This is a genomic window from Methanobacterium aggregans, assembly GCF_017874455.1.
In the GTDB taxonomy this organism is placed as follows: Archaea; Methanobacteriota; Methanobacteria; order Methanobacteriales; family Methanobacteriaceae; genus Methanobacterium_C; species Methanobacterium_C aggregans.
Window position 1 is genome coordinate 1 of record NZ_JAGGLN010000005.1, and the last position, 115343, is coordinate 115343.

119 protein-coding genes, 1 pseudogene and 1 riboswitch (1 of these 121 running past the window's edge) are annotated in these 115343 nt (G+C 38.2%); of the genes and pseudogenes, 63 read left to right on the forward strand and 57 right to left on the reverse strand.

What is annotated here, in order from left to right; all coding sequences use genetic code 11:
• The first annotated feature begins 307 nt into the window (after positions 1–307).
• Positions 308–368: riboswitch (Fluoride riboswitch) on the forward strand.
• A 39-nt stretch (positions 369–407) separates the two neighbouring features.
• From J2756_RS08335 to J2756_RS08355, 5 genes are all read left to right on the forward strand, one after another.
• Entirely contained in the window at positions 408–1562 is a 1155-nt protein-coding gene (locus J2756_RS08335) for a cation:proton antiporter (RefSeq protein WP_209584562.1), read from the forward strand.
• A 38-nt stretch (positions 1563–1600) separates the two neighbouring features.
• On the forward strand, positions 1601–2398 hold the full coding sequence (locus tag J2756_RS08340) for a prenyltransferase/squalene oxidase repeat-containing protein (RefSeq protein WP_209584564.1): 798 nt from the start codon (positions 1601–1603) through the stop codon (positions 2396–2398).
• Between the two features lie 187 nt (positions 2399–2585).
• Positions 2586–3107 (forward strand): inorganic diphosphatase, encoded by a 522-nt coding sequence (locus J2756_RS08345; RefSeq protein ID WP_209584565.1) that lies wholly within the window; start codon positions 2586–2588, stop codon positions 3105–3107.
• A gap of 306 nt (positions 3108–3413) precedes the next feature.
• Entirely contained in the window at positions 3414–3749 is a 336-nt protein-coding gene (locus J2756_RS08350; RefSeq protein ID WP_209584567.1) for a hypothetical protein, read from the forward strand.
• Between the two features lie 584 nt (positions 3750–4333).
• On the forward strand, positions 4334–4867 hold the full coding sequence (locus tag J2756_RS08355) for a trypco2 family protein (protein WP_209584569.1): 534 nt from the start codon (positions 4334–4336) through the stop codon (positions 4865–4867).
• 38 nt (positions 4868–4905) lie between these two features.
• On the opposite strand, the gene J2756_RS08360 is transcribed toward J2756_RS08355, so the two are convergent.
• Positions 4906–5268: a DUF5518 domain-containing protein gene (locus J2756_RS08360; RefSeq protein ID WP_209584571.1), complete on the reverse strand. Its 363-nt coding sequence runs from the start codon at positions 5266–5268 to the stop codon at positions 4906–4908.
• Between the two features lie 175 nt (positions 5269–5443).
• On the opposite strand from J2756_RS08360, the gene J2756_RS08365 reads away from it, so the two are divergent.
• Positions 5444–5950: a PRC-barrel domain-containing protein gene (locus J2756_RS08365; protein WP_209584574.1), complete on the forward strand. Its 507-nt coding sequence runs from the start codon at positions 5444–5446 to the stop codon at positions 5948–5950.
• Between the two features lie 137 nt (positions 5951–6087).
• On the opposite strand, the gene J2756_RS08370 is transcribed toward J2756_RS08365, so the two are convergent.
• The 3 genes from J2756_RS08370 to J2756_RS08380 form a co-directional block, all read right to left on the reverse strand.
• Positions 6088–6432: a VOC family protein gene (locus tag J2756_RS08370; protein WP_209584576.1), complete on the reverse strand. Its 345-nt coding sequence runs from the start codon at positions 6430–6432 to the stop codon at positions 6088–6090.
• Positions 6433–6545: 113 nt separating this feature from the next.
• Positions 6546–6701 carry a hypothetical protein gene (locus J2756_RS08375; RefSeq protein ID WP_209584577.1) on the reverse strand — a complete coding sequence of 52 codons (156 nt, stop codon included), beginning with the start codon at positions 6699–6701 and terminating at the stop codon, positions 6546–6548.
• Between the two features lie 156 nt (positions 6702–6857).
• Complete coding sequence (locus tag J2756_RS08380) at positions 6858–8714, reverse strand: MutS-related protein (RefSeq protein WP_209584987.1); 1857 nt, start codon at positions 8712–8714, stop codon at positions 6858–6860.
• Between the two features lie 584 nt (positions 8715–9298).
• Between J2756_RS08380 and J2756_RS08385 the strand changes: the two genes are divergently transcribed.
• Positions 9299–10135, forward strand: coding sequence for a sulfite exporter TauE/SafE family protein (locus tag J2756_RS08385; protein WP_209584579.1), 837 nt, complete (start codon positions 9299–9301; stop codon positions 10133–10135).
• Positions 10136–10195: 60 nt separating this feature from the next.
• Here J2756_RS08385 and J2756_RS08390 read toward each other — a convergent pair whose 3' ends face one another.
• A complete protein-coding gene (locus tag J2756_RS08390; protein WP_209584581.1) occupies positions 10196–12916 on the reverse strand; it encodes a DUF3656 domain-containing U32 family peptidase in 2721 nt (906 codons plus the stop codon).
• A gap of 552 nt (positions 12917–13468) precedes the next feature.
• Here J2756_RS08390 and J2756_RS08395 point away from each other — a divergent pair.
• The gene (locus tag J2756_RS08395) at positions 13469–14311 is read left to right on the forward strand and encodes a UbiA family prenyltransferase (RefSeq protein WP_209584583.1); all 843 of its coding nucleotides are present in this window, start codon (positions 13469–13471) and stop codon (positions 14309–14311) included.
• 147 nt (positions 14312–14458) lie between these two features.
• Positions 14459–15373 (forward strand): 3'-5' exoribonuclease YhaM family protein, encoded by a 915-nt coding sequence (locus J2756_RS08400; protein WP_209584585.1) that lies wholly within the window; start codon positions 14459–14461, stop codon positions 15371–15373.
• Positions 15374–15624: 251 nt separating this feature from the next.
• Here the strand turns inward: J2756_RS08400 and J2756_RS08405 are convergent, their stop codons facing one another.
• Positions 15625–15924 (reverse strand): PadR family transcriptional regulator, encoded by a 300-nt coding sequence (locus J2756_RS08405; protein WP_209584589.1) that lies wholly within the window; start codon positions 15922–15924, stop codon positions 15625–15627.
• 344 nt (positions 15925–16268) lie between these two features.
• Here J2756_RS08405 and J2756_RS08410 point away from each other — a divergent pair, with 344 nt between their 5' ends.
• Positions 16269–18008: an MFS transporter gene (locus tag J2756_RS08410; RefSeq protein ID WP_281063389.1), complete on the forward strand. Its 1740-nt coding sequence runs from the start codon at positions 16269–16271 to the stop codon at positions 18006–18008.
• Positions 18009–18461: 453 nt separating this feature from the next.
• Complete coding sequence (locus J2756_RS08415) at positions 18462–20747, forward strand: CDC48 family AAA ATPase (RefSeq protein WP_342593125.1); 2286 nt, start codon at positions 18462–18464, stop codon at positions 20745–20747.
• Between the two features lie 112 nt (positions 20748–20859).
• Here the strand turns inward: J2756_RS08415 and J2756_RS08420 are convergent, their stop codons facing one another.
• Positions 20860–21675: a TrmB family transcriptional regulator gene (locus J2756_RS08420; RefSeq protein ID WP_209584593.1), complete on the reverse strand. Its 816-nt coding sequence runs from the start codon at positions 21673–21675 to the stop codon at positions 20860–20862.
• A 419-nt stretch (positions 21676–22094) separates the two neighbouring features.
• Here J2756_RS08420 and J2756_RS08425 point away from each other — a divergent pair, with 419 nt between their 5' ends.
• A complete protein-coding gene (locus tag J2756_RS08425) occupies positions 22095–23462 on the forward strand; it encodes an MFS transporter (protein WP_281063390.1) in 1368 nt (455 codons plus the stop codon).
• A gap of 310 nt (positions 23463–23772) precedes the next feature.
• Here J2756_RS08425 and J2756_RS08430 read toward each other — a convergent pair whose 3' ends face one another.
• Entirely contained in the window at positions 23773–24336 is a 564-nt protein-coding gene (locus J2756_RS08430) for a thymidylate kinase (RefSeq protein WP_209584597.1), read from the reverse strand.
• On the reverse strand, positions 24337–24990 hold the full coding sequence (locus J2756_RS08435; RefSeq protein ID WP_209584599.1) for a diacylglycerol/polyprenol kinase family protein: 654 nt from the start codon (positions 24988–24990) through the stop codon (positions 24337–24339).
• A 280-nt stretch (positions 24991–25270) separates the two neighbouring features.
• Here J2756_RS08435 and tmk point away from each other — a divergent pair, with 280 nt between their 5' ends.
• Both tmk and J2756_RS08445 read left to right on the forward strand, forming a co-directional pair.
• On the forward strand, positions 25271–25846 hold the full coding sequence (tmk, locus tag J2756_RS08440; RefSeq protein WP_209584601.1) for a dTMP kinase: 576 nt from the start codon (positions 25271–25273) through the stop codon (positions 25844–25846).
• Positions 25847–25961: 115 nt separating this feature from the next.
• A complete protein-coding gene (locus J2756_RS08445) occupies positions 25962–26318 on the forward strand; it encodes a hypothetical protein (protein ID WP_209584603.1) in 357 nt (118 codons plus the stop codon).
• Positions 26319–26457: 139 nt separating this feature from the next.
• On the opposite strand, the gene J2756_RS11515 is transcribed toward J2756_RS08445, so the two are convergent.
• The 5 genes from J2756_RS11515 to mcm form a co-directional block, all read right to left on the reverse strand.
• Positions 26458–26805 (reverse strand): hypothetical protein, encoded by a 348-nt coding sequence (locus J2756_RS11515; protein WP_245316002.1) that lies wholly within the window; start codon positions 26803–26805, stop codon positions 26458–26460.
• 42 nt (positions 26806–26847) lie between these two features.
• Complete coding sequence (locus tag J2756_RS08455; protein ID WP_209584605.1) at positions 26848–27810, reverse strand: tyrosine--tRNA ligase; 963 nt, start codon at positions 27808–27810, stop codon at positions 26848–26850.
• Between the two features lie 184 nt (positions 27811–27994).
• Complete coding sequence (locus tag J2756_RS08460) at positions 27995–29047, reverse strand: 60S ribosomal export protein NMD3 (RefSeq protein ID WP_245316003.1); 1053 nt, start codon at positions 29045–29047, stop codon at positions 27995–27997.
• 97 nt (positions 29048–29144) lie between these two features.
• A complete protein-coding gene (locus J2756_RS08465) occupies positions 29145–29555 on the reverse strand; it encodes a translation initiation factor IF-2 subunit beta (protein WP_209584607.1) in 411 nt (136 codons plus the stop codon).
• Between the two features lie 137 nt (positions 29556–29692).
• Positions 29693–31693, reverse strand: a complete 2001-nt coding sequence (gene mcm, locus J2756_RS08470; protein ID WP_209584609.1) for a minichromosome maintenance protein MCM — start codon at positions 31691–31693, stop codon at positions 29693–29695.
• Positions 31694–32186: 493 nt separating this feature from the next.
• Here mcm and J2756_RS08475 point away from each other — a divergent pair, with 493 nt between their 5' ends.
• On the forward strand, positions 32187–32621 hold the full coding sequence (locus tag J2756_RS08475; RefSeq protein ID WP_209584611.1) for a hypothetical protein: 435 nt from the start codon (positions 32187–32189) through the stop codon (positions 32619–32621).
• A 201-nt stretch (positions 32622–32822) separates the two neighbouring features.
• Here the strand turns inward: J2756_RS08475 and J2756_RS08480 are convergent, their stop codons facing one another.
• Positions 32823–33440, reverse strand: coding sequence for an RlmE family RNA methyltransferase (locus J2756_RS08480; RefSeq protein WP_209584613.1), 618 nt, complete (start codon positions 33438–33440; stop codon positions 32823–32825).
• 236 nt (positions 33441–33676) lie between these two features.
• Positions 33677–34210 (reverse strand): metallophosphoesterase, encoded by a 534-nt coding sequence (locus J2756_RS08485; protein ID WP_209584614.1) that lies wholly within the window; start codon positions 34208–34210, stop codon positions 33677–33679.
• A gap of 416 nt (positions 34211–34626) precedes the next feature.
• Between J2756_RS08485 and topA the strand changes: the two genes are divergently transcribed.
• Positions 34627–36774: a DNA topoisomerase I gene (gene topA, locus J2756_RS08490; protein WP_209584616.1), complete on the forward strand. Its 2148-nt coding sequence runs from the start codon at positions 34627–34629 to the stop codon at positions 36772–36774.
• A gap of 229 nt (positions 36775–37003) precedes the next feature.
• On the opposite strand, the gene J2756_RS08495 is transcribed toward topA, so the two are convergent.
• Both J2756_RS08495 and J2756_RS08500 read right to left on the reverse strand, forming a co-directional pair.
• Complete coding sequence (locus J2756_RS08495; protein WP_209584618.1) at positions 37004–37231, reverse strand: helix-turn-helix transcriptional regulator; 228 nt, start codon at positions 37229–37231, stop codon at positions 37004–37006.
• Positions 37228–37788: a hypothetical protein gene (locus J2756_RS08500; RefSeq protein WP_209584620.1), complete on the reverse strand. Its 561-nt coding sequence runs from the start codon at positions 37786–37788 to the stop codon at positions 37228–37230. Before J2756_RS08500 ends, J2756_RS08495 begins: the two co-directional genes overlap by 4 nt.
• Before the next feature lie 488 nt (positions 37789–38276).
• Between J2756_RS08500 and J2756_RS08505 the strand changes: the two genes are divergently transcribed.
• The 17 genes from J2756_RS08505 to J2756_RS08585 all read left to right on the forward strand — a co-directional run bounded on the left by J2756_RS08505 (position 38277) and on the right by J2756_RS08585 (position 51678).
• Complete coding sequence (locus tag J2756_RS08505) at positions 38277–38726, forward strand: DUF488 domain-containing protein (RefSeq protein WP_209584627.1); 450 nt, start codon at positions 38277–38279, stop codon at positions 38724–38726.
• Positions 38727–38969: 243 nt separating this feature from the next.
• Entirely contained in the window at positions 38970–41423 is a 2454-nt protein-coding gene (locus J2756_RS08510; protein ID WP_209584629.1) for an STT3 domain-containing protein, read from the forward strand.
• A gap of 262 nt (positions 41424–41685) precedes the next feature.
• A complete protein-coding gene (locus J2756_RS08515; RefSeq protein WP_209584631.1) occupies positions 41686–42780 on the forward strand; it encodes an OBG GTPase family GTP-binding protein in 1095 nt (364 codons plus the stop codon).
• 127 nt (positions 42781–42907) lie between these two features.
• On the forward strand, positions 42908–43684 hold the full coding sequence (locus J2756_RS08520) for a sulfide-dependent adenosine diphosphate thiazole synthase (RefSeq protein WP_209584633.1): 777 nt from the start codon (positions 42908–42910) through the stop codon (positions 43682–43684).
• A gap of 152 nt (positions 43685–43836) precedes the next feature.
• Positions 43837–44427: an adenylate kinase family protein gene (locus tag J2756_RS08525; protein ID WP_342593128.1), complete on the forward strand. Its 591-nt coding sequence runs from the start codon at positions 43837–43839 to the stop codon at positions 44425–44427.
• 276 nt (positions 44428–44703) lie between these two features.
• Positions 44704–45072, forward strand: a complete 369-nt coding sequence (locus tag J2756_RS08530; protein ID WP_209584637.1) for a ribonuclease P protein component 4 — start codon at positions 44704–44706, stop codon at positions 45070–45072.
• The gene (locus J2756_RS08535) at positions 45065–45295 is read left to right on the forward strand and encodes a YhbY family RNA-binding protein (RefSeq protein ID WP_209584996.1); all 231 of its coding nucleotides are present in this window, start codon (positions 45065–45067) and stop codon (positions 45293–45295) included. Before J2756_RS08530 ends, J2756_RS08535 begins: the two co-directional genes overlap by 8 nt.
• An 18-nt stretch (positions 45296–45313) precedes the next feature.
• A complete protein-coding gene (locus J2756_RS08540; protein WP_209584639.1) occupies positions 45314–45754 on the forward strand; it encodes a 30S ribosomal protein S19e in 441 nt (146 codons plus the stop codon).
• Between the two features lie 13 nt (positions 45755–45767).
• The gene (locus J2756_RS08545; protein WP_209584640.1) at positions 45768–46115 is read left to right on the forward strand and encodes a DNA-binding protein; all 348 of its coding nucleotides are present in this window, start codon (positions 45768–45770) and stop codon (positions 46113–46115) included.
• Positions 46112–46708 carry a DUF7411 family protein gene (locus tag J2756_RS08550; protein WP_209584642.1) on the forward strand — a complete coding sequence of 199 codons (597 nt, stop codon included), beginning with the start codon at positions 46112–46114 and terminating at the stop codon, positions 46706–46708. The genes J2756_RS08545 and J2756_RS08550 overlap by 4 nt, the downstream gene beginning before the upstream one ends.
• Positions 46701–46856, forward strand: coding sequence for a 50S ribosomal protein L39e (locus tag J2756_RS08555; RefSeq protein ID WP_209584644.1), 156 nt, complete (start codon positions 46701–46703; stop codon positions 46854–46856). Before J2756_RS08550 ends, J2756_RS08555 begins: the two co-directional genes overlap by 8 nt.
• Before the next feature lie 12 nt (positions 46857–46868).
• Positions 46869–47114, forward strand: a complete 246-nt coding sequence (locus J2756_RS08560) for a 50S ribosomal protein L31e (protein WP_209584646.1) — start codon at positions 46869–46871, stop codon at positions 47112–47114.
• 10 nt (positions 47115–47124) lie between these two features.
• Positions 47125–47799, forward strand: coding sequence for a translation initiation factor IF-6 (locus tag J2756_RS08565; RefSeq protein WP_209584647.1), 675 nt, complete (start codon positions 47125–47127; stop codon positions 47797–47799).
• Positions 47796–48026, forward strand: coding sequence for a 50S ribosomal protein L18Ae (gene rpl18a / locus J2756_RS08570; protein WP_209584650.1), 231 nt, complete (start codon positions 47796–47798; stop codon positions 48024–48026). Before J2756_RS08565 ends, rpl18a begins: the two co-directional genes overlap by 4 nt.
• A gap of 5 nt (positions 48027–48031) precedes the next feature.
• Entirely contained in the window at positions 48032–48460 is a 429-nt protein-coding gene (gene pfdA, locus J2756_RS08575) for a prefoldin subunit alpha (protein ID WP_209584651.1), read from the forward strand.
• A 7-nt stretch (positions 48461–48467) separates the two neighbouring features.
• Positions 48468–49757 carry a signal recognition particle-docking protein FtsY gene (gene ftsY, locus J2756_RS08580; RefSeq protein ID WP_209584653.1) on the forward strand — a complete coding sequence of 430 codons (1290 nt, stop codon included), beginning with the start codon at positions 48468–48470 and terminating at the stop codon, positions 49755–49757.
• A 256-nt stretch (positions 49758–50013) separates the two neighbouring features.
• A complete protein-coding gene (locus J2756_RS08585; protein ID WP_209584655.1) occupies positions 50014–51678 on the forward strand; it encodes a PAS domain S-box protein in 1665 nt (554 codons plus the stop codon).
• Positions 51679–51699: 21 nt separating this feature from the next.
• Here the strand turns inward: J2756_RS08585 and J2756_RS08590 are convergent, their stop codons facing one another.
• Positions 51700–52380 carry a class I SAM-dependent methyltransferase gene (locus tag J2756_RS08590; protein ID WP_209584657.1) on the reverse strand — a complete coding sequence of 227 codons (681 nt, stop codon included), beginning with the start codon at positions 52378–52380 and terminating at the stop codon, positions 51700–51702.
• A 226-nt stretch (positions 52381–52606) separates the two neighbouring features.
• Here J2756_RS08590 and J2756_RS08595 point away from each other — a divergent pair, with 226 nt between their 5' ends.
• Positions 52607–53065: a dCTP deaminase gene (locus J2756_RS08595; protein ID WP_209584659.1), complete on the forward strand. Its 459-nt coding sequence runs from the start codon at positions 52607–52609 to the stop codon at positions 53063–53065.
• A gap of 138 nt (positions 53066–53203) precedes the next feature.
• Here the strand turns inward: J2756_RS08595 and acs are convergent, their stop codons facing one another.
• Positions 53204–55159, reverse strand: coding sequence for an acetate--CoA ligase (gene acs, locus J2756_RS08600; RefSeq protein ID WP_209584661.1), 1956 nt, complete (start codon positions 55157–55159; stop codon positions 53204–53206).
• A gap of 227 nt (positions 55160–55386) precedes the next feature.
• Here acs and J2756_RS08605 point away from each other — a divergent pair, with 227 nt between their 5' ends.
• Together J2756_RS08605 and J2756_RS08610 are read left to right on the forward strand one after the other, a co-directional pair.
• Positions 55387–56997 carry a thiamine pyrophosphate-binding protein gene (locus J2756_RS08605; RefSeq protein ID WP_245316004.1) on the forward strand — a complete coding sequence of 537 codons (1611 nt, stop codon included), beginning with the start codon at positions 55387–55389 and terminating at the stop codon, positions 56995–56997.
• Entirely contained in the window at positions 56994–58352 is a 1359-nt protein-coding gene (locus J2756_RS08610) for a B12-binding domain-containing radical SAM protein (RefSeq protein ID WP_209584665.1), read from the forward strand. The genes J2756_RS08605 and J2756_RS08610 overlap by 4 nt, the downstream gene beginning before the upstream one ends.
• A 158-nt stretch (positions 58353–58510) precedes the next feature.
• On the opposite strand, the gene J2756_RS08615 is transcribed toward J2756_RS08610, so the two are convergent.
• Positions 58511–59668 (reverse strand): pyridoxal-phosphate-dependent aminotransferase family protein, encoded by a 1158-nt coding sequence (locus J2756_RS08615; RefSeq protein WP_209584667.1) that lies wholly within the window; start codon positions 59666–59668, stop codon positions 58511–58513.
• A 59-nt stretch (positions 59669–59727) separates the two neighbouring features.
• Between J2756_RS08615 and J2756_RS08620 the strand changes: the two genes are divergently transcribed.
• Complete coding sequence (locus tag J2756_RS08620) at positions 59728–60480, forward strand: 6-hydroxymethylpterin diphosphokinase MptE-like protein (RefSeq protein WP_209584669.1); 753 nt, start codon at positions 59728–59730, stop codon at positions 60478–60480.
• A 58-nt stretch (positions 60481–60538) separates the two neighbouring features.
• On the opposite strand, the gene J2756_RS11520 is transcribed toward J2756_RS08620, so the two are convergent.
• Positions 60539–60865: a DUF4013 domain-containing protein gene (locus J2756_RS11520; RefSeq protein ID WP_394357546.1), complete on the reverse strand. Its 327-nt coding sequence runs from the start codon at positions 60863–60865 to the stop codon at positions 60539–60541.
• A gap of 7 nt (positions 60866–60872) precedes the next feature.
• A complete protein-coding gene (locus J2756_RS11525; protein ID WP_245316006.1) occupies positions 60873–61343 on the reverse strand; it encodes a DUF4013 domain-containing protein in 471 nt (156 codons plus the stop codon).
• A 356-nt stretch (positions 61344–61699) separates the two neighbouring features.
• Between J2756_RS11525 and J2756_RS08630 the strand changes: the two genes are divergently transcribed.
• Positions 61700–62833: an ORC1-type DNA replication protein gene (locus J2756_RS08630; RefSeq protein ID WP_209584671.1), complete on the forward strand. Its 1134-nt coding sequence runs from the start codon at positions 61700–61702 to the stop codon at positions 62831–62833.
• Between the two features lies 1 nt (position 62834).
• On the opposite strand, the gene J2756_RS08635 is transcribed toward J2756_RS08630, so the two are convergent.
• Positions 62835–63023, reverse strand: a complete 189-nt coding sequence (locus J2756_RS08635; protein WP_209584673.1) for a hypothetical protein — start codon at positions 63021–63023, stop codon at positions 62835–62837.
• A 267-nt stretch (positions 63024–63290) separates the two neighbouring features.
• Here J2756_RS08635 and J2756_RS08640 point away from each other — a divergent pair, with 267 nt between their 5' ends.
• The 7 genes from J2756_RS08640 (at position 63291) to J2756_RS08670 (ending at position 71796) form a co-directional block, all read left to right on the forward strand.
• Positions 63291–63764: an archease gene (locus J2756_RS08640; RefSeq protein WP_209584694.1), complete on the forward strand. Its 474-nt coding sequence runs from the start codon at positions 63291–63293 to the stop codon at positions 63762–63764.
• A 247-nt stretch (positions 63765–64011) separates the two neighbouring features.
• Positions 64012–65460, forward strand: a complete 1449-nt coding sequence (locus J2756_RS08645) for an RtcB family protein (protein WP_209584696.1) — start codon at positions 64012–64014, stop codon at positions 65458–65460.
• A gap of 83 nt (positions 65461–65543) precedes the next feature.
• A complete protein-coding gene (mtnP, locus tag J2756_RS08650) occupies positions 65544–66332 on the forward strand; it encodes an S-methyl-5'-thioadenosine phosphorylase (protein WP_209584697.1) in 789 nt (262 codons plus the stop codon).
• A 234-nt stretch (positions 66333–66566) separates the two neighbouring features.
• Positions 66567–67481 carry a quinolinate synthase NadA gene (nadA, locus tag J2756_RS08655; RefSeq protein WP_209584698.1) on the forward strand — a complete coding sequence of 305 codons (915 nt, stop codon included), beginning with the start codon at positions 66567–66569 and terminating at the stop codon, positions 67479–67481.
• 108 nt (positions 67482–67589) lie between these two features.
• Positions 67590–68594, forward strand: a complete 1005-nt coding sequence (locus J2756_RS08660; RefSeq protein ID WP_245316007.1) for a hypothetical protein — start codon at positions 67590–67592, stop codon at positions 68592–68594.
• 174 nt (positions 68595–68768) lie between these two features.
• Complete coding sequence (locus tag J2756_RS08665) at positions 68769–70565, forward strand: MJ1255/VC2487 family glycosyltransferase (RefSeq protein ID WP_209584701.1); 1797 nt, start codon at positions 68769–68771, stop codon at positions 70563–70565.
• A 100-nt stretch (positions 70566–70665) separates the two neighbouring features.
• Positions 70666–71796 (forward strand): DUF763 domain-containing protein, encoded by a 1131-nt coding sequence (locus tag J2756_RS08670; protein WP_209584703.1) that lies wholly within the window; start codon positions 70666–70668, stop codon positions 71794–71796.
• 18 nt (positions 71797–71814) lie between these two features.
• Here J2756_RS08670 and J2756_RS08675 read toward each other — a convergent pair whose 3' ends face one another.
• Complete coding sequence (locus J2756_RS08675; RefSeq protein ID WP_209584705.1) at positions 71815–72180, reverse strand: CcdC protein domain-containing protein; 366 nt, start codon at positions 72178–72180, stop codon at positions 71815–71817.
• Between the two features lie 448 nt (positions 72181–72628).
• On the opposite strand from J2756_RS08675, the gene J2756_RS08680 reads away from it, so the two are divergent.
• Positions 72629–72937, forward strand: a complete 309-nt coding sequence (locus tag J2756_RS08680; RefSeq protein ID WP_342593126.1) for a DUF4064 domain-containing protein — start codon at positions 72629–72631, stop codon at positions 72935–72937.
• Positions 72938–72959: 22 nt separating this feature from the next.
• Positions 72960–73415: a hypothetical protein gene (locus J2756_RS08685; RefSeq protein WP_209584707.1), complete on the forward strand. Its 456-nt coding sequence runs from the start codon at positions 72960–72962 to the stop codon at positions 73413–73415.
• 66 nt (positions 73416–73481) lie between these two features.
• Here the strand turns inward: J2756_RS08685 and J2756_RS08690 are convergent, their stop codons facing one another.
• Together J2756_RS08690 and J2756_RS08695 are read right to left on the reverse strand one after the other, a co-directional pair.
• Positions 73482–73928: a universal stress protein gene (locus tag J2756_RS08690; RefSeq protein WP_209584710.1), complete on the reverse strand. Its 447-nt coding sequence runs from the start codon at positions 73926–73928 to the stop codon at positions 73482–73484.
• A gap of 114 nt (positions 73929–74042) precedes the next feature.
• Positions 74043–74354 carry a hypothetical protein gene (locus tag J2756_RS08695; protein ID WP_209584712.1) on the reverse strand — a complete coding sequence of 104 codons (312 nt, stop codon included), beginning with the start codon at positions 74352–74354 and terminating at the stop codon, positions 74043–74045.
• Between the two features lie 309 nt (positions 74355–74663).
• Here J2756_RS08695 and J2756_RS08700 point away from each other — a divergent pair, with 309 nt between their 5' ends.
• The 4 genes and pseudogenes from J2756_RS08700 to J2756_RS08710 all read left to right on the forward strand — a co-directional run bounded on the left by J2756_RS08700 (position 74664) and on the right by J2756_RS08710 (position 76065).
• Positions 74664–75011 (forward strand): DUF2085 domain-containing protein, encoded by a 348-nt coding sequence (locus tag J2756_RS08700; RefSeq protein WP_209584714.1) that lies wholly within the window; start codon positions 74664–74666, stop codon positions 75009–75011.
• Between the two features lie 29 nt (positions 75012–75040).
• Positions 75041–75112, forward strand: a pseudogene (locus tag J2756_RS11715) (zinc-ribbon domain-containing protein); the annotation flags it as partial.
• 12 nt (positions 75113–75124) lie between these two features.
• Positions 75125–75637: a hypothetical protein gene (locus tag J2756_RS08705; protein ID WP_342593129.1), complete on the forward strand. Its 513-nt coding sequence runs from the start codon at positions 75125–75127 to the stop codon at positions 75635–75637.
• A 53-nt stretch (positions 75638–75690) separates the two neighbouring features.
• Complete coding sequence (locus J2756_RS08710) at positions 75691–76065, forward strand: zinc ribbon domain-containing protein (protein WP_209584718.1); 375 nt, start codon at positions 75691–75693, stop codon at positions 76063–76065.
• A 9-nt stretch (positions 76066–76074) separates the two neighbouring features.
• Here J2756_RS08710 and nudC read toward each other — a convergent pair whose 3' ends face one another.
• Positions 76075–76905 (reverse strand): NAD(+) diphosphatase, encoded by an 831-nt coding sequence (gene nudC / locus J2756_RS08715; RefSeq protein ID WP_209584720.1) that lies wholly within the window; start codon positions 76903–76905, stop codon positions 76075–76077.
• Between the two features lie 209 nt (positions 76906–77114).
• Here nudC and J2756_RS08720 point away from each other — a divergent pair, with 209 nt between their 5' ends.
• Entirely contained in the window at positions 77115–77504 is a 390-nt protein-coding gene (locus tag J2756_RS08720; RefSeq protein WP_209584722.1) for a hypothetical protein, read from the forward strand.
• A 1066-nt stretch (positions 77505–78570) separates the two neighbouring features.
• The gene (locus J2756_RS08725; RefSeq protein WP_209584724.1) at positions 78571–79509 is read left to right on the forward strand and encodes a tetratricopeptide repeat protein; all 939 of its coding nucleotides are present in this window, start codon (positions 78571–78573) and stop codon (positions 79507–79509) included.
• A 148-nt stretch (positions 79510–79657) separates the two neighbouring features.
• Here J2756_RS08725 and J2756_RS08730 read toward each other — a convergent pair whose 3' ends face one another.
• On the reverse strand, positions 79658–80092 hold the full coding sequence (locus J2756_RS08730; RefSeq protein WP_209584726.1) for an Hsp20/alpha crystallin family protein: 435 nt from the start codon (positions 80090–80092) through the stop codon (positions 79658–79660).
• A gap of 292 nt (positions 80093–80384) precedes the next feature.
• Here J2756_RS08730 and pdxS point away from each other — a divergent pair, with 292 nt between their 5' ends.
• On the forward strand, positions 80385–81266 hold the full coding sequence (gene pdxS / locus J2756_RS08735; RefSeq protein WP_209584728.1) for a pyridoxal 5'-phosphate synthase lyase subunit PdxS: 882 nt from the start codon (positions 80385–80387) through the stop codon (positions 81264–81266).
• 70 nt (positions 81267–81336) lie between these two features.
• Here the strand turns inward: pdxS and J2756_RS08740 are convergent, their stop codons facing one another.
• The 13 genes from J2756_RS08740 to pdxT all read right to left on the reverse strand — a co-directional run bounded on the left by J2756_RS08740 (position 81337) and on the right by pdxT (position 93748).
• Positions 81337–82269, reverse strand: a complete 933-nt coding sequence (locus J2756_RS08740; protein WP_209584730.1) for a P-II family nitrogen regulator — start codon at positions 82267–82269, stop codon at positions 81337–81339.
• A 132-nt stretch (positions 82270–82401) separates the two neighbouring features.
• The gene (locus J2756_RS08745) at positions 82402–82872 is read right to left on the reverse strand and encodes a PhoH family protein (protein ID WP_209584740.1); all 471 of its coding nucleotides are present in this window, start codon (positions 82870–82872) and stop codon (positions 82402–82404) included.
• A gap of 191 nt (positions 82873–83063) precedes the next feature.
• Entirely contained in the window at positions 83064–83765 is a 702-nt protein-coding gene (locus J2756_RS08750) for an MBL fold metallo-hydrolase (RefSeq protein WP_209584743.1), read from the reverse strand.
• 70 nt (positions 83766–83835) lie between these two features.
• Positions 83836–84318 (reverse strand): GTPase domain-containing protein, encoded by a 483-nt coding sequence (locus tag J2756_RS08755; RefSeq protein ID WP_209584745.1) that lies wholly within the window; start codon positions 84316–84318, stop codon positions 83836–83838.
• A 316-nt stretch (positions 84319–84634) separates the two neighbouring features.
• Positions 84635–84973: a P-II family nitrogen regulator gene (locus J2756_RS08760; protein ID WP_209584747.1), complete on the reverse strand. Its 339-nt coding sequence runs from the start codon at positions 84971–84973 to the stop codon at positions 84635–84637.
• Positions 84974–84990: 17 nt separating this feature from the next.
• On the reverse strand, positions 84991–86214 hold the full coding sequence (locus J2756_RS08765) for an ammonium transporter (RefSeq protein ID WP_209584748.1): 1224 nt from the start codon (positions 86212–86214) through the stop codon (positions 84991–84993).
• Positions 86215–86777: 563 nt separating this feature from the next.
• On the reverse strand, positions 86778–87116 hold the full coding sequence (locus J2756_RS08770; RefSeq protein WP_209584750.1) for a P-II family nitrogen regulator: 339 nt from the start codon (positions 87114–87116) through the stop codon (positions 86778–86780).
• Positions 87117–87179: 63 nt separating this feature from the next.
• Positions 87180–88412 (reverse strand): ammonium transporter, encoded by a 1233-nt coding sequence (locus J2756_RS08775; protein ID WP_209584752.1) that lies wholly within the window; start codon positions 88410–88412, stop codon positions 87180–87182.
• 500 nt (positions 88413–88912) lie between these two features.
• A complete protein-coding gene (locus J2756_RS08780; protein ID WP_209584754.1) occupies positions 88913–90412 on the reverse strand; it encodes a glutamate synthase-related protein in 1500 nt (499 codons plus the stop codon).
• 14 nt (positions 90413–90426) lie between these two features.
• Entirely contained in the window at positions 90427–91527 is a 1101-nt protein-coding gene (locus J2756_RS08785) for a Coenzyme F420 hydrogenase/dehydrogenase, beta subunit C-terminal domain (RefSeq protein ID WP_209584756.1), read from the reverse strand.
• Positions 91527–92216 (reverse strand): GltB/FmdC/FwdC-like GXGXG domain-containing protein, encoded by a 690-nt coding sequence (locus J2756_RS08790; protein ID WP_209584757.1) that lies wholly within the window; start codon positions 92214–92216, stop codon positions 91527–91529. Before J2756_RS08790 ends, J2756_RS08785 begins: the two co-directional genes overlap by 1 nt.
• 48 nt (positions 92217–92264) lie before the next feature.
• Positions 92265–93182: a glutamine amidotransferase gene (locus tag J2756_RS08795; RefSeq protein ID WP_209584759.1), complete on the reverse strand. Its 918-nt coding sequence runs from the start codon at positions 93180–93182 to the stop codon at positions 92265–92267.
• Positions 93170–93748, reverse strand: coding sequence for a pyridoxal 5'-phosphate synthase glutaminase subunit PdxT (gene pdxT / locus J2756_RS08800; RefSeq protein ID WP_209584760.1), 579 nt, complete (start codon positions 93746–93748; stop codon positions 93170–93172). Before pdxT ends, J2756_RS08795 begins: the two co-directional genes overlap by 13 nt.
• A gap of 488 nt (positions 93749–94236) precedes the next feature.
• Here pdxT and J2756_RS08805 point away from each other — a divergent pair, with 488 nt between their 5' ends.
• Positions 94237–94497 (forward strand): hypothetical protein, encoded by a 261-nt coding sequence (locus J2756_RS08805; protein WP_209584762.1) that lies wholly within the window; start codon positions 94237–94239, stop codon positions 94495–94497.
• A gap of 211 nt (positions 94498–94708) precedes the next feature.
• Here J2756_RS08805 and J2756_RS08810 read toward each other — a convergent pair whose 3' ends face one another.
• Together J2756_RS08810 and J2756_RS08815 are read right to left on the reverse strand one after the other, a co-directional pair.
• Positions 94709–95671, reverse strand: a complete 963-nt coding sequence (locus J2756_RS08810) for a malate dehydrogenase (protein ID WP_209584764.1) — start codon at positions 95669–95671, stop codon at positions 94709–94711.
• Positions 95672–95905: 234 nt separating this feature from the next.
• Entirely contained in the window at positions 95906–96463 is a 558-nt protein-coding gene (locus J2756_RS08815) for a HEAT repeat domain-containing protein (RefSeq protein WP_209584766.1), read from the reverse strand.
• 436 nt (positions 96464–96899) lie between these two features.
• Between J2756_RS08815 and aksF the strand changes: the two genes are divergently transcribed.
• Positions 96900–97895, forward strand: coding sequence for a homoisocitrate dehydrogenase (gene aksF, locus J2756_RS08820; RefSeq protein ID WP_209584768.1), 996 nt, complete (start codon positions 96900–96902; stop codon positions 97893–97895).
• A 440-nt stretch (positions 97896–98335) separates the two neighbouring features.
• Positions 98336–99433 (forward strand): fructose-1,6-bisphosphate aldolase/phosphatase, encoded by a 1098-nt coding sequence (gene fbp, locus J2756_RS08825; RefSeq protein ID WP_209584770.1) that lies wholly within the window; start codon positions 98336–98338, stop codon positions 99431–99433.
• Positions 99434–99706: 273 nt separating this feature from the next.
• Here the strand turns inward: fbp and J2756_RS08830 are convergent, their stop codons facing one another.
• From J2756_RS08830 to pgsA, 4 genes are all read right to left on the reverse strand, one after another.
• Complete coding sequence (locus J2756_RS08830) at positions 99707–100354, reverse strand: DUF434 domain-containing protein (RefSeq protein ID WP_209584773.1); 648 nt, start codon at positions 100352–100354, stop codon at positions 99707–99709.
• Positions 100355–100357: 3 nt separating this feature from the next.
• Positions 100358–101014, reverse strand: coding sequence for a TIGR00153 family protein (locus tag J2756_RS08835; RefSeq protein WP_209584775.1), 657 nt, complete (start codon positions 101012–101014; stop codon positions 100358–100360).
• A 161-nt stretch (positions 101015–101175) separates the two neighbouring features.
• Complete coding sequence (locus tag J2756_RS08840) at positions 101176–101412, reverse strand: DUF357 domain-containing protein (RefSeq protein WP_209584777.1); 237 nt, start codon at positions 101410–101412, stop codon at positions 101176–101178.
• A 138-nt stretch (positions 101413–101550) separates the two neighbouring features.
• Positions 101551–102126, reverse strand: coding sequence for an archaetidylinositol phosphate synthase (gene pgsA, locus J2756_RS08845; RefSeq protein WP_209584779.1), 576 nt, complete (start codon positions 102124–102126; stop codon positions 101551–101553).
• A 181-nt stretch (positions 102127–102307) separates the two neighbouring features.
• Between pgsA and J2756_RS08850 the strand changes: the two genes are divergently transcribed.
• The gene (locus J2756_RS08850; protein WP_209584781.1) at positions 102308–102940 is read left to right on the forward strand and encodes an L-threonylcarbamoyladenylate synthase; all 633 of its coding nucleotides are present in this window, start codon (positions 102308–102310) and stop codon (positions 102938–102940) included.
• 84 nt (positions 102941–103024) lie between these two features.
• Here the strand turns inward: J2756_RS08850 and J2756_RS08855 are convergent, their stop codons facing one another.
• Positions 103025–104461 carry a B12-binding domain-containing radical SAM protein gene (locus J2756_RS08855; RefSeq protein ID WP_245316009.1) on the reverse strand — a complete coding sequence of 479 codons (1437 nt, stop codon included), beginning with the start codon at positions 104459–104461 and terminating at the stop codon, positions 103025–103027.
• 412 nt (positions 104462–104873) lie between these two features.
• On the opposite strand from J2756_RS08855, the gene radB reads away from it, so the two are divergent.
• Entirely contained in the window at positions 104874–105581 is a 708-nt protein-coding gene (radB, locus tag J2756_RS08860) for a DNA repair and recombination protein RadB (protein ID WP_209584783.1), read from the forward strand.
• A gap of 421 nt (positions 105582–106002) precedes the next feature.
• Positions 106003–107163: a pyridoxal phosphate-dependent aminotransferase gene (locus J2756_RS08865; RefSeq protein WP_209584785.1), complete on the forward strand. Its 1161-nt coding sequence runs from the start codon at positions 106003–106005 to the stop codon at positions 107161–107163.
• A 337-nt stretch (positions 107164–107500) separates the two neighbouring features.
• Here J2756_RS08865 and J2756_RS08870 read toward each other — a convergent pair whose 3' ends face one another.
• Complete coding sequence (locus J2756_RS08870; RefSeq protein WP_209584786.1) at positions 107501–109276, reverse strand: ribosome biogenesis/translation initiation ATPase RLI; 1776 nt, start codon at positions 109274–109276, stop codon at positions 107501–107503.
• Positions 109277–109603: 327 nt separating this feature from the next.
• Positions 109604–109810, reverse strand: a complete 207-nt coding sequence (locus tag J2756_RS08875) for a histone family protein (RefSeq protein WP_209584788.1) — start codon at positions 109808–109810, stop codon at positions 109604–109606.
• A gap of 678 nt (positions 109811–110488) precedes the next feature.
• Here J2756_RS08875 and J2756_RS08880 point away from each other — a divergent pair.
• Both J2756_RS08880 and J2756_RS08885 read left to right on the forward strand, forming a co-directional pair.
• Positions 110489–110947, forward strand: a complete 459-nt coding sequence (locus J2756_RS08880) for a YbhB/YbcL family Raf kinase inhibitor-like protein (RefSeq protein ID WP_209584790.1) — start codon at positions 110489–110491, stop codon at positions 110945–110947.
• A gap of 85 nt (positions 110948–111032) precedes the next feature.
• Positions 111033–112124 carry a 7-cyano-7-deazaguanine synthase gene (locus J2756_RS08885; RefSeq protein WP_209584799.1) on the forward strand — a complete coding sequence of 364 codons (1092 nt, stop codon included), beginning with the start codon at positions 111033–111035 and terminating at the stop codon, positions 112122–112124.
• Positions 112125–112133: 9 nt separating this feature from the next.
• On the opposite strand, the gene J2756_RS08890 is transcribed toward J2756_RS08885, so the two are convergent.
• Positions 112134–112274: a DUF3096 domain-containing protein gene (locus tag J2756_RS08890; RefSeq protein WP_209584801.1), complete on the reverse strand. Its 141-nt coding sequence runs from the start codon at positions 112272–112274 to the stop codon at positions 112134–112136.
• A 79-nt stretch (positions 112275–112353) separates the two neighbouring features.
• Between J2756_RS08890 and J2756_RS08895 the strand changes: the two genes are divergently transcribed.
• Positions 112354–112464: an Sjogren's syndrome/scleroderma autoantigen 1 family protein gene (locus tag J2756_RS08895; protein WP_342593127.1), complete on the forward strand. Its 111-nt coding sequence runs from the start codon at positions 112354–112356 to the stop codon at positions 112462–112464.
• A gap of 177 nt (positions 112465–112641) precedes the next feature.
• On the opposite strand, the gene argH is transcribed toward J2756_RS08895, so the two are convergent.
• The 5 genes from argH to spt4 form a co-directional block, all read right to left on the reverse strand.
• Positions 112642–114051, reverse strand: coding sequence for an argininosuccinate lyase (gene argH, locus J2756_RS08900; RefSeq protein ID WP_209584804.1), 1410 nt, complete (start codon positions 114049–114051; stop codon positions 112642–112644).
• A gap of 103 nt (positions 114052–114154) precedes the next feature.
• Positions 114155–114313, reverse strand: coding sequence for a 30S ribosomal protein S27ae (locus J2756_RS08905; protein ID WP_071907267.1), 159 nt, complete (start codon positions 114311–114313; stop codon positions 114155–114157).
• A 139-nt stretch (positions 114314–114452) separates the two neighbouring features.
• Positions 114453–114764, reverse strand: a complete 312-nt coding sequence (locus tag J2756_RS08910) for a 30S ribosomal protein S24e (RefSeq protein WP_209584806.1) — start codon at positions 114762–114764, stop codon at positions 114453–114455.
• A 1-nt stretch (position 114765) separates the two neighbouring features.
• Positions 114766–115275: a GTP-dependent dephospho-CoA kinase family protein gene (locus J2756_RS08915; protein WP_394357547.1), complete on the reverse strand. Its 510-nt coding sequence runs from the start codon at positions 115273–115275 to the stop codon at positions 114766–114768.
• On the reverse strand, positions 115275–115343 hold the 3' portion of the coding sequence (gene spt4 / locus J2756_RS08920; protein ID WP_209584808.1) for a transcription elongation factor subunit Spt4. The gene runs 114 nt beyond the window's last position; 69 of the gene's 183 nt are visible here — the last part of the coding sequence; its start codon lies off the right edge, out of view; it ends in the stop codon at positions 115275–115277. The genes J2756_RS08915 and spt4 overlap by 1 nt, the downstream gene beginning before the upstream one ends.

The following is a 115343-nucleotide window of genomic DNA, read 5'->3' on the forward strand; positions in this document are numbered from 1 at the left end:
CCCAGAAGTGAAGTCCTCCTGCGTTTTTGATTGTACTGTAGACGGGAGTCTATGGGAACTCTTTAACGCTGCCGGCCATACCCTTTAAAATTATAAGAAATTCAGAAGTTCTATTTTTTATTTAAATTTTAGTTTCTACGCTATTATTTTGCTATTTAATACATTACCAGATTAGAGTTTTAGATTGAATTAACCTTTTTTTGAACTAATTACTCCTTGAAATTCGTTTTTTATTATTTTTAACCAAAAACTTTAAAAATTATAATGAATAAACAAGCATAATATTGTTTGAATTAATAATTCAATTAACCTTTCAGGCGATGGGGTTCGCCTTTAACTGCGACAACGCTGATGACTCCTGGTATCAAAATTAAAAAAAACTGATAATCAGGAGGAATAACTTAAAAATGTACGCAGATTTTTATCCCTTAGTTTTGGGAATACTTATTTTACTGGCAAGTTTAATATCTCTGAGAACAGGACTTGCAGTTGCAATGATAGAAATAATCTTAGGTGCAATTGCAGGTAATTTAGGTATATTACAGCCAGAAGCATGGATGGTTTACATTGCAAGCTTTGGAGGTATACTGCTAACCTTCCTTGCAGGTACTGAAGTAGATGTGGATCTCATGAAAAGAAAGTTCAAAGAAAGCTTTCTTATAGGTTTTGCATCGTTTTTAGTACCCTTTGTCGGGGTGCTTCTTTTCACATTTTACGGTTTAAGATGGAACGTTCAGGCATCCTTAATAGCTGCCACAGCACTTTCAACAACATCTGTAGCAGTGATATACTCAGTACTGGTTGAAACAGGCCTTTCCAGAACGGAATTAGGTAAACTTCTCATGGCAGCAACTTTCATAACGGACATGTGCACAGCAGTGGCATTGAGTTTACTTTTCATAAAACCAACTGTTTACACAGTTCTTTTCGTAGTTGTTTCCCTTGGAGTAATAGTTCTTGCAACCAAGTTCTCACAATGGTTCTTCAATAATCCCCACCTCAAAGATAAGGTGGTTGAACCTGAGATAAAGTACATATTCGTGATACTCTTGATCTTCGTGTACTTTGCAAAGCTTGGAAATGGTCAGGCAGTTTTACCTGCATTTCTCATGGGGCTTTTAATGTCCAAACATTTCACAGAAACATCCTGCACGAAGATGGTTAACAGAAGACTTCGAACAGTAGCCTATGCAGTAATAACACCAGCATTTTTCATAGTTGGTGGTTTAAAAGTATCTGCAGCACTGATAATGGGTGCATTAGGATTATTCGTTATATTCTTTGCCATAAAGATTGTTTCGAAATTTGCAGGGGTTTACTTCCTTGCAAAAAGATACATACCCAATGGAAGCATGTACACAACCCTGCTCATGAGTACAGGATTAACCTTTGGTACCATAGCCAGCGTGTTCGGTCTTAACGCAGGATACCTAAACCAGGTTCAGTACTCTGTACTCGTGGGGGTTGTGGTTGCAAGTGCAGTTATACCAACTTTCATAGCTCAAAAATGGTTCATACCAATCCATTCACAGGATCTCCTGGATTTTGAAAAGAAGTTATGATTCAAAATGAAGTACAACTTGTCTGGTGGGATATTTGAATGTTCAGCAAAGAAAAAGCCCTGAAATTCGTTTACAATAGAGAACATCCTGAAGGAGGCTTCACATTATATGAAGGTATTCCTGATACCAAAAACACATATTATGCCTTAAAAACCCTTCAAATAATGGGTAAAAAACCTAAAAATTTGGAAAAAACATTGAAATGGATATCTTACCTTCATAACGGTAGAATGTTTGGTTTGAAAGGGTTTTTCTACCGGTTGAACATTTTAAAACTGTATGGCATAAAACTGGAAGTGCCTGAGAAGTACAAAATGATTCTTACCATGCGAAATGAGTTTTCAACCATGGAAGTAGCATTTTTAAATACGGCTGTGCTCAAATTAATGGGTTACCAGAACTTTGAAAATGTGAAAGATTGGGTTCTCCAACAAAAAAAGGAAGATGGTGGTTTTGGACGTACAACTTCCAATATCATGTCAACGTACTACGCTCTAGAGATATTAAATCTTGTTGATCCAAAGGTCATGGATCAAATATTCCTTGAGGATTTTCTTGAGAAGTTGATTGGTTTCACAGTGAAATGCCAAACATCAGATGGGGGTTTTGCTTACAAACCTGGAACATATCCATCTTACATTGAAGGGGTTTATGCAGGGATAAGAATACACGAGTTACTGGATCGTGAACCTAAAAATCATGAAAGGATTATAGATTTCACCAAAAAACTTCAAAACAGTGATGGTGGCTTCAGAAGATCCAAATACCTTGGAATTTCAGAGTTAGAATACACCTTTCGGGCGATCTATATCTTAAAAAGTCTTTCTGCACTATAAAAATCATAGAAATTTAATAAAATATTAAAAGGTGGTGTTTTAGTTGGACAGTGTAATTGAAGATGTGCATATAAGGAAAATTTTGGACAGCAGGGGTAATGCAACCATTGAAGAAGATATAACAAGCTCTGTGATGGCAAAGTTCGAATGAATTAAAGGAATAATTTATGAAATGGAGGAAAAAAATATGAATCTTTGGAAGGATATTGCAACAGGTCCAGCAGCACCAGAAGCTGTTTACGCAGTGATTGAGATTCCACGGGGATCCAGGAACAAGTATGAATATGATAAGGAGAAAGAGGCTTTTATACTTGACAGAGTTCTTTACTCACCTGTCCATTACCCTGCAGAGTATGGTATAATACCAAAAACACTCTGGGATGATGGAGATCCAATGGACATCCTTGTACTTATGGATCAACCAACATTTCCAGGTTGTATAATAGAAACACGTCCGGTTGGTGTTATGAAGATGATCGACACCGGTGAAAATGACGACAAGATACTAGGTGTTCCTGTTGACGATCCACGGTTTAAAGATGTTTTTGACATTGAAGATCTGCCTGAACATCTTCTGGATGAAATTCAACACTTCTTTGCAGAGTACAAGAAACTTCAGGGTAAAAAAACGGAAGTTTTAGGTTGGGAAGGTAAAGAAGAAGCATTTGATGCCATAAAACGTTCTATTAAACTCTATGAAGATATGTGATGCTATTTTTTTTACTTATATAAATTATTTACTTTTTTTAGACCAGAATTCCCCTATCAGCCTTACATTTCAGGTCAATTCACATGATCTGTGCTAATACAGCTGCTAAAAACATTAAAAAAAAATGGGAAGTTTCAAAGTGATCCATACCAAAAGCAAATTATTATCCTAATTAAAATTAATAATATTAATTGTAACCTTATGGATGAACTTAAGGTTCTGGAATTAATAATTTTAAAGACAGTATTAAAGTTCCATTTTTTTAAATCTGATGTGTATATCAAATAAAAAATATAAAGTGATTTTATGGTTCAAAAGATGAAAAACAAGAAAAAGAATGATTGGGAAGAGGTTAAAGATCCAGAAGAAGGTATCTGGAGGCCAGAAGCCATAGGTGATGAAATCATAGGCAAGTACATAGGAAAGGAGCGTGATGTTGGACCCTACAAAAGCACCAAGTACACCCTTGAAACAGATAAAGGGGAAGTGGATATATTCGGTTCAACAGTTTTAGACCGTAAATTTGAGGATGTACCTATTGGATACGAAGTTAAGATAGTTTATCAGGGTGAAAAACCCAGTAAGCCACCTAAAAAACCCTTCAAATTATTCCAGGTATTTAAAAGACCTGCTGAAAGTTGAGATCCCCTGTAGAAACATGGATCATCAAAAATGGTGGGGTGTTGGGATAAGATTATAACCTACAAAATACTATAGTTGAATGTAACATATTTCACTGTCATATCTTTACAGACCAGTGCCTACGGTCCTTCCACGAGGTTGGCTGAGCCTTCGATGAATGGGAGAAACCCAGCGCCGGACAGACTGCCTGCTACGAGGGTTGCTAGGGGAGGGAAGGGTGAGCTACCTATGAACCGGATGAGTTAGTGAGTGGGCAAAATTCATTTCATATTCAATTTCATATTTTGTAACTCCATTCCTATTTTTAGTTTATTTTAAGGTTTTATTTTAAGCTTTGAATTCATTATATAATCAAAAAGCCTATTTAAATTATTATTCATTCCTAAAAATTAATTAAGTGTTTAATTTTATTTTTAATACCAAATAAAGTAGTTTCTTCTTTTTAGCTTCTTTTTAGCTTCTTTTTAGAATTTTTTTAGAATTTTTTATACTTATCTTCACCCAAATATTTATTACAAATTTACTACATATTATGAATCATCATTTTTGTTGGATCTTGAAACGTAGGTATTGGGGAAGTGGACATGTGCAGACAATTTTTTAGGGATAGTAAAAGTATGGTTGTTAAAGATACTGTTGCATTAGCAGAACTTGTGGAAAAGATAAATAATGTACTCTTTAAACTCCAGGATGAAATGTTTTCATCCGGAATCAAGATAAAAACTGTGAAATTAACTCTGAAAACCGTATCAACTGGAGAATTAGGTGCTGAAGCCAAGTTCCAGATCCCTGTACTGGAAGGATTGAAGATCGGTTCACAAATTTCAAAGGAAACATTACAAACCACAGTTTTGAAGTTTAAGCCTCCAAAACCTCAAGAACCAAAAAAAGGGATTTCTAAAATTTCTTTTGAAGGTATTGAAGAACAGCTTGAAAACAGTATCTTGAGTATAGTGGAGGGTGTGAAGGTTGCAACAAAACCAGTACTTGAATTTGATGAAGCATCCACAGAGTTCAACTTCGCTCTTAAAAGCAGTTCTGAAATATCTTTAGTATTACAAACAGATCTTGAATCTGAACTGAGTAACAACGTAAAAATTGAATTTGAAAAAAATTAACAAAAAAAGGATAGGTGATGAATAGGGAAAATTTATCCTCAAGTTTTCCCTCTGATCAACCCCCCAATAGCTCCACCGACCCCACAGAGTATCAAAGAATAGATCAGGGATGCAAGAACCATTATTAAGCCTGTGGCTGCGGCTGTTATGAATCCAGGTACACCCGCAACTATTGTGCCAAATATCAGAAACAGAACAGACAGCACAATTGTTCCAAAGGCACCTGCAACTGCTGCATTCCATGCACCATTTAAAATACCGTTACCAACCATCAATCCAACAATGAGCCCTGCTATGAACAATCCAAGGTTAGGACCCCAGTATGTATTGATTGTTCCAAAAAACCAGGAAAGAATAATGGTCAATATAAATCCAACTATCACTGCACTCCATTTCACCATGTACAAACCTCCAAGTTCATATTAATTAATAATTTTATTCCTATTCCGATATAATATTTTTTAATTCTGAAATCAGTTCACTCTTGGAAGTTAAGAGTTGCGCAAAAGACATAATATGTCACAGAAACATAAGACTAAAATGGTTACATTGGTATTAGAAATTGGTGGTGTTTTAATGAAGGCAAGCGAGTTTATAGGAAAAATCGTCATAAACAAAAAAGCTGTAGAAGTTGGTAAAGTTGCTGAGGTAAGTATAGTACTTAAAAAATGCCTGGTTGATAAGGTGGTTATTTCCACAGGTTCAACATTGAGTAAGAAATACTTCGAGGTCAGTGAAGCTGAAATATCAGGTATTGGAGATTACATGCAGATCGATCTGGATGATATGGAAATTGAGGAGAAAGTAAAATCCGATAAAATAGATAAGCTCATAAAACCAGAGTTTCAGTACAAAAAATTCGTGGGCAAAATAGTTGTATCTGAAGATGCAATGGAAGTTGGTAAAATCGAAGATGTGATGATCGAAACTGAGGGTTGTTTAATAAACCAGCTTATTGTATCAACAGGCCCAGCATTCCGTAAGAAAAGGCTCATGTTATCAAATGAAGATATAAAACACATTGGAGATTATGTTATCCTCAAAGTACCATCCAATAAAATAACTGAACTTGCGGATCAATAAAAAAAATTTCCAAGGGCAAAGCCAATAAAAACAATTATAATTCTTTTTTTTTAAATTTTAACTCAAATAATCCTTAAAAAATAAGTTGAACACTAAAACAGGTAAAAATAAAACAATTAAAAGTTTTGACGGAATATTCAAGTTCCAAACTCCACATACTCAACCACAGTACCATCAGGGTGTTGGATCCTCATGTTACGACCTGTTGGAACGGATTTTATTTCATCAATGACTCTGGAACCTTCACCCAGAAGATATTCCTGGAATTCTTCGAGTGAATCAACGAGAATAGTTAAACTGGTCTTTTTAAAATCTTCAATAACTTCAGCAGGACCTGCAATTAGAAGAACAGAACCAACACCTGCAAGTTCCAGGTTGTACTCTTTGTACTTGAAGCGAAGGTTACATTCTTCCCCAAAAAGATTCTCATAGAACTCAATGGTCGTTGGGAGAAGTTCAGGTTCAATGAGGATTCTGGTCATTACTTGGATTGCCTTCATTTGATCGAGTGAATAATTTCTTTTCAAAATTTTTTTTATGGATTACTGAGAGATTTTTTAAGGATTTTTCCCATTTTATGGACTATTTTTCCAGTTTATATTCCTGAGTGAACGTTCAGTTCCTTTAAAATCCTTTTTCTTTCATTTTTAAGATCCTCTAGGAGTTTGGGATCACAGTTTTCACTCTTTTCAAGGTGTGCTATTGTGTTGGTTACAGCCTCAAGTGTTGTTTCAAGTTGATTAACAGACATTTTTGATCTCCTTTTTTTAAAATCCACTTCCTCAACCAGTGATTGATAATTTTTAAGGGATTGAAGTGGATCATTCTGATTTTTTAGTTGTACTTCAACACTATTATATTTATACTGATACCTTTTAAGATGATTTTGTAGGTTGCACCTGATTTCCTAAAATTTCTCAAGAACCTGCCTGTAAATATCCTTCAAACTTCCATCAGACTTCTCGTACATCCTGCGCAGTATCAGTTCAGGTGTGCTCCTTGCAAAGTAATCCATACGTGGTGTTCTATCAACTATGAGATTGTAATCCTCATCCAGTCCCTTGGCTTCGATACCATCAACCCTGACATCGGTGTACTTCAGGATCTCACGGGCCATGTGTGTTACAATAACTGCAAATGAGTTAGAATCTCGTACAAAGTCCATGAAGCTTGATATGATCTTAACTGCTGCTTCTAGTTCAGTTATTGCCTCAAGTTCATCCAAAAGGATCAGCTTATCTGTTTTTCGGGTTACAATTGGCATGAAGGTTCTGAGGAATGATTCAAATGCTCCTGCATCGAGTGAATGTTTTTTGGAGAAGAAGTAAACTTCATCAACCAGTTTAACCCGTGCTTCATCTGCACAGACAGGCAGGCCCATCTGGGTCATTATAGAGATCTGGGCAATGGTTTCAAGGAGGGTGGTTTTACCTCCGCTGTTGGCCCCTGTAAGCAAAACAACGTTTTCAGGGTAATCCAGTCTGTACTCTATCCTCTGAACCTTTTCATTCTCGAGTGCCAGATTGAGGTGTATGCCTCCTTTGAAGGAGAATCCATCACTTATTGTAGGGGGGTTCAGGTTGTAGTAATAAGCGAAACAACCCATTGCAAACTCATAATCAAAAAGGATGATCCTATGGACTTCTTCTTCAACATTCTTTTTAAGTTGGGCTAAAACCTCTGCAGCTTTCACATTTTCTTCAAATGATCTAACCTCTTTTTTTGATGTTTCCTGTTTTTTGATCCTTTCAAGTTCAGGGTAGTCAATTTCAACAGGGTACTTCTGGATGAATGGATCAAAAGTACATCCTGTTTTATTTTTAACCTCTTCTTTAGCTTCTTTCATCACTTCATCAAATATTTTCTGGATTTTTTCAGGCATTCCCTCATTTAAAAGGTCTAAAACTTCATCACCATTAAGGTCAATGCCTTTGATGGCTTCCTTAAGTTTTTTATCCGCAGTTTCCTTGGCACTTTCAACTGCACTTCCAAATATAGATTCATCAAAATCGTCCCTTCCAATGGAATCCATAACCTCCACAACTCTATGGAGTACAGATTCCTCACCTAAAATATCATTTATCTTCAAAACGTTACTCAGTAAATCGTAGTTTTCCTTGAAGTAGGAAAGGGTAGTTTCTGGAACAATTTCAAATATTTCAGAGTCATTACTGGCCATTGCAACGTTGTACGCATCTTCAAGTTCTATTAAACCTTCAGAATATACGTAAACAATGAATTCAAAGTCTTCAAGGCTTTCAAGCTCTTCGGAGGTTATTATGGGACAGTAACTGTTGAGGCCCATTTCAATCATTCTGTGGTAATCACCTTGGGATTCAACCAGAATTGCCCTGGATGGATCGTACTCTGGCTTTGGCTTATCCATTGGTTGGATCTTTTTGAGGAGTCTGGAGATTTCATTTCGTGGAAGCTGGCTTACAGTATCCTTGGCAGTCATGACAAAACCAAGGTTTTCCATAATAACTTCTTTGTTCTTTGTTGGGCTCATCAAAAGAATTCTGTTTTTTGCGTAGCTGGTACTGGCGAAGTCAAGGATCTTACGGGTTAAATCTTCATATATCTGAACAGCCCTTTCAGTTTTCAAAAAATCTTCAGTAGGATTTCCAAGAACAGAATTAACTATCTCCACAGCCTTATGCTGGCTTATACCCTCTATACTTGTGATCCTGTCCACTTCAAAGTTTTTAACAGCCTTCAGAAATTCTTCCTCTCCCCCGAAGCTGCCCATGATCTTATCAGCCATTCTGTTACCTATACCCTTTATATCCTTGAGATCCAATTTACCACCTTTAAGTCATGGATTTTTTTCATGGGAATCAATAATTCTCCATTGTAATAATCCTCAACAATTTTTAGGATACTATCTATTTTAAGTGTATAAATGGTTTTAGAGACCGTGTGAGAAGTTCTAAGAATTACTCTGACTGTCATTTATCCTGAGTTTTGGCCAATTTACGCTCAAGTCTTGTCACCGGTTTAAAAATCTGCAAATAGGGACATTAAATATAAGTCGTAAGTCCAGTATCTAATTCAGTGCAATGTTTGATTTAATTAATGAATTTTTAGCTTCAAGTCAGGTTTTAGCAGTTCCTGCAATTCATAACTCATATCCTTAAGGTTTTCACTGATATTCACAGACTGATCATCTCCATTTACCATCAAAATATTCGTTTTTTCCATCTCATGGCACCTTTGTATGGTTCTTGATTGAAGTTAATATTATATCTTCGTAATTTAATCTGGGAAAATGGAATATGATTATGAATAGGTACATTTAATTCAAATGCTTTGCAAAATTAGATAAATCCTGTTGATTAAAATAAAACCATGGAATTTTTAGTCTACATCACCCTGCTCTTGATCACAGGCCTTTTTGTTGGATTTGCATCTGGACTTCTAGGTGTTGGTGGAGGTTTTATAATGGTACCAGTCCAATTCTTCCTACTAACATCCATTGGAATTGACCCCACACTTGCAATAAGAATAGCATTTGGAACCAGCCTTGCTGTGATTCTGCCCACAGCATTAAGCGGTTCCTTAGGTCACAGCCGCAGAGGATATGTTATGATCCGTCCTGCAGTATTCATGGGAATTGCAGGCTTCACAGGGGCAGTTATAGGGGCAGTGATCTCATCCCATGCACCAGAAGATATTCTAAGATTTTTGTTTGGATTTCTGGCAATTGGGGCTGCATTCTGGATGTTAACCGCAAATTACTCTCCAAATGAAATCAGAACTGAAAATAATGAAAAAAAGGTTTATTACTACATCTTATGGGGATTTGTGGCAGGAATAGCTTCAGGACTTCTTGGAATTGGTGGTGGAATACTCATCGTCCCAATACTAATTATTTTAATGGGATTTGGAGCTCACAAAGCAATTGGAACATCTTCAGCTGTAATAATCTTCACTGCAGTGGGTGGAATTATTAGCTACAGCTTCAGTGGGATGAACACTCCCGGACTTCCCCCTTACTCCCTAGGTTATGTAAATCTGGTTCAGTTACTGGCCCTATCAATCACAAGTATTCCAATGGCCCAGTTAGGTGTCAGGACATCCCATAAAATCCCAGAAAAAGAATTGAAATTGATATATGCTGCTTTGATGGTTTACATTGCCCTTAAGATGATGGGACTATTTGAATGGCTGAACCTTCCAATTTGAAGGAGATAATTCCTAATAACATTTTTTTTTATAAGGAACTTCATAATAATTTCATTTATTTCAGGTTTTAACTCCTCTTATAAAGTTTCCAGTGGTTATACCTCCTGTTGAAAACTTCTTAACATCCCTTTTAAGCATGTTTAGATTCTTTTTTAAATTACCCTTATTTTGGGAGTTTTTACAGAGTTCAAGGGCATTGATATAGGCTGAAGTCACATCCTCCACATATCCTGGGGGTTTGCCCCGTGCATCAACTGCAACAGAATCCATTCCCATCTTAATTATCTGTGGAATATGATCAAGGAGGCAGAGCTCAACAGAATTCATTATATGGGTTTTTAAGCTGCAGTCTGATCTAACTGGAAAAACACGATTTTTAACATCTTCGATACCTAAAAATTCACCTTCAATCTTTTTTAAACCAGAGTTTTCAAAGCTTTTTTCAGGTTTTGTTAGTAAACATGGCAGGCAGTCTTCAGTTGTTATGACTTCAAGGTTTCCCTGAACCAGAAGTTCAAAGGACAAATTTACCCTCTTTAATCCTGAATTCGTGAGAATATCCCCTATCTCATCACTTGAGAGTTCAGGGGACACAGTTGCAGTTTTAAATGTTTTTGAGAGTTCTTCTGCACTTCGATGGTTCCAGAGATTGATTCCCATTGCTCCGTAGACATTCAAACCTTCAAACAAACTTTTAAGAGATACTGCAGCTCCGAGATCGTCAATCATAACTCCTGATAAATCCAAACTTTCATCTGCCCTGATTTCGTTTATAATTGATACTGCCGAGTTCAGATAGTTCTCTGGGCTAATGTTGGGCCATTTCCAGATCAATTCAGCACTGTAACTACTGCAGATAGCAGATGCTTTTTTCAACACATCTAAAACATCTTTGAAATACTTTTCATGGTTTGAATTGTTTCTGCTGCAGGTACCCTCAGGAATATTGGGCTCAATGTAGACACGTTTACAACCAGCCAAACATGCTGCATGGACTGATTCAACACTGTCAACGTAAACAGACAGAAGGGGAGTTTTTTTATTAAAACTTCCACTAAAAATTTCCTTATTAAACTTCTTAGGACTTTCAACATCCCAGTTTTGATTTAGATCTGATTTAAAATCATTATAAAGGGTTTTAGCATTTTTTAAATCATTTTCTGAGGGTGTGAATGATCTTATTAATTCTGTTTCGACTCTGGCCAGAATATCCCTTCTCAACTGGTTCAACTTACTAACTGGTGCAAATAAACCTCCAGGATAAGATATGTCAAGGTTTTTAATTTTAAAGGGACTGCCTCCAGTTTTCTGGAGTTGTTTTTTTATCTGTGCAGGTTCCAATGGTTTTTTAATGGCTTTTTCAAATTTGAATGGAGAAATGTACTCAAAACTCTTCATGATTCCGTTAACCTGAAAATTGCAGGTTAAATGTGCAGCATGATCCTCATCCCATTGAATGTTAACGTCAATTGGAATGGGATTCCTGTAACCTTCCTGGACAAAATCATCTGCAATATCCATTAAAGACTTTCTACGGGTTATAAAAAGTTTATAACCTTCTTTTAAAGGTTTATGGATGTTTAAACCTATTTTTAACTTACCCTTTTTTATTTTTCCAGACTTGCCCAGAACATTCACATCTTCATTTAAAACCATTCCATAATCCTTATCATTAGAATTTCTACTTTTAAAAACAATTCCATCTCCCTTTTCAGGAATAATGGAATTTTTCATCTTAACAATGGTTTCCATGCTTTTTGGTTTGTAGCCAACAACATCTCCAATGTAAAGACCTCTGTTACCGGGTTTGCTCCGCCCCATAACTGATCTGAAACCAGCATCCATGATGTAACCCTTGGTAAATCCTCTGTTGAATGCCAGTTTAAGGTTGGAAACATCTTCCTCACTGGGTTTCCATTCACCATCTCCCAGGGCATGTAGGGCCCTTCTGTATAGGTCCACCACAACTGCAACGTACTCCGGGGACCGCATTCTGCCTTCGATTTTAATGGAATGAACTCCACTTCGCACTAATTTATCAAGGTGTCTGTAAACTGCTAAATCCCTGGTTGAGAGCAGATATTCATCTTCCAGATTCACTTTTCTTAGCTTTGATGGAACTCCATGTTCATCCATTTCTCCCCTGACCAGTTGGTAGGGTTTTCTGCAGGGCTGGGCACACATACCCCGGTTACCGCTTCTACCTCCAATAAAGGATGACATGAGGCACTGTCCAGAGTATGAGTAGCAGAGTGCACCATGACCAAAGACTTCAATTTCAATGTTTCCACCAGTTTCCTTTAGAATTTTTCTTATTTCGGGGATTTTGACTTCCCTTGCAAGTATAACCCTTTTAAATCCAAATTCACAGGCCCATTTAACTCCATCAAGGCTGTGGATGGTCATTTGGGTTGATGCGTGCATTTCAAGATCAGGCACTATACTCTTTGCAAGACTTGCAACACCAAGATCCTGAACTATAACTGCATCAACACCAATCTCGTAGAGCCAGAGCAGATAAACTGCAACAGACTCAAGTTCAAAGTCTTTTATAAGTGTGTTGACTGTAACGTAAACTTTCACTCCATTTAAATGGGCGTAACGTAATGCTTCCTGCAGTTCACTGTCTCCGAAGTTTGCTGCATAGTGCCTTGCACCGAAACGCCTACCTGCAAGGTAAACAGCATCTGCACCAGCATTAACAGCCGCCCTAAGTGCATCCATTGAACCTGCGGGTGCAAGGAGTTCTGGTAAAATAAGTTCCTGTAATTTTTGAGCCATAAAAACGTATCCTCATTCCATTAAAATTTATTTCTCAGAGCAATTGAATTGATGAATGCAAAATCCATATCATAATCCATATCATCATAAAAATATCTCTTGTTATAGGTTCTGTACAGTCTATTTATTATAACTATCAAAGGATTATAACTATGAAATGGTACCAAACTTATCAAGTGCTAACAAAAATTACATCTAATAAGATGTATAAAGGTTCATGGAAGATAGTTATCTGGTTGCATTGCTAAATCAAATAGGTACTAAAATTTTAGGTTAAATTAAGTTTTCTTATTTAAAACTCAATCGGATGGATCAAATCAAGTAAATCAAATCCATTGTATCAATTAAATCAATTAAATCAATTAATTCGTTAAAATTTCATTAAATAATAACATATTTTTAAACAAATAGAAGTTCGATTCATAAAAATTAAACATTATCATCATTAAAAATCAAAAATCGTAGATATCATGTCATGATTCAAAATCATGGCTTCTGAATCAATCAGCAAAAAAAATCAGTGAAAATTAGCATGTTACTGACGGTGTACACATGAATGCGTATTTAGAAATATTAAGACCTGGAAATGCCTTAATGGCGGTTGTAGCAATTTTTTTAGTGGCACTTATCAATGGAACTTTCAACTTAAACGTTTTTCTAGCAGCTGTGGCTGTTTTCATGGCAACAGGGGCGGGAAATGCTATAAACGATTACTTCGACCACAGGATCGATGCCATAAACAAACCACAAAGACCAATCCCCTCTGGCAGAATATCACTTAAAAATGCAGGAAGATACTCTGCAGCACTTTTTATAATAGCAATAGCAATAGGATTTTATATAAACATATTACCTGGAATAATAGTCCTTCTAAGCTCATTACTCATGATATGGTATGCTTACAACCTTAAAAGAAAATGTTTAATTGGAAACCTCAGCATATCCTTCCTCACAGGGCTATGCTTTGTCTTTGGTGGAGTTGTTGTGGGACACATATACGTATCAATAGCTTTAGGGTTTTATGCCTTTTTAATGACCATTTCAAGGGAGATAGTCAAGGACATGGAGGATGTTGAGGGAGACAGGGAGGAGGGAGCAACCACTTTACCCATAGTTCATGGGAAAAAATCAGCATCCATACTTGCAGCATTTTTCATTGTCTTTGCAAGCATAACAAGTCCTGTGCTTTACTTCATAGGAATATTCAACGCACTCTACCTTCTGGTCCTTGCCCCTGCAATCCTAGTATTTTTGAGCTGTGCAGTCTCCATATTAAGGGATGTTTCAGTTGAAAACACAGCTAAAATATCCAAAAGGCTTAAGATGGGAATGGGAATAACCTTCCTGGCATTTGCAATTGGATCACCATTTGTAGCAGGAATGTTAGGATTTTAAGTTCAAATTCAAAAGGGCTTCAAGTTTAAAAAGATCATTTAAAGAAGATCAGATAAAAAGTTCATAAAATTAATTTGTACAGCTGGAATTGCATAAAAATAGCTTTGAAATACATAGCTTTGTGATAAATAAGCAGGGGATGTTGATTTGACTAAAAAATTGGAAAATGACTTCGTTGAGAACCTTGATCAAACCCGGAGCATCAGCTCCAAATTTGTTGTGGTGGATAAGTACATCAAAAAATCATTAAACGGACGTTACTACATAAGCCTAGTTTTTTCAGATAGAACCGGACGGATAAACGGCAGGATGTTTCCAAAAAAGAATGCTGAGAATATTCTGGAATCCATAGATGTTGGGGGAGTATGCAGGTTGGAGGGAAATGTTAATGAATTTCCCCAGGGCTCTGGAAACTTCAACGTTATAGTCAACAACATTGTGGGTTTATCTGAGGGAGAATACGACCTGGACGACTTCGTTGTGGCATCACAGAGGGACAAGGACGAACTTGTAGGGGAAGTGCGCCAGCTTATAAAGAGTGTTGAAAACCAGGATCTCAAGAAACTTTTAAGATCCTTCTTCTGTGATAAGGATTTTGCAGAAAAATTTTACACAGCACCCGCAGCCCGTTTTCACCACCACAACTACCTCAGCGGACTTCTTGAGCACACAGTAGAAGTTTTAAAGATTTCAATGACCCTTTGCGAACTGTTCCCAGAACTTGACAGCGATATGCTCTACACAGGGGTTATGCTCCATGATATTGGTAAAATACAGACTTACAAGTACGATCTGACCCATATAGAATTCTCAGAGAAGGGAATGCTCTTGGATCATATTTTCATATCCTCGGACATGGTGAAGGAAAAAATAAAGGCCCTGGAGATACCTGAGGAGATATCAGACAAACTCCTGCACATGATCCTGAGCCACCATGGTGATGTCAGCAATGGATGGGGTTCTACAATAGACCCAAAAACTCCTGAAGCTGTGGCACTCCACTACGCCGACAACGTGGATGCAAGGGTCAAGGATATACTCCAGAACGGTGTTAAAAGGTGATTATGGTGGGGGAAGGTAAGGACTCTAAAACATGTTTTCTGAGATATATCCTGCCCATACTGCCTTAAAATTTATTTATTAATCTTTATTTATCAAATCATCTAAAAAATCATCGAGATCCTAATTAAATAACTCATCAAGATCCTTAAAATCAATATTAAAATGTTTAAGATTAAGATCTTTACTTTAAACTAAAAATCAGTTAAATACACAATAATCATATCTAAAATCATTCATCTAATCCTTCAAAATCAGTTACAAAACTTAAACATATCCTCAACATCGTAGAATGTTTGACAGAATGATTTACACCCTGTTTTAAGTTTTTCTTCCCCTTCTTCTGTTAAAAAATAGGTTTTATGCTCATCCACCCTGATCAATCCCCTTTCCCTCAGCTCCTTCAGTGCGGGATAAATGGTTCCAGGACTGGGCTTTTTACCCTTCCTTCTTTCAAATTCAGTTCTGATTTCAGATCCCTTCATTCCTTTCCTGTGCAAAATCCACAGTATCAAAAATGAAAGGTAACCCTTCATATTACTTGAACATTTCATTGTTTAATAGTATTGGAAAACCGACATATAAATCTGTTCCAGAACAACACCCTCAAAATATCGGATCACCGACAAATTTAAATAGTGTATCGGATAAACGATAGAATAGAATTTTTGCATGCAATATACCCGATCCAAAAAACTCAAAGATGTGTTGGATGTGCGTGTTACCTCAGATTTTTTGTTAAAATTCGTTTTTAATGTAATTTGTACTTCATTTGTATTTCTATTTTAAAATTTCAATTTTAAGTATAAATGTATAAGTACAACTGTACTTTAAAACCTTCAAAAAATCTTAAAAACAAATTTAAAACTTTATTTTGATAATTAGAGGTGATGAAGACTTGAGTGTAACTGTTAACAGTCAGAAAAAGAAAAGAAATTGGGGACTTGACTACAAATGGATAGCCCTACTAAACGTTATTATAGCAGCACTGATGGGAAGTATAAACGGTAGTATAACCTTGATCTCCCTTCCTGCAATCTTCAATGGAATTCACATAGACCCAATGACGTCTTTTCAGTACCTTCTATGGATACTCATGGGATATGGTTTGGTAACAGCCACACTTCTTTTGAGTTTTGGAAGGCTTTCAGATATTTACGGAAGGGTGAAGCTCTTCAGACTTGGATTTTTGATTTTCACAGTAGGATCCATACTTCTCTACCTGACCCCGTCAACTGGGGATGCAGGTGCTATAGAGATCATAGCTTTCAGGATACTTCAGGCAATTGGAAGTGCCATGTTCATGGCAAACAGTTCTGCAATACTCACGGATGCATTTCCCCCAAATGAGCGTGGAAGAGCCCTGGGTATTCATATGGTGGCCTTCATGTCAGGTCAATTCATAGGACTCATACTTGGAGGTGTTCTCGCAGTATACGATTGGAGATTTGTCTTCCTTGTAAGCGTGCCATTTGCAGTTATTGGAACGGCATTGTCAACGTTTAAACTCAAAGAAACGTCTATAAGATCACCAGATGCTAAACTCGATATTTGGGGAAACCTAACCTTTATACTGGGAATAACACTTCTCCTTGTGGGTGTAACCTACGGGTTAATGCCCTACGGAAGCGACCCAATGGGCTGGAATAACCCATGGGTTGCAGCATCAATGATACTTGGACTTGTATTCATGGCGTTATTCTTGTGGGTTGAAACCAAAGTTGAAGCACCCATGTTCCGGCTGGACCTTTTCAAGGTTAAAATGTTCACCTACGCAAATACTGCCGGACTCCTGAACTCCCTGGGGCGTGGAGGAATGATGTTCATGCTCATACTTCTGCTTCAGGGTATCTGGCTGCCCCTTCACGGTTACAGCTATGAATCAACACCATTCTGGGCAGGAATATATATGTTGCCCCTTACAATTGGTGTTATAATTATGGGACCTATTGCAGGCTGGCTTTCAGATAAATACGGCCCAAGGTGGATTGCAACTGGGGGTATGATTATCAATACAGTTGCATTTCTGGTGCTCGCATCCCTCCCATACAACTTCAACTACCTTGAATTTGGATTAACCCTGTTCATGATGGGTCTTGGTAGTGGAATGTTCTCATCACCAAACAGTGCATCCATAATGAACTCTGTACCTGCCCAGGAGCGTGGAGTAGCATCTGGAATGATGATGACCATGATGAACACGGCCTTCACAGCAAGTATGGCAATATTCTTCACCATAGTTATTGTGGGAATAACACAGCGTTTCCCAGGTGCAGTGACATCCTCACTTGCAAGTATAGGGGCAGTACAGCTTGCACCCGTACTCTCAAACATCCCACCAACAGGAGCACTGTTCTCAGCATTCCTTGGATACAATCCTGTCAGCACCATACTCGCAGGATTACCTGCAAGCTTCTCTGCAGCAATACCCCACCACACGCTGACAACACTCACAGGCACAACATGGTTCCCCTCAACCCTTGCAGGAGCATTCATGCCAGCACTCCAGATGTCCTTTTACATAGGAGCTGTATTCACAGCCATAGCGGCGATACTATCTGCTTTAAGGGGTGAAACCTATGTCCATGAGCTTGAAGTGCTGAAGGACACGAGATCAAAATTAGGGGAAGAAGATTAGAAGTGTAATATGCAAGTAGAAGTGTAATATGTAATTAGAAGTGCAATATGCAAACACAAGGATTGGAATTAGAAAGTTATTAGGAAAAGTTAAAACTTAATGGTTTTTCCTCTTCTTAAACTTCTTATCTTCCATTTTTCATTATCTTGTTACAGTGGGGATATGAAAAAATATTTTAAATTAATTTTCTTTTTAAATCAATTCTCTTACAATTTTAATGAATTAATTCAAATAATCCCTGTTTAAACTTATATAAAATTAATATAACTCTTTTTAATAAAATAAAAGTTATTTTAGGGTTTTTAGGACTAAACTAAATTAATTTTGAACGTTTTTTGTGTTAGTGGCCTTTCAGGACGGAATTTTAATTCATTTCACAAAATTTTATACTCCTTTATGCACATATTTAATAACAGCACTCTTTTTTTTATTCATAATTATGGGGGGATTTTAGTGCCTGAAAACGGGGAACTTGAGTTAAAAGTTGCCGAAGCATTACAGCAAGATGTTGGGAAAGGCATTGTGAGGATTGATAAAAGTTTACTCGGTAAAATTGGTTCTGCACCTGGAGATCTTGTTGAAATAAATGGCAAAAGAGTAACCGGAGCCATAGTTGGAGAAGCCTACCCTACAGATGTTGGCCTTGAAATAGTAAGGATGGATGGTCTTACAAGGTCAAATGCAGGAACATCCATAAGTGAAATGGTAACAATAAGAAAACCTGAGCTTAAGGAAGCAAAAAAAGTTGTTCTCGCTCCTGCGGTAAAGGGCATACGCATAATGGCCCCTGGAGACATGCTCAAGAAAAATCTCATTGGGAGGGCTGTTTCCCAGGGCGATATTTTAACATTGGTATCGCCCAGAAGAACAAGGGAAACCTACAGGGAATTTCCAAGTGCTGAAAGCATATTCAGCGAGTTTTTTGAGGCATCAACACCATTTTCCCTTGGAGAAATCAAATTTGCCGTAGTATCAACCAGCCCTGCAGGTATCGTGCAGATCACTGAAATCACTGAAATTGATGTTAAACCCGAGGCTGTGAAGATCACTGAAAAAAAGGTGCCAGACGTTACATATGAAGATGTAGGGGGGCTGAAAGGAGAAATCTCAAGGGTGAGAGAGATGGTAGAGCTTCCACTTCGCCATCCTGAGATATTTGACAGACTCGGTATTGACCCGCCTAAGGGTGTTCTTTTACATGGTCCTCCAGGTACAGGAAAAACCCTTCTTGCCAAGGCCCTGGCCAATGAGAGTGATGCCAATTTTATGGCAATAAATGGTCCCGAAATTATGAGTAAATATGTCGGTGAAGCTGAAGAGAGGATAAGGGACTTTTTCGAGGAAGCTGAGGACAATGCACCCTCCATAATATTCATAGATGAGATCGATGCCATAGCACCCAGGAGAGAAGAAGTCACAGGAGAAGTGGAAAGGAGGGTTGTAGCCCAGATACTGTCCCTGATGGATGGACTGAAAGAGAGGGGTAAAGTTATAGTTGTAGGTGCAACCAACCGCCCAGATGCCCTGGATCCAGCACTCAGACGGCCTGGAAGATTTGACAGGGAAATAGGGTTGCGCGTTCCAGACAAGGATGGCAGGTGTGAGATACTCCAGATCCACACCAGGGGCATGCCCCTTGCAGATGATGTTCACCTCAATGAATTTTCTGAAATTACACATGGATTTGTTGGGGCAGATCTAGCTGCTCTCTGCCGTGAAGCGGCCATGAACGCACTTCGAAGGGTACTGCCAGATATAGACCTTGAAGAACAGGCAATTCCCAAGGAAATCCTGGATAAACTCTTCGTCACCAGGGATGATTTTCTTGATGCCCTGAAATTCATAAACCCTTCAGCACTTCGTGAAGTTTTCATAGAAGTTCCAAATGTCCACTGGAAAGATATTGGTGGATTGAATGAGTTGAAACAGTCCCTTAAAGAAGTTGTGGAGTGGCCCCTGAAATATCCAGATGCCTTCAAAACCATTGGAATTGAACCCCCCAAGGGAATACTTCTATTCGGGCCTCCGGGCACAGGTAAAACCATGTTATCCAAAGCTGTGGCCACGGAGTCTAAGGCCAACTTCATCAGTGTCAAAGGATCAGAGGTGCTCAGTAAATGGTTCGGAGAATCAGAGAGAAAGATATCTGAGATATTCAACAAGGCCAAACAGGCATCACCTTGCATAGTATTCTTTGATGAACTGGACGCCCTAGCTGCCATGAGGGGCACAGGAATGGGGGAGCCCCGTGTGGTTGAACGTATGGTGAACACACTACTCTCTGAAATGGACGGATTAGAAGAATTGAAGGGCGTTGTTGTTTTAGGTGCAACTAACCGGCCTGATTTGCTTGATTCAGCACTACTGCGACCTGGAAGGTTTGATGAAATAATTCTGGTACCCCCACCAGATGAAAGTTCCAGGCTGGAAATATTTAAGGTGCATACTGAGGGAATGTCTCTTGATAGTGATGTGAACCTAAAAGAATTGGCTAAAAAGACAGAGGGTTACTCAGGAGCTGACATATCTGCCGTGTGCAGGAAGGCAGGTATGCTCGCACTTCATTATAACATAGAAAGCAAGGAAGTTTCTCCAAAGCACTTCAAGGAGGCTATGGAAAAGATAGGACCATCAATAACATCAGAACTTATGAGGCACTATGAAAACATAACCCAGAAACTTGAAAGGGGCCTGGAGCCAAGGAGAGGAAGGGAAGAGTTCCCAAGGGAAGTAGCTTGAATAGGCAACTTTTCTATTTTTATTTCTTACTTTTTGATGTTTAAATTAATACATAATGAGTAATCCTATCATAATTGGGGTGGGTGTGTTTTCATATTTATCGGGATTATTTTCATGATAACTGGTTTGTAATGTCACTGAGCCCAATTTTCATAAGTATCGTCATTGCCTTATTTTTTGTATTGATGGCTGTGAGTGAGTCTGTAGACATGGGAGGCATGTATAATACTTCTTCATCATCTATGGCCAACATTATCATATTTCTGTATTCAACCATTAACAAAGCTTCTTTATATATTTCGAATTGTTTTTGATCTTTTGTTTTAGATGATGCAATGATGTTAATCATATCTTCTTCATTTACAACCTGAAAATTGCCTTTTTTGTCTTTAAAGTGTTCTTTTAATGTTTCAAAGGAGGGCGTCTCTGAGAATAGGACTATGTCCAGTTTTAAATTTGTATCTGCATTTTCAAGATATTTAATGTATTTGGGGGATGATATCATGAATATGCTCTCTTTAGCATTTTGAATCATGTCTTTAATTTTATAATTTATGCTTTCTCCATTGAAAACCTTCCATAATGCCTCAGAAGATTTGGGAACAAATTTTTCTTTATCCATAATTGAAAAAATCTTTTTTGCTTTTTCTTTTGCATCAATATGTGTTTTTAATAAAACTTCCAATCCTATATCTGGAGGTAATGCTTGATATGCCATGGGTCTGGTATTGATTAAAGACACAAGCCCTTTTTCTTCTAGAAGACGAAGACTTTCGTATGTATTTGGTTTTGATAGCCCTAAAAATTCTATAAGCGTTTTGACTTCGGAATTATTCATCATTGCGAGGGTTATGTATATTTTTGCCTCAGATTCAAGAAGTCCGAGGTCCATCAATGATTTAATAAGTTCCTGAGGAATTTCATTCATATAATATCTCCGGCTTTTTGTTGTTAGATAATGAATTACTGTATAAAATTTTGTATGTGCTGTGATATTTAAAGTTATTAGTTGTTATATGTATAACAACTAATTCCAAAAAATATAAATACCAAAAGATATTACCTTTGTTGTAATGTATTTAACAACTAATCAAATTGTTATTTTGGAAGATTAAAATACAATTAAATTTCAAAATTAAGTTTTTTCTGAGAATTTAAAAAGCATTCAATGGTTTTAATTGATTTATTTTTCACTGTTCATATTATAATGGTGATTAAAGGGGAAAAATCAATATGCCTAAACTCTCGGGCTTTAATTTTGTCAAAAAGATGGAGATAAAAATGAGCGAAAATATTAACGAAATGATAGAGAATAAAAAAGGTCTCGGGTCATCCACAATTTATGTGATGATAGTCCTGGCTTTAGGTGTATTCATGACAGCCATGGATGCCTATATATTCGTGCCTGCACTACCAACTATAATTGCAGACCTGCACACCTCCTTTAATTGGGCAACATGGACCCTAACAACCTACATGTTGTTTATGACCGCAATCATGGCACTGGCAGGGAAATTATCTGATGTATTCGGCCGGAAAAAATTATATATCATTGGTGTGGCCACCTTTGTCATTGGGTCAATTACAGCCAGCTTGTCCTGGGACATATATTCATTAATAGCTTCCATGGGTTTACAGGGTATCGGTGCTGGTATTGTTCTGCCTTCGGCATTATCAAGTATGAATGATTCTGCCCCTGAAAATCAAAGAGGAAAAACAATGGGTATGCTCATGGCAATGTCATCCATTGCCACCATAGTAGGGCCAAACATAGGCGGCTTCTTAATCCAAAATTTTGGTTGGAGAACCGTATTCTATATCAACATTCCCCTAGGAATCATGGCAATCATCCTAGCTTTCAAGTTCAAAGAAACCTATGGAGATCAAGATCAACATATTGACTACATTGGATCAGCACTACTTGTAGGAACAATAGCCTCACTCTTGCTAGGTATTATAGGGCTGGAAAGCGCACCGTTTACAGATGTAACTGTGTTCCCACTACTTATAGCTGCTGCGGTCCTATTCGTTGCACTCATTACATACGAAAAACGTGTAACAGAACCAATACTAGATATAGCTATGTTAAAAAAGCCTAAAATCTTATCACTCAACTTTGCAATTCTGTTATCAGGGATTGGTACCTTTATGGCATTTACATACGTACCAACGTTCGCCCAGACTGTACTAAATCTGAATGTACAGGACAGTGGTACTGTGTTGACCCCACTTTCTGTAGCAGTATGTATAACAGCAATACTAGGCGGATTCCTTTTAGATAAATTTGGATCTAAACGCATGCTCCTGTTAGGATCACCCCTCCTAATCGCAGGACTCTTCGGCTTGACATACTACGTCACGGATTCAACAGGTCTGGTAATCTGCTTAGCAATAATAGGAGTGGGTGTGGGTTTCACTTGGAGTGCATTCCAGCTTCTTATGATGTCTTTCATGCCCAAAGAAGAAGAAGCAACAGGTGTTGGAATATTAAATACTTTTAAAGGTGTTGGTTCTACAGTTGCGCCAGTAATTGGGGCCTGCTTTTTAGTCAATGCCGCCAGTGGAATGGGTAATTTAAGCCAATCATTTTCTAATTTATTCCTATTCGGAGCATTAACCTCAATAATTGCTTTAGTATTGGTGATTATTGTGATAATAAATGATAAGGTAGACCCAACCAATTTAGGGGAATCTGAAGTTGTAAATGGAAAATAGAGTTCTAATTGATAAAAATAGGCACGTAGAAATCATAATAAGTATGATGGAATTATTTAATGTATTAACTTAAACATCAAAACTCAAACATGATTTCTGCAGAGCCAGTTTTTTAAGGGTTTCAAGACTTTTTTCTAGATTATCTGTTACTTTATTAAATTTAAAAAAATCTTAGTTTTTAAAAAAATTAGTTCAATATATATCTTATGTTATTATCATAAGTTTAAAATTTCTTTTAATTTAAATATGAAACCTCAGTAGGAACTAATTAACATATAATAATTCAATTAAAAAGTTTTCAAGCTTATTTTTAACCATCCAACCTATCCAGCACCTTATTGATCTTTTCCTGAACCTCTTCAATGGTTCCAGAAGTATCTATAATATTCCAGTCCTTTGTAAGTGAAAGGGCTTTTCTTCGGACCTTCATGAGATCCTCCAGGTTTTCGAACATCTCCTCTGCATCCCTGTCCTCCATCCTGTGCAGGGATTCTTCAGGTGTGAGATCCAGGAAGAACATGTACTTGGATGTGGGGAGGAAGGCTGTTAAAACCCAGTAAAGAATCTTTGCAAGGGGTAACGGTAGATAAGCAACTCCCATAAGGTACCTAACAAATATTAGGGTTTCAACTCCGCCGTAACCTGTTTGCACAGAACTTATAACGTCGAGAGCATAGTAAAGGGAGGCCTTGGTTTTATTCCATTTTCCCCTTCCAAGAAGGGCTTTTTTAGTTTTTTCACCGTATTTAGTGTTATCTGAAGGGTGGCTTCTTAGCACAACTTTCTGACCCTTTTCAAGGTACCTATTCCGGATAAGCTTGGCATGGGTTGTTTTTCCAGAACCGTCAAGTCCATCCACAACTATGAAACGCATTCAGATCACCCCGAGAAGCAGGTAAACACCAACTGCAGAGAAGCAGGCTGTGAGGTTGTCAAGTCCCTTGGGTGTTATTCCCTCAAAAACTGTTGCAGTAAATGCAACGGCCGCAACAACCATGATGTTTAAAGGCATGCTGTAGTAAAGCAGAACAACTGAAAGCATTACCATCAGCACAAGGAACATTGCAATGGATCCCTCATAGCTCTTTTCATCACCGCAAACATTGTACTTATGTTTTCCAATTTTCCCACCAACCAGTGACGCCACACCATCACCGTAGGACATTGCAGCTATACCCACAGCCACGATCCAGGGTTGTCCAAAGAATATGTATGCAAGAACTGTCCAGGATATGGCGTAGTAAACAAGGCCCATGCCATGACCTGAATTTGAAACCCTGTTTTTCAGTTTTATTGGGGAGTGGGGGCTTATAAGAAATGTTAGAACTATGAATGGGGCTGCAGCAAGAAACGTGATTACATCACGGCTTGTGAAGAGTGGTAATATGAAGAGTATGTTTCCAACCATGATGTGGAGGAATTTTCTGCTGAAGCTCGGATATCTGCGTAGTACCTTCTCTGATATTAAGAGTAAAATGGCTACGTAGCCGTATACAAATAATAAGCCAATTATGTCACTTGCCACCATAAGCTTTAGTAGTTACTTTAGGTATAAGAGTATTTGGGTTTTTATCCATGCAGGAATGGACATATACACCTTTTACTAGTCAATCCCAGTTTCCGAATTTTCATCCCAATCTTTTTAAATTGAAGAATTGATATACAAACTTAAAGTTTTGGATACTGGAATTTTTAAAATCAATACTTAAAACCTAATAAATTCATTCAAACATTAAAACCTAACACTTCATTCAAATATTTAAAATATAATAATTCCTAATTAATGACCTTACCTGGAGAATTTCTGTATGTACATGTGCCTTGAAGGAATAGATGGATCAGGAAAATCAACTCAAACAGCCCTCCTTGAGAAATGGCTTCAAAACTGCGGACTCCAGGTCTTCAGAATATTTGAACCCACGGATTCAAAGGTAGGTCTGCTCATAAGAGAGATGCTTCAGGACCCTGGTGCAACAGATGAAAACTTTCAGAGAACACTCGCACTTCTTTTTGCAGCGGACAGAACCATACTCATGGAGAAAATAGCCCATGCAGAATCTGAAGGTCAGATAGTTGTAAGCGACAGATGCTTCTACTCCAGTATGGTCTACCAGGACGGTGCAGAATGGATAGGGGAGATAAACAGGTTTGTAAGAAAACCAGATGTAACACTGCTTCTGGATCTTGACCCTGAAACAGCCATGACACGGTGCGAGGGCAGTGACAGCTTTGAAGACTTGAATTTTCTCATGAGAACTCGCAGCAGATACTTGGAACTTGCAGAAAAAGAAGGATTTTTCATTTTAAATGCTAATAATGGTATAAATAAGGTTCATGAGGATATAAAACGTGTTATAGCTCCCAAACTGGGCATGTGCATCTGATGGGCCCACCTATTTTTCTGAATTTCAAGAATCATCATATGAAATCCTTAAGTAGGATCTTAAATAGATCATTGACTGTACTTCAACGTGTTGAATCAGTCCATGGGGGTTTTGTATGGATGTGAATAAACTCGTAGAGCAGATAATAGACACAGAAATTGAAAAAATTCCAGGAACCGAAGATAAATGGGAAAAACATATCTACATCAAAGAAAACGTTTTCATAGTGGGTTATAAAGAGAACGAAGGATTCTATGATGATAATGATGATGGAACTCATGTGAAGTCATATTCATGGTACTGGGAACTTAGAAATGCAGATACTTGGGATGTGCTGCATGAGAACCATGATGGTGACTTCACATTCTGCACAGATCCCAAAGAGTGCACATGGAGCGACCAGGACCTCATAGAGGACATAGCTGATGTTGTTGCAGAGGAATCCCTGAGATGGTTTGAACTTGAAAACTAAAAGGAATCTTAATAACTTTTTTCAGATGTATATTCTGTAATTCATAATTCATTTACAAAAATAGCTGTATATAATATTGATGAACCCTACTAAAAAAATACCAATCTTAAAAATGGATCTGGGCTGAAAAACAGAGTTTTCACTGCCCTTCAAAATTCTTTATCCTTTCATTCAGTGAAGCAACTATGGATCTGCTTGCCTCATCAAGCTTCACTATGCTGCCGATAAGCACAGGTCCGAAATCAGTATGTTCCAGTTCCAGTTCGTACTCCGTTATAACATCTGCAAGCTCTTTCTGGTTCACTCCAAGGGGAATTCTCATCCTGGCGTTTTCCTGGCTCAAACTCTCAAGTTTGCCCAGCTCACCCCGTACAATAAGTCCGCCTGCTGTGTAGGCAACCTCAACTTCGTAACTGGCAATAGTTTCTGAAATTTCATCAACAATTATTCCTGGAGGAATTCTCAGTTCGTACTTCTCTTCTCCCATATTATCACCTTCATAATCTTTAAGCTAAATTAATTAGTTCAATTAATCTGATTTAAAGTATTCCCGCACAGGTTTGAGAACTTCAATCAAACCCTCTGCAACACCATTTTTAAGGTCCAGGGGGTGAAGATCACCTGCACAGTAACGTTCTATAAGTTCGTCATGGCTCAGCTCAAGGTTTCCACCAAATTTCTCTGGTCTTTTAATAAGCAGTGTGTCTTTTTCAGGGAATATGAAGTGTTCAGCTATTTCTATAACTGGGTTATCCTCAACCTGGCCCTGTGGACAGAAGCTTTTCTGTATCTTCTTCTTTATAACTTCAGGTTCATCATCCACAGCTATGAAGTTATCCTTACTAGAGGACATCTTATCGGAACCATCTGTTCCATGAAGAAGAGGGGTGTGTATACATACCGGTGCTTTAATTCCCATTTTAGGCAGGTTTTCCCTTGCAAGCATGTGAATCTTACGCTGCTCCATACCCCCAACTGCAACGTCAGCCTCCAGAAACACCATGTCAATGGCCTGCATAATCGGATAAATAACCTCTGCAACCTTATGATCTTTACTGTCCCGGGTGATCTGTGCCATACTCCTTTTAGCCCTTGCCAAACTTGTTAAAATTGCAAGTTCATATATCTTATGGGTGTACTCCATATTTCTCCCAAACTCAGAGCCTATAATGAATTCAGTGTCATCTGATAATCCCAGTGCCTTGAAACATTCAATGTTGTACTTGGATATTTCTTTTATTTCCTCAATACTTCCCTTTCCATTGAGGTATGCGTGTAGGTCTGCAAGGAGAATTTTAATCTTAAAACCTGCTCTCTGAAGATCTATCATCTTTTTAACGGTGATTGCATGGCCAAGGTGTATTTTACCTGAGGGTTCATAGCCTATGTATGCGGTTGTACTGCCGGTTTCAATTTTTTCCCTGAGCTCTTCTTCTGTTATGACTTCAAGCGTTCCCTTAGTTATCATTTCAATCTTTGAATCTACGTCCATATTTATCACCGAAAAATAAATTGCAAGTTGTATCTTTTAATTACAAATCAAGATAATCATTTTATAAGTATTCTGTTTTTTCTGCATTTAATTCAATATGTAACTTCCATTTCAACATTTAAACTAAAATTATTATTAAATTTATAATCTTAAAATTTATAATCCACTTTTGTTGTGTTTCTATTTAGTTGAGGATGTAAAGTTTTCCATTTATCTCAACAACATCCACTTCTACCCCAATTTCAAGGTCTGAAATTCCTTCATTGAGATCAATATCCACGGGCTCATAGGTTTCAGGGTGGAGTATCTGAATGGATCTTGGAGTTTTAGATGTGACTGTTGTTTTTTTAACCTCATCTTTTCCTGCAAGTAACTCAATTTTAGCATAATCCCTCCAGGTTATGGATGAGGTTTTATGAGAGTCAAAATCCTTCAAAAATATTTTCTTACCATCAAAACCTGAAACTCTGCCCACATGGGAACCGTGACCTATAAAATCACCCTTCTGGAAGGCTGCAAGGCGCAGAGATATCCATATTCTGTAGAGATCCTTTCCTGTGGACTTGTTTCTTCCAGCGATCTTCGGGGATTCCTTCACAACTCCACCGAACACATCTTTAAGGGCATTTGTAATGCTTCGGGCTGCCTTGTAGGAGCCAACGTAGTAATCCACTCCCTCTTTCAGTTTCATAACCTCTGCTATGTAAGCCATCCGGTTTTTCTCTGAAAGTTTACGGGTTCTTTTTTTAACGATTTCATCAATGTCATGGATCTCCTCACGAGTTAAAACCCTTTTATCTGCCCTTACTTGAATCACAGATTCGTAGTAACCAGATGCAAACTTACTGCAATCAGGACACATTGTCCTGTTCCTCTTAACTTCAACAGCGTACTCCTCATTGACTTTTTCACCGAAAACATTACCCTCCACATGGATCATGCAGTCAAAGATTGATCCCCTAATTGTAAGGATTTCGGGGGTTACTTCAACGTTTTCTGCAGGTTCGTTGGCATTAATATTTTCAATTAGGGTTTTTTCAACGAGTTCTTCCTCTGATAACTCTGAATCATACCATTTTCCATGTTCCAGGGTTGAATCACAGTGTGCGCAGATTGTGAATTCCATTTCATGGGGTGGATTTGCCATCTGGAATTCTTTTATAAAACAAGATCTACAAAGGCCCTTAAAAAGCTCTTCATCTTCTTTTCCACATTTTGGACAGAACATTTTCATCATTCTAACTCATATATTCAATAAAAAATTCAGATTTAAATCGTGTAAACTTAGATACATCTTAAAATAATAAAATAAAAATAGAAATTCTATTTTCTATTTAAAGTGTTTTTAATGGGGCTTTTGCACCACATGCCTCACATTTCAGGATGAAAATACGGTCTTCCCTTATGATCTTGGTATCTGGCCTGTTGCACTCATGGCACATCACGTATCGTTTAACGTAGTCATCGATCCTGTCATTTATAAGGTAGTGGGTGAATTTTCCCTGCATTATTGCCCTGGAACCTTCTATGTTTCCAGCTGTACCAAGTTCCCTCAGTAGGAACTTTAGAACGTGCTGTGGGTCCCTGTTAAGTGCATCTGCAACTTCCCCAAAGTTCTGTATCATGGTTCTGTTACCCTGGATCACGGAGTAAGCCCGAGGTACTGTGAACCTTTTAGTTTCAAAGACCTTTTCTGGTAGTTGGTCTATTGCCCTGTCTAATAATTCATTGTAATCTTCATCCATATTATCTGACCTCCAAATACATTGATCATGAACTGATCTGATTTTAAATCTATTTTTAATTAGGTAATAAAAGTTTAAATACTTGTAATCGCGCTGTTAATGTTTATAAAAGTATATAAAAAGCAGAGAATTGTTTTTTAGGCAACTTTGTAGTATCCCTGCTGTGGTTCGTAGATAACTCCCTTTCTCTTGAGTACTCGCAGTATTTCATCTGCCTTTTCTTCACTCATATTATATCTATCTGCAAGTTCGCTTATAAGTATGTTCTTGGGTGTTCTTCCACCGTAATCCTCCTCAAGTTCACCTATAACTTCACTCACAGCACGAATCTTATCCCTGTCCGATTTAGGTGTACGGCCTTCAACCTTGTCAATATCCACTTTACCAGTTTCTGGGTCATATCCCACCTGTTTCATACATTTCTGCTGGATGGTTATTGCACGCTTTGCATCAAATTCAGTTACCTCAGCTCCAAGACGTATCCTGGCACTGGCCTCTGAAAGCCTTACAAGAGCCTCAAGCTGACGTGCAGTTATTGGCACAGGTGAATCCTCCTCTACCGCACCACCCCTCATACCAACGTAAAACTCCTGAAGAACTTCACTGGCCTCTGGTGTAAGTTTTGGATGGAAATCCCGCCTTGCATAGGCAATGTACTTCCTCAGAAGTTCAGGTTCTATCTCGAAGGGTATGGAATTGTCCTGATGTATCTTCAGGATGTGTCCTGCAAGTTTGGTGTCCCTTTCAACATCTGGCTTGTCTTCAACAACGAATATTAAATCGAACCTTGAAAGAATAGGTGAAGGTAAATCTATCTGTTCTCCTATTGATTTGTAACGATCGAAACGACCAAATTTAGGGTTTGCAGCTGCAAGCACGGAACAACGGGAGTTCAGTGTTGCCATTATACCCGCCTTTGCAATGGATATTGTCTGCTGTTCCAGGGCCTCATGTATTGCAGAACGGTCCTCAGAACGCATCTTATCCAGTTCGTCAACACAAACGTTACCACGGTCACCAAGAACCAGTGCACCAGCTTCAAGGCTCCAACCGCCAAATTCATCACGCACAGCTGCAGCTGTAAGTCCCACACCACTCGTACCCTTACCACTGGTGTAAATACCTCTTGGGGCAAGTTTTGAAACATATTTGAGCATCTGGGATTTACCAATACCTGGATCTCCCACAATGAGTATGTGTATGTCTCCTCTCAGCCTGGTTTTGTCCTCAAGTTCCTTTGCAGAACCTCCAAATAGCTGGAGTGCAATTGCTTCCTTAACTTCCCTGTAACCCTGTATTGAAGGGGCTGTGGAGCTTATTATCTTGTTGTAAACATCAGGGTCTGCTGCAAGTTCCTTTATCTTTTGTTCATCATCTTCACTTATCTGAAGCTCCTCAAATTCCTGTTCAAGGGGTTCTATGTAGTTTCCGTAGATGTAATTTTTGAAACGCTTGGTTTTATCGTCACGCACAGTTTTCATTGTGCCTGTTATTCTGACTATGTCTCCTGGGGTGAGGGTATCAACCATGTCATCTTCAAGGACAACAGATATCTGTCGTGGTTCTTCACCACCAGAAAGGTTTTCAAGGGGTTCCTGAAGCTTAGTGGTTTGAGTGTCCATGAATTCAGATTCTTCCTGAAGCAGTCTGAAGGATCTGCCTCCGCACTCCTGACAGAGTGCAGGTTCACTTATTAAATTACTTGTCTGAGGCACTTCCTGCAGCCTCATACAGCTCCTGCACTCAAAAAGGGCGTTCATTATTCTGGGTCTGATTTCATCGGTTTTACGAACTATACCGTCCACTGCAACGAACTTTCCAATGAACTTACTTCGGAGGTACTTCAGCTGGATGTTGTTTCGTACGTTCTCAAATCTTATGTTGAGATCAGCATTTTTACCCAGGGGGTCGATGTTTTTTATTGCCTTCTGGGATGCCTTCAGAACTTCCTCTGGTTTTTCAATTAGAAGATCTGCAAGGTCGGGGTCGAACATCTCAAGTTCTGTGTAATCCACAACCACAGATCTCTCATCAGGATACCTTTCAAGGGCTTCAAAGACTGTGTCTTTGTACTTTGCACTGAAAAACTCTTCAAATTTTGATGTTGATGTTTTTGTTTTGTCTGTTGAAGATGTCATTGTTCAAATATACTCCTTCATGTTATAAAAAATATTTATGCTGGGATTAAATGCTCTTAAAATCAATATATTTATATAATCTTAAAGGGCTTTAAAATTTAATTGTAAGACCTAACTATGTTTTTTTTAAATAAGGTTCATGAATTAACAGTATTTTTAGATACTTCATTTGTTTCTTGTAAAATCAATAGAAATATATTATTAGATGTTGTAACACACCCATGATATATTTATGTTGATCCCAATTCATATTACAAATTATTTATATTTGTATTACTTAAATTTTGGCATATATGTAGTATGAATAGGGATACTTGAATACAAAAATTTTTTTACGTCATGTACTAAAATAATTGACTGAACGTAATATCCAGTGTACAATATTAGATTTCAACCATCCAATTGAATCTCTAAAAAATATTTAATACCGGATTTTTATGCCTTATCCAATTCAGAGTAAACACTCCCCAAATTTAATCATAATGGTGATAAAATGAAAAAATCAAGATTAAACTTATTCAAGGTAACCTCCATGAGCATATCTGTCCTGGGAATTCTCATGATAATTGCAACAATTGCAATATTTGCTTACATAGGCATTTCATCCCTTTCATCCACTATTTTCACAGATGTAGACAGTGGATCAGCCTATGACAAGATTGCTGCTTTGAACTCTGACTACTCCACGTTAAGTGCCCAGTACGATAAAACCAAAACCCAAGTGGATAGTTCTGGAAATGAAAACGTAAAAACAGCATACGTGGATGCAAATCTTCAGCTTGTGAAGGCCAAATCTGCAATTACAAATGCTCAAAGTGCGGTTTCTGCAGGTAAATCTGCTGATGAAATCAAGAGTAGAATAAGTACAGCAGAGTCCCAGCTTCAAAGAGCCAAAGAAAGTTTGAGCAAGGTTCAGGCAATGCTTTAAAGGAAGGTCACAATCAGAGGGGGTTTGAATCAGTTAATTGATTAAATCAATGTCAAATCCTATTTGATCCCTATTTTTTTTTAATTTTTCCCTTTAATTTATTTTCCAACCTTTTTCTCTAATTTTTATCTGTTTCATTTTATTTTTTCAATCTTCTTTTAAAATTTTATTTTAATATTTAAAATAAACTCTATGATAAAATCAGGATAAAGACTTTCTGAATCCCTTTGCAACCACATACATCTCAGTGCTGGCTTTACGTGATGATGCAGGTTTGGTTGTTTTAACGATCTTGAACTTTTCCTTTATCTTTTTGAGAATTCTTTCAAATTCTTCCCCCTGGAAAACCTTCATTATAAGGCAGCCGTTCCTTTCTAGGGTGAGGTCACATATTTCAAGCACAGTTTCAGCAAGCTCTGCAGAACGAAGATTGTCAATGTCCTTTATTCCTGAAAGTTTGGGTGATGCATCAGAGAGTACAACCTCAGCATTTCCTTCAAGGGCCTTCCTTATCCTGGTAATGGTTTCATCACTTGTGAAGTCACCCTTTATTCCAATGAAATTCTCATTTTCAAAGGGCCTTATACGCTGGAGATCCACACCCACAACGAACCCACTTTCTCCGATAATTTCAAGGGCAACCTGGGACCATCCACCGGGTGCAGCTCCAAGATCCAGGACGTAACTGCCAGGTCTGATTATTTTAAACTTGTTATTCAATTGTTTGAGTTTATAAGATGCCCTTGATCTGTAATCATTTTTTTTGGCCATCCTGTAGTAATGTTCATTTTTACGTTCAGCATTCCATTTTTTAGTCATAATTCACTTTCCTTTAATTAATTCTAGTATATTTATGGGTTTAAAATATAAATAAGGGGTAAATCTATGGTTAATATTCAATTATGTATTATAAATTTCAATCATTAAACCTGAATCATTGAACTTAAGGAACCCCTAAACATCAAGAAAAATATTCAGTGGGGTTTCAGGTGTTTGTTTAAGCAGTTGAACCTTTAACAACATGATTAAAAGCTTAAGATCTTCCCAACCTTTTTTCAAACCTTTTCCAGATTTCCCTGGAAATTCAGAGATTTACAAATTGGTGCTCCAATCTTAATGATCTCAGTATCGATCTTCTGGTTTTCTATTTCAAGGAGCATTACTGAAGGGTCTGAAAGCCTGGGAACAGTTGGACTTCCAGGGTTTAATAACAAAACACCACCCAAATCCTTTATGAACGACCAATGGGTGTGTCCTGTGATTAAAATCTCAACACCCAGTTCCATGGCTATGTACTTCAACTGTTGGGTATCTCCACGTGGATAAACCTCCCCATGGTTCAAACCTATTTTAAATCCTTCAACTTCCATTACTTCACTTTCAGGAAGTTCCATATGGTACATTCTATCCATGTTTCCTTGAACACATTTCATGGGAGCTATTTCTTTGAGTGCATCAATCACATCAAGGGATACAAGATCTCCAGCATGGAGAATCATATCAACATTTTCAAAGGTTTTAAAAACGGTTTCAGGAATTTCTGATGCTCTTTCAGGTATGTGAGTGTCTGATATAACTCCTATTAACATTTAATCTCCTTCCTACTTTTTTAACAGTTTAATGGTTGTTTTTTTATTTTTATTTTGTATGGCACTCATTTTCACATAGGTTTGAAAAACTATAAAAGTCATGTTCTAAAATATACCATGTCTAATATATTATTGATTCCAATCTTATTATATTTCAATGATAACAGTACAAAAATATAGATAATAAACACTACCCATTCAAGTGGTGTCCTTATGAAATTGAGTACATTATAAACCAGCACATTATAAACCATTATAAATTATCATTATATATTGCAGTATAAATTACAGTATAAATTAATCCAAGAACCTTAACTCACAGTTATTACAATTGATAAATAAAATTTTGATGGATAAACTTAAATAAATTTATTTCATGAACTGTTTGATAAAATAATACTAATAAAAGTGATACTATGCATGAGGTCATAATCTGCGAGAAGCCAAAGGCATCTGAAAAGATATCTGCTGCACTTTCAAAAAATGCAGTAAAAAAAAGTTATAAAAAAGTTCCCTACTACGAATTTGAAGAAAACGGCAAAAAAACAACGGTACTGTCTGCTGTAGGCCACCTTTACTCCCTTTCACCCAAGGACAGAAAACAGAAAAAACTGTTTGATGTTGAGTGGGTGCCCCTCTACGAGAAGGATAAAAAGAAGAAATACGTTAAAAGCTACGTTGATGCCATAAAAAAGTTTTCAAAGGGTGCTGATAGATTTGTGCATGCATGCGATTACGATATAGAGGGAACACTCATTGGATACAATGCCCTTAAGTATGCCTGTGGTGAGAAAAGCTTGGAAAACGCAGTGAGGATGAAATTTTCAACCCTCACAGAGGAGGACCTAATTGAAGCCTATGAAAACCCAATGGAAATAGATTTCAAACAGGTTGACAGTGGTATTACACGTCACGTTCTGGACTTCTTCTTTGGTGTGAACATGTCCAAGTACCTCACAGACTCGGTTATGAAAGCTACAAAACGGTACATACAACTTTCAGCAGGACGTGTTCAAACACCAACCCTTTCAATACTCGTTGACAGGGAAAAGGAGATCAATAAGTTTGTTCCTGTTCCTTACTGGCTTATAAAGGCTGATCTGGATGTTCCTAACGTTGAGGAGATCATAACTGCGGATCATAAGAAGGGCAAGATCATGGAGAAGAAGGATGCAGATGCCATCCTCTCAGAATGTGAAGGTAAAGATGCACTTGTATCCAGTGTGGATCTTAAAAAGACCAACAAAACCCCTCCAGTCCCATTCGATCTGGGTTCCCTACAGTCTGAAGCATATGCAGTTTTTGGATTCAGCCCAAGAAAGACCCAGCAGATAGCTCAGAACCTTTACACTGAAGGATACACTTCATATCCACGTACATCATCCCAGAAACTGCCAAAAAGTATAGGGTACGATAAGATACTCAAGAAGTTGAGTTACAACTCTGCATTTGGAAAACAGATCTCCAAACTCAAAAAACCCTACAAACCCAATGAAGGTAAGAAAAAGGATGAAGCACACCCTGCCATACACCCAACAGGCCTTCTTCCAAAGGAGATCAGCACGGATTACAGGAAGATCTATGAGCTTATAACCTACAGATTCATAAGTGTCTTTGGGGAAAAAGCTGTTTTAGAGACCATGAAGGCCAAATTGGAAATAGGGAAAGAGGAATTTTCATTCAGCAAGAAAAGAATGGCTAAAATGGGATGGCTTGAGCACTACCCCTTCAAGAAAGTTGAAAATGATGAATTCCCTGATATCAGGAATGGGGAAACCCTCAAGGTCAAGGAAGTTCGGGCTGAAGATAAGGAAACCAAACCCCCAGCACGCTACAACCAAGCATCACTCATACGAGAACTTGAAAAGAGGGGTCTCGGAACCAAGTCAACGCGTGCAAACATCATAGACATTCTTTACAATCGAAAATACGTTGAAGGCAAGAAGATAGTTGTCAACGAGCTGGGAGAACACCTCATAGATACTCTTAAAAAGTACTCCAACAAGATCACAAGCGAAGAGCTTACAAGAGAGTTCGAAGAAAAGATGGGAGGAATAATGGAAGGCAACACCAAAAAAGATGAAGTTATCAAAGAGGCAGAGGTGGAAGTTGCATCCATACTTGATGATATTGAGAGTAACAAGCTGAAAATTGGTGAAGAACTCTACGCCGCCTACAGGGAAAGCAGGGTTGTTGGAAAATGTAAGTGCGGTAAGAACCTCATATTGATAGATTCACCTAAGGGTGGCAGTTTCGTGGGATGTTCTGGTTATCCTGACTGTAAATCAACCTACTCCCTTCCAAGGGGTGCCAGCGTATTGAAAACAACCTGTGAAACTTGTGGCCTTCCAATGATATCCTTTGGAAAACCAAGGCAGCGTGCATGCCTAGACCCAAAATGTGGTAAGGATGGGAAAGAACCTACAAACGAGGTTGTTGGCAAATGCCCAGAGTGTGGAAGTGACTTAATAAAGAGATCAGGGCGTTACGGTGAATTTATAGGTTGTTCTGGATTTCCAAAGTGCAGGTTCACCCAGTCCATAGAAAAAGAGGATCAACAATGAGGGAATTAAAGATATAATACTCCAAACTCTTTTTTTTATAGTTTTATTCTATTTCCCTGTTTTTATTTTAATCCAAATTTTATTCTTCTATTTTAAGTTTAATTCATATTTTTTATTTAATATTCATAAAAAGAGTAATTAAGCTCAAAAAATGTAATTAGAGATATTTAATCGGTCATTTAAGTTCATTTCATGTTTTTTAATTCATTTTATGCACGTTAAATTGATTTTAGTCCTTGTTTTTATCCTCAGTTTCTTTACTTGTATCTTCAAATATGAAGATTTCTTCAATGCTTGCATTTAGAACCACTGCAATTTTATGGGCAAGGTTAAGGGATGGATTGTATTTTCCCTTTTCAAGAAAGACTATGGTTTCTCTACGGACTCCAACTTTATCTGCAAGCTCTGCCTGTGTGAAGTCGTACCTTGCCCTGTATTCCTTGATACGGGTTTTCATTCCACATCCCCCTTCATCTGAAGGTAGGTGTTTGTGATGAGCATGGTTGAAACCATTACGAAGATGGTGACCCCAAGTAGTTCTGCAGGATCGTGCCATCTTCCAGCCCATTCTTGGGTTACAAGGAGAAAACATACAAACACCAGGGTTATGTACCATGAGTAAGTTGCTGCAGTTGTTCCTATTTTTCTAACCCTTTCATCTGCTGATGATTTCTCCATGCCCATGTAGGTGAAGAATCCCGTCATTATGATGGTTATCCCCAGGAGAATTGCCACAGCAACAAGGTCGTTCATGGTCTTCAATATGATTAGGGCCAGAGAAGCTGCAATCAAGGTCACTGATCCAAGCCAGATACTTACCGTGTGCCATTTAAAACTTTTAAGCCATTTAAAACTGTTATTTTCACCATCTTTTGAGGATGCTTCTTTTGTCAGGGGTTGTAAGAAGAAGAGGAAGAAAACGAAGAATATGTAATAGGTTGGATCCTCCAGAACGTATCCTAAAATTCCTAAACATCCTAATATTCCCCAGTAAGCATTTATCTCAATTTTCATGATCTTTTCCTCCTTAAATTTATTTTTTTATCTGGGTATTTCAACGAGTATTCCATTCTAACTGTTCCTTTTTAGGTATCCTTGCTAGGATACGTGACCCATCCATGTTACATATTTCCAATAATTTGTTAGATTTATATAACACAATGTTAATTATATCTCACATAATTTTTATTTAAATGTTTCTATTGTGGAAATATTCTAAAAGAGCAATTAAACTTAAACACTATGATCCATTTAAAAAACTACAATTTTTGTAAGTTTGAAATCCAAAAACAAATAATAAAAAAAGGACAATTAATGGTGTAGATAGTTAATGGTGTAATATTATGCTTTAATAAAAAATTTAATTGAACAATTGATTTAAATTAATACAATCTAATAAAAAATAGATAAACTGAACAGGGGATAAAAAGATAGACAGAGAACATAAGCATGAACATGGTGCTCTAACCTTTGGCACTCTTTACACACTTGGCCACAGCAATATGGAACCTTCAGAATTTATAGACCTGCTGAAGTCCAATGGGATCCAGCTCTTGATTGATGTTAGAAGCGTTCCCTACAGTAAATACGCTTCTCAATTCAACAGGGAAACTATCTCCTCAAGGATCCAGAATGAAACTATTGAATACCTTTATCTTGGAGACAAGGTAGGGGGTAAACCATCTGATGAAAGTTTTTACAAGGATAAAATGGTGTGTTACCATTTGATTGAGGAAGATAATGGTTTTAAAGAGGGACTAAAAATTATTTTATCCAGAGCTTCATGTAAAAAAACAGTTTTAATGTGCAGTGAAGAGAATCCCTACAGATGCCACAGACACAACCTCATATCACAAAACCTGTTAAAAAAAGGTTTTAAAGTTGTTCATTTAAGGCGTAACGGTCAAAAAGAAATAGCAATAAAAAAGGATGTGCAGTTAAAACTTTTTTGATATTTCAGGGGATTTTTATTGGATTTCACGAACTTCATAATTTTGCCTATTGAAGCATATGTTTTTATAAGATTTTTTTTATATAATATCTGTTTAGAAAGAAATTAAACTGGATTGTGCCATGATGGGACTACTTACAACTGCATCTTTCACAGCACAGTCATCATAAAACATCCATGATGTATTGGGTCCTGAACGGGTCATGGAATTATCAATAGAATAAAAACAATACTGGAGGATATAATGAATGCAAGAAAAGTTTTTTCCAAATATAAGCCTTTAATAATCATTATTCTGCTGTTTTTGCTGGTCTTTTCTCTCAGAGCAGAGGCAGCTAATATTCCAGGCGTTCCAAGTTCAATGAAAGCCTACTACGAGGATGCAAATGGACTTCCATATTTCAGTGAGATGGATTCCTACTACAACTATCGTATGACTCAGGACTTCCTTACAAACGGGCACCTTGGTGATACGAAGGTAAACGGTACAAATTGGGACTTGCATTCCTATTATCCTTCTGGAAGGTCTGCAGATTACCCACCACTCATAGTTTACGTAACTGCCTTCACCTACAAGATAGCCAATGCCTTTGCTGATGTTCCCCTGGCTGAGGTATGCTTCTGGATGGGAGCATTCATAGCATCCCTATGTGTCATACCGTCTTACCTGCTCGTAAGAAGAATTACAAATGATTATGGTGGAATCGTTGCAGCTGTACTCGCGGGACTGGCACCATCCTACTTCGCACACACATTTGCAGGGTTCTTTGACACGGACATGTTCAATATATTACTCCCACTTCTGGTGGTGTGGTTCTTCATTGAAAGTTTGCGTGCCAATACCATGAAAAACAGAACCATATTCGCGGTCTTATCAGCAGCATCCATGCTAGTTTTCTCAATGGCATGGGAGGGATGGTGGTACATATTTTACATCATCATAGGAGCAGTTGTTGTCTACCTACTGGTATCCCAGTACCTTCTCAACATGAAGACCATCAAACCAGTGAGTGAATATCCAAGTAAAATTGAATGGTTCAAGGATCAGCATGAAATATTCTCCCTTGTGGTGTTCCTGGTTGTAGGGCTTGCTGTGATGTTGATGGCCCTTGGATCATCAGGATTAACCTCTGCACTCCTGGAACCATTAGGTGCCAGCCAATTACAGTCAGCAGTGCAGAACACAGCCTATCCAAATGTTTTCGTTTCAGTATCTGAGCTCCAGGTGCCTGGGATAAGCAGTGTTGTAGCTGGTGTTGGTGGAGTACTTCCTTTCGTGTTTGGAATATTAGGGGTTTTACTAATGTTCTGGCAGCTGAAGCCGAAAACAAAAAAAGAAGAACCTAAAAAGCGGGATAAAAACTCCCGTAGAAAGAAGAATAAATCCAAACGGAGAAAAGAAGAAAAACCAGTTGAAGCTGAAGATAAGAACAAGATCAAGGCTGCAATGGAAAAAGAAAGGAGAAATTATCTTTTCTACGGAATATTGTTCTCTATATGGCTTTTAATACTGGCTTATGCCATGACTAAAGGTGTAAGGTTCATAGAGCCATTCACATTACCGATAGCTCTCAGTGCAGGTATATTTGTGGGATTACTCTTTGGGTACCTGAAGGACCATATTAAAACCAGTGGATACCAGTATGTTGCAATTGCAATTTTAATGGTTCTGGCAATTTACTCGCCGATAGCAAGTGCTTATGCAGTTTCAACGTCTGTAGTACCTGGTACAGATGATTCAATGGTTTCATCCCTTGCATGGATAAACCAGAACACTGCAAACAACACCATCGTAACATCCTGGTGGGACTACGGACACCTGTTCACTGCAGTTGCAGACAGGCCTGTGACATTCGACGGTGGATCGCAGAACAGTTTAAGGGCTTACTGGGTTGGAAAAGCAATGTTAACGAGTAATGAGACGTTATCTGCAGGAATTCTCAAGATGCTTGCAACCAGTGGTGATCAGGGCCCATTAACACTTGAAAATTACACCAAAGACACTGGTAAAAGTGTAGAAATACTGAACAACATCCTTGGTGTTGACAAAACCCAGGCTCAAACCATACTCACAACGAAATATGGTTTAACAGCCCAGCAGGCTCAGAATGTTCTTAAGTACACCCATCCAGATAAGGCGGTTCCACAAGTATTTATAACCAGTTCGGACATGGTTGGAAAGGCTTTGTGGTGGTCCTACTTTGGAAGCTGGAACTTCACCTCACAGAATGGAACCTCATCAGGTTACTCAGTTGCCCAGGCAAATGCAACTAAAGTTGGAAACAACACCCTGATCCTGGGTTCCAATGCAGTTGTGGGTCTTGTGAGTGGAAGTAACATGTCTGTAGGGCTTTTGAATGTGAATGAGGTTCAAAATGAGGTTAATCAGACAGGTTCATCACAGGTGCTCAGCAGCATAGCCACGGAACTACAGACTGGCAACGGCAGCCTTGTTGAAAAACCGCATAAGCTTCTTGTGATAAACAATGGGAATGTAACCCAGAATCAGACAGTCTCCAATGATAGTAATTTCTCAGTATACGTGTTTGCACAGAACAACACCTACGTGACTGTTGCAATGAACAGGGAACTTGAAGATTCAATGTTCACGAGGATGTTCTTCCTGAATGGATACGGTTTAACCCATTTCACACAAAAGTATGCACAGGCAGGAGTTATTGTTTGGAGTGTAACCTAATTTCCACCCATTTTTTTTATTTTTTTGGGATTTGACTTTTTTAAGATTAATCCGGGATTATCAGGAAAGTATCACTAAAAAACTTATCAAAAAATATATGCAATTAAAAACTTTTTTAAGTGTAGAAGAAGTAACTACTTCTATTGCTGATCATGAAAGTGAATTGAATGTAAATTTTTAATCATTAAAAAATCATCAAATTATATTTTTGTTGATCAATTTATTGAGCATACAAATTTTAAACTAATTTTATGTGAGTTTTATGGCTATTGAAGACAGAATCAGAGAAATCGAAGAGGAGATCAAGAAAACCCCCTACAACAAGGCCACTTCCCACCACGTAGGGAAACTTAAGGCCAAATTATCCAAATTAAAGGAAGATTCTCTTGCAAGGAGCAGTTCCGGAAGTAAAGGAAGGGGTTTCAATATAAAAAAAAGCGGGGACTCCACAGTGGTGCTTTTAGGATTCCCATCAGTTGGAAAATCCACAATACTGAACCAGCTCACCAATGCAGAGTCAAAAACAGGAGCATACGAGTTCACAACCCTGGACATAGTTCCGGGAATAATGGAGTACAGGGGAGCTAAAATACAGATCCTGGATATACCTGGAATAATAACCGGCGCTTCCAAGGGAAAAGGAAGGGGAAGAGAAATACTTTCTGCTGCAAGAAATGCAGACCTCATACTCATGGTTCTTGATGTATTCAACCCCCAGCATATGAACGTTATAATCGACGAGCTTAGGAACATTGGAATAAGGCCCAACGAATCTGTCCCGGATGTTACAGTTAAACCAAAGAAGATGGGTGGACTAAAAGTTGCTTCAACAGTTGAACTCACTAAGATCGATGAGAGAACCATAAGATCCATACTGACTGAGTATGGAATACACAGTGCAGATGTTCTTATACGCGGTGACGTTACAATGGACCAGTTCGTTGATTCAATGGATTCAAGTTGCTGCTACATACCCATGCTCCTCATTATAAACAAGATAGACCTTGCAGACCCAGATTACATTGCAGAAATAAAATCCAAACTTCCAGATGCCCTTTTCATAGCTGCAGATCAGGGTTTGAACACAGAAGAGCTTAAAGATGACATATTTGATGCGCTGAAACTCATAAGGGTTTATTTAAAGCCCCAGGGAAGAAAGACAGACATGAAAGATCCTCTTATAATAAGGAAGGGCTCAACTGTTGGTGATGTTGCAGGCAGACTCCACAGGGAGTTTGTGCGCAACTTCAGACACGCCAAGATATGGGGAAATTCAGTCAAGTTTCCAGGCCAAAAGGTGGGCCTTGACCATGTTTTAGATGATGAAGACATTTTAAGGATAATCCTTAAAAAATGAGCCAATTTTATCATTTAATTCATAATTTTTTTCATATTTTAGTGAAACAGCATTGAAAACTTGAAGTTTCCAGACTCTGGAAAAGAATTTTTATAGGATGAAATACTATATTTGAACTGGTGAAAAAATGAAACTGGACGATATAACAGTGTCAAAGGCGATAATTGAAGGATTTATGAATGATTTCCTGGATTACACTGATATGGATGTTGCAATAGGTGGTGGAGGTCCATCTGGACTTACAGCAGGATACTACCTTGCAAAAGCAGGTTACAAAGTGGCCCTATTCGAGAGAAAGCTCAGTATGGGTGGAGGAATGTGGGGTGGCGGTATGATGTTCAACAAGATCGTTGTCCAGGGCGAAAGCAAACACATCCTCGATGAATTTGGAATAAAAACAGAGGAATACCAGGATAACTACCATGTTGCAGATTCTATTGAGTGTGTTTCAACCATATGCTCAAAGGCCTGCCAGGCAGGACTCAAGGTCTTCAACCTCATGTCCATAGAGGATGTCATGATCCGTGAAGAAGGAGTTGAAGGTGTTGTGCTCAACTGGAGCGCAGTTGAAATGGGAGGACTCCACGTTGACCCGTTAACTGTAAGGGCAAAGGCAGTTGTTGATGCAACAGGACACCCCTGTGAGATCGTTAAGATCATTGAAAAGAAGATGGGGGCTGAACTCCAGACAGAAACAGGTAAGATCATGGGTGAAAAATCCATGTGGGCGGATGTTGCAGAAAGCAGGATAATGGACAACGTTGGCGAAGTTTACCCTGGAATGTACGTTACAGGAATGGCAGCAAACGCTGTACACGGTTCTCCACGTATGGGTCCAATATTTGGTGGAATGCTTCTCTCTGGTGAGAAGGTTGCTCAGATGCTTGCAGAGAAACTGGGATAGATCTTATCCCCCACATTTCATATCAACAGCTTTAAGATTCAATTAACATCCAATGTTTTTCAAGTAAATGGGATAATGAATTTAAATTCTAATATAAATCCTAAGATGAAGTTTTTAACTATAAACAATTATAAGAAAACAATCATAACCTAATAAAACTAAAACTGGAATTTAAAATGATAATACTCATTACAGGGACGCCAGGTACAGGTAAAAGCACAGTATCAAAGATTTTACATGAAAAACTTCTTTCAAAAAGTTTTCAAAGCATACTTATACCTGTAAACGATCTTATATATGAAAAACATCTCTACAATGGAGTGGATGATGAGAAGGGTTACAAAGTAGTTGACATTGATGATCTGTGCAACGAACTTGGCCAGTTACTTGAAGATTCCCAGGATCCTCTGGATTCTAGGGTTTGGATCGTTGAGGGGCACCTGTCACATTACTTCCAAGATGCAGATTTTGTGGTGGTGCTTCGTGCAAAACCCCAGATTCTGAGGGAACGCCTTAAAACCCGAAACTGGAAAGATTCCAAGATAAAAGAAAATGCAGATGCAGAAGCTCTGGCAGTATGTACCTGTGAAGCTTACCAAATCCATGGTGAAAGGGTGAATGAAATAGATACAACAAACATCTCACCAGAAGAAACTGCAGAAATCATAATTGAAGTTATGAATGATAAAAAACATTTTCCTGCAGGGACTGTGGATTTTATTCAGGATATCACCCTTGATTGAACTCAATTCAATCCCTGCAAATCTTATGACATATCCAATTTAGTTATGATTCAGATACTTCACATGATCATTTTGGATCATCTAGTTTTTCATCTAAAAACAGGATTTGACACAAAGGTTTTTAAATGGAAAAATCAATAGACTATAATATTATTCTTAAGTAAATTACATGAATTATGGATGAAATCCTTTTAGATACACATTCAAAATTCAACCCCAATAACTTAAGATCTGTATTTCTATATTATCTGATATCTTGTAGGTTGAGGCTAAACTTTGAGACGGGGAAGAAGACCAAAATGGATGCTTAAAATAGCAGAAGAAAGAATAAACATCCTATTTGAAAGGGCAGATGAAGAATTCGCCCAGCACCCTGAAAGATCCAACCGATACGTGCAGATGGCCAGAAACATTGCAAAAAAGTACAACATAAAGATACCAGCACTCTGGAAACGGAGGTTCTGCAAAGAATGTCAAAGCTTTCTTAAACCCGGTGAAAACTGCAGAGTAAGACTTTCAAATTCATGTGTTAACATCAGATGCCTTGAATGTGGGAATACAACAATAATACCCTATATAAATGAACAAAAAGATAGAAGGAGAATGAAAATTGAACATACCTCCAAAGAAGGAACTGATGAATAGATCACTTTCAACAATCACCATAAGCATTGGAAAATCTGGACTAAATGAAAGCGTTATAGATGAAATAAAAAGACAGCTCAAAGCTCATGAAGTTATAAAGATTAGATTTGCAAAAGGTATATCCACAGAGAAACAAAACTTTATTACAGAGATCACTAGAAGATCAAAGTCTACACTTATTGATTTTAGAGGTAACGTTGCTGTATTATTCAAAAAAAAATAGGTAATTAGGAGGATAAATATGACCACAATTTACGATGTACCAGCCGACTCGCTCATCAGCGAAGTTGCAAACGAGTTAAGCGAAAACAAAAAAGTAAACCCACCAGAATGGACAAGTTTTGTTAAAACCGGTGTCCACAAAGAAAGGAGACCAGAAAGTCCAGATTGGTGGTATGTTAGATGCGCATCCATCCTTAGAAAAGTCTACATGGATGGTCCTGTTGGAATAAACAGCCTCAGAACATACTACGGTGGTAAAAAAGACGAAGGAACCAGCCCTGAAAAATTCAAAAAAGGAAGCGGCGCCATAATAAGGGGAGCCTTACACCAGCTTGAAGATGCAGGTTTTGTTGCAAAAGCAGGTGATGAAGGAAGAATAGTAACTCCTGCAGGTAAATCTTTCCTTGACAAAGCATCCAACAAAATAATAAAAGACATTCCAGAACTTTCAAAATATTAACTGGGGATTTTAAATGAGTGATATCGAGGAACTGCGACGTAAGAGGATGCAACAGCTCCAGCAGCAGGCCTCACAGCAAGCTTCACAGCAGGCTGCTCAAGCTGAATCTCAGGAACGTATGAGGCAGGAGTTAGAAGCTCAGAAAAAACAGGCAATGATGCAGATCCTGACTCCAGAAGCCAGAAGCAGACTTGCAAATATACGCCTCACAAAACCAGAGTTCGTGGACCAGATAGAACTTCAGCTCATCCAGCTTGCACAAGTAGGGCGCATAAAGTCCAAGATAAGTGATGACGAGTTGAAGATACTCCTTACAAAACTCGCTGGTCAAAAGAGAGAGATGAAGATTACGAGAAAATGAATGCATGCGTACTCTACAGCGGGGGAAAAGACAGTTCCCTCATGGCTGTGATACTTCAAAAACTGGGATACGAAGTTGAACTTGTAACAGTTAACTTTGGAACCTTCCAATCATGGAAAGCTGCAGCAGAATCAGCTTCAAATATAGGATTCAAACACAGGGTTCTTGAAGCTGATAGAAATGTACTGGAATCTGCTGTTGATACCATAATTAAGGATGGTTTTCCCAACAACGGCATAAACCAGATACACCTTCACGCACTTGAATTAGCTTCTTCAAACTACCATCTCATTGCAGATGGAACTAGACGTGATGATCGGGTTCCAAAACTCAACATCAACCAGATACAGAGCTTTGAAGACAGAAATCATGTTCAGTACATGACTCTGGCAGGTTTCGGTCATAAAACGATAGAAGACCTTTCAGAAAGACTTTTCACAGTTAAAAAAGAGTTAACAAGCATGGAGAATAATTCTGATTATGAGATTGAAATAAGGCACATGATAGGAGAACGTGAAGGAGAAGAAGCCGCATTTAACATATTCCCTGAACATGTGCAATCAAGAGTAATAGGATGGAGAGAAAATGAGTAGAAACAAACCATTAGCTAAAAAATTAAGACTCGCAAAAGCAGGCAAACAGAACAGAAGAGTGCCTCTATGGGTCATGCTTAAAACATCAAGAAAAGTAAGGACTCATCCAAAAATGAGACAATGGAGAAGAAGTAAGGTTAAAGCATAGGAGGATTAACCAATGGAAAGAGTCTACGTTATCCCATTAAGGGATGTGAAAAAAGTACCAAGGACCATAAGGTCCCCACGTGCAATAAGATACATTAAAACATTCTTAGAAAAACACATGAAATCTGATGACATAAAATTAGATTCCTCTGTCAACGAAAAAATTTGGGAAAGGGGGATCCAGAAAATACCTCCACGGATAAAGGTCAAAGCAACAAAAGAAGAGGACGGTTCTGTGTCAGTCACCCTAGCTGAATAGGTGTGGGCTTATGATAAGAAGAATCAACATGGGCGGAAGCCCAAACCTCGGAGTTGCATTATCCGTAACAGATAAAGTTGTAATAGCTCCCCAGAACATTCAAGATGGAATGGTGGACCTCATAATGGAGTGTTTAGATGTTCCAGTTATTAAAACTCCAGTGAGTGGGAGCAACCTTCCAGGGGCATTAACCTGCGGTAACTCAAATGGATTCATAGTTTCGAAGTATGCATTCGACAGTGAAATAGAAGCAATAAAAGCATCTGGAGTTGAAGTTGAAAGGATACCTGACAGACTCACAGCAGTTGGTAACATAGTCCTTGCAAACGATTTCGGAGCACTTGTAAATCCATTACTATCTGATAAATCAGTTAAGTTAATTGCAGATGTCCTTGATGTTGAAGTTCAAAGGGGAACTATAGCAAACTTTAAGATCACAGGATCTGTTGCAGCTGCAACAAACAAAGGAGCTTTAGTACATCCTTCCACAACTCAAGAAGAAATGGAAGTAATTGAAAAGGTATTAAACGTTCCTGCAGATGTTGGAACCGTAAACAGTGGAACACGACTTGTTGGAGCATGTACAGCTGCAAATTCCAATGGTGTTATTGTTGGTCTCAACACAACAGGTCCAGAACTTGCAAGAATAGAAGAAGCATTCGGTTTTCTTGAGGGATACTTATGAAGACAAAAATATTTAGAATTCAGGGAAAATTCATGATGGGCAACAACTTAAAACCTTTCACAAGGGAGTTAAAAGCCATAAGTGAAGATGACATACGCGAAAAGATATACTCAGAATTTGGAAGCAAACACAGGATAAACAGGAAAAAAATATTCATAGATAAAATAGCTGAAATCACAGAAGAAGAAGCTATAGACCCTTTGATAAAAGATTTATCCCGTGAGTGATCCACATGGAAGATAAACAAAGGCTTCAAGCGTTAGTAGATGAGCTCAACATGTATCAGAGTCAGGCAGAGCTCTTACAACAACAAATTGAAGGCTTAAAAGCTACAATAACAGATATCACAATAGCAAAAGATACATTAAAAGCTATAAATGGTAAAGATGACACTGAAACAATGGTACCGATAGGTGCAGGTTCCTTTGTCATGACTGAACTTAAAAATACTGATGAAGTTGTTGTAAGTCTTGGAGCTGGCGTTGCTGTTAAAAAGAAGATAGCTGACGCAGAAGAAACCCTTGAAGACCAGAAGAAGGAACTTGAAGGAGTCATGCAGAAGATGAATTCAGACCTTCAGAAGATCACAGAGTACATAATGAAGAAGAGTCCAGAGGCTGAAGCCCTGCTCCAGAAAGTTGAAGGCCAAGTAGGGGTGTGAACACCACTTGTTTGAATCACTTAAAAAGAAGCTTTCAGGTACAGTAGGAAAGATCTCAGATAAATTTGCAGAAGAAGAGATTCCTGAAGATGGAATAGAAGAGAAGGTTGAAGCTAAAAGTGAAGCTTCAAGAACTACAGAGTCTTCTGTAACTGGTTCTGAGGTTCCTTCTGAAGAAAGTTCTTTATTAAATGAAGAAAAAACTTCTACAGAAGAAAAGTCTGCAGAATCTGAGGAAAAAACCCCCAAAAAATCAGGTTTAATGGGATTTTTAAGGGGTAAAAGTTCTTCTGAAGAAAAAGATGAAACAGTTAGTGAATCTACTGAATCTCAAGTTTCATCTGAAACTGATACTTCAAAGTTTGATTCAACATCCTCTGAAACTCATGATAAAGTAACTGAAGAAACGGAAGATAAGTCAGGCATACTCTCATTCGTAAGCCACAAAACCATTTCAGAAAAGGATATAGATGATATACTATTCGAACTTGAAATGGCCCTTCTTGAAGGGGATGTGGCTCTTGAAGTTGCAGAAACAATTGTGAACTCCGTTAAAGAAAATCTGGTGGGTCGCAAGATCCGGAGAAGAAATGATGTGGCAGATTTCACAAAAGAAGCTCTTAAAACTGCTATTTCTGAGATTTTAGATGTTGAAAGTCAGGATATAAACGAACTTCTTGGTAAGAGTCGTGAAACTGGTGAACCACTTAAACTAATGTTTGTGGGAATCAATGGAACCGGTAAAACCACAACCATAGCCAAAATTGCAACACACTTCATTGAAAAGGGTTACACTCCAGTTATAGCAGCTGCCGACACTTTCAGAGCAGGTGCCATTGAGCAGATAACTCACCATGCCGATAAAATTGGTGTTAAAATCATAAAACACCAGAAGGGTGCAGATCCCGCTGCAGTTGCCTTTGATGCAGTTGCACATGCACGTGCAAAGGGAAAAGAAATGGTTCTTGTAGATACAGCAGGGCGTATGCAGACCAACACCAATCTCATGGATGAGATGAAGAAGATAAAACGGGTTATAAAACCTGATATGATCATATTCGTGGGTGATGCACTGACAGGAAATGATGCAGTGGAACAGGCACGAAAATTTGATGAAGCAGTTGGAGTTAATGGAATAATTCTCACCAAAGCAGATGCAGATGCTAAAGGTGGTGCAGCACTTTCCATAGGATATGTTATCCATAAACCAATACTATTTTTAGGTTTAGGCCAGAGTTATGGTGATATAATGGAGTTCAAACCTGAATGGATGGTTGAACAGATCTTCGGTGAGTAACACCCTTAAATTCACCTTCAATTAACCTTCACCAAATCATTTTTATAATAACTCTTAAATCATTTAACTTTTAATTTTAATCGAATTATCACGTTCATTTTTTTAATTCACACATTTTTATGAACTCTATAACTATAAAATATTCTAATTGAACATCTCTCCCCTTAAATCAGGGCCCAATCCCTTCTACATATTAATTTACCCATGGAAAGTGTTATTAAAGATGGTGTTTAACATGGAATTGGGGGTGCAATACTTGGAAGACAGGATCATGTCTCAAGGGTATGTTGAAAGGTATGGATTAAATTTTTTTTGTGATGAAAATAATTTTAGGTCCATTTACCGTTCAGGATTACTGGATTTTATGGACAGTGCAGTTATTTACATTGATAAGAACTTCTTTATAACCTACTGGAACCTTGCAGCGGAGAAACTGTATGGATGGGCAGCTGAAGAGGTTGAAGGTAAGAATATGGATATCTTGTTCTGCAATCAATTCGATGCAGAAAAGAAGAAGAAGTTTATGAATAAAATGCTTAAAAATGGGAGATTTGATTTTAAGATCACCCATAAAACCAGGGATGGAAATGTTATAATTATAAATTCCAGAATAATTCCAATCAAATGTATGGAAACCATTAGAGGTTACTTGGTTATTAACAATCCCCTAGGTCTTGATGATTTTAGGGCGGATATTAAGAAAAATTACAACATTGTAAAAACTATTTTTGAAAACACCACAGATTCAATTTACCTCAAGGATCTCAATGGCCATTACATCATGATCAACAAGGCAGGATCAGCTGTATTTGGCAAAAAACCAGAAGAAGTAATAGGATTAGGTGACAGACAACTTTTTCCTGATACGGAGGCAGAGGCAATTATTAAATGTGACAAGGAGCTCATGGAAGGTGGGGAAACCCGAACCTTTGAAGAAACTGTTCATTCCATTGGAACTCCAAAAACTTATCTTTCAACTAAGGGGCCCTACAGAGATTCAAAGGGTAATATAAAGGGTTTATTTGGAATATCAAGAGATATAACTCCTATTAAAGAAGCAGAAGAAAACATGGCATACAAAGCATTGATGCTCAGCCAGGTGAACGATGCAGTGGTCATGGTTGACAATGAAAAGTGTATAACTTACTGGAATAAAGGTGCAGAACTTATATACGGCCTAAAATCTGGGGAAGTAATGGGAAAACCTCGTGAAGATATATATAAATGGTCCACCAGTGAATCTGAACGATCTGCCTACCAAAAATTGGAAAAAAATGGTTACTGGCATGGTGAGAATGCTCATGTCCGATGGGATGGTAAGAAGATTCATGCTGAAACAACCCTAAGCACCATAAAAAATGAGAACAATGAAAAAATAGGTATTCTTGCAGTGATAAGGGATGTTACAGAAAGGAAGTACCTAGAGAAGAAATTAACTGAAAGTGAGGAAAGGTACAGAATAATGGTTGAAAAAGCCAAATCTGGAGTTTTACTCATTGGATCAAGGGGCCATATAAAATATATCAATAAAAAAATGGCTGAAATGTTAGGTTTCAAGGCTCAAGAAGTGTTCAATCGGAATATATTTGAATTAATTGATGATAAAACCCTCAGAACCTTTAGAAATCATTTTAAACTGGATAAGGGAAATCCATTTGAGGTGAAATTCACAAGGAAGGATGGTTCGTATCTATGGGCTCTGGTTTCTACTAAAACCCTTTTTAAGGATAACAATGAATATATGGGTTCCATTTTAATCTTGAATGATATAACGGCCCGTAGAGATGTGGAAAAATCACTGATGAATGCAATGCTTGAAAAGGATAGAAATTTCAAGTTAATAGTTGGTAACATGGCTGAAGCATTGAAGCTTTTAATGAAACAGGAGTACTCTGAGGACTACGATAGGGAGTACACATGAGGTATGTGAAGTTACAAAGTCCTACTTCACCCCACCAAACACAGCAAATCCATACCACTTCCAGACAACATCCACGTGTTCAAATCCAGATTCCTGAATCCAGCGCATATGTTCCGCAATGGTTGCAGGAAAATCCTCAGCTTCATGTTTTGGCAGCCATTTATCCACAACCTCATCTTCACTGAGGCTTTCCAGCATGTGTTCCGTCCATTTACTGTTGTTTAAGTCCTCAAGATATTCATTTGCACCCAGAACAGTGTCTGCATTGTAGAAAACTCCTTCATCCTTCAGGCAGTCATGGATCTTGCGATAGATCTCCTGTTTTTCACCTTCAGATGACAGGTGGTGCAGGGCCAGGGAGGAAACCACAACGTCATATTCAGCTCCAAATTCGATTTCACGGAAATCTCCGGTGTAATACTGAATATCACCATAATTTGAGAGTTTGTGCTGTGCCATTTTAATCATGCCCTCTGCAAGATCAACACAGCTTATCCCAGCATTTGGAAATCTTTCCTTAACTGCCCTTGAAATATTACCTGTGCCACAGCCAAGATCAAGAACCTTAATTGGTTTGGAACTTTTGAAGGGAAGTGCTGATATCATGAAACCTATCATATCGTTGTAGAATGGTATGAGTTTGAGTATGGTACTATCAAATTCTTCAGATTCTTCTTCGAAGTGTTCCTTAACATCATCCATTTTTTCTAGCCTCCATTGAAAATTTCAGTTTAAAATTTTTATTTAAATCCCAGTTCATTTGTTGTTCAATTTGAACCACTTTCAATTTAAATTTTCAAATTTACATATACTACTTCAACTTCAGAATTAATAATAATGTGTTTAAAAAACTGCAGGAATCAAAAGATCAATATCAAAAAAATATCAATTTGATGGAGTTAATAATAATTATAGAGAGGTAAATGAAATGTTAGGTGAAAAAGAACTTATAAAATTGTTTCCAGATTTCAAAGAACTTGTACAGCCCTCAGGGATCGATCTGAGGCTTGATGAGGTTTTCAGGCAGACAGGGCCTGCTTCACTCATTGACAACCAGAAGGATCTGCCTGAGCTTGAAAAGCTCGAACCCCCAATTTACACATTAAAAGCTAAAACAGCATATCTTGCAACAATCGATCGTAAAATAAAAATTCCAAAGGGATGTTCAATGCTTTACCTGCCAAGATCCACCCTTCTGCGTTCATTCGTGTCTGTTCACACTGCAGTTGGTGATCCTGGGTTCTATGGAACCCTCCAGTTCATGTTATACAACTACGGAGAATTTGACTACACCCTAAAACAGGGCGAGAGAATAGCTCAGGGCGTGGTTTTTGATGTCACAGGATCCGGTGAGTACAACGGAAGTTACCAGGAAAAAGAAGACTGAAACATCATCCTTCATCCACTTTGAATTATTTAACTTTTTTTATATTTTTTTCTAAAATCAGTATTTTTTGTGCATTGTTCCGGGTTACATCTGTTATCAACTTAATATCCTTAATCTAACTCCCTGATTTCTTTTGGTTCATTCAAAGGCCTTTTGAAGTTCTGAAACAGCTTCTGGGTTGGCAAGTGTACTCACATCTCCAACATCTTCCCCCTTCACAATAGCCTTTATCACCCGCCTCATTATCTTACCTGAACGTGTTTTTGGGAGGTCAGAAACGATTTTAACAATTGAAGGACTTGCAACTGGTCCAATTTCTATTTTAACATGATCTTTTAAGACTTCCTGAAAGTTTTTCAGGTTCTCACGGGTTTCCTTAAGAACTACGAATGCACATATCTCTTCACCCTTCAGAGAGCTTGGTCTGCCTACAACAGCAGCCTCTGCAACTGCATGATGGCTTACAATGGATGATTCAACTTCAGCTGTGCTTATCCTGTGTCCTGCAACGTTCAGTACATCATCCTCCCGTCCCTGGATCCAGAAGTAACCATCCTCATCACGGCGTGCAACATCACCGCTCAAATAAACTCCTGGGAATTTGCTCCAGTACGCATCAACGTACCGTTCATGGTCTTTGTAAAGTGTTCGAAACATTGAGGGCCATGGAGACTTTATAACCAGATGCCCACCACCACTTTTGAGTGATGTACCTCTGTCATCAACCACATCTGCATCTATGGTTGGGAATGGTTTGACTGCAGACCCTGGTTTGAGTGAAGATATTGGCAGGGGTGTTATGAGGTGCATTCCTGTTTCTGTCTGCCACCATGTGTCCATTATGGGACATTTTCCCCCACCTACATGTTTGTGGTACCAGATCCATGCTTCAGGGTTTATGGGTTCTCCAACACTTCCAAGAAGTCTCAGGGAACTTAGATCATATCTGGCAGGCCATTTTTCCCCAAATTTCATGAACATCCTCACAGTTGTTGGGGCGGTGTAGAGAACTGTCACACCATGGTTCTGTACCATCCTCCAGAACCTTCCTGGATCAGGATAGTCAGGTGTTCCCTCGTAAAGCAGGGAAGTCACTCCCATGAGGAGTGGGGCATAAACTATGTAACTGTGGCCTGTGATCCATCCAATATCAGCAGCACACCACCAAACATCACTATCCTTCAGGTCAAAAACGAACTTCAAGGTTGCATAAATTCCAACGGAGTATCCTCCATGAACATGAAGAACTCCCTTGGGTTTTCCTGTGGTTCCAGAGGTGTAAAGAATGAAGAGAGGATCTTCAGCATCCATGACTTCAGTTTTGCATTCATCATCCATTTCAGTGATGGCTTCATGCCACCAGACATCCCTTCCTTCCTGCATTGGTACATCAAGACCTTCATGTTCCACAACAACGACTTTTTCTATGGTGGGTGTTTTGGGGAGTATGGTGTCAACTGCTTCCTTTAATCTTATGACCTTTCCCCTTCTTTTAAAACCATCTGCAGTGATCGCAACATGTGATCCTGCATCGTTTATTCTATCTTTAAATGCCTTTGCCCAGAACCCTGAAAAAACCACTGAGTGAAGTGCCCCAATCTTGGCACATGCAAGCATGGCTATGGGAAGCTCTGGGATCATGGGAAGATAGATACTCACAACATCCCCCTTACTGACTCCAAATTTTTTCAGGGTATTTGCAAACAGGTTAACCTCCCTGTAAAGTTCATGATAGGTTAAAGTACGGATCTCACCAGATTCTCCCTCCCAGATGTAGGCAGTTTTATCTTTAACTGGGCCTTTGGCATGTCTGTCAAGGGCGTTGTGGATCACGTTGAATTTACCCTCTAAAAACCATTCTGCATTGGGAGGATCCCATTTAACTGTCTTTTCATAGGGTGAGAACCATTCAAGTTCTCCTGCAAGTTCGTCCCAGAACCAGTCTGGGTCCTGGGCTGCAGCTTCAAGCAGTTCATTGTAACTGGATAAACCATGTTTCAACATCCACTCATGAATGTTACTTTCATCTGAAATTTCCTTTGAAGGCTTGAATATCCTTTTTTCATCTAAAAGAGTATCTAATTTCCCTGGCATCTTAAGCACCACCCAAGTATCCATCAAGAAAATGTTTCAGTCATTAATAGAATACTTCATGTGAATCCATGTTGAGTTCAGGAATTTTATCATCCATTGGAACATAATTCTAAGTACTGTTATCTATTTTGGAACATAATAATTTAATCCACAAATTTGTCCCTATTTATATGGGATGGATTTAATAAAACGAACTTACAATATAAATGGTGATGAAAAATAAAGCGATGAGATGTGCAGATGCCCTTGTGGAGTTACTAGAAAAAAATGGGGTGAAATTTATTTTTGGACACCCTGGAGAGCAGATACTTCCATTCTATGATGCTCTGCGCACATCCAAAGTAAGGCACGTACTCATGCGTCATGAGCAGGGTGCGGCACATGCAGCAGATGGATATGCAAGATCATCTGGAAGTATGGGGGTGTGCCTTGCAACTGCAGGTCCTGGAGCTTTAAATCTTACAATGGGTGTTGCAACGGCTTACAAAGATTCCGTGCCCATGCTGGTTATAACTGGGGATGTTCCACGAAAACTAAGGGGTAAAAATGTTTTTCAGGACATAGACACCTGCAGGGTACTTGAACCTTTAACACTCAAAACCTTCGATGCAAAAAATCCTGAGGAAGCTGTAAAGGGACTTAAAACGGCAATTAAAATGTTTGAAAATGGTTTAACAGGGCCTATTCATTTAAATTTACCAAAAGATGTTCTGGAAGAGTCAGTTAACGTATCATCCTTTGAAGAACTTGTAAATGAAGACATAAAACTCAGCATAAAACTCCAAAATGAAAAAACCATGGATAAATACATATCCAAAGCAATAAAAAGCATTGAAAACTCCCAAAGACCCCTCATACTTGCAGGTGCAGGTGTAATATGGGCAGATGCTGTTTCAGACCTTAGAAATTTTGCAGAGAAAAACAAAATTCCAGTTGCAACAACCTACCCTGGACGGGGAGCTTTACCTGAAGACCATCTCCTCTGCCTGGGAATGCTGGGTACACGTGGAACTGAAGCATCCAACTTTGCAGGAAAAAACTGTGATGTCCTCCTAGCTTTGGGATGCAGACTATCAGAACGCACACTCCATGGAATTGGAAAAACGAAGATAATTCATGTTAATACAGATGATGATGTGTTGAGGGGTGATTTAAAGATTCATGGAAATGTTTCAGAATTTCTGAAGGCAGTGCATGACTTTGAAATTCAGGATACAGGTGAATGGATTTCAAGGATAATGGAACATTCCAATGAATATGATATCCAAACGGATCAGGATGATGTTCCATTAAAACCTCAAAGGGCTATTAAAGAGATCATAAATGCATCAGAGGATGCAATTATGGTTAATGATGCAGGAACCCACACAACCTGGGTAACACTTCTTAAAAAGGTCAAAGAACCTGGAACGCTCCTATTTTCAGGAGGTTTTGGTCCAATGGGCTACGGAGTTCCAGCAGCAGTTGGTGCCGCATTTGCAAATCCAGATAAAAATGTGGTTGTGGTTGTGGGGGATGGAGGATTCCAGATGACCCTCCAGGAACTTGCAACAATTTCCCAGCACAATCTAAAGGTAGTGATATGTATAGTAAACAACAGTTCCCTTGGAATAATAAAACAGTGGCAGAAACTCCACTACGATGGGCTGTATGAGGTTGAACTTGAAAATCCAGATTTTTTAGAGATCGCCAGGGCCTACAGGATGGATTCTGAACGTGTGGATTCTCCAGGAGAGGCGTTTAATGCCGTTAAAAGAGGTTTTAAGGAAATGCCCTACCTGATCGAAGTGATCGTGGACACTGAAGAGGGAATACCACTTCCAAAGGTGATAAAATGAAGGTACTACTCATAAATCCTCCCTACAACTCATCGAAGTACAAATTCATAGGGCTTGTAGCCCCACCACTGGGCATAGCCTACATAGCAGTTGTAATCGAGAAAAAAGGATTTGATGTATCAATAATAGATGCTCCAGCACTAGAAATGGATCATGAAACCCTTAAAAATGAGATTTCAAAGCATTCACCAGACATAGTGGCCATAACCTCCGTAACACCAACCATATCCAGTGCACTTAAAACAGCTGAAATTTCCAAGGAGATCTGCCCAGATGCAGTTGTTGTACTTGGAGGGTACCATCCAACCTTCACTTACAGCCAGCTTTTGAAACTCGACTGTGTTGATGTGGTTGTGAGGGGTGAAGGTGAATACACCATGCTTGAACTTGCTGAGGCAATTGAAGCTGGACGGGATCTCAAGGAAGTCCAGGGTATAGCATGTGAAAACTTCACAGCACCACCAAGGGACATAATTGAGGATCTGGACACACTTCCATTCCCTGCAAGGCATTTACTTCCAATGGATCACTACAAAGTGCTCAACATGAAACTACCAATTGGAACACTCATATCTGGCAGAGGATGCCCATACACATGTTCATTCTGTGCATCATCAGCAATGCACGGTCACAAACTTCGCATGCGCTCAGCAGGTAATGTTCTGGATGAGATGGAGCATTTGGTTAACGATCATTCAGCTGAGATGCTGGCCTTCATGGATGACACCTTCACCATCAACAAGAAGCGTGTTCATGAGATATGTGACGGTAAAATAGAAAGGGGCATGGACAACTACTGGGGAGCCACAGCACGTGTTGATACCTTAAATGAGGAACTGCTCCTTAAAATGAAGAAATCAGGATGCATAACCCTGTTTTTAGGTGTGGAATCTTCAGATCAGCAGTCACTGGATCAGATGAACAAGAGAACAACTGTTGATAAGATAAAAAGAGCATTTGAACTCACAAGAAAACATGATATTCGAACCGTAGCTTCTGTGGCTCTTGGAATGCCTGGAGACACCCGTAAAAGTATAGAGAGAACCATAAAATTTGTCAGGAATTTGAATCCTTCTTATGCAATATTTTCACTTGCAACCCCCTACCCGGGTACAGATTTCTACATGAAGGTTGCAGGACGCGACCTCCTGAAGACAGATGACTGGTCCAAGTACAACCTCCTGAGCCCTGTGCTTGAAACAGTTGACTGCTCACGGGAAGAGCTTAAAAAACTCCAGAAAAAAGCCTTCAGACAGTTCTACCTCAGACCACGTTATATAGTTCAGCAGACAATTATGGACGGGCCAATACTTCTTAAAACCATTCCTGCAATATTGAAAAGCGTTAAGATGTAGCTAAAACCGGAAAATTAACATTAAAAATCATATTAAATATTTTTAACTATTTTTTGCAATTGTTTTAATAAATAATTTTAAAAAGAGCTTTAAAAAGGATTTAAATTTAATTATTTCTTCATTAAATGAATAATAAAAAATAAAAAAGAAGTTAGGATTTAAAAGGATTTACAGCCCAGATAAGTATCTGCAACTGCTGCTACTCCCTCTCCTAATGCAATATTGAATCCGAGTTCTTTTAAGGTCATTTCAAGGGCAGATATTGTTGTTAATATTTCCCTGTGGGTTATGTTACCCATGTGGCCAATTCTGAAGACATTGCCTTTGAGGTGGTCCTGACCGCCTGCAAGTTCTATATGGTACTTGTTACGCATTGTACCCCTCATGTCTTTGTCTGTAACGCCTTCAGGCATTTTTATTGCTGTAACTGTGTTGGATGCTGCATCGTCCTGTGCAAACAATTCCAGTCCAAGGGCTTTTACACCAGCTCTTGTGGCTTTTGCAGCCATTTTATGCCTTATAACTCTTTCTTCAAGACCTTCTTCCATGATAATATTTAAAGCTTCACGCATAGCATACATCAATGATACTGATGGTGTGTAAGGTGTTTCTGGAGGTACTTTGTCTCCGCTTTTTCTGTACTTCTTCATGTTGAGGTAGTAGGTGCTTGTCTCTGTTTTATCAACAACATTCCAGGCGTCGTCACTTAAAGTTATTGCTGCCATTCCTGGTGGGGCTGCAAGACATTTCTGGGAGCCTGTAACACAAATATCAATACCATAACCATCTACAAATACATCGTCCCCTCCAAGGGATGAAACAGTGTCAACAACGTACAGAGCATCATAATCTTTAACTATCTTACCAACTTCATCTATTGGGTTTGCTACCCCAGTTGAAGTTTCATTGTGAACAATTGTCACGGCTTTAATGTCTTCTTCCTCATCGAGGATGTATTTAACATCTTCAGGATTAACAGCATGTCCCCATTCAACGCTAAGTTCAGTAGGACTTCCTCCATGGGCTTCGGTTATCTGCATGAATCTCTCTCCGAATTTTCCACCCACTATGTTAAGGACCTTGTCCCCTTTTTCAACGATATTTCCAACTGCGGCTTCCATTGCGGCTGTTCCAGAACCTGTTATCAAATATGAATCATTTTCAGTCTGGAAAACCTCTGACATCATCTCGTTGGTATCCTTCAGGATTTCGCCGAACAAAGCGCTCCTATGGTTCACTATGTTCTCTGACATGGCTTTCAAGACTCTCGGGGCAACCCTGGTAGGTCCCGGTATCATCAGCAACGTCTCATACATCTAAAAAACCTCCACTTTCTAAGAACTTTATTTATATTTGTTTTAACAACTTGTAATATATGAATCTTGATATATGGTTTCAATGGTATAAATGTATATTGGAGGCATTCGGCTTCGATAAAAACATGGATGAAAGATCCGCAGAAACACTGAACAAAATCCTGGACAAACAGAAATGCCTGAAACCCAATGAAATTCCAGTCAAACGGAAGGTAATAATCTTTGGAGCAGGCCCATCCCTCAAAAGGAATCTAAAAGAACTTAAAAATCAGGATCTAACAGATTTCACCCTTATATCTGCAGACGGTGCAACAACGGCACTAAGAGAGGAAGATATAATTCCAGATATAATAGTAACGGATCTGGACGGTAAAATAGGGGACATACTCCATGCAAACAGCAAAGGATCTGTACTGCTTGTTCATGCCCATGGAAACAACCTGGAAAACATAGAGAAGTATGTTCCCGTCCTTAAGAATGTTCTGGGAACAACCCAGAGTGTTCCACTTGAACATGTTCATGATTTTGGCGGCTTCACAGATGGGGATCGTTGTTTGTTCTTTGCAGTTGAAAGGGGTGCAGAACTCATTGTACTTGCAGGTATGGACTTTGGAAAGATCGTTACCAAGTACTCAAGGCCAGACATAGCATCAGATGAGGGTGCAGCCGATGAAGTAAAAGAATTGAAACTTAAATATGCAAAGGAACTCGTTGAATGGGCTGCAGAGAATGAAAACATTGAAATAGTGACAATTTCCGGTGGAGAGAAGGTTAAGGGTGTTTTAAGGGTGGATTTCAGGGATATTAATTGATTTTTTCCATTTTTGTTTTCTAATTTTTATAAATAGTTCTTATACTCATTTTAAGGTTCTATAATTTATTTGAAGTGTAGAGTAATGCCACTGATCTAGCAAGATACATGTAAAAACAGGGAATTACAATTAAAAGCATCAATCCTTGTCCTATAGGGAATATATTACTTAGTGCCAGTAGGATTAAATAGAGGATTCCAGTTATTATGTACCAAATTATAAGGTTTTCCCATCCTATATTTGAGATTTTATTGATTATTTCATGAAATTTGAAGGCTGCACTGATTTTACTGTTATTATTTGCCATATTTGCTATTGCTATTGCAATTGTTGGAATAATTAGGATCATGTACACAATTGTGATAGAACCCCAAATCGTGGTCATGGATATATTAAATAAAATCGGGGCAAGATTTCCGATTCCCTGAATAATTACGGACTCTAAAACCTCTAAAAATATACCAACAACTGTTAACCCTGTACTTCCATAGGTTAATGTAAGTTGATGGGGATGAAACTGCAGAAAATATTATAAACAGAATAACAGGGATTAAATAGACAATACCAACTACCAGCACTTTAAGACCAACTAGGAACATGTTTACCCAATCATCAAAAGCTGGAAGTTCCACTATGCCGAGTAAGGAAGTTTTTATGATTCTAAACGCGTAACCATATGCCAATAAACCAAACATCAATCCAATTATGCCTAAAAGACCCATTTCAGCAATGTTTCTAATGGTTATTATGTTATCTGTTATTACATAGCTACTGATAAATAGGATAATTCCCAGTATCAAAATTTTCTTCCAGTCTGAGAGGGGATACTTCAGAGAATCCCTCACTATAAATTTAATATCCATAATTTCAACCTCCCACTAAATTTTTTAATCGCGATATACTGAGATCTTGTAATATTGCACATATTCTAATCTAAGGAAGTAATATTTAACGGTTTAGGGGAGAAGGATTCCATTAGATTTGTGTAGTAAATTATAAATAGAGATCAAAAGACCATGGGCATGAATTCCTGCAGTAAACGATTTAAAAGGAAAATCCGGTTCTACAAAAAATATAAAACGTTTTAAAATTGAACCCTTTAATGAAAATCAAAAAAATACTAAATTTTTATTATAAAACATCTAAAATTTTTTGCAATGTTTTTTTACCAGAGATTAAAACCACAATTTTTATTATTGAAGCCACAAGATAGGATACCATGGGTATACAAGACATTCTTCTTTATGATGAGACAATATTCAGGAATATAGATGCTTTTAATCCAGATTACGTCCCTGAAAATTATATTCACAGGGAATCCCAGATGGAAGCACTGGCAATATGTTTAAGACCTGCACTTAGAGGTGGAAGGCCTGTCAACACAGTTGTTTTGGGTTCTCCTGCAACAGGTAAAACAACTGCAATAAACAAAATATTCGACATGGTGGAGGGAACCTCAGACAGGCTTGTTTGTGTCTACGTTAACTGCCAGCTTCATACAACGCGTTTCAACATATTTTCTCAGATTTACAACAAACTCTTCGGGCACATGCCCCCTGAAACTGGTGTTCCATTCTCTAGGATCTACGGAAAGATAATGAAGCACCTTAGGGATGAAGACAAAACCCTGGTTGTTGCACTGGACGATGTGAACTACCTCTTCCACAGTAAAAATGCAAATAAGATATTCTATGATATACTTAGGGCCCATGAAGAATTTAAAGGTGTCAGAACAGGAGTATTTGCAATCCTCTCAGATATAGAGTTCCGTTACATGCTGGATAAAAACGTTAACTCTGTTTTCATACCTCAAGAAGTTATATTCGATCCCTACTCACCCAGTGAGATGAGGGACATACTCAAGGATAGGATAAAAGCAGGTTTTTATCCTGATGTGATATCCGATGATATCCTTGATATGATAGTGGAGCAGGCATCGTCTGCTGGAGATTTAAGAATTGGAATAGATCTTTTAAGGGTCAGTGGAAATTTTGCAGAGGCAGATGCCTCAAAGATCATCGAGAAAAAGCATGTGCTTGAAGCAATGAAGAGCACGGGTTCTGTGAGTCTTAAAAGTACCCTGAAAACATTATCAGATGATGAAAAAACGCTTCTGAAGGTTATAGCTGAATCTGGAGAGGATGATCTGATTGCAGGTGACATCTACAATTCCTTCAAGATACGAACCTCAACAAGCTATGCTTCATTCGACCGCACCCTTAACAAACTCGAATTCTTAAGGTTGATAGACACAAAATTCACAGGTAAAGGTGTAAAAGGTAATTCACGCCTGGTAATATTAAGATTTAACCCTAAAGAGATAGAAAAATGTTTAAAAAATGTTGGGGCATGATCTAGGCACCTATAGGTATGTTGGAGTTGGGGCATGCAGCCACACAGAGTATGCTTGTTATCAGAACAACCATAACAAAGCATAGAAATATGCATGACCTTAAATCAAGGTAGTTTAGGCCGAGGTATTCAAAAACGTTTGATCTTTTTTTAAGGTTGGGTACTGTAGGTTTCCCATAAATTCTCTGCATTTTTTAGTTCCTCCTTCTGTATTTATAATGATACTCGTGCTGGAACTTACTTAAAGGAAGAGATGGAGAGCGCTTGATAAGTAATTGTATTCATGAGAAAGCTGTTTCAAAGGCGTCCACAAAAAATCCTACAAAAATTTATATCCTAACGAAAAAATACTAATTTATTAGATCGTTAGGGATACAAATTCATCAGTTGAAATAGGATCACTCAGATGATCAACAGAAATTTCTCCCCTATTTTTAAAAGATTTAAGAGGTTAAACTGTGGAAATTAAAGATAATAATAAGTCCAACTCTCATCCATCACTAAAATTTGAATTTTTTGATGTAACTGCAGATGTTGGGTACAGGGCATATGGAAAAACCCTTAACCAGGCATTTGAAAATGCTGCACTTGCAATGTTTGAGGTTATGACAGACACCAACCACATAAAACCTGAGCTCCTGAGGAAGATCACTTTAAAATCAGAAGATGAAGAAGCACTGCTCTATGACTGGCTTTCAGAACTCCTGTTTTTCCACGACTCAGAGTACCTGGTTTTCTCCAGATTCAACGTTGAGATCAGTGATAAAATGGAAGATGGAGAAAAGGTTTTCCTTTTGGAGGCTGTAGCGGAGGGTCAAGAGTTTGACCCGGATGTCCATGAGAGAAGGGATGAAGTCAAGGCAGCAACCTATCATATGATGGATATACAAAAGAAAAATGGATATATGTTACAGGTCATACTAGATATATAATAGTTCTTGTAAATAGAAAATTTTTATAAAACCTTAATACCAAATATTTAACAGTTATTTTAACCATAAACTCCCTAGAATCTTTTCAAAGGAATTCATGTTAATGGGGAGTGCAGTTAAAATATGATCAGAGGTTTTTAATCCAATTTCGGGGCTCAAATCAATTAAATTCATGAAAATTGTTTAAATAGATTTGTTTAAGTATTATTTCTTTAAAAAAGAATCTACTATTTTGGAGAGTCATATTATGGTCGCAGACGAAAATTTAAGTAAAGTAAGAGATTGTGTATGGGAAATTTCAACCAGCTACAAAAAGGGTATGAGGGTTCCAGGGAGGATTTACCTGGATGATGAGGCCATAAAAACAGTTGAAAAGGGAGCACTGGATCAAGTGGCCAATGTTGCGTGTCTGCCAGGTATCCAGAAATTTTCAATAGGTCTTCCTGACATACACTTCGGCTACGGCTTCAGTATAGGTGGAGTTGGGGCTTTCAGTGCAAGAAATGGAGTTATAAGTCCCGGGGGGGTGGGTTTTGACATAAACTGTGGTGTAAGGCTTGTCAGAACCAACCTCACAGAAGATGATGTTAAACCCCGGATGAAAGAACTTCTGGATACTCTCTTTAGAAACGTGCCATCAGGAGTTGGAAGCAAGGGTAAAATAAGGCTTAAAGAGGGAGAAATCAATGATGTTCTTAACCTCGGTGCAAGCTGGGCTGTTGAAAATGGATATGGCTGGGAATCCGACCTTGAATACCTTGAGGAGAATGGAAGAATGGATGAAGCAGATTCCTCCAAGGTCAGTGACAAGGCCAAGAAGAGGGGAATACCCCAGCTTGGATCCCTTGGATCTGGAAACCACTTCCTGGAAATACAGAGGATGGATGAGATCTTCGATGAAAAAGCTGCAAAAACCTTTGGAATAGAGGAAGGCCAGATAACAGTCATGATCCATTCAGGTTCCAGGGGATGCGGCCATCAAATATGCTCAGACTACCTCAGAACCATGGACAAGGCCTACAAGAAGTACAAGATAAACCTCCCAGATAGACAGCTTGCATGTGCACCTGCAGATTCAGAGGAAGCACAGGACTACTTCCAGGCAATGGCAGCTGCAGCAAACTACGCATGGACCAACAGGCAGATGATAGTTCATTGGGTAAGGGAATCCTTTGAACAGGTCTTCAAACAGGATGCAGAAGACATGAACATGGGAATAGTCTACGATGTAGCCCACAACATAGCCAAGAAGGAAACACATAAAATAAAGGGTTATGATATGGAGCTTTACGTCCACAGGAAAGGAGCAACCCGGGCATTTGGTCCTGGAAGAGAAGAAATCCCAGCAAAGTACAGGGATGTTGGACAGCCAGTACTTTTGCCTGGAACAATGGGAACAGCATCATACGTACTCCACGGTACAGAAACTGCAATGGAAGAAACATTTGGATCAACGGCACATGGTGCAGGACGTTTAATGAGTCGTGCCGGTGCAAAAAGAGAATTCAGGGGAGAAGAAGTTAAAAAACTTCTTGCAGATAAAGGAATACTCATAAGGGCTAATTCCATGCCTGTTGTGGCTGAAGAAGCCCCAGGTGCATACAAAGATGTTGATCAGGTTGTTCAGATTGCCCATGAATCAGGAATATCAAGTCTTGTAGGTAAAATGGTACCACTTGGAGTTGCAAAGGGATAAACTTCAAATCAGTGGACTTAAATTTTTTTATACTCAATAAAAGTGAAATTTTAATCTTTAAATGGAAATCTGAAGGTGCACAGATGATAGGAATAATAGGCGGTACAGGTATATATGAGATAGTTGAGATGGGTGAAGAAATTAAAAACCAGGTTCTTCAAACACCCTACGGTGAATCACCAGAAATATCCATCTTTAAGTTACATGGAAAGACAGTTGCATTCATGCCAAGACATGCAAAGGGCCATGCAAACCCTCCGCACATGATAAACTACAGGGCAAACATATACGCACTTAAAAAGATTGGAGTGGACAGTATAATAGCCACAAATGCAGTTGGATCACTGGATCTATCAATAGGGCCTGGAGATTTTGTTGTGCCCGATGACTTCATAGATTTCACACGTGCAAGGAATGGAACCTTCTACGACACAAGAACTGTACATGTGGATGTAACAGAACCTTACTGCCCCAATTTAAGGAATGCTTTAATATCCTCAGGAGATGTTGTGGATGGGGGAGTTTACGTCTGCACTGAAGGCCCGAGATTTGAAACTCCTGCTGAGGTTAAAATGTTCCAGAAACTGGGAGGTACAGTTGTTGGCATGACTGGCCTGCCTGAATCAGTACTTGCCCGTGAACTTGAAATGTGCTACGCATCAATATGCACAGTATCCAACTATGCTGCATCAATATCACCTGGAAAACTCACCATAGACGAAGTCTTCCAGATAGTGGAGGATAAGCGGAATGAACTAACAGCAACCATAGCAGGTGCACTGGATAAAATATCATCCCAAAGGGACTGTGCATGTAAAGAAGCATTAAATGGTGCTGAAATAGGGAATGGTGGGGATTCAGAGGATCTTTAAATAGCAGTGGCTTCAAATCTTTTTTAAAACTTTAATCTACTTTTTTTAGGAATAATATTTTGAAGCTTCCTTTTTTCAGTTTCTAACTTTAACAATAGTTATTTAATAAATAAATGGAAAACTAAATAATGTACAAAGATCTAAATAACTACTTCAATTCACACCAAATTTTTGAGGATTACATTATTCTCATTAAACTGCCTACTTGGGCAGTGAAATTATAAGGCGATTATCATGTTGAATGATCTGCAAAAAGAAATCATAAAACTCAAAGAAGAGAAAAATGCCACAATACTGGCCCATAATTATCAAACCGGCGATATACAGGAGATAGCTGATTTTATTGGTGATTCTCTGGAGTTATGTATAAAGGCCTCTGAAATAACAGATTCCCAGCTCGTTGTATTCTGTGGTGTTGATTTCATGGCTGAAACAGCTGCAATAATCAACCCAGATAAGAAAATAGTCATTCCTGATAAAAATTCAGAGTGTCCAATGGCCAACATGCTCCCTGTTGAAGAACTTAGGATGGCCAAGAAAAGGTACCCTGACGCAGCAGTTGTGCTCTACGTTAACACCCTTGCAGAGGCAAAGGCTGAGGCAGACATACTCTGCACATCAGCAAATGCTGTTAAAGTTGTTGAAAGTCTTGATGAAGATTTGATACTCTTCGGACCGGATATGAACCTTGCATGGCATGTGCAGCAGCAGGTGGACAAGGAGATAATTCCTGTACCAGAACATGGGCACTGCTACGTTCACAGAATGCTCAGCCTCCATGAAATGCACAATTTAAGGGAGAAGTATCCTGATGCAGATATAATGATCCATCCAGAGAGTGACCCTGAGGTTCAGGAATTTGCAGACTACGTTTTAAGCACTGGAGGTATGATGAGGCACGTTGCAGAATCTCCAAAACAGACCTTCATAGTGGGAACTGAATACGACCTTGTAACCAGGCTCAGAAGGGAAAATCCAAATAAAACAATTATTCCAGCATTAAATGATGCAATATGTGAAAACATGAAGCTCCACACCCTTGAAAAGGTTAAAAACTCCCTCTTAAATGAGGAGTTCCTTGTCACAGTTCCTGAAGAAATAGCCAAAAAAGCAAGAAAAGCAATAGAACGAATGATCGAGCTTTCATAAAAGGGACCATTGAAACTAAGTATAAAACAAGTGTAGAACTAACGAATATACTCAAGAGTTAAATAAAGTGAAATCAAGGACATACGAAACAGCTGTGGTGATGAAAACTTGCGAATTGACCGCCTTGGATTAACAGGAATTGTACTGATAATTTTAGGAGGCATACTCCTTAAAACTGGTTTCATGGACAACGCAGTGGCCACAGTATTCTGGCCCATACTTGAAGGCTCATCTGAAGGTAAAGCCGTGATACTGCTGGTTATGATGGGAAGTCTCCTGCTTTTAAGTTCCCTCATAACTTCAAGCTCCAGACTAAACCCTAAAATCTTTCCTGGAAAATGGTTCAATGGAAGGAGGTACCTTCTAATCTCCCTTGTAACCATGTTCGTTACCTGTGTGGTTGGTTTGCTCATTGAAGTATGGATAAGACTTAAATTCAATGTTTCGTTGTTTACAGTGTTCACTGCCATGAACCCAACCCCCAGCACAACCAGCATAATGCACACCCATGTCTTCAAATCAGTGATTGGATACATGGTGAGTTTGATGGGTGAAACTGCACCCCACCACATAAACACTGGCTTAGCAATTATCCAATACTCTTCACCCTTCGCCTTCCTTGCACTGGTATCCCTACCATTGGCATACATAGCAGGTCTGCTTGCAATGACGGGTATGAGGGATTCATATAAGGTTGTAACCTCATTTGGACTCGCAGTGGCCATCATAGGTATGATGGATGGAGGAATGTTCTCACAGCCATTTCTCATAGGATTTGGTATCCTGCTCTTCATTTACTCTGCAAAAAACAGTTTTTCTCCAAGGACACTGGTCAAACCTGTTCTGATCATATTCCTCATAATTCTTGCAGGGTTTGCAATTGAAATTGGAGGCACCAACACAGATCACTACACACTCACAGTTATAAACCAGCATGAACCAGTTAACATGACCTCATACAACGTTACAGATGTACAGCACATTGATGATAAAACTATTTACACCCTAAAACCTTCTGGAGGAGATAAAGAAATTATTAAGAAGGTTTTTGTTGATTTCAAGGGTAAGGCAGATGGTTCCTTCATGACCTGGAACTTCTACTCTTACGTGTAGGAAATTCTGATCCATAAAATCTAATTCAAGGAGAGTTTCAAACAACCTTACTTTAAATTTAATTAAGGTTGTGCAGGGATCAAGGTTATTTATAGATCTTCAAACACAATTTATAATCCAAGAAGATCAAATCTTTTTTTAATTCAGAAAGAATCAAATCATTCAAGGGAGAACATGAAGCTCAGTATCATCATTCCAACACACAACGAGGAGGAGTACCTTCCAAAACTGTTGGAAAGCATTAAAAATCAAAATTTTCAGGATGACTATGAAGTCATAGTGGCAGATGCAAGTTCCACAGATAGAACAAGGGAAATTGCAGAATCCTACAACTCCAGGGTGGTTGAAGGAGGATTACCTGCTCTTGGAAGAAACAGGGGTGCTGAAGCATCATCTGGAGAATACCTTCTCTTTTTAGACTCTGATGTGATACTCACTGAAGGTTACCTGGAATCTGCACTTGAAGAGTTCATGGAAAACGATCTTGGTATTGCCATCACACAGATGATACCCTTAAGTGACAGCAGAATTGATAAGATATCCCATGATTTTGCCAACTTCTTCATGAGGAGTGTTGAATCCATAAAACCACATGGGGCAGGTTGTTATGGAATTTTAACAAGAAGAGAGCTTCATGATGCTGTTGGTGGTTTTGATGAGGCCATAGACTTTGGAGAGGACACAGATTACATCGAAAAAATTGCAAAGATAAGCTCCTTCAAGGTTTTAAGAAGGCCCAAACTTCTTGTTTCAATAAGACGCCTTGAAAAGGAAGGAAGAAAGGCCATAGCCTTTAAGTACGCTAAAAGCACCATATACCAGTTTTCAGGAAGGAAGATAACAGCTGAAGAATTGGACTACGACTTCGATTACTCCAATGAGAAGGTACTGACCGAGAGAACCACTGGAAAGAAGAGGATCATATACTCACTATGTGGTGAGGGAATGGGTCATGCAATACGCAGTGGAGTTGTAATAAAACACCTATCAAAGAAGTACGATGTTGTTGTTTTTGCAAGCGACAGAGCATATCAATACATCTCAAAAAAACACGACAAAGTCTATGAAATAGGTGGTTTCAACACAGTCTATGAGGACAATAAGGTCAGTAACAGCAAAACATTTGTTAAAGGAATGAAAGGACTTCCAAGTGATCTTAAAAATAATTTAAGACTTATGAATGGTGTAGTTAAGGAGTTCAAACCCCACGTTATAGTATCTGATTTTGAGTTCTATGCAAACCTCCTGAGTAAGATAGTGAAGATACCCCTTATAAGCCTGGACAACATCAGTGTTCTAACACAGTGCGAACTGGATGTTCCCAAAAAATACCGCAGCGACAGGTTAAAAGCTGAAGGAGTGGCATATTCCTTTATAACTTTACCTAAGAAGTACCTCATAACCAGCTTCTTCAGGGCACCCCTTAAAAATCCTGAAAAAGCAGTGATGTTCTCACCCATACTCCGTGAGGAAATACTGAACCTAAAACCGGAAATGGGGAAACATATTCTTGTTTACCAGACGAGCACGTCCAACCTGAAACTTCTGGAGCTTCTGAAGAGGGTTGGAGTTACCTGCATTGTCTATGGGTTCAACGAGGATAAAAAGGATGGAAACCTCCAATTCAAGAAGTTCAACGAGGATGAATTTTACACGGATCTTGCATCATGCAGGGCAATATTAACCAACGGAGGATTCACCCTCATAACAGAGGCTCTTTACCTGAAAAAACCGGTTTTGAGCGTTCCTGTTAAAAAACAGTTCGAACAGATACTGAATGCCCTATACATTGAAAGGTTGGGCTATGGAGAGTTCCATGAGGAACTGGACAGGGAACTATTGATGAATTTCCTGGAAAATCTTGACAAGTACCGGAAGGAGTTGGAAGAATCATACAAACCTGCAGGCAACCAGGAGATACTGGAAGAACTTGAGCGAACCATTGAAAAGTACGCCCTTGACTTTGATTAAACATTCAAATACCTTTTTTTACATAAAATACATAGAAGAAAAACATTTTTATTTGCATGAAGATCCATTTTAATCACAAATAAAAGGGATGATAAATTAGATGCAGTCAAGAAGTGGAGTTGCAAACCTTCCCCTTCATGGGGGACGTGCACCTAAATGGCTTTTTAACCGAATGGTTAAGCTCACAGGGAGCATTGTAGATGTACTGCTCTACGAGTACGATGCCGATGAATTTTTAAGAAGACTTTCAAATCCCTACTGGTTTCAGGCATTCTCCTGCGTCCTGGGATTTGACTGGCACTCCTCAGGAACCACAACAACAACATGTGGTGCCCTTAAAATGGCAATCGATCCTGAAAAACATGGAATAATGGTTGCAGGTGGAAAGGGGAGGGCATCCAGAAAAACACCAGCAGACATAGAAAATGCAGGGGAGATCTTCTCACTACCCACGGGCAGGGTGGAGGAAATGGTCACAGCAAGCAGGTTATCAGCTAAAATAGACAACTCCTGCATCCAGGACGGCTACGGACTCTACCACCACTCATTCATCCTAACTGAGAAGGGAAAATGGGCAGTTGTACAGCAGGGAATGAACCCTGAAACACGCTATGCAAGGCGTTACCACTGGCTTTCTGAGGGAGTGAAGGAATTCGTGGAAGAACCACACAGGGGGATATGTTGCGACAAACCAGAATCAGAAACACTTGACATGACAGCCCATGAAAGCAGTGAAACAAGGGATATGAGTGTTGATCTTATCTGCGACAACCCAGAACACCTGAAAAAATACTTCAAGGACAGAACACCCCTTAAGGAGAAGTCTCAGATGAGCCTGGATTCATACTTCTCTGAATTCAAGATGCCGCGCCACCATCCAGTTCTGGATATGGACTTATCAGACCGGGAATTTGAGGTCTTAAAGAATGCCTGGGAACTGCAGCCTGAAAACTATCAGGAACTGATTTCACTTGGGGGAATGGGACCCAAGAAGATACGCGCACTTGCACTGATATCTGACCTTGTTTACGGATCTGAGCCAAGCTGGAAGGACCCTGTGAAGTACAGCTTCACACATGGAGGAAAGGACGGCTTCCCTTACCCAGTTGACAGGGAGGTTTACGACCACTCAATCTGGACCCTTAAAGAGGCCCTGAACCAGGCCAAAATTGAGGAGAAAGAGAAGTACCATGCTGTTAAACGGTTGGAATCCTTGATTCAGAATGAATAAAATCTAAAATTCACTTTTTTATTGGGCAAGATTTACCCTCTTCTGCCTCAGATATTCCATGTAAACGTAGGCACGTCTGGATATCATTGCACCAAGGGTCATGGTTAAGAAGATGGATGTTAAAACACTGAGGTTTATGTATCCAGTTCCGTTAAGAACATCTTTTCCAAGTATCTTAACTGCTATTATGATGATCCATACTGTCACAGCCAGAATGGATCCCTTGAGAACCATGGATCCATCTTCATGGACTTTTACCTTCATAAGGGAACCTATGCCTATTCCCATGCCCATCCCAACTGCAAGACCTGCGGCCACAAGTGCGAAGGCTGTGATGCTTGAAGATGCGCTGGTGTAAATGGCTGCTCCTGTTACAAGTGTCATGAATACTGGCATCATGAACAGTTTTCTTGCCGGACCTTACGCTCCCGCAGCTGAAGTATGAGAATTATCATGATGATGACGAGAAAGGTCTGATTCATATTGTTGGCATCTGGATAAATCACGGTCATTAACTAAACCTCAAACTAATTTTGGTAAAACAATGGTTTTTTTATAAATGTAAGATGTTTGATGTGATATTTAAACTATTTTCAGTTTTTAAGAAGATGGGTTTAATTAAGTTTTTTTCAGCATCATTTTTATTAAAAATTTACAATTGATTATTTTTACTAACTATTAATTATTTGAATTAAATAATTCAATAAATACATTATCTTTTAACAATTATTATATAAATTTTTTCATTTAATTTAGAATATAAAATATTATATATAATCAATTCAATACTTAACATTAACAAGCATAGGGAGGTATTGAAATTTCTGAAGAAGTGAAGGAAACATCAAGGACGATTGAACTTGTCCTGGGAATGGTAGGTGGAATTTTTGGTATTTTGGGCGGAATATTTGCAGTGATGTTTGGAGTATTCGACTCTGAAATTACAGTTTTAGGAGTAAGCGCAATTTTAGCATCTATATTTGGCATAATAGGTTCTGTACTGGTAATGAAAAACCCAAAGGTAGGAGGAATAGTTCTGATTGTGAGTGCGCTCTGGCTCTTGATCAGCATATCCCTCTTCGGAATTCTCGGAGCGGTACTCATGGGTGTGGGCGGATTGCTCGCGGTAGTGAGGAAATGAAATTTAAATGGAGGAATGAAACATGAAAAAGGTATTTTTAATAGCAGTTGTACTTCTTGTTGCAGCTGTGGTTGCTGTAAGTGGATGTGTGGATTCTGGATCAGACTCCTCAACAGATAACTCTTCTGGAAACACACAGGCTGCATCAAGTGATGCATCTTCAATAACAGTAAACAACCTAGAGGCAAGTGCAGGCTCCTACGGAGACTACGAAGTCACAGCTTCAGTAACACCAACCAAGGATATGGACTACATGGAAATGGTTCTTGTATGGTATGACTCCAGCGGCGCAGTTCTTCAAAAGGATCCCCTTGCATGGAACATCAACAACGCCAAGACCGGACAGACAATAAAGGTTAAAGGAACGTCCTACATCGACACTGGGGAACCAGCAAAGGTGGATGTTATGTTCTTTGACTCAGTCTTCTCAGACGGTGATGAGTCAAGTGCAATATACAAGAAGACCCTCACACTTTAGGGTTTTAACCTATTATTTTTTAAAAAAAGATTTTGATCTAAGGTAACTCAAAAAAAAGGGTTGAAGTTAAGCCACAACTTCAACTGAGACTTTGGCCCTTCTTACAACCCTTTCGGTTGTCCTTCCAAGCACGAGTCTTTCAATTCCGTGTTTACCTGATTTACCCATTACAACCTGGTCAATTCCCTCTTCTTCTATGGTTTTGAGGATGACCTCTGCAGGTTTCCCTCCTTTTATCATGGTTCGGAATTGGATATTGCTGCAGTGTCCACCACATTTTCTTTCTTCCAGGGTTTTTTGGAAGTCTGCAACAGCCTTTTCACCGTCAACCTTTAAACCTGCTTTGATCTGGTTTATGAGTTCATCCTGGGGCAGGGCCCTCAAGTATTCAGTGTCTATCACGTACAAAACAATGATCTCTGCACCTTCTAATTCTGCCATGGCCATGGCCTGTTCTCCAGCTCTTTCAGCCTGTTCTGATCCATCTGTAGGTACCAGTATTCTTTTTCCCACAATAATCACCTACTATCTATCTGAAACTTTATTGTTAATAGATTTTTTGGATAAACTTCTTTTTAACTTCAAAATTTCCCAATTTCCCAATGAACTGAGAATATTATCTGAATTCTATTCCAACTCTCTCTTATTTGGAATTCTTGGAATTTCAGAAGCACCCTTTCCAGATAACTTACCCCTGGCATAGGTTTTTTCACCTTTTTTTGCCTCTTTATCTGTTATGGGTTTTATAAGTGCGTGTTCCATGATGTAGCCCTGTTTCAAGACTTCATCCAGAACTGTCTGGAAATCCTTCCTGGATAATTCTGGATATTCATTTCTTAACTGTTTGTAAAGCCTTTTTTCAAGATAAATTCCATTACGATTTTCTAATAGTTCACAGGCCTTCTCTTCTATCCTGGATAATTCTTCGCTAGAAGTCATTTTGTAACCTCCTTTCTGCCCCTCTTTTCATGGGGTTTGGTTTCAATTAACTTTCTTAAGATATGTTTTTTATGGGGAATATAGGTTTGGTGGGATCAGTTGTTCCATTTCAATGATTAATTGAGATGTAAGTCAGAAAATTTAGAATTATGTTAAACTTTTTAATTAGATGTATGGAATGTAATTCAATTATTTGGTATGGTTCATGAGGGGTTCACTTACTTTAGTTTATGTTTACATAGTAATCTACAAAATTGTTTAGAAAATATTATATATGGTCCGTTCAATACTGTCCATTAACAACCAGGAATGATCATAATGAGAAATTTTATTATTTGTCACAGAAAACCTGAGAGAACCTTTAAAATTAGGGGGCATTATTTCCCGGTTTGTTCAAGGTGTACTGGACTTTACATTGGTGCATTTTCATATTTCATTTATGCATATTTCTTTTACGTGGAGTACTCTTTATCATTAATTGCACTGGCAATTTTAATGATAATTCCAACCTTTACTGATGGATTTACTCAACTTTTAGGTTTTAGAGAGAGTAATAACATTTTAAGATTTACAACAGGATTGATAGGTGGGTTGGGGCTTGGAATTTTGGTTAAAGCCTTGAAATGGGGGATTATAATGGGTTTACGCCCTTTATAAATTTATAAAATATATGGAGGCGAAAATAAGTGACGAAAATTTGTCCAAAGTGCAGTACAGAAAACCTTGATAATGCAGGTTTCTGCCAGAGTTGTGGTGCTGATTTGAAGAACGTGGTAAGTTCAGCAAAACCTACTGAAACATCAAGTGGTGGAGCGGGGGGTTTCTGGAATAATCAGAGTAAAGGAGGTAAAATAGCGATAGGGTTAGGTGTTTGTTGTATAGGTATTATATTGATAATTGCTATAGCTGGAATGTTTGCTCCTGATGCAACTACTACAACTACAAATACAAGTCCAGATACTAGTGCTTTATCAGATAATACCTCCTCTGCTACTGATACTAGTTCTACTACTAATGCAGCATCTGGAATACAGATACAAGTAGATTATTCAGGTTCATGGAGTGGATCTTATGGGGATGAAACAGGACAACAATCCGTTGATGGATCTGGAACCAAAACAATTGACGTAAGTGGGAATCCTAGTATAGTTTCAGCTGTCTTCCAAAAAAAAGATGATGGAAGTGGAACTTTGACAGTAAATATATTAGAAGATGGAAGTGTAGTGGAAAGTAAAAGTACTTCTGCTGAGTATGGGGTAGTTTCAACATCTCATTCCTTCTAAAAATACTTTTTTTCTTTTTTTGGATAATTAAAAATAAAGGAGGTTATGTTTTTATGTTAAAGAGCAAAAATGAATTAATAACTGATGAAAAAGGAGGATTTTTTGCTTTTGGACCATGGTGGTTTGTATTACTAATAATGGTAATCGCATTTATTGCTTCAGCATTAAGTAAAAATGATGTTAAAGAGAATCCTCCTAAGAAAATTTATGATTATAATCCAACTAAAACCTTAGTTAACCCTCTAACATTGCATATTATTTGTCCAAAGTGTGGAAATTATAATTCGGAATCTGCCAAATTTTGTACTGGATGTGGTAGTACTTTGGTTAAGAATGATCATTTATATTGTTCTGAATGTGGTGCAATAAACTCATTAAACGCTAAATTTTGTCAAGAATGTGGTAAAGAGTTGAATTTTAATCAGTAATCTAAATTCTCAGTCTGAATAGTTCTCAACAAACCACTCAATAAGCTCACTTGCAATACTGATCATAGAGGACATCCGCGGAACCTCATCTGCATCAAACCATTTAGCATCTGTTATTTCGTTCCCATCAACATTTATCTCGCCGCTTTCATATTCTGCTGTAAAACCAACCATCAATGAATGGGGAAAGGGCCAGGGTTGGCTTCCGAAGTATTGGATATTTTTAACCTTCAAACCCACTTCCTCTGCAATTTCACGCTTGACACCTTCTTCCAGGGTTTCTCCAGCTTCTACAAATCCCGCGATGAGGCTGTACCTTTTAAGGCCGTAGGAATGTTTGGCCAGGAGGATTTTATCGTCCTTTACAATTGCAGTTATCACTGCAGGGGACAAACGGGTGAAGCTTGTAAATCCACATTCAGGGCAAATTTTGGACATTTCATGTTCTGAAGTTACGGTTGGAGCCCCGCATTTACCGCAGAACTGATGATTTTTATCCCAGTTTATAACCTGAATGGCCCGACCAGCCACGAGGTAAATATCTTCATCTAAAACCTCGTAGATGGATCTTAAGTCTTCAAAAGTCATGTCATCTGGGGCTGTGGTTCCTGGTGCAACTTCGGCAGTGTAGCATGGATGGCCTTCGAGGGTGCCCAGGTATTGTTCTCTAAGTGGGGAAAGGGAAAAATCATTTAGATTTTCAGTAAAAGGAATCTTAAAATCATTTTCAGTGTTTATGAGCAATTTATCAGAGTTGAAAACGAACCAGTAAGATGGACTGTTCTTTTCCTTGGGTGTGAAAGAAGGTTCGTATCTTTTGTAGATGGTTTCTCTCTTCATAGCTAATAGATAATTTGGGCTTTGGATAAATAATTATTTATGAGGTAGCACATGGCGCTTGTTGAAATTGGAAAGGAAACTAAATAAATTTTCATTAGCTAATCAACTGATTTTAATAACAATCAGATGGCCTTTACGGAATTCTCTCCATAATCACAATACTTATATATAACATATACACCATAGTATGGTGAAGGAGGGGATATGTTATGGATGATGTTACAGATAAAGATTTGAGAACACTTTTAGATGATGCACAGGAAGATCTTAACACAGTTTTAAGGGAATTACTTGAAACAAACACATTCTCTTATCCCAGCAGTGAAAGATTGGAAAAAGATCGGGATCTACTTGAAAATGCGCTTGAAAATACTATTGATCTCTACGAAATCAAAAAAATAACACGATTAATGCAGCTGATATACGGAGCACTTGACGAATACCAACGCAGACAAAAACCACGCATGATTCCACGTAACTACACCTTACGTGAAGACCAGATACGCAAAATCAAAGATTACGCCGCTGATAATCAATTAAATAATGTCAGCGCAGGATTAAGAGATCTAATCGATATAGCCTTTGATGCACTTAAGTGAAGTACCTTAAATCTATAAGAAAATATTTTAAATTGGAATTTAACCTTCAAAAACATTCTTACAGATTTATAATGTGTACCAGCATTTTCCTCAAAAAATCCAAAACCAATTTTAGATACAGGACATTTTTTCCGTGTCACTGTATTTTTGACTACACATAAACAGGTTCAGTCTTAGGCTGAACCATCACTTGGGAATGTGGTGTTCCTTGCAAAGTGTCTTGGGTAAGTTTTCATTGGGTTATCCTATGTAAATAACCTTTAAACCCCATTTTACTTCACCTGGTGCCCTTAAAGGACAATCTACTTAATCACTGTCTGGATAGTTAGGCTTGTCCATACTATTACTATCTACAATGCCACAGAAGTTCAGTAGTTCAATCCTTGTGCATGTTCCATTGAAATTTCAACCCATAATGAATGCGGAGCTTACACAACACAACTATAAGTTCTGCAACTCTCCTTCACATCCCCTATTTTTTTCTTTTACAATTGTTTGCAGTTAATAATATTAAGTGAAAAAAAATTATTGTTGGGTTGTGTAGGGCTGAATCTTTATTTTTCAGTAGGTGTTTCGGTTAATTCAGGTTTTCTTCAATGTTTTTTGTTAGTTATTACTCCAATATAACCTCCAATACTTGCAGATAAGAAATATAGAATTTTACTTATTATAATATAAGTTTCATGGGTATTTTGGCCATATATTAATTGTAAAACTGTGGAACTATAATGAACTTCAAGATAAATTAAAAGAACTTTTAAAAGAATTGCAAAATCTATTTTTCTAAAACTTCATCAAAATAGTGTAAATAAACTGGTAGGGGTATATGTGGTGCTCATTTTATGCTAATTTGTACCAATTTACCATGCCCTACATATTATGAGATTTAATAATGAAAATGGGGTCTGAAATGATGTACTTCGTAATATAAACGTTTAACGAAGTAAATTTTGGGAAATCTACTGTGAAATCCAAGATGCCCCCATAATTAATATTAAATATTACAAAATTTATTAATAAGATCAGATGGAAGTTTTAGTAATTAAATCAGGTTAGAGGTTAAACAATGGTGAATTATACAATAGAAATGATAATAGGATTGTTTGTGATTACAGCAGCTATCTTCCATCCTGTAAATGATTTAATTGATGTACTCATTCCCATAATCCTTGCTGGTGGGGCTGTAAAGTTTATAGGTGCTTTTTTCAATTGGAGGGAAATATACCATAAAAATAATTACCTAATAACGGTAAACACAGCTTTAATATTAATATTGATTTATTTCTATCAATCCAATGCATTTTCAAATATCTACCTCTCTGGTGTGAACTGCCTGTACCTCATAGCACTGGCTTTCATTTTAATATCACTTATGGCCTGCTATGAATTCACAGGGAGAATGGAGAAATACCATAATGTTATTGAGTACAACAAACTCCTGAAGATTGACCCAACAGATGTTAAAATATGGAACAACAGGGGAATAGCACTGGAGGAACTTTCAGATTTTGAGGGGGCAGTTAAATCCTATGAAAAAGCAGTTGAAATAGATCCAAGCTACGTCAAAGCATGGTACAACGGCGGAAATATTCTTTCAAAGATGAAAAGGTATCAAGGTGCAGCAGAATTCTACAAGAGGGCACTGGAATGGGATCCAGAAAACACCAAGGTATGGAACAACATGGGAAACAACCTAATTTCAGCTAAAAAGTACACGGAATCAATAAACTCCTTCGATCAGGTTTTAAAGTTGGATCCTAATAATTTCAAGGCCACCTACAACAAAGGATACGCCCTTGAAATGTTGGATAGGTATACTGGGGCACTGGAATGCTACAATCAGGTTCTGGAGTTGAAACCAGAGGATCCTGAAAGCTGGTACCGTAAAGGTGTGGTTCTGGAGGAGTTGGGTGAAAAACATGAAGCTTCCAGCTGTTATGACACAGCATTGAACCTGAACCCAGACTTCAAAGATGCAAGGCATGCAAGGAATGAACTTCAGTAGCAATGAGAAACTGAAAAAAAAGTTGATCAATCCTAATAAAGGGCCTGTCCCTCGGTGGGATTTAAAAATACCTTGTCAATGGATTTATCTTAAAAAAAACTGTTCAATTAATAGAAATTAATTAATAAAAAAAATAGTGAAGTGGAAATTATTTTATCTCCACTGTGAGTCCTTCGTTCTTTTCAAGCTTTGGAACTTCCACTGTTAAAACACCGTTTTGATATTTGGCTTCAGCTTCTTCAGGCATAACTTTTTTAGGGAATCTGACACTTCTCCTGATGAAACCTGCCTTTCTGTCATGATGTGTTACATAGTTGCTTCTTTCTGCATGTTCCTCTTCAAGCTTGGCTGTAACTTTCATTTTCGTTTCAGTTACCTTCAGCTCTATATCTTTTTTCTTTATACCTGGAATGTCTATGTGGACTATAATGCTGTCGTCTGTCTCTATTATGTCCTTACCAGGAACGAAGGTGTAATCGACTACTGTTTTTTCAATATCATTTTTGATGCTGTCGATTGTCTTAGCTGTATCTTCCAGCATCTTCTCAACCAAACTCTTACTATCTGAAATTGTTTTTCTCATTTTTTATCGCCTCATTTTTTGAGTCAGCACTCCTTAAGTCAACATCTTATATAAAGTTTGTGATCTTTGAACCTCCAGGTAGAAACTACTGAAAACTAGATTCTACTTCAGGGGGAGAATACAAACAGTTATAATAATCCAGAAACTAAGTTTATAACAAGTTATACAATTTTAAAAATTGAATATTAAACAGTTTCATATCCTGATCTTTTCAGGGGAGAACTGTGATTAAACAGAATATAAAAAAAACTAATTTGAAGCGTATAAAATTTAAATTTGGAGGTATTTGTTTATGTTGCATGGAACTGAGGTTATTAAGAAGGGTTTTGCTAAGATGACTAAGGGTGGGGTTATTATGGATGTTGTGAATGCTGAGCAGGCGGGTGTTGCTGAGGATGCTGGTGCTGTGTCTGTTATGGCCCTTGAACGTGTGCCTGCGGATATACGTGCTGCTGGTGGAGTTGCACGTATGGCGGATCCTTCCAAGGTTCAGGAGATCATCGATGCTGTGAGTATTCCTGTTATGGCTAAGGCCCGTATTGGCCACTTCGTTGAGGCTCAGGTGCTCCAGTCCCTGGGTGTTGACATGATCGATGAGAGTGAGGTCTTAACTCCTGCAGATGAAAAACATCACATCGATAAGACACAGTTCACCATACCCTTTGTCTGCGGTGCAAGAAACCTGGGAGAAGCACTACGCCGAATAAACGAAGGAGCCGCCATGATACGAACCAAAGGAGAAGCAGGAACCGGAAACATCGTAGAAGCCGTCAGACACATGCGCGTAATACAAGGAACCATCAGAGAACTAAAAGACAAAACAGAAGAAGAACTCTGGGCCGTAGCAAGACGTGAAGAAGCACCACTCGAACTCGTCAAAGAAACAGCCAAACAAGGAAGACTACCAGTTGTCAACTTCGCAGCAGGAGGCGTAGCCACACCAGCAGACGCAGCACTCATGATGCAACTCGGATCAGACGGAGTATTCGTAGGAAGCGGAATATTCAAATCAGAAAACCCAGAAATAGTAGCAAAAGCAATAGTACAAGCCACAGCACACTACACAGACCCAGAACTAATCGCACAAGTCTCAACCAACCTCGGAAAAGCAATGCCAGGACTCGAAATCAGCACAATACCAGAAAACCAAAAACTACAAAAAAGAGGATGGTAAAAAACCCACTCTTTTTTTAATTCACTTTTTTTAATCCATTTATCATCATCTATCTTTAATTCATTTATCTTTAATCTATGGCTTCTTCTCCCTCTTCCAAGGTTCTAACTCTTAAAACTCTTTCTATAGGTGTTATAAGAATTTTATCATCAATATCATCACTTTTAATTGATCTGACTGCCTTCAAAACGTACTGAACATCGTCCTTTTTTAGTATCATGATGATCTCGGTCTTCACCTTCAGCTGGACATCGTACTGGCTGCATCTGTAGGTCTCCATTGAAGTATTCTGGTTATCAACGTACTTGGTTTCAACAACTGTCATGTTGGAAAAACCATGATTTTCAAGGGTTTTAACCATTCCTTCAAGTTCTATTGGGTGCATGAACATTCTCAGCTTGCAGATATCATGGTTTTCGGATTCCTCAAGGATGTCCTTGAGTTTCTCAAGTTTTTCAGCGTCTCTGAATCTGTTGTGCACTTTTTTAGAGTTGAAAACCTTCCTGTACGTGTACTCAGATTTTTTAACATTTACATGATTTTCCTTTTGTTCTATTAACTTCAAAAGTAACCTGAAACCATCCTGTACACCTATTCCCTCTGTTGCAATGGTGGGAATGATCATGGAACCTTCTAAATCTCCATTCAACGATGCATTATTCAAGTCCTGTTTGTTTGAGAATACAACATGGGGGATGTTCATTGAAAGGATCATGTCCCTTACTTCATAGTCTGTTTCCATCACACCCCTGGAGTTATCAATCAAAATGATTATACCGTCTGCACACTGTCCATTCTCAAAGGATAAGAGAACATCTTCGAGGGATTTAAACCCCTCTTCCCCTTTAAAACTGAAGAGATAATTCTTCTGGTTGTTTATGATTGCCCTTCCGTAGGAAGCACTTAAAATATTTGAATTTTTACTGTCAATCCCTTCAACTGCTGTTTGTTTGCCTGAATCTGGAGGTCCTACTACTAGTATGTTTTTACTGCCTTGCCCCATCACTGAACATCCCCTCTCTGTACCGTGTCATATGTTCTCCGACTTCTGTTGCCTTTTTTTACATAAAACTTATTTCATATTTTACTTTTTTAAGTGTGATTCTACCTTTTTATTCCTCTCAATTATTTAAAATCATGTTTTGCAGTGTGTTTGATAATCAGCTCCTCCATTTAGCTGTGACATCATGTTTAAAAGTTTTTTTATGCCTGTATCCACCCTTGAAGATACATCTTCATCTGTGTATATCACAGGAACACCTTCAGATGTGCTAAGGTTGGTGGGAGTACTGTTTTCATGGTTGGTGAATATCACGTAGGGCGCTTCACCCATCACAGATTTCATGCTTTTTATTTGATTTTCAGTCATATTTTGGCAGCTGTCCAGAAATATCAGGGCACCATCCAGATTTTTGGACAGAACATCCTGCATGAATCTGAATTTTTCATCCTCTGCTGGACTGAAGAAGTGGATTTTGGTATTTTCAATAACTGCAGTTCCATATTCCATTGAAACAGTTTCTACCAGTTTACTGCATATCTTCTTCAGTGCATCTCCTTTACTTGAACCTGGTGTTCCAAACACCATCACTTTTTTTGTATTCATATCTAAAACCCCTTATAGGAAATAGGAAACATACTTCCGATATTACTTAAGGTAGTTTAAGTATATAAATCTTTCTACGAATATGGGCCTTAAAATCAAAAAATACGTCTTCCAATTCTGTTTTCAAATTAAACATCTGTTATTTATTTATAATTCTTTTTTATACTAAAATTTAACATTTTTCTTAACTTTTAGCACGTTAAATTTCTGTTTTTATCCTTTAGGAACTTTTCATGATTTATGTTTGCATTTTTTATGGCATTTTCAATGTCTTCCTCAACGTTTCTTGAAATGTTTCCATGTCCTGGAAGCAGAAGATTGATCTTCATGGTGTTAAGCCTGGCAAGGGAATTTATGTACTCCCCATAGCTTCCAGAGCTTGATATATCGGATATTGTTCCCTGGGCGAAAACTGTGTCTCCTGAGATTAAAAATCTTCTTCTGGGTTCGTAGATACATAGGGATCCTGATGTGTGCCCGGGAGTGTGGAATATCTTCAAAAACCAGTTTCCAGTGTCTATAACATTCATGTTCTCTAACCACATGTGGACGTGGTAGCCCTTGGGGTCGTGTCCGTGGGCACGGCAGAGCAGTACTTCGTCGTCTGCAGAAACTATCTTGGTTGCTGCGTACCTGTGGGTCAAGATTGGAACTTTCTTCTGTAGAAATTTGTTGGCTCCGAAGTGATCCGCATGTTCATGGGTGTTTATAACAAGGCTCAGATCATCTGCTTTTATTCCAATTTCCTCTATGTCTTCCTTTAAAATGTTGAAGTGTTTTTTTGTTCCTGAATCCACAAGAACATTCATTTCATCACTCAAAAGAAGATAGGACTGGCAACTAGGTTTACCAGTCTTTAAAAGGTACATATTCTGCATTATCTTTTTGTACATGAGCCCTCTCTTTCTTCATCATTTATCCTGGCAATACATGTCAATTTTTAATGATTAATTTTTTCAGTGGTTAATTTACAGACGATTTGATGGTTACAACTTCCAGTGCACATTTGTTCTGATGGTACTGGTAGGGTGATATTATTTTCAAGAGTGTTTCAACTGCACCAACCATACACGCGGTTTTCATGGCAACTGTTGGTACTGTAGGAGCATGGGAATGAACCTCTAATTTTCTGTTTGTTAAATCCTGTTTGTTTGCCAGGATCACGTGGGGGATGTTTCTTTTTTCCAGATAGTTCATCAACTTTGTATCGTCTTCAGTTACGCCTTTTGTACTATCTAAGAAGACCAGTGCCCCATCCATATTCACTGGAAGTTGTGTGAATGTTTTTGGGTAGGATGAACTCCAACAGCATATTTTCTGCCCGTTTATAAATGCTGTTCCTTGTTCCCTTTTTCCTTTCTGCATCATGCTCTGACAAAAATTTTCCAGGGCTGTTGTTTTCCCTGAACCCGCGCCCCCAATAAGGGCAATTCTTTTAACATCCATTTTTTATCATCCCTTTTCTATTCCTACATGCCTTCTACTGTTTTCTTTGTCTCTCTTCCTTTTCACTTTACCCTATTGTTCCACCATCATTTAAATTTTACTTTTTGTGTATCAATATTCACATTTTGTGAATAAATGAAATTCATGATCCTTTAAGTTCGTTTGTTAACATATTAAGTTATTCAAAACAATCCATTCAAAAAAAATAAAAAATAAAAAAAATAAAGAGGGTAAATTTAACTTTCTTTGAAATGATCAAAGATCTCAACCGCCTCCAATTGGACCCGAACCATTTTAAAGAAGTGAATGGGGGCAGTTAAACTGCTTTGTCCCCACTTTCTCCTGTTCTGATTCTCACAACATTTTCAACAGGGGATATGAATATCTTACCGTCTCCAATGTCCCCTGTCTGGGCTGTTTTCACGATGGTGTCAACGACCTTGTCAACATCTTCATTGCTTACTATGATCTCCAGCCTGGTTTTTGGAAGAAGGTCTATCCTGTAATCACTTCCCCTGTAACTTTCAGTCACACCTAACTGTCTTCCCCTACCCTTTACCTCTGCAACGGTCATTCCATGGCAGTGAATTTCTTCAAGGGCTGCTTTCACAATTTCTAACCTGTCCGGTCGTATTATTGCTGTTATTTCTTTCATAGGTACCATACCTCCATTTATACCCTGTAACCTGATTCCTCATGCAGGTTGGTGTCAAGTCCTTCGATTTCTTCTTTCTCATCAACCCTGAGTCCTATTGTTTTCTTGATTGCGTAACCTATTATAAGGGTCATAACGAAACAGTAGGCTGCAACTACTGCAATTGCTACAATCTGAGTCACTATCTGTCCTGGGTTTCCGTAGAGGGCACCTGTACCCAGTGAGTTCACGAATGGAGCTGCGAATATACCTGTACATACTGCTCCAAATGCACCTGAGATACCATGTATACCGAAAACATCTAATGCATCGTCGTATCCGAATTTTGGTTTGAGGTATGCAACTGCAAGGTATGATACGATTGAGGTTGCGAAACCCATAATTATTGATGCTGGTACTGTTACGAAACCTGCTGCAGGGGTTATAACAACGAGTCCTGCAATTGCACCTGATATTGCACCGAGTAAGGTTGGTTTACCAGTTTTGATTACATCCATCATCATCCATGAGATCATGGCTGCTGCTGCTGCTGTGTTGGTTACAATAAATGCTGAACCTGCAAGGCCTCCAGCTGTAAGGGCTGAACCTGCGTTGAATCCGAACCAACCGAACCACAGTAATGCTGCACCCAGTACTGAGTATCCGAGCTGGTGAGGTAAGAGTCTTGTGTCTTTCCTTTTACCTAAGAGGAGAATCAATGCAAGGGCTGCTATACCACAGTTGAGGTGAACAACTGTACCTCCTGCAAAGTCAAGTGCACCGAGCTGAGCTAAAAATCCTCCACCCCATACCCAGTGGGCTATAGGCACGTAAACAAGGGTGATCCAGAGTGGCACAAATGCGAGCCATGCTGAAAATTTCATTCTACCAACAACTGCACCTGCAATCAGTGCAACTGTTATTGCTGCAAAGGTCATCTGGAAGGCAACGTATACCAGTAAAGGTATGGTTGGTGCCAGAGGTGCCAGTGCATCCACACTTATACCGTTCATCAACAAATTGGCAGGATTACCAATTATTCCCATTATATCTGTACCGAATGCAACAGGATAACCGTACACAACCCATATAACACTTGTTATTGAGAACGCTATGAGTGATAAAAATATTGTATTTAATACATTTTCCTTTTTGACCATACCACCGTAGAACAATGCCACACCAGGAACTGTCATTAACATGACCAGTGCAGTTGACACTAACATCCACGCGGTGTCACCAGAGTTAAGAACTGGATCCATAAGTAATTCCTCCTATCATTATGATTATTGTATTTGTCTGATTAATTGTCTTTTTTTAGTTTTTTTTGTTTTTAAATCAGTTTTTTTATTTTATACATTTGATATGTCTCAGATGTCCTTTTAGAACAATTTAAACATCTATTTTGGTATTTAAACCAGCATATTCAATTTAAGACTTCATGATGGTTTTCACCCCTCATGTTTGGTGGTCAACATGAATCGGAGGTAGGAAACATACTTCCGACATATAGAGGTTATATCTTCTCTTATATATAGTTTGTGATTATCAGAAAATGGAATTGTGACTTTATATATCTATATCCTCAATGTGTTATATTTTTTTCAGTACCCTTGGGATGCGGATGAAAAATATTCAAAAATTTAGTATTTATTAGGTGAATGTTCATTTTATGGAGGATATATTAAAAATAAATGAACATATTTTAAATAATTTAAAACTTCATAAAAATTAGAATTTCCATGATTAGAAGGATATGATTCAAAAAAATGGTCTAAAAAATAGTAAATTACCTTTTTGAATAAAAATAAGAAATTGAAAGATATTAAATTGCTTTATCTCCCCTTTCGCCTGTTCTGATCCTTATGACCTCATCAACAGGGGATATGAATATTTTACCGTCTCCAATATCACCTGTTCTTGCGGTTTCCACTATTTTATTGGTTATAGCTTCAACATCCTCATCCTTTGCAACGATTTCAATCTCTGTTTTTGGTAGGAGGTCAACTTTGTAATCTCTTCCTCTGTAACTCTCTGTTATGCCCAGTTGTATTCCTCTTCCTTTCACTTCTTTGACTGTCATACCATGGCATCCTATTTCTTCAAGGGCCTGTTTTACATCTTCCAGTTTGTCGGGCCTTATGATTGTGACTATTTTTTTCATTGATACCACCTCAGAATCTTTCTCTTAATATTCCATTATTGGATACGTGCCATTTATACGTATTTATGACAGTCTGTAACCGGATTCCTCGTGTAGATTAATGTCCAGTCCCTGAACCTCATGTTCTTCATCAACCCTGAGACCAATGGTTTTGTCAATGATCTTGCCAATGAGGAGGGTCATCAAGAATGCGTAGATACCTACAGATACAATTGCAAGGAGCTGAACACCAAGTAAATGTACCTGGCCGAACAACAATCCTCCTGTGGTTATGCTGTTTATCAGGGGGCTTGCGAAGATTCCCACTCCAATACTTCCAATTATACCGGATATTCCGTGTATACCAAATACATCCAGAGCATCATCGTAGCCTAGGCGGGGTTTTATGTATGAAACAGCGTAGTATCCGCATACTGCAGCCACGAAACCTATTACCATGGCTGAAGTGAAGTTAACGTATCCTGCTGCAGGTGTTATTGCTGCAAGACCTGCTATTGCACCAGAAAGAGCACCAAGAAGTGTTGGTTTTCCTGTTTTAACCTTGTCCATAAGCATCCATGCAAGCATTCCAACTGCTGCTGAAGCATTGGTGACTATCATGGCTGATACTGCAAGGTTACTTGCTCCAAGGGCTGAGCCTGCGTTGAATCCGAACCAGCCGAACCATAGAAGTCCTGTACCTATGATGGAGTATCCAAGGTGGTGAGGTAGAAGCCTGGAATTTTTACGTGCTCCTAGTAGTAATACTAGGGCTAATGCGGCCATACCGCAGTTTACATGTACAACTATGCCTCCTGCAAAGTCAAGAGCTCCCATCTGAGCTAACCATCCCCCACCCCACATCCAGTGGGCCACAGGTAAATACACGAGTGTTAACCATACTGGAATGAATGCGAGCCATGCTGAAAATTTCATCCTTTCAACCACAGCACCTGATATCAGGGCTATGGTGATGGCTGCAAATGTCATCTGGAATATGGCAAACAATCCTGTTGGAATGGTTGGTGCATAGGTTGAAAGGGTGTTTGCCTCTAAAACTCCACCGAAAAATGGATTTGCAAGTTGTCCCATAACTCCCCATACATCAGCGCCGAATGCAAGGTCGTAACCGTAGATGAACCATAGAACGCTTACAATTGCGAAGCTGACGAATGATAAAAATATAGTGTTTAAAACGTTTTCTCTCCGGGTTAAGCCCCCATAAAAGAGTGCCACACCGGGTATAGTCATTAAAATTACAAGAGCTGTGGATATCAGCATCCAAGCTGTATCCCCAGAGTTAATACCTGGAATCATTATGTTTCCTCCATTAATTTCATGTTAACCTTAATTTGATCCTGCCTTTCAAGACCTGAATTTAAATGAGCATAAATGACTTGAATAGCAATTGTTTCCTAAATATGATGTTTTACTATACTCCCTTAACTTATGGTTCAATTCTGAACTGGCTTAACCTCCACAGACAGGAAAGGGTACTGTAGGAAAAAGGCATCCGTTTGTTATGGGATATAGGAAACATACTTCCGAAATATTTCTTTTCAATTTATTATATAAATGTTTGTGGTACAATCCAATGGACCAATTAAAACAAGTATTATAATATTTACATCACTAAAATCAAGTTAAATGTAAAATTAATCATGAATTAATCCAAATATTTTAATTTAAGAGGATATTATGACCATAAGATGTGAATTAAAAGGGAATCATTAACTGAAGTGTTGAGTATTTTAATAATAATTGTTTAAAAAAAATATTCTAAAAAAAGAGTTAAAAAAAGGTTTGAAGATCCCTCATCAGTACTTGATTGGGGATTCTAAACCTGCAAGCTTAACACCCGTATAAGCTGAAGCTTCAACTGTTAAAGCCCTTAGATCATCTTTTTCAAGTTTGCTCACGTCTGTGTTACCTGCCTGTTGGGTGAGCATTACAGCTTCCTCAGTCATGGCTTCTATGTAACGCGCAACCCTTTTACCACCTTCCATGTAATCAAGGCGGCGTCTGAGCTGTGGGTTCTGTGTTGCAATTCCTTTTCTGCAGGTTCCAGCGTAACAAGTCTGGCAGACTCTGCAGCCTATTGAAACCAGTGCAGCAGTTCCAATGTAAACTGCATCTGCTCCAAGAGCTATGGCTTTTGCAACATCTGCACCGTTTCTTATACCTCCGGCTGCAACCAAACTAACTTCTTTACGCAGGTTAACCTGTTTAAGGGCTTCATCTGCCTCAACTATGGCTGCTATGGTTGGCACACCAGAGTGTTCCGTTACAACGTCAGGTCCAGCTCCTGTTCCTCCCTGCATACCGTCCACAACAATTATGTCGGCACCAGCCTTTGCTGCAATTTTAACATCGTCACTGACACGTCCAGATGTGAATTTAACCATTATTGGAACCTTCCAGTCTGTTATCTCACGAAGCTGGGATATCTTCATGCTCAGATCCTCTGGTCCAACTATGTCCATATGACGGGCTGGGCTCAGTGCATCTGTTCCCTCAGGTATCATCCTTATACGTGAAACATCTGCTGTGACCTTTTCACCAAGCAGATGTCCGCCCATACCAGATTTTGCACCCTGACCAATCTTTATCTCAATGGCCTCAGAGTTGTTGAGGTACTCTGCTGAAACACCGAAACGTCCTGAAGCATACTGTGCTATGAGTTTTGACGCATATTTCCTCTCTTCAGGTAGCATTCCACCTTCACCAGTGTTGGTTGCTGTTCCTGCAAGTGTTGCACCCATTGCAAGGGCTATTTTGGCTTCTTTGCTCAGGGCTCCGAAGGACATTGCAGCTATCATTATTGGTGTGTCAATGATAAGTGGGTTTTCAGCGTACCTTGAACCCAGCACAACACGGGTGTTACATGGTTCCCTGTACTTGTCTATTGGGGGCCTTGAAACCTGTGCAGGCACGATTGTAATGTCATCGAAGGTTGGTATGACCCTTGTAGCTCCGCATCCACGGACCTTGTATGATCCTTCGCTGGACTTCCTGTTGATCTCAACGAGATCAGAAAGTGACCAGACATTCCTGCGGTCTTCTGGAACTGCATTAACTTCTATTGCATTGTTTGGACACATCTCTTCACATATCCTGCATCCAACACAGTTTTCATGGTGAACTGGGTATGGTTCATCATCTATTATTTCATAAACATCATGAGGACAGTTGTTGTAACAGGAGTAACAGTTCTGACAGAGCTTCTCATCCCTGTTGTCGCACATGTACCAGCAGCAGCCAGGGCGGTCGAAGTTCCTCCTGCAAAGATATTTGTCTCTTTCAACTTTAAACGGCAATTAAAACTCCTCCTTTATTCGTCCTTAACTTTTAGTGATTTAAAAACAGGACATGCTGCATACTTGGTTCCTGATGCCTTGAGTACATCTGCAACATTACCCGTAAGTTTTGCCTCAGGTTTCCATGGTTCAAGACGGCTCTTATCCACCACCATAACTTCATCAACAACGTTCTTGGATAATGCATAATTCAAGAGTGCTGTTGCAACTCCACCATCCTGACCGTTGATCATAGGGGCCTTTGCAGACACTACTTTGATGTAATCGCCTAGAGGCTTTTTATCATTCTCTTTGTTCAGTAAATCATCTGTTACGTAGGTTCTGGGACATGCAACGTAGCAGAGGTTGCATCCTTCAGGACATTTTCCCTTGATCTGTGGTTTTCTGTCATCTATGGATATGATGTTCTCAGGACACACATATTCGCATGCTCCACAGAGTACGCAGGCACCAATGTCAATAACATCACATTTGAGGTCTGAAAACTGACACTTTGAGACTTCTTCTTCAAAATCGTCACGTGAAATTGGTCTTCTGTAGATAACAGGCCTTGCAACCTTTTCCCGTTTCATTATTTCTTCTTTGTTATCCTTCTTTTTTTTGTTTGCAAGTTTTTCAATCAGTTTAAGTCCAGATTCGGTAATGGGCTTTGTTTCGATGTATTTGTCCTTTTCAGCATTTTCAAGAAGTTTTAATCCTTCATCTGTTCTCACCACAACTGTTGACCAGCCGTCTTCTGATCCAACTGATCCAACGGATACATCTGAAAGCTCTGATGTGAAGTCCATGCAGATGTTGCAGCTTTTACGGCTGCAGGTTTTTGCCTCATCAAGTGGTATCTTCACCAGACGATCCTCTGTCAGGAAGAACCAGGCATAACCTTTTTCAACCCTGCATTCAACAACATCCTTCATATCCACATCGTGCTGTTTAAGAAGCTTTTTCATGTAGCTGTAGGAGAAGTTTTCCATGCAGAAGAGTCCTATTTTAAGGTCCACGGGTGAGTCTCCAAGGTACTCCTGGAAGCTGTCCATCTTTTTGGCAGCTATTATCTGACATGGAGTTCCAACCATTGCAACCCTTTCTCTTTTAGCAGTACTCTGGTTTTCTGTCATTATCCTTCCTCCGATTTTTTACCATAGAAAGGTCTTTTGCTTCTTGGAACTATCTTCTTGAAATCATCGTACTTCTCATCTTCAAGGTCAAATTCGTACTTGGTTAAAAGTTCTTTGAGTTCCTTTTTATCCTCTTCGTTTACCTTCTTAACTTTAGCATTTTTTCCGAGGCTTTTAATGTTTCCAAGAACGTAGATAACTCCTCTTATTATTGATTCACCTGCATCCTCTGAGATATCTCCGAGTACAACTATTCGGCCACCCATCATGAAAAGTCCGCTCATGAAACCTGAACTTCCTCCAACAATGATGGTGCCGTTTTTCATTATCTCGCCAGTCCTTGAACCAACATCCTTTCTTACAACAACTGTTCCGCCATAAATTCCCTGTCCAACCCCGTCACCGGCTGATCCATCAACTATAACTTCCCCATCAGTCATGTTGTCGGCTGGGAACCATCCTGCATTCTCAGTTATGTGTATTTTTGCCCCATGTATCATGGTACCCACGAAGTAACCTGCAGAACCATTTATAACAAGTTCAACAGGTTCTGTAAGGCCTGCAGCCAGATAATGCATCGCATTAGGATTTTTAACAGTGACTCTGTCGTATTCTGTTGCAGCTTCCTTTATTGCCCGGTTAACTTCTCTAGGTGTTTTGTGATTAACATCAATTTCAAATTCCTTCATTAAAATCACCTGAAACTTTATTAATTTGAATGTATCTTTTTTTAGAGATTAAATGGTGTAGGCCCTGGTTTCTCCTGGTGCTATCTGTTCAACGTTGTGTGTGTCCATGACTTCACGAAGGGATACTTCTTCTGATGCTATTGCAAAAACATCATCATTTTCAGCCATAACACCTGGTCTAAGTCCAAGCTGATCCTTTGCTATTCCCACACCGTTAGGTGTTCCAACTATGTATGAAAAAGGTCCGTCCATATCTTTAACTGACTGTTCAAGGGCTTCTTCAAGTTTGTAACCTTCTGAAAGTTTGTCTGCCATGTAATGAACTATACATTCTGTATCATTGTTGGTCTCAAATATGTGTCCTTTCCTCTCCAGAGGATCCCTTATCTTCCAGTAATTGGTTATCTGGCCGTTGTGGACCACTGTGATATCTGGTATGATGTAACTCTGGAATGGATGTGCATGGTACCTGTCCACGATACTTTCGGTTGAAAAACGGGTGTGACCTATTCCATGGGTTCCCATTTTGGATGATGTGTCATACCTTGCAGCTATATCCTTAACAAGGCCAACATCTTTTATCATTTCAAATGAATGAGCTCCATTGAGAACCATTACATCTTCTATTTTGTCTATTTCCATTATAAGTGGCTTAAGTGCTCCAAATGATTTAAGAGCAATTTTGCACCGGTATATAATGTAATTTTCAACTGAAGGAATTATTTCCTCACTTTTTATGGGCGTAACTGTGTTCACAGTACTTTTCACAGCTTCAAGAAGACCTGGTTTCTCTTTAACTTCAATGTTTAAGAGGTACTCGTTTTCTTCTAAACCAAGACCTCCGTATATTGCGAAACCTGCAGAATCTGGTCCTCGGTGTTGTAGGGCATCTAACATTTTGGTTAATGCATCCCCTACAGGGTGAAGCTTTTTATCTTTAAAAACTACTCCTGCTATTCCACACACTTTAATACCTCCTTTATGAAGTACTCATGAATTGTTGTATCGTCTGTGAGCTCTGGATGAAACGAAGTTGCAACATGATGTTCATATGCAACTGCAACTATCTTACCATGGAGTTTGGCAAGTACATCCACATCAGCGCCTGTTTTTAGGGCGTAGGGTGCTCTTATGAACACTCCTCTGTACTTACCTCCAAATATTTCGATTTCATCCTCAAATGAAGCTTTTTGACGGCCAAATCCATTTCGTTTAACTTTCATATCTATTAATCCGAGTAAAGGCTGTTCATAATCACTTTCTTTAGATAGGAGCACCATTCCAGCACAGGTTCCCATAACAGCTATTTTTTGATTTACTATTACATCCATGATACCTGTTTCTTTCATCAGTTTACCGATAACAGTACTTTCTCCTCCAGAGATAATTATTCCATTACATTCTGAGACTTCAGTTGCTGTCTTTACTTTTAAGACCCGGGCTTCAACGCCCATTTTATCTAAAGTTCGTTTTGTGATTTCAAAATGTTCAGAAACGTCTCCCTGTAAATCTAAAATTCCTATAGTTATCATTTCAATGCCTTCCATCGGTGTGGTTATTCTATGTATCTCTGTTATTTTTTTAGGTTGATAATATTTGAAAAGCGTATTATATAAATGTAGAGGAAAGGAATTTCCGAAAAGATTCAGGAAAATGATCTATGTCTGAAACATACTCGATTTAATTGAAAATTTTTGTACAATGTTCAGAATTTAGACTTTTGTTTATATTATAACTGAACAATTATATAAACTTTTTTCTGGGGTAGTCTGTACAGTTCATGATGCAGATCTTGGGTCCATGTTTGAAGATCCACATATTAGGAACTCTATATTTAGCATGATTTTTTTTGCAGTTTTCCATTTTTACGATAGTTTAATATAGCCCATATGAACACAATATTTTAAAATTCGAAAAAATGGGAATAGATAAATAGGTGATAATATAAAAAATAAAATTACTAATAGATGCTAACCCTATTTTTTCCACGGTATATAATACCGATAAAGGAGGATTCATTATGGAAAAAACAACGATTGCTTTAATAGCAATAGTGATAATTTTGGTTGCAGGTGTGAGCTACATGTTTGGTTTGTCCCAGAATACAGGAAATTTAAGCCTCAACATATCAAACAACACAACAAATGACTCTGGATATTCAGATAATATTAATGATAAAACCAGTTACACCACAAAAACATCCACAACCACTAAGAAAAATACCACACACACAAACACAGGATCAAATGACACAAGCGATAAGAACAATACTGTTGTATGAGCATTGTCTGATTTGAGAAAATATTATGAACTTTTTAAGTTAATGAGCATTGATGTTCAGATCCTCAAAATTCAGATCATTAATATCATTCAGCCCATTTAATTTTCTTTCTAATCTTCTACACATTTTTTTTAATATCCTTTTAAAAATAGAATCTCCCAAAAATCAGCATGGAATGTTATGAAATTTTTTTTAGAAGAAAATTAAGGAATTAAAGGATTTTAAAGTCCTCGTCCAGGCATTCCAGAACTTCATTGGTTGATTCTTTAACAGCTTTAGCAGCCTCTAAAAATGCCAACTTTTCATATTCGCTCATTTTTATGGGTATTATTCTTCTAATGCCATCTTTTCCAAGTTTAACAGGAACACCTAGGCACACATCTGGAACACCCTCTATCTCGCCCTCGAGGTAGGCGCTGACTGTTAATATCTTTTTTTCATCGTTCAAGATTATGTTAACGATGTTGGATACTGCATAGGCTGGTCCGTATTCTGTTGCACCTTTTTTGCTTATAACGTACTCTCCTGCGCTTTTTACCTTCTCTATGGTTCTTGCAATGTCGAATGAATCGTACTTGGAGAAGTACTTAAGCAGTATTCCTCCAATGGATGTTGAACTTATAAGTGGAACCATGTGGTTTCCATGTTCACCAACAACCCTTGTGTGGATCTCACTCACGTGGATGTTGAAATGCTTTGCTATCTGATTTTTGAGCCTCAAGGAATCAAGATGATTACCCAGACCAAAAACTTTGTTTTTATCAAAACCCGATGCCTTAAAGGCTATGTAAGTCATGACATCAACAGGATTTGTTACAACAAGGAGCACGGAGTCTGGAGCATATCTTGCAACTCCACGGGAGTATTCTGCAACTATCTTTGCATTTGGAACAGCAACATCCATTCTGTTCATGCCTGTCCTTCTTGGAATTCCAGCACTGAGTACAACAACATCTGAATCCTTTATATCTTTCAGATCGCATGATGGGGTTATTGAAACGTTAACATCTTTTGCAGCAAGGGCGTCGTACATATCAAGAGCTTCACCTTCCACCTTATCGATACTTTTTTCTCTTGCTATGAGTACAATCTCATCCACGAGATTTTCTTCGGCCAAACAGAATGCAGCAGTCTTACCAACTTTTCCTGATGCACCAATAACACTAACTTTCAATTAAACACCTCCGTGTGTTTACTGGATTAAATTTATCAATCTTTCTCAAATAATATTTACATATCAAATCTAATTCATAGATGCTATTAATTCTGATCCGTATATGGTTGATGATCTGCACCGTAAAAAAAAGATTCTTAAAAAAAAATGGTAATTAAATAAAATAGTTCCTTTACGCATATGTTAAATTGATTCAACCTTTAAAATTGGTTCAACATATGAATGTGGTTTGGATTAAACTTTTTTCAGATAATTCTCAGCTATCCTTCTTACAAAACTACTTTTATCATTTAAGGCCTCTTTAAGAGGTTCCTCTGCTTTTGCATCTCCAATTTTACTCAAGCCCCAAGCTGCTCCTCCCCGCACAAAACCGCTTTCATCATTCAAAGATTTTATCAGGGGATCCACGGCCTTTTTGTTTCCTATTTTGCCTAAAGCCCATGCTGCTCCTCCTCGAACACGCCAATCTGCGTCATTTAAGACTTTTATCAGGGGTTCAACTGCAGGATCACCCATATTACCAAGGGCTCCTGAGGCTTCTCTTCTAACCCACTTATTTGGATCATTCAAACTCTGTATAATCGGTTTTATGGCTCGTTTATTTTTGATGATTCCAAGAACTCGTGCTGCACCCTTACGGACATTTTTATCTTCATTATCAAGGGCATTTATGAGCTGATCCACGGCAGGTTCACCAACCTCTTCAAGAAGTTCCATAGCTTGTGTTTGAACCAGTTCATCCTCATCTTTTAAGGTATCTATAAGCCTTTTAATGTTGCTTTCCCGTTCCATTCGTACCACCTTAAAGCCTTAAATATTTCCATGCCAGTAAATCCATTCCTAAATTTCAACAAACTAAAACTATATGAAATGTTAATTAGGTAAGGTAATGAAAAACACATTTAATTACATTTTGTTATTCTTTCTTTTTCTTTTCAAATAAAGTTTTCCATAACCTAAAGTTGAATTGAAAGGAATCCAATCTTAATTCCATTTTTTAAATCAAGATTCTGCAATTCCAATTTAAACCATTTGTTTCCATATTAAAACCAATAAAATCATAAAAACTTAAATCAATAAATAAAGAAGGTTATATAAAAAGAATATAACCCTAACTATGAAATACATTTAAGACTCGTCAAGGATTATCTGTTGAAGATGAGTCCAATATACCTCTTAGACCAATCAACAATATTTATTAAGTTATATTCAAATAAAAAGTGATTTTATGTATAAATTAACTGTTATACCTGGAGATGGAATAGGGCCTGAAGTTATGGAAGCAGCACTCCATATATTAGATGCCTCAGAAATTGATTTTGACTATGAAACTGCCAATGCCGGCAACGAATGTTTCAAAAGAACTGGGAGCACCATACCCCAAGAAACAATTTCCACCTCAAAAAAGTCAGATGCAACTTTATTCGGTGCTGTTACCACCGTACCTGGACAAAAAAGTGGAATAATAACCTTAAGAAAGGAACTGGATCTTTACGTGAATTTAAGACCTGTTAAATCATATGAAGGAACTCCTTATCTTTTTAAAGGCCTTGATTTTGTTATAGTAAGGGAGAATACAGAGGGGCTATACTCTGGAGTTGAAGAGTACACAGAAGATGGTGCAGATGCCCTACGTGTTGTAACTAGAATGGCTTCTGAGAGGATATGCAGATTTGCATTTGAATATGCCCGGAAAAACATGAGAAATAAGGTCACTGCGGTGCACAAGGCCAACGTACTTAAAAAGACAGATGGAATTTTCAGGGATATTTTCTATGATGTTGCTCGAGGTTACAATGATATAAAATCTGAAGATTTTTACGTGGATGCAACAGCCATGTACCTCATAACCAGACCTCACAGCTTTGATGTCATGGTCACAACCAACCTTTTTGGTGACATACTCTCAGATGAAGGGGCTGGACTTGTAGGAGGATTAGGACTAATTCCATCAGCAAATATTGGGGATAATAATGGATTATTTGAACCTGTGCATGGTTCAGCTCCAGATATCGCTGGAAAGGAAATTGCAAACCCTTCAGCCATGATACTTTCAACGTGCATGATGTTGGACTACCTTGGGGAAACTGAAGAAGCCCAGAAACTTGAAAAAGCATTAACTGATGTTTTGAGGGAAGGTAAGGTTGTCACACCGGATCTAGGGGGCAGTGCCTCAACCATGGAGATGGCGGATCGTGTTAAAAAGATATTTGAAATACTTTAATCATTAAAAAAAAACATTTATTTGCTAATATAACACACTTTTGTATACTATTTTCATTAACCAATCCTTTTTAACCTATTTATACTATTTAAAAGAATTTATATCCAAATAATTTTTCTTAGAAATTCCCAAGCAATGAGTTCAAATTGGGATAATTTTTTTAATACACAGATCATAGGGACAATGTGGAAAGATTTGTAATTGCAGATAGCCGAATATCTATTTCGTTATACATTGCTGTAAAGTTGGATGTATAGTAAATTTTATATGGCTGCCAAATCATAAGTTCTTCCATAAGTAAACTTGATATAAGTAGATTTAACTGCTTTTAGGTCATTGAACTTAAAATTTATTAATGATTTTTCATTACCTAAAACACGATGATCAGTGGTCTAAATGCTGCTTAAAAGAATTTTATGATTTTTTTGGAGGTACCAAAAATGAAAACAACGATTAGTGTAATAAAAGCAGATGTTGGTAGTGTTGCAGGACATGCAGTGACTCATGAAGCACTGAAACAGAAATGCGACTCATTACTGGCAAAAGCAAAGGAAGAAGAACTTCTTGTGGATTATTATATAACCAACTGTGGTGACGACATAGACCTTATCATGACCCACACAAACGGTGAAGAAAACGAAGAAGTACATGAACTTGCATTCAACGCATTCATGGAAGCAACAAAAGTTGCAAAAAGCATGAAACTCTACGGTGCAGGTCAGGACCTTCTATCCGACACCTTCTCCGGTAACATCAAAGGAATGGGCCCAGGATGTGCTGAGATGGAGTTCAAAGAAAGACCATCCGACCCTGTGTTTGTATTCTGCTGTGATAAAACAGAACCTGGAGCATTCAACCTCCCTATATTTAGAATGTTCGCAGACCCATTCAACACAGCAGGACTCGTAATAGACCCATCACTCCACAAAGGATACGAATTTGAAGTTTTTGATGTTATAGAACACAGAAAAGTTAAAATGGCATGTCCAGATGAAATGTACGACCTCCTAGCCCTCATAGGCTCAACTGGAAGGTACGTTATAAAACACGTTACAAGGAGAAGCGACAACGAAATAGCTGCATCCATAAGCACAGAAAGACTTAACCTAATGGCAGGTCAGTACATAGGAAAAGACGACCCAGTTGCAATAGTAAGGTCACAGTCTGGTTTCCCAGCAGCAGGAGAAGTAGTTGAACCATTTGCATTCCCACACCTGGTTAGTGGATGGATGCGAGGTTCACACAATGGACCGTTGATGCCAGTTTCATGGGCAGATGCTCGCCCAGTGAGATTCGACGGACCACCAAGGGTTACAAGCCTAGGATTCCAGGTATCCGATGCACAACTCATTGGACCAGTGGACATGTTTGATGATCCTGCATTTGACAGGTCAAGAAACCTAGCATCTGAAGTTGCTGAATACATGAGAAGGCACGGTCCATTCGAACCACACCGATTACCAGCAGATGAAATGGAATACACCAGTCTTCCGGGTGTGCTTGAAAAATTAGAAGAAAGATTTGAAAAGATGGAATAATTTAGAATTCAAAAATTTAGAAGTTAAATCTTCTTTCTAAATTTTTCATTATTAATTTCTTTTTTTAAAGCTGCGTTTTTTTATATTTCTCAATTTAATTGAATTATTTTAAACTCAAAATCACTTAAAAAACCATTTTAATTTTTAAAGGATTTAAAAAATAAATGTAATTGAAATAATTTAATGAAAAATAGAAATTAATAGAAATGTTATTCCAATTTTATAATATATTAATGTATTTTCTTAAAATTCAATTTTTTATCTAAATCAAGTTTATCTAACTTTTCTCAAGATTTCACAGGGTATATCAACCACCCTTTGGATTTTATCAATAACTGCACTGTCACTGGTTGCAACAATGCCTCCAGTATCTTCAGATAACGTTACAAGTTCAGAATCAACATTTTTAGATGTTACTGCATCTCCAGAAACATTATTGGCCTTTAAAATATTTCTTGTAAGCTTTGAAAGTTCTCCACTCTGGCTTACAGGGCTGTCGTATAAAAATTTCACAAAGTAAGGTTTGTAACACTTTAAAAGGAGAATAATCTGGGTTAAAGCAGTTTTTGTTGTATCGTTGATCCTGTACTTTCCAAAAACAGCATTAACATCCCTTAAAAATCCATCATCACAACTTACAAGGGAGGGGTAACCTGTGCATATGCTTTCAACTGTTATTAAAACGTTGTATCCATCCACAAAAACAGTTTCATCCTTCACACGAGATATGTCAATGATTTTTTTTCGTCTTAATAGGGATACTTCCCTGGAAAAAACTTTTCTTGCCAAGTAATTTCTCTCATGGATGTTAAGAAGATATCTGTCTGAAACGAATTTCAGAGCCCCCTTCTTTCTGTAACCCCTGTCTAATAGATACCTTAAATCGTGCACTGCTTCTGGGATTTTTTCTTCAAAATCCATGTTTCATCCTTTTCTTTTAGCCACGATGATTAAAACACGGTCTGATGCATCTTCTGCCCTGTCAACTACATTTCCAAGGCGCAATACAGCACTTTTAAGTTCGAGAAGTGTTAAGATACCAAATTCCTTGTTTCTGTAAGAATCGTAGAGTTTTCTGAGGATTCTTCTCTCAATCCTGTCAACTGCATCTTCCATTTCCTCCAGTTCATGGGCCTTCAATATTGTGGCTCGCAGATCCACATCAAGAAGCTCTATGCAATCCTTCAGAATAGCCACAGAATTCAGGACTCCCTGTGTTATTTCCATGAAGTCTTCCTGGAATTTCTCAGGGAACTGGATTCTGCTGAGGCCTATTCCATATGCTGCTTCCTGTGTTATGTCTGCAACACCATCAACAAGTTCTGCAAGAATTATCCTATCTTCCCTGTCGAAGGGTAGGAATGCACCGTCATAAAATTCAATTTCCATATTTCTCCGGATTATGTCAGCTGAATGCTCGAGCTGGGATATTTTTTCAACTTCCCCATCCAAAGAATCGAAATCATTACTGTAAAAAAATTCCATGAGCTTTTTGAGCCCCTGAACACATTCATAAACAAGTTCAACATGTTCTTTTGAATGTTTTTCAACTTCTGACTCTTTTTTAAATAGTTTTTTCATTTTATCCCCAGTAACGTTTTAATCCAAATAATCAGGGAATAATTCCATCTTAAGTAATTTTACTCAATCAGTTTTTACTTCAACACGATGTTTCAGTGTGTTTAAAAAATATTCATACACAATATTTATACATAACTATAGGTTTTGAATCCACTGAGAATTCATATGAGGTCATGAAGTATGCGCACAGCATCAAGAAGTCCATGTGCATAGGTTATACACCCAAATGCAGTCATTTGATCCTTTTTTTCAAGGTAGTAACTTGTATCCTGGCAGTAGCTTCGTGCCATTTCAATGATCCTTTCCTCATTTCCATGAATTTCTATGGATTCTAATTCTTTTATATTTTTTGCAAATAACTCAATATCCTTCTTTATCCTTTCAACATCCCCATACATTCTACCACATCTGCTTTAATTTCTTTGTTATGATCCCATGAGTTTAAATGGATCCCCTCATTCTATCAAAAGATTTAACTCAAAAATAAATAAAAAAAATCAATTCTTCATAATTCCATTTTAAATTTCACACAACCATCACTGGCCTTTCAGTTCCTTCCAGGAATGATAAACTCTTTGTAAGACTGTTAAATATCCAAGGACCATTATAAGAACAACCGCTCCATAAAGGATCAGGTTCTGATGGAATATAGCACTTAAAAGTGCTCCTGCCACTATTATGATCAGGCGTTCGGCCCTTTCAGCGAATCCAACACTGCAGTTGATTCCTTCAGCTTCAGCTCGGGCCCTGACGTAGCTTACAGTTAGGGAAGCATGAATTGCAAGGGCACCAATTAGGGGATTCACAAAGCCACCATAAATTATACCGATGATTATTGCTGCATCTGCAAATCTGTCTGATGTGGAGTCTAAAATTCCTCCAAATTTTGTTTTAGATGAATTGTTTCGTGCAACAGCACCATCAAGCATGTCAACAAAACCGCTCAGAAGTATTAGGACTGCTCCAAGTAGAAGATCTCCCAGTGCAAACATGACTCCTGACATGATACTCACAATGAGTCCTAAAATGGTTAGTACATTGGGGTTTACCTTCATTCTCTTGGCTAGGGGGTCTATGAATTTCTTGACATTGGGTCGCAGTCTGTTCAGCATACCTCTAGTTATAGATGGAGGTAGATATATACTTTTGATTCGGATTTCAAAGTAGATTTATCAGTGTGCACTTGGGAATTTAAAAAAAAAATATATGGGTCATTTAAAGCAATTAACATATTGAAATGTATACAACACTTTTTAAAGCAATTAAAATTTAAAGAAATTAAAAGATGATGAGATGGAAATAGTTAAAATAAACCCTCAAGAACCTGAAAAAGCTAAAATTGAATATGCAATCAATATCTTAATGGATGGTGGGGTTGTTGTTTACCCCACAGACACACTCTACGGTATTGGGGTTAATATATTCAATGAAACGGCTGTTGAAAAGGTTTTTAATATTAAAAAGAGGTCGAAATCAAAACCCCTTTCAGTTTGCCTTTCCAGTATTGGAGACATTTTTAAGGTAGCTTACATGGACAGTTTAACTGAAAAAATCGCAAGAAACATTCTTCCAGGACCATTTACATTGATATTGAACAAGAAGGAAAATATCAGCACGGTTTTAACTGCAGGTGAAAACAAGATAGGTGTTAGAATACCTGATAGTAAGGTGTCCATGGAACTTTCACGTAAATTTCCAGTAACAGCTACGAGTGCCAACATATCCGGTATGAAGGCTCCAGAATCTCTAGAGGGAGTTTATAATCAGCTTGGTGAATCAGTTGACCTAATTTTAGATGCAGGAAGGCTTGAAAAGACCCTTCCGTCAACAGTGGTTGATATGACCTGTAATCCACTCAGAGTACTTCGTAAAGGTTCAGGGGTGGAATTATTTGAAAAGGAGAATACTGAAAATAGTAACATATAAAAAGTTTTCAGCTTCAACTAAAAAAAGATGCGATATTAGGTAAAGTAAAGTATAAAATGGAATAAAGACTAAGATCTGATTTATTTAGGGCATTTGTTTGTTTATTTCATGATACCATCCTTCACTGGTTCCTCCATTAAGTTTCGGAAGTATAAAACTTCTAAAAATGGTTTCAACCATTACTTTGAACATGTATTTATGTTCTAAGAGATACTTTGGCCGTGTATAAAATTTTAAGTAGGCTTTTGCCAGTTTTCGTTCCACAAACTTCTTGCTCAGCCCTATATTTTCATACTTTATAACAGATTTCAGAACAGTGTATTTATCCCAGTTTTCTGTGTCCAAAAGTTTTTTATCCTTAAGTTCATGGTATATGGGTGTTCCTGGAAAAGGAGTCAATATTGAGTATTGGCTGTAATCTGCATTCAATTTTATTGAAAAATCAATGGTTTTATCAATTTCATCAGCAGTTTCTCCTGGAAATCCCAGGATGAATGAAGTTAAAACCCTTATACCTGCATCTTTTGCGGATTCAACTGCGTATTCTGCCTGTTTTAGGGTGATTCTCTTTTTCATGAGATCCAAAACCCTCTGTGAGCCGGATTCAACTCCATAGTAAAGGGTGTTCATACCCGAGTCCTTCAATTTGGCAAGCAAATCTTTATTAACCATGTCAACCCTGGATGATGCAACATAGCTCACATCAAGTCCCCTTGACTTTATCTCGTCGGCTATTTCACCGGCACGTCTTTTGTTCATCATGAATGTGTCATCGAGGAAGGCTATATTTTTAATTTTGTACTCGTTTGTGAGCTCCTCAACTTCATCCACAACATTTTCAGGGCTTCTTGAACGGAATTTTTTGCCCATTATCAAGGACGATGAGCAGTATTCGCATGAATAAACACATCCCCTACTTGTGATCATGTCTCCTTCCTGATCCTTTGAAACTCCGTAGGCATGGAAGGGTACAAGATGCCTTGCAGGAAATGGAATAGAATCAAGATCTACTATTAATGGTTGGGTTTCTCTTATTTTAATTGCATTCCTGTCGGGGGTTCTGTAAACTATTCCCCTAACATTTTCAAGACCTTTAACTCCATACTTTGAATAATTTTGTGCAAGTTCAACAACTGTTTTTTCACCCTCACCCACAACAACCAAATCCAGAAATTCATTTTCCTGTAGGGTTTCAAAGGGGATAAAGGTTGTGTGTGGACCACCTATCATGGTAAGTGTGTTTGGAAGTGTTTTTTTGATCTTTTCAACATATTTCAGTGCCTTTTTTATGTTGGATGTGCTTGCTGTAAGTCCCACGATCATGGGATCCATCTTTGAAACCAGTTGTGTAACCTTTTCTTCACCCATCTGCATGATGTCATCATCCAATATTTTAACGGACATCAATGCCTTTTCAAGGGATGCAGCAAGATACATAAGATTTAATGGCGGAACTTTAAATCCTAAACAATTTTTCACGGCATTTTCATCACAGGGATTTATTAAAACCACGTCCATCATTTTTCACGTCCTGAATCTTTTAAATTTAATACCAGCCCTCCATATGTTCCAAGTTAAAACAGAACCTTCCAAATTTTATCTTCATAAAACCTGCAATCTTGTAAAGGTGGATGGTTTAACTACATTTAAATAAAAATCTGCAGTGGATTTACAAATTTTCTGGTTTTAATATATCTTTTATGAAATTTAAAAATTTTTTTATTAAAATTCAGATAAAAGATTAGAGCAAATCTATTTTTATTGAGTTAACACATCTACTTATAAGAAAGTTAAAATCAATAATTATTATAAAAAATATAAATATTATTATTGAGTTGCTTATGAAATTTGAATTAAAGTTAATTAAACTTAATTAAACAGGTTAGTTAATCATCAACTTGATTTAAAACTAAATTTTAAAGGGAGTAATATATTGAAAGTTCTATCCAACCTAGAAGAAAAGAGCAGAATACCCACGGGATCACCCATAGATAATATAATGGGAGGGGGTGTTGAAAGAGGATGTCTCACCCAGTTTTACGGCCCTCCAGGTTCTGGTAAAACCAACATAGTTCTTCAGCTCATTGTACAGTGCGCAAAAACTGGAGGTAAGGTCATATTTGTGGATACAGAAGGTGGATTTTCAATAGAAAGGGTAAAACAAATATCAAACGGAAATTTTGATAGTTTAGCACCTAATATCATGATCCTTGAACCCACAACCTTCAAGGAACAGAATGAAGTTTTGAAAAAAATTGAAAACAGCATAGATTCTGGAAAGGAAAAGGTTGAACTTGTTGTTTTGGATTCTGCAGTTGCACTCTACCGACTGAAGGATGGTGAATCCAAACAGATGAATAGAGAGCTTGGAAAACAGATGGGAAGACTTTCAAGGATTGCAAGGAAAAATAATGTTGCAGTTGTAATAACAAACCAGATATACTCAATTTTTGATGCTGACGGTACCGATGGTATGATAGAACCTGTTGGAGGTACAATACTCAAGTACTGGAGTAAGATAATGGTTGAAGTTGTGAGGATAAACGGCAGTGGTGAACGTTTTGCCGTCTTGAAAAGGCATAGAAGCAGGCCTGAAGGATTAAGGGCGCGTTTCAGGATAGTTGATCACGGCCTGGAATAACCTTCCAGATCAATTTTTTATACTTCAGTAACCTACTCATCATAATTTTGTCCTATTGGTGATGATTTTTTTTTATTGAATAACTAATAAATTTATAAAATTAAAAATGAAAGAGTAAACCAAAGGTAAGAAAATAAGGAATAGATAATTTTAAATCATGTCAATACAAATAGAAAAGAAAGATGAATTAACCCTACAAATATTTAGATGTTAATTGAATACAAGAGGATAGATTTTAGAACTATTAATAGAACTGCTGAAAGTTTAAATTTCCAGTTTTAAGGGCTATTTAACTAAATATTGAAAAAAATAGTTTGTTTAAAAGGATAAAGAAGTAAATTCGAGCCTTTTAATAATTCTAAGGATTATCTGCTTTTTTAAGATAATTTTATAGATATGATACGATTGTGTTGTGAGATGTATGATTTCACGGAAGAAGTATGCAAAAACTGCAAAGATGATACCAAAGGGTTTTAAAACACCCAACGATTTTTTCAATTACGTTTACAACGACGAAGACATGATCTGGATGGGTCAAAACACCAACCACCTTCATGATGAAAACGGAATTATGAATGCCATGATGGGCAGTATCAGAAAAAGAAATTACTGCAAATACCCACCTCCAGAAGGATTTCCTGAGTTAAAGGAACTGGTACTGGAAGATCTTGGGCTTAACGATGGCAGGTTTGATATTCTAATAACTGCAGGTGGTACAGAATCCCTTTACCTGTGCACCAACGATATTCTGGAGCCAGAAAACAACACCATAACCTGTGATCCAGGTTACCTCATAATAGACAACTTCGCAAGCAGGTTCGGGGACCATGTAAAATCTGTTCCAATCTACAACAAGGAGTGCGGCTACAAACTCACACCGGACCTTGTAAGGGAGAACATGGATGATAACACCAAACTGGTGGTGCTGGTTGACCCACTGAATCCCCTTGGATCATGTTACACAAAGGAGGAGTTAAAGGACTTTGCGGATCTTGCAGAGGATAATGACATTTACCTTTTACATGACATCACCTACCGTGATTTTGCAAGGGATCACAATTTGATGGCCAAGTACGCACCTGAACACACTGTCACTATATACAGTTTCTCCAAGATCTACGGAATGGCCGGCATGAGGATAGGTGGAATCATTGGAATACCTGAGATCATAAGCTCAATAAGGAGTATCGTGATAAACGACCTTGGAACCAACGTTGTTGCACAGCACGGTGCAATAGCAGCCCTTAAAACCAAACCAGATTGGCTTGACCACGTAAGGAACACCACCCGCGGCAACCAGAAGATAATCAAGGAAGCAGTTGACCAGGTTGAAGGAGCATTCATTCCAGTTTATCCATCAGACGGTAATATGATGGCAATAGATCTCTACGATGCAGGTATAAAACCAATGGATGTTGCAGATTACCTCCTTGAGAGGAAGATATTCACAAGGGAAGGATCCTACACCAGCAAACTATTCGGACACAGATACCTGCGTGTGAGCTATTCAATACCACGGGAACAGGTTGAATACTTTGGGGAAGAGTTCCTAAAGGCCATTGATGCTATAAAATCTAAATAAGATTTTATTTTTTTATTTTTTTTTAAGATATTTATTTTTAATATTTCCACTAAAATTTCTATTTTTTTCATTTGAAAAATAGGAACCATTAGAAGTATCACTTATTTTTTAAAAATCATTATTTTAATATTTATTTTAATTTTACACAGTTAAATATCACTTATTTAGTTTATAGCCTGTTTTTTAAGGATAAAAACTTAAAATAACCAATTAGGAAAGCAAAAATAGAATTTAAAAAAGTAGAACTTCAATTAAAAACAAATAAAAGGTTTAAATGGATTAAAAAGGGCTAAAATAGGTAATAATGGAGATTAAACTTCACCAGATGACTGATGATCTAGCTCTCCAGATAATAATATTCTCCCTTCTCCTTCTGCTCACGGTCAAGGTAGCTTCCGAACTTGTTAACACGTGGCCTTTTAGTTTCCTTGTCACGGCGGAAGGTTATTCCCACATCTGAGAGGAAGCTGTTCATTGCAGAGCGCAAATCCATTGGTTTGCTTGCATGTCCCTCAACTCCAGGTTCACCGTGGAAAACCATTGCACGGTCTGAAATGTAATCTATGAACACTATGTCGTGGTCAACAATGATTGAAGCGGCATTACGACTTTCAACAGCTCTTCTTATAGCTCGGGCAGCACGGAGTCTTTGTTCAACATCCAGAAATGCTGTGGGTTCGTCGAAGAGGTACACTTCAGCATCCATGGATAATGTTACTGCAATGGAAAGTCTCTGAAGCTCTCCTCCACTTAAATCTCCAACATCCTTGTCCATTATATCATCAAGGGAGAAAGGCTTCACAATCTCTGTTTTGAAGATGTTTGTACCATAGTTAGGGGCTGTTGTTATCAGGAGTTCCTGAACACTACCATCAAAGTCTGATGCAAGGTACTGGGGCTTGTAGGCAATTTTAACCTTTTTACTTATCTTTCCACTGTCTGGTTTGGTTACATTTGCAAGTATTTTGGCAAAGGTGGTTTTACCAATACCGTTTGGACCAAATGCAGTTATTATTTCATCGTGCTGCACCTTTCCAGCTTCAGCTTCAAGTGAAAATCCTTCGTAGGATTTTTTGATTGTGGTGTACTCTGCAAGAACTGCAGCTTCACCCTCCTGAGCTGGAGGTTTCACATCAAACACAATTGGCTGCTTTCTGATACGAATGTTTTCTTCCCTTAAAAATCCGTGAAGGTAAGCGTTTATACCCACTCTAACACCCCTCATCTGAGAAACAACACCGTATCCTCCAGGCTGACCATAGAGAAGGTGCACGTAATCGGAAATTGCATCAAGAACTGCAAGGTCGTGTTCTATGACTACAACAGCTTTCCCATCTGCTGCAAGGTTCCTTATCACTTTAACTGCATTCAAACGCTGCTTCACATCAAGCCAACTTGTGGGTTCGTCGAAGTAGTAGAAATCAGCATCTCTAAGAACTGCTGCAGCTATTGCAACCCTCTGAAGTTCTCCTCCACTGAGCTTTGAGATGTCCCTGTCAAGGATGGACCTTATTTCAAGGGTGTCAAGGGTTTCATCCATTGCACCCCTCTCATCCACACCCTCAAGCAGGGTTCTGACCTTGCCCTTAACAACCTTTGGAAGAAGATCAACCATTTGGGGCTTGTGCACGACTTTAATGTCTCCACTTGAAAGTTTTTTGAAGTAACCTTGAAGCTGTGAACCCTTGAAGAAATCTATGATATCTTCCCATGAACTCTCTTCCTCGTAGTTTCCAAGGTTTGGTTTTAACTCTCCTGAAAGTATTCTTATAATGGTTGATTTTCCAATACCATTGGGTCCTAATATTCCCACAACAGATCCCGCCCTCACGTTGGGAAGGCCGAAAAGCTCGAACATGTTCTGACCGTAACGGTGTATAGGTTCGTCAAGAGCTTCAGGAAGGTTTATAATGCTTACAGCATTGAAGGGGCATCTGTTGGTACAGATCCCACACCCAGCACATAACTCTTCAGACATTATGGGTTTTTTAGTTTTTTCATCAATTGTTATTGTGTCTTCTTCCATTCTAACGCCTGGACAGTATTCTATGCAGACGTAGTTGCATTTTTTTGGTTGGCATCTATCATGATCCAATATGGATATCCTTGTCAAAATTCATCACCAGAAAATGAGTTTACAATTAAAATTACAATTACTTTTTTTACAGGTTTTATATGATACTTGTACTCAACGATAAATAAAATTATTTTTGCAAGTACAAGATATGATATTATATCTTACAGATAATGTAATTACAATCTAACTTGTAGTTAAAATAACTTTGTAGATCCTCAAAGTAAATCCTAAATAATTAGATGATCCTGTTTTTTGGCTAGAACTAATTATTTATTATTTATTTTATGTAGAAAAAGAGTTTGGGTACATATAATTTCGGCTTTTAAAAAAATTAAAATGTTAAATAAAGAAATTGGCCATTTTTTATAATGCTTTGATGGCCATTTCAATATCTGATGCTTTAACTGTTTTCCTGCCAGCGTGTTTTGCTAGTTTAACAGCGTCTGCTGCAATTTTTTCGCCTGTTTCTTCCAGAACTTTTGCTAATTCGTCCCTTGCGTCATCACTGACTCTTGGAGCACCAGCATTTTTAATTATTCTTCCGACTGGAGCAATTGGTAATTCAGTCATATATACCACCTCATTCAATTATTAAGACTCCATAGTATTTAAGTTTGTCGATCTATTGCTTATTGGTAACCCTTACACTTATTGTGTCATCAATGAAAACTGTAATTAAATATCTGTCTTGGTGGAGTTTTTGATTTCAGTGATCATGATCCATAGTTCCCATCAGCCTGTGAAAAATTGAGTATCAATTCAAAAAATTCAGTAAACTGAAATTGATATTTATTAGAAAAAAATATGGCTCAAATGTTTTGTTGATAATATTTGGAATAATTTTTATTATTAAAAAGCTTCGTTATACACGTTCATGTACTGATTTTTTTCAGGATAACAGTTCTTAGATACAAATAGGAAATAACGCATTATAACTCATTATATCCTTAAAATATCCTTAAAAAAGAATATTTAAAATAAAAAAGTTTTTGAAATCAGTTATTTACCATTGAGTTACCTGAAAAAGAATATTTGAAAAAAATTCTAAAAGATTTACTAAAAGATTCTAATAGATAGGGAACTATTCAAGAATCCAATGCTCAAGGATAAAACAAATAATTCAATATATAAATGGAATAAAAATAATTAACTCCAGTTAAGTAAATTAAAATTCATTTACAAATTCAATCTCAATAATTCAATCTCAATAAAAATCATAAACAATTCACACATGAGGATATGATCCAAATGACAATTAAAATTACAAGCACAGCTTTTAGTGAAGGAGAACCCATACCAAACAGGTACACATGTACAGATGTTAATGTTTCCCCAAGGCTTCAGTGGGAAAACCTTCCAGGTGGTGCAATGAGTATTGCAGTTATATGCGAAGATCCAGATGCACCTTCAGGTACGTGGAGTCACTGGGTACTTTTCAACCTGCCTGCTGACTGCACTGAGCTTCCAGAATGGATTATGGAAAGGGAAGAACTTGAAAATGGTGCAAGACAGGGCCTGAACGATTTTGGAACAGTTGGCTACAGGGGTCCATGTCCTCATGGAGGAACTCACAGATACTACTTCAAAATATACGCCCTTGACACTCTCATTGACCTTCCATCCCTCATAAAGAGACAGGAACTTCTGGATGCAATGGAAGGACACATCCTGGATGATGGACAGCTCATGGGAGTTTACAGCAGATAATTAAAAGTAGGTAAACTAATTACAGTTAGGCAGTAAATTAAGATTTCTACAGTAAACAAGAAACAAGCAAAACCAGGTTTTTTTTATGAAAAGAGAAGTTGAAGAAAGTGTAAATGTATTGAAGGAACTTTTAAAACCTGTTGTGGATGGTGAGAGTTCAGCAGATGATATAAATCTTGATTTATGGGATGAACTCGGATTTTCCCTTGAAAAGGTGATCTTCAATCCAGAAACCCATGACATCACAATTGTAACACCAGATCGACCGGAAAAATCTGCAGTTATAGGGAAGGGAGGTTGGGTTGTTGGAAGGTTGAGGGAAGAACTCGGTGCAAATTCCATTCATGTTGAATCTTATTCAGATATGCTCATTAAGAAATACAGAATGGAACTTGCACTCGAAAAACTAGGGAATATCATGGCAGAATTCATCTCAGAAGATAGGATTCCCCTCCAAAATCTTCAAAAACTACTTGAAAAAAGAATTGAAAATATACACAGTCTTGATTGTACTTTAAATGATTTTAATCCTTCTGAAATTCACTCAGATGCAGATAGTGTTTTAGATGAAGCTAGGGATCACAGGGCAGTGGTTGCACTTTCTGGTGGGGTGGACAGCAGTGCATCCCTTGTAATTGCCAAGTTCATGGGATTCAATCCAGTTGCAGTTACAGTGAATCCTGGTGAGATCGTACTTCCAAGGTACTTCCAGAAGAGTGTTGAAAATCTTTCAGAAAGTCTTGAAGTTCCTCATGAATACGTAACAGTTGACATGAAATCAGTTGTAGATGATGCACTTGAGGGAAAGATCCATCCATGTGGACGGTGTTCATCTGTAATTGAGAATGCAGTTATGGCTTACGCTAATAAAATAAAAGTTCAATTTGTAATATTTGGAGATTTTCTATCCACAGGGTCGCAGTCAATCCTTTTAAAGGACGGTATTTGGAGAATCAACATGCCTGCAATGCTTTCTGCAACCAAGGGTGAAACAAAGGGTTTAGCAGGTAGATTTGGAATTGAAAGTCGTGCAGGCTACGGATGTCCGCTTATAAATGAAGTTCATAAGATGCATCCACATATGCGCAGGTTTTCAATTCAAAGGGTTTTAAGGGAAACCCGGGCTGGTGTTCTTGAGCCGGGTGAAGCCCTGAACCTTATAATGCGAACCCTTTAATCCATTTTTTTACTTGATCAAGGTCATTATTCCGTATATCACAAGGAATATTCCAACCAAATACCCCACAAGCTGGGGGTATATGATCATAAGAACACCGATTATGATTGCAATTATTCCCAGTATTTCACGGTTTGTATCGCTTTCCATGGAAATATATTTTGTAATCAATCCTATATAGATATTATGAAAATCAGGGTGGATATGTTGATAAGTTTTATTACTGGAAATGGGTGGTTTAATGGATAAGATATGTCCAAGCTGCGGATATCCAATGTTTTACAGTGAGTCAGATGGATTTTGGTACTGTTACAACTGCGGTTACATGGAAAAAGATTGAATTATTTTCAATAACTTGTTTTAAAAAAGATTTTTTTTGATGATTTTATTTTTTAATTTTTTTAAATAAATATAAAGAATTGTATCTGTAAAAAAAATTTATTAGAAATTTTTAATTCATTAAGCTAATACTTCAATAAAAATAATAAAAAAGGAGGTTAATAAAAAACTAATTTGATTAATCGAAACCTTCAGCCCTTAAAAAGTTCTGTAACCTCTTTATAACCTCTTCAACAGCTTCAGGTGAAGATCCGCCAATTGCCCTACGGGTTTTAACGATCTCGTAGGGGTCAAGTGCCCTCTTAACGAGCTCATCATCAATTCCAAGCGGTTCACCACGTATCTCCATTGAAACTTCATCCAGGAACTTTGAATCTATTTCTGCAGGTTTTATTCCTTTTTCAATGGCTTCTGTAACTGTTCTGCCCACTATTTGATGTGCAACACGGAATGGCATGTTCTTTTCTTTTACCATTAGATCTGCAAGTTCTGTTGCAGCTGCGAAGTTGGAGTTTGCAAGTTCCCTTCCCCTTTCAACATTGAACTCCACAGAGGCAAGCATGTGGTGTGTGATATTCAGCATGGAGTGTGCAGTATCAACACTGTTCCACAGGTGAGGTGTCACTTCCTGAAGGTCACGGTTGTAGCTGTGAGGTAGGGCCTTCAAGATACTCATAACTGTAACAAGCTCCCCATATAACACACCAGTTTTTGCCCTTCCAATCTCTGCAACATCGGGGTTCTTCTTCTGAGGCATTATTGAAGATGTTGATGAGTACTCATTGGATATTTCAACCATACCAAACTCATAGGTACTCCATATAACCAGTTCCTCACAGATCTTACTCAGATTCGATGCAAGCATGGACAGTGCAAAAACTGTTTCTGCCATGAAGTCCCTGGAACTTACAGCATCTATGGAATTTTCCATGAGCCTTGCAAAACCCAGAAGTTCCCTGGTTCTTTCACGGTCTATTGGAAAACTCGTGGTTGTCATGGCTGCAGCACCAAGGGGACACATATCAACCCGTTTATATGCATCAACAAGCCTCTCATAATCCCTTCTCAGCTCATTTGCATAGGCCAGAAGATGGTGGGCAAAGGTTGTTGGCTGTGCATGCTGAAGATGTGTGTACCCAACCATGATGGTTTCCTTGTTCTCAGATGCAATATCCAGAATGGTACCAATAAAAGCCAGTAAATCTGCATTGATTTCTCTGATTTCCTCTTTTAGGACAAGTCTTAAGTCCGTTGCAACCTGGTCATTCCTGGATTTCCCAGTGTGCATGAAACCCGCTGTTTCACCTATTTTGGCTGTTACGTAGTTTTCAAGGGCCATGTGTATGTCTTCAACAGAAGGATCCAGGTTAAGGGCATCTATTCCTTCAGATTCAAGGTCATGAAGTGCTTCAACTATTTTATCAGCATCTTCAGGGGGTATTATGCCCTGTTCTTTAAGCATGGTTGTGTGTGCAACGTTACATTTGATATCTGCCAGGAATATGCGTTTGTCAAATTCCATGGATGATGTGAATGATGCAGCGTCGCTTGTCATCTTTCCTTTTAGTCTTCCAGACCTGAGATTCAAAAAGTTCACCTAAAAAAGTTTGTTAAATTAAAAATTAATAAAAATAAAAGAATTTAATGTATTTAATTATATTTTTGGAAGTTTAGATTTATTTTTTTTAAATCTATTTTTTATCCTTTTTCCACTGGGTGTAACCGCATCTTCCACATGCGTATCTGTCTCCGTGGTCAGCCATGAAGACTCCGTGGGAACATCTGACACATTCAGGGTTTTTTCTTATGATCTTGTTATCTTTAACTTCGTAAAGCTGGTATTTTTTCATAGTTAAATCCTCCCTTGGGTATTTTTTAGTTAATAAGTTAAATTAAATCTATTTAAATAATTATATATTGCAGTTTTTACTTCAATGCACTGGGTTGAAAAAAGAATTGGTTGGAACTGTTTGTACTGAACTAATCCAGTTATTCCTCAGCTTCTTCTTCAGATTCCTTTTCAGGTTCTTTGTTTTTGGATACAACATGTTTTGTTTCGATTTTAGAGAGGTTTTCCTCTGAATCGTAAAGTTTTGCGTATCCTGCTGCTTTACCTTCACCGTAGGATGGTTTGACATTATCCACAACAAGAAGGTTTTTGTCAACGTTTAAAAGTGCTACAAGTCTGTTTTTAACGTCAAGAATTTTAGGGGTAGATTCTCCCTGGTATGTGCATTCAAAGCGTATTTCAGTTCTGTTTAAAAGTGGATTTTCGATTTGTTCGTTTATATTGATGTCCATATTATGCCTCCTCTAACATTTTGATCAGGCGTTCTGCCGTTTTTTTAATTTTATCAACTTCACAAAGCACCACACCCTCCCCGGGTTGACCATATAATATTATGGAGCCTGAAGGGGCCATTATGGCACATGGAATAACAGCAAGATCTTCTTCCCCATTAACTGTGATTAAAACATGGTGTTTTGAATCCATGAGTTGGAAGGCTTTTTCAATTGTTTTCCACAGATCATCTGTTATTGTTCCAGGTGGGTTTTCTGTTTTTAATGTGATGTTATCGTAATATATTTCATCTTCAGAGGGTCTTCTCTCAATTTTGTTATCTACAATACCCATATCTGGTATTATTTCTGCTTCAAGGATGTTACGGGTGGTAACATCACCTATTGAAATGATGGGGTTCCCATTCTGAATTGATGATTTTAAGATTTCTTCTGCATCTTCTATTGAAGGATAGAGTTTTCCAAATGGTTTTTTAAACTCTGATCTCATTTCTTTTTTCAGTATTAACACTATCTAACCCTCAGGGCATATTCTCCAGGAAGTGTTATATGGAGATCACTTGCAATATTTGATTTTTC

Excerpts from the sequence above, each read along its gene's own strand:
- J2756_RS08365 (WP_209584574.1), top strand. The coding sequence starts at position 5,444 with ATGAAGGCAAGCGAGTTTATAGGAAAAATCGTCATAAACAAAAAAGCT.
- J2756_RS08495 (WP_209584618.1), bottom strand. The coding sequence starts at position 37,231 with ATGAAAACCCGTATCAAGGAATACAGGGCAAGGTACGACTTCACACAG.
- J2756_RS08595 (WP_209584659.1), top strand. The coding sequence starts at position 52,607 with ATGTTAGGTGAAAAAGAACTTATAAAATTGTTTCCAGATTTCAAAGAA.
- J2756_RS08545 (WP_209584640.1), top strand. The coding sequence starts at position 45,768 with ATGAGTGATATCGAGGAACTGCGACGTAAGAGGATGCAACAGCTCCAG.
- J2756_RS08380 (WP_209584987.1), bottom strand. The coding sequence starts at position 8,714 with ATGGCTGATAAGATCATGGGCAGCTTCGGGGGAGAGGAAGAATTTCTG.
- J2756_RS08695 (WP_209584712.1), bottom strand. The coding sequence starts at position 74,354 with ATGACTTCTAGCGAAGAATTATCCAGGATAGAAGAGAAGGCCTGTGAA.
- J2756_RS08905 (WP_071907267.1), bottom strand. The coding sequence starts at position 114,313 with ATGAAAAAATACCAGCTTTACGAAGTTAAAGATAACAAGATCATAAGA.
- J2756_RS08465 (WP_209584607.1), bottom strand. The coding sequence starts at position 29,555 with ATGGATGAAGATTACAATGAATTATTAGACAGGGCAATAGACCAACTA.
- pgsA (WP_209584779.1), bottom strand. The coding sequence starts at position 102,126 with ATGCTGAACAGACTGCGACCCAATGTCAAGAAATTCATAGACCCCCTA.
- tmk (WP_209584601.1), top strand. The coding sequence starts at position 25,271 with ATGTACATGTGCCTTGAAGGAATAGATGGATCAGGAAAATCAACTCAA.
- J2756_RS08375 (WP_209584577.1), bottom strand. The coding sequence starts at position 6,701 with ATGTCTGTTAATCAACTTGAAACAACACTTGAGGCTGTAACCAACACA.
- J2756_RS08910 (WP_209584806.1), bottom strand. The coding sequence starts at position 114,764 with ATGGACATCAATATAAACGAACAAATCGAAAATCCACTTTTAAACAGA.
- J2756_RS08895 (WP_342593127.1), top strand. The coding sequence starts at position 112,354 with ATGGGTGGTTTAATGGATAAGATATGTCCAAGCTGCGGATATCCAATG.
- J2756_RS08460 (WP_245316003.1), bottom strand. The coding sequence starts at position 29,047 with ATGATGAAAATGTTCTGTCCAAAATGTGGAAAAGAAGATGAAGAGCTT.
- J2756_RS08790 (WP_209584757.1), bottom strand. The coding sequence starts at position 92,216 with ATGAAGGAATTTGAAATTGATGTTAATCACAAAACACCTAGAGAAGTT.
- J2756_RS08590 (WP_209584657.1), bottom strand. The coding sequence starts at position 52,380 with ATGGATGATGTTAAGGAACACTTCGAAGAAGAATCTGAAGAATTTGAT.
- J2756_RS08890 (WP_209584801.1), bottom strand. The coding sequence starts at position 112,274 with ATGGAAAGCGATACAAACCGTGAAATACTGGGAATAATTGCAATCATA.
- J2756_RS08785 (WP_209584756.1), bottom strand. The coding sequence starts at position 91,527 with ATGACAGAAAACCAGAGTACTGCTAAAAGAGAAAGGGTTGCAATGGTT.
- J2756_RS08710 (WP_209584718.1), top strand. The coding sequence starts at position 75,691 with ATGTTAAAGAGCAAAAATGAATTAATAACTGATGAAAAAGGAGGATTT.
- topA (WP_209584616.1), top strand. The coding sequence starts at position 34,627 with ATGCATGAGGTCATAATCTGCGAGAAGCCAAAGGCATCTGAAAAGATA.
- pdxT (WP_209584760.1), bottom strand. The coding sequence starts at position 93,748 with ATGATAACTATAGGAATTTTAGATTTACAGGGAGACGTTTCTGAACAT.
- J2756_RS08865 (WP_209584785.1), top strand. The coding sequence starts at position 106,003 with ATGATTTCACGGAAGAAGTATGCAAAAACTGCAAAGATGATACCAAAG.
- J2756_RS08830 (WP_209584773.1), bottom strand. The coding sequence starts at position 100,354 with ATGGATTTTGAAGAAAAAATCCCAGAAGCAGTGCACGATTTAAGGTAT.
- J2756_RS08740 (WP_209584730.1), bottom strand. The coding sequence starts at position 82,269 with ATGGGGCAAGGCAGTAAAAACATACTAGTAGTAGGACCTCCAGATTCA.
- J2756_RS08535 (WP_209584996.1), top strand. The coding sequence starts at position 45,065 with ATGAATAGATCACTTTCAACAATCACCATAAGCATTGGAAAATCTGGA.
- rpl18a (WP_209584650.1), top strand. The coding sequence starts at position 47,796 with ATGAAGACAAAAATATTTAGAATTCAGGGAAAATTCATGATGGGCAAC.
- J2756_RS08565 (WP_209584647.1), top strand. The coding sequence starts at position 47,125 with ATGATAAGAAGAATCAACATGGGCGGAAGCCCAAACCTCGGAGTTGCA.
- J2756_RS08840 (WP_209584777.1), bottom strand. The coding sequence starts at position 101,412 with ATGTATGGGGATGTTGAAAGGATAAAGAAGGATATTGAGTTATTTGCA.
- J2756_RS11520 (WP_394357546.1), bottom strand. The coding sequence starts at position 60,865 with ATGACCACGATTTGGGGTTCTATCACAATTGTGTACATGATCCTAATT.
- J2756_RS08555 (WP_209584644.1), top strand. The coding sequence starts at position 46,701 with ATGAGTAGAAACAAACCATTAGCTAAAAAATTAAGACTCGCAAAAGCA.
- J2756_RS08455 (WP_209584605.1), bottom strand. The coding sequence starts at position 27,810 with ATGGACGTAGATTCAAAGATTGAAATGATAACTAAGGGAACGCTTGAA.
- pfdA (WP_209584651.1), top strand. The coding sequence starts at position 48,032 with ATGGAAGATAAACAAAGGCTTCAAGCGTTAGTAGATGAGCTCAACATG.
- J2756_RS08635 (WP_209584673.1), bottom strand. The coding sequence starts at position 63,023 with ATGCAGAGAATTTATGGGAAACCTACAGTACCCAACCTTAAAAAAAGA.
- J2756_RS08750 (WP_209584743.1), bottom strand. The coding sequence starts at position 83,765 with ATGTACAAAAAGATAATGCAGAATATGTACCTTTTAAAGACTGGTAAA.
- J2756_RS08340 (WP_209584564.1), top strand. The coding sequence starts at position 1,601 with ATGTTCAGCAAAGAAAAAGCCCTGAAATTCGTTTACAATAGAGAACAT.
- J2756_RS08850 (WP_209584781.1), top strand. The coding sequence starts at position 102,308 with ATGGAAATAGTTAAAATAAACCCTCAAGAACCTGAAAAAGCTAAAATT.
- J2756_RS11515 (WP_245316002.1), bottom strand. The coding sequence starts at position 26,805 with ATGGGAGAAGAGAAGTACGAACTGAGAATTCCTCCAGGAATAATTGTT.
- J2756_RS08405 (WP_209584589.1), bottom strand. The coding sequence starts at position 15,924 with ATGAAATGTTCAAGTAATATGAAGGGTTACCTTTCATTTTTGATACTG.
- J2756_RS08390 (WP_209584581.1), bottom strand. The coding sequence starts at position 12,916 with ATGGCTCAAAAATTACAGGAACTTATTTTACCAGAACTCCTTGCACCC.
- J2756_RS08485 (WP_209584614.1), bottom strand. The coding sequence starts at position 34,210 with ATGTTAATAGGAGTTATATCAGACACTCACATACCTGAAAGAGCATCA.
- J2756_RS08370 (WP_209584576.1), bottom strand. The coding sequence starts at position 6,432 with ATGACCAGAATCCTCATTGAACCTGAACTTCTCCCAACGACCATTGAG.
- J2756_RS08395 (WP_209584583.1), top strand. The coding sequence starts at position 13,469 with ATGAATGCGTATTTAGAAATATTAAGACCTGGAAATGCCTTAATGGCG.
- J2756_RS08885 (WP_209584799.1), top strand. The coding sequence starts at position 111,033 with ATGAAAAGAGAAGTTGAAGAAAGTGTAAATGTATTGAAGGAACTTTTA.
- J2756_RS08550 (WP_209584642.1), top strand. The coding sequence starts at position 46,112 with ATGAATGCATGCGTACTCTACAGCGGGGGAAAAGACAGTTCCCTCATG.
- J2756_RS08675 (WP_209584705.1), bottom strand. The coding sequence starts at position 72,180 with ATGACACTTGTAACAGGAGCAGCCATTTACACCAGCGCATCTTCAAGC.
- J2756_RS08815 (WP_209584766.1), bottom strand. The coding sequence starts at position 96,463 with ATGGAACGGGAAAGCAACATTAAAAGGCTTATAGATACCTTAAAAGAT.
- J2756_RS08770 (WP_209584750.1), bottom strand. The coding sequence starts at position 87,116 with ATGAAAAAAATAGTCACAATCATAAGGCCCGACAAACTGGAAGATGTA.
- J2756_RS08355 (WP_209584569.1), top strand. The coding sequence starts at position 4,334 with ATGTGCAGACAATTTTTTAGGGATAGTAAAAGTATGGTTGTTAAAGAT.
- J2756_RS08745 (WP_209584740.1), bottom strand. The coding sequence starts at position 82,872 with ATGAATACAAAAAAAGTGATGGTGTTTGGAACACCAGGTTCAAGTAAA.
- fbp (WP_209584770.1), top strand. The coding sequence starts at position 98,336 with ATGAAAACAACGATTAGTGTAATAAAAGCAGATGTTGGTAGTGTTGCA.
- J2756_RS08505 (WP_209584627.1), top strand. The coding sequence starts at position 38,277 with ATGGAACCTTCAGAATTTATAGACCTGCTGAAGTCCAATGGGATCCAG.
- J2756_RS08670 (WP_209584703.1), top strand. The coding sequence starts at position 70,666 with ATGCAGTCAAGAAGTGGAGTTGCAAACCTTCCCCTTCATGGGGGACGT.
- J2756_RS08700 (WP_209584714.1), top strand. The coding sequence starts at position 74,664 with ATGATCATAATGAGAAATTTTATTATTTGTCACAGAAAACCTGAGAGA.
- J2756_RS08685 (WP_209584707.1), top strand. The coding sequence starts at position 72,960 with ATGAAAAAGGTATTTTTAATAGCAGTTGTACTTCTTGTTGCAGCTGTG.
- J2756_RS08720 (WP_209584722.1), top strand. The coding sequence starts at position 77,115 with ATGGATGATGTTACAGATAAAGATTTGAGAACACTTTTAGATGATGCA.
- J2756_RS08805 (WP_209584762.1), top strand. The coding sequence starts at position 94,237 with ATGGAAAAAACAACGATTGCTTTAATAGCAATAGTGATAATTTTGGTT.
- J2756_RS08510 (WP_209584629.1), top strand. The coding sequence starts at position 38,970 with ATGAATGCAAGAAAAGTTTTTTCCAAATATAAGCCTTTAATAATCATT.
- J2756_RS08515 (WP_209584631.1), top strand. The coding sequence starts at position 41,686 with ATGGCTATTGAAGACAGAATCAGAGAAATCGAAGAGGAGATCAAGAAA.
- nadA (WP_209584698.1), top strand. The coding sequence starts at position 66,567 with ATGTTGAATGATCTGCAAAAAGAAATCATAAAACTCAAAGAAGAGAAA.
- J2756_RS08645 (WP_209584696.1), top strand. The coding sequence starts at position 64,012 with ATGGTCGCAGACGAAAATTTAAGTAAAGTAAGAGATTGTGTATGGGAA.
- J2756_RS08435 (WP_209584599.1), bottom strand. The coding sequence starts at position 24,990 with ATGGTGGCAAGTGACATAATTGGCTTATTATTTGTATACGGCTACGTA.
- J2756_RS08335 (WP_209584562.1), top strand. The coding sequence starts at position 408 with ATGTACGCAGATTTTTATCCCTTAGTTTTGGGAATACTTATTTTACTG.
- mtnP (WP_209584697.1), top strand. The coding sequence starts at position 65,544 with ATGATAGGAATAATAGGCGGTACAGGTATATATGAGATAGTTGAGATG.
- J2756_RS08765 (WP_209584748.1), bottom strand. The coding sequence starts at position 86,214 with ATGGATCCAGTTCTTAACTCTGGTGACACCGCGTGGATGTTAGTGTCA.
- J2756_RS08425 (WP_281063390.1), top strand. The coding sequence starts at position 22,095 with ATGATAGTCCTGGCTTTAGGTGTATTCATGACAGCCATGGATGCCTAT.
- J2756_RS08350 (WP_209584567.1), top strand. The coding sequence starts at position 3,414 with ATGGTTCAAAAGATGAAAAACAAGAAAAAGAATGATTGGGAAGAGGTT.
- J2756_RS08475 (WP_209584611.1), top strand. The coding sequence starts at position 32,187 with ATGAAAAAATCAAGATTAAACTTATTCAAGGTAACCTCCATGAGCATA.
- J2756_RS08385 (WP_209584579.1), top strand. The coding sequence starts at position 9,299 with ATGGAATTTTTAGTCTACATCACCCTGCTCTTGATCACAGGCCTTTTT.
- J2756_RS08775 (WP_209584752.1), bottom strand. The coding sequence starts at position 88,412 with ATGATTCCAGGTATTAACTCTGGGGATACAGCTTGGATGCTGATATCC.
- J2756_RS08835 (WP_209584775.1), bottom strand. The coding sequence starts at position 101,014 with ATGAAAAAACTATTTAAAAAAGAGTCAGAAGTTGAAAAACATTCAAAA.
- J2756_RS11525 (WP_245316006.1), bottom strand. The coding sequence starts at position 61,343 with ATGGATATTAAATTTATAGTGAGGGATTCTCTGAAGTATCCCCTCTCA.
- J2756_RS08500 (WP_209584620.1), bottom strand. The coding sequence starts at position 37,788 with ATGAAAATTGAGATAAATGCTTACTGGGGAATATTAGGATGTTTAGGA.
- J2756_RS08855 (WP_245316009.1), bottom strand. The coding sequence starts at position 104,461 with ATGATGGACGTGGTTTTAATAAATCCCTGTGATGAAAATGCCGTGAAA.
- J2756_RS08445 (WP_209584603.1), top strand. The coding sequence starts at position 25,962 with ATGGATGTGAATAAACTCGTAGAGCAGATAATAGACACAGAAATTGAA.
- aksF (WP_209584768.1), top strand. The coding sequence starts at position 96,900 with ATGTATAAATTAACTGTTATACCTGGAGATGGAATAGGGCCTGAAGTT.
- J2756_RS08560 (WP_209584646.1), top strand. The coding sequence starts at position 46,869 with ATGGAAAGAGTCTACGTTATCCCATTAAGGGATGTGAAAAAAGTACCA.
- J2756_RS08630 (WP_209584671.1), top strand. The coding sequence starts at position 61,700 with ATGGGTATACAAGACATTCTTCTTTATGATGAGACAATATTCAGGAAT.
- J2756_RS08725 (WP_209584724.1), top strand. The coding sequence starts at position 78,571 with ATGGTGAATTATACAATAGAAATGATAATAGGATTGTTTGTGATTACA.
- J2756_RS08345 (WP_209584565.1), top strand. The coding sequence starts at position 2,586 with ATGAATCTTTGGAAGGATATTGCAACAGGTCCAGCAGCACCAGAAGCT.
- J2756_RS08615 (WP_209584667.1), bottom strand. The coding sequence starts at position 59,668 with ATGTATGAGACGTTGCTGATGATACCGGGACCTACCAGGGTTGCCCCG.
- J2756_RS08875 (WP_209584788.1), bottom strand. The coding sequence starts at position 109,810 with ATGACTGAATTACCAATTGCTCCAGTCGGAAGAATAATTAAAAATGCT.
- nudC (WP_209584720.1), bottom strand. The coding sequence starts at position 76,905 with ATGAAGAGAGAAACCATCTACAAAAGATACGAACCTTCTTTCACACCC.
- J2756_RS08480 (WP_209584613.1), bottom strand. The coding sequence starts at position 33,440 with ATGACTAAAAAATGGAATGCTGAACGTAAAAATGAACATTACTACAGG.
- J2756_RS08620 (WP_209584669.1), top strand. The coding sequence starts at position 59,728 with ATGAATCTTGATATATGGTTTCAATGGTATAAATGTATATTGGAGGCA.
- J2756_RS08430 (WP_209584597.1), bottom strand. The coding sequence starts at position 24,336 with ATGCGTTTCATAGTTGTGGATGGACTTGACGGTTCTGGAAAAACAACC.
- J2756_RS08880 (WP_209584790.1), top strand. The coding sequence starts at position 110,489 with ATGACAATTAAAATTACAAGCACAGCTTTTAGTGAAGGAGAACCCATA.
- J2756_RS08360 (WP_209584571.1), bottom strand. The coding sequence starts at position 5,268 with ATGGTGAAATGGAGTGCAGTGATAGTTGGATTTATATTGACCATTATT.
- J2756_RS08540 (WP_209584639.1), top strand. The coding sequence starts at position 45,314 with ATGACCACAATTTACGATGTACCAGCCGACTCGCTCATCAGCGAAGTT.
- J2756_RS08610 (WP_209584665.1), top strand. The coding sequence starts at position 56,994 with ATGAAGGTACTACTCATAAATCCTCCCTACAACTCATCGAAGTACAAA.
- J2756_RS08665 (WP_209584701.1), top strand. The coding sequence starts at position 68,769 with ATGAAGCTCAGTATCATCATTCCAACACACAACGAGGAGGAGTACCTT.
- J2756_RS08760 (WP_209584747.1), bottom strand. The coding sequence starts at position 84,973 with ATGAAAGAAATAACAGCAATAATACGACCGGACAGGTTAGAAATTGTG.
- J2756_RS08420 (WP_209584593.1), bottom strand. The coding sequence starts at position 21,675 with ATGAATGAAATTCCTCAGGAACTTATTAAATCATTGATGGACCTCGGA.
- pdxS (WP_209584728.1), top strand. The coding sequence starts at position 80,385 with ATGTTGCATGGAACTGAGGTTATTAAGAAGGGTTTTGCTAAGATGACT.
- J2756_RS08755 (WP_209584745.1), bottom strand. The coding sequence starts at position 84,318 with ATGGATGTTAAAAGAATTGCCCTTATTGGGGGCGCGGGTTCAGGGAAA.
- acs (WP_209584661.1), bottom strand. The coding sequence starts at position 55,159 with ATGCCAGGGAAATTAGATACTCTTTTAGATGAAAAAAGGATATTCAAG.
- J2756_RS08520 (WP_209584633.1), top strand. The coding sequence starts at position 42,908 with ATGAAACTGGACGATATAACAGTGTCAAAGGCGATAATTGAAGGATTT.
- J2756_RS08605 (WP_245316004.1), top strand. The coding sequence starts at position 55,387 with ATGAGATGTGCAGATGCCCTTGTGGAGTTACTAGAAAAAAATGGGGTG.
- J2756_RS08730 (WP_209584726.1), bottom strand. The coding sequence starts at position 80,092 with ATGAGAAAAACAATTTCAGATAGTAAGAGTTTGGTTGAGAAGATGCTG.
- mcm (WP_209584609.1), bottom strand. The coding sequence starts at position 31,693 with ATGACATCTTCAACAGACAAAACAAAAACATCAACATCAAAATTTGAA.